The sequence below is a fragment of the Aeromonas sp. FL131 genome (genome assembly GCF_049860615.1).
Lineage (GTDB): Bacteria > Pseudomonadota > Gammaproteobacteria > Enterobacterales > Aeromonadaceae > Aeromonas > Aeromonas hydrophila.
Genome location: NZ_CP187595.1, coordinates 4,092,501 through 4,202,447, shown reverse-complemented (window position 1 = coordinate 4,202,447; position 109,947 = coordinate 4,092,501). Strand labels below are relative to the sequence as shown.

At 60.5% G+C, this 109,947-nt stretch carries 117 protein-coding genes and 1 pseudogene (1 of these 118 cut by a window edge); 74 read left to right on the top strand and 44 right to left on the bottom strand.

The annotated features are described in order from the left end of the window. From ACPW75_RS19545 to ACPW75_RS19535, 3 genes are all read right to left on the bottom strand, one after another. On the bottom strand, window positions 1–954 hold the 5' portion of the coding sequence (locus ACPW75_RS19545) for an ABC transporter permease (RefSeq protein ID WP_005307647.1). The gene continues 162 nt to the left of window position 1, outside the view; 954 of the gene's 1,116 nt are visible here — the first part of the coding sequence; the start codon lies at window positions 952–954; the stop codon falls past the left edge of the window. An 82-nt stretch (window positions 955–1,036) separates the two neighbouring features. After that, window positions 1,037–2,617, bottom strand: coding sequence for an ABC transporter ATP-binding protein (locus ACPW75_RS19540; RefSeq protein ID WP_029302435.1), 1,581 nt, complete (start codon window positions 2,615–2,617; stop codon window positions 1,037–1,039). An 83-nt stretch (window positions 2,618–2,700) separates the two neighbouring features. Further along, a complete protein-coding gene (locus ACPW75_RS19535; protein WP_024944638.1) occupies window positions 2,701–3,699 on the bottom strand; it encodes a BMP family lipoprotein in 999 nt (332 codons plus the stop codon). Between the two features lie 432 nt (window positions 3,700–4,131). Between ACPW75_RS19535 and uvrD the strand changes: the two genes are divergently transcribed. Further along, the gene (uvrD, locus tag ACPW75_RS19530; protein WP_077095866.1) at window positions 4,132–6,303 is read left to right on the top strand and encodes a DNA helicase II; all 2,172 of its coding nucleotides are present in this window, start codon (window positions 4,132–4,134) and stop codon (window positions 6,301–6,303) included. Between the two features lie 129 nt (window positions 6,304–6,432). On the opposite strand, the gene ACPW75_RS19525 is transcribed toward uvrD, so the two are convergent. After that, the gene (locus tag ACPW75_RS19525) at window positions 6,433–7,140 is read right to left on the bottom strand and encodes a hypothetical protein (protein WP_197984391.1); all 708 of its coding nucleotides are present in this window, start codon (window positions 7,138–7,140) and stop codon (window positions 6,433–6,435) included. A 42-nt stretch (window positions 7,141–7,182) separates the two neighbouring features. Continuing rightward, complete coding sequence (locus tag ACPW75_RS19520; RefSeq protein ID WP_425904341.1) at window positions 7,183–7,770, bottom strand: hypothetical protein; 588 nt, start codon at window positions 7,768–7,770, stop codon at window positions 7,183–7,185. A gap of 54 nt (window positions 7,771–7,824) precedes the next feature. On the opposite strand from ACPW75_RS19520, the gene ACPW75_RS19515 reads away from it, so the two are divergent. Both ACPW75_RS19515 and ACPW75_RS19510 read left to right on the top strand, forming a co-directional pair. Then, window positions 7,825–8,139, top strand: coding sequence for a transposase (locus ACPW75_RS19515; RefSeq protein WP_039026396.1), 315 nt, complete (start codon window positions 7,825–7,827; stop codon window positions 8,137–8,139). Next, window positions 8,136–8,957: an IS3 family transposase gene (locus ACPW75_RS19510; protein WP_039026397.1), complete on the top strand. Its 822-nt coding sequence runs from the start codon at window positions 8,136–8,138 to the stop codon at window positions 8,955–8,957. The genes ACPW75_RS19515 and ACPW75_RS19510 overlap by 4 nt, the downstream gene beginning before the upstream one ends. Before the next feature lie 397 nt (window positions 8,958–9,354). On the opposite strand, the gene ACPW75_RS19505 is transcribed toward ACPW75_RS19510, so the two are convergent. The 3 genes from ACPW75_RS19505 to ydfZ all read right to left on the bottom strand — a co-directional run bounded on the left by ACPW75_RS19505 (window position 9,355) and on the right by ydfZ (window position 11,936). Further along, complete coding sequence (locus ACPW75_RS19505; protein ID WP_077095863.1) at window positions 9,355–9,792, bottom strand: DUF2846 domain-containing protein; 438 nt, start codon at window positions 9,790–9,792, stop codon at window positions 9,355–9,357. A 293-nt stretch (window positions 9,793–10,085) separates the two neighbouring features. Next, the gene (locus tag ACPW75_RS19500) at window positions 10,086–11,246 is read right to left on the bottom strand and encodes a CgeB family protein (protein ID WP_077095862.1); all 1,161 of its coding nucleotides are present in this window, start codon (window positions 11,244–11,246) and stop codon (window positions 10,086–10,088) included. 492 nt (window positions 11,247–11,738) lie between these two features. After that, window positions 11,739–11,936: a putative selenium delivery protein YdfZ gene (ydfZ, locus tag ACPW75_RS19495; protein ID WP_041217242.1), complete on the bottom strand. Its 198-nt coding sequence runs from the start codon at window positions 11,934–11,936 to the stop codon at window positions 11,739–11,741. 278 nt (window positions 11,937–12,214) lie between these two features. Here ydfZ and ACPW75_RS19490 point away from each other — a divergent pair, with 278 nt between their 5' ends. Then, window positions 12,215–12,715, top strand: coding sequence for a DUF1993 domain-containing protein (locus tag ACPW75_RS19490; protein WP_077095861.1), 501 nt, complete (start codon window positions 12,215–12,217; stop codon window positions 12,713–12,715). 88 nt (window positions 12,716–12,803) lie between these two features. Here ACPW75_RS19490 and ACPW75_RS19485 read toward each other — a convergent pair whose 3' ends face one another. From ACPW75_RS19485 to ACPW75_RS19475, 3 genes are all read right to left on the bottom strand, one after another. Beyond that, window positions 12,804–13,253: an SRPBCC family protein gene (locus ACPW75_RS19485; RefSeq protein ID WP_011704236.1), complete on the bottom strand. Its 450-nt coding sequence runs from the start codon at window positions 13,251–13,253 to the stop codon at window positions 12,804–12,806. An 80-nt stretch (window positions 13,254–13,333) separates the two neighbouring features. Next, window positions 13,334–13,846, bottom strand: coding sequence for a cupin domain-containing protein (locus ACPW75_RS19480; protein ID WP_190283814.1), 513 nt, complete (start codon window positions 13,844–13,846; stop codon window positions 13,334–13,336). Between the two features lie 99 nt (window positions 13,847–13,945). Beyond that, a complete protein-coding gene (locus ACPW75_RS19475) occupies window positions 13,946–14,602 on the bottom strand; it encodes a DUF3313 domain-containing protein (protein WP_024944646.1) in 657 nt (218 codons plus the stop codon). A 271-nt stretch (window positions 14,603–14,873) separates the two neighbouring features. Here ACPW75_RS19475 and ACPW75_RS19470 point away from each other — a divergent pair, with 271 nt between their 5' ends. Next, entirely contained in the window at window positions 14,874–15,548 is a 675-nt protein-coding gene (locus tag ACPW75_RS19470) for a chromophore lyase CpcT/CpeT (protein ID WP_041213570.1), read from the top strand. 9 nt (window positions 15,549–15,557) lie between these two features. Here ACPW75_RS19470 and ACPW75_RS19465 read toward each other — a convergent pair whose 3' ends face one another. Next, window positions 15,558–16,442, bottom strand: coding sequence for a LysR family transcriptional regulator (locus ACPW75_RS19465; protein ID WP_077095859.1), 885 nt, complete (start codon window positions 16,440–16,442; stop codon window positions 15,558–15,560). A gap of 101 nt (window positions 16,443–16,543) precedes the next feature. Between ACPW75_RS19465 and ACPW75_RS19460 the strand changes: the two genes are divergently transcribed. Together ACPW75_RS19460 and ACPW75_RS19455 are read left to right on the top strand one after the other, a co-directional pair. Continuing rightward, window positions 16,544–17,164 (top strand): LysE family translocator, encoded by a 621-nt coding sequence (locus ACPW75_RS19460; protein ID WP_077095858.1) that lies wholly within the window; start codon window positions 16,544–16,546, stop codon window positions 17,162–17,164. 126 nt (window positions 17,165–17,290) lie between these two features. After that, complete coding sequence (locus ACPW75_RS19455) at window positions 17,291–18,484, top strand: DUF2920 family protein (protein ID WP_179101375.1); 1,194 nt, start codon at window positions 17,291–17,293, stop codon at window positions 18,482–18,484. Between the two features lie 86 nt (window positions 18,485–18,570). On the opposite strand, the gene ACPW75_RS19450 is transcribed toward ACPW75_RS19455, so the two are convergent. After that, complete coding sequence (locus ACPW75_RS19450) at window positions 18,571–19,680, bottom strand: YeeE/YedE thiosulfate transporter family protein (protein WP_179101374.1); 1,110 nt, start codon at window positions 19,678–19,680, stop codon at window positions 18,571–18,573. A gap of 1,226 nt (window positions 19,681–20,906) precedes the next feature. On the opposite strand from ACPW75_RS19450, the gene mgtA reads away from it, so the two are divergent. Further along, window positions 20,907–23,669 carry a magnesium-translocating P-type ATPase gene (mgtA, locus tag ACPW75_RS19445; protein WP_077095855.1) on the top strand — a complete coding sequence of 921 codons (2,763 nt, stop codon included), beginning with the start codon at window positions 20,907–20,909 and terminating at the stop codon, window positions 23,667–23,669. 99 nt (window positions 23,670–23,768) lie between these two features. On the opposite strand, the gene ACPW75_RS19440 is transcribed toward mgtA, so the two are convergent. The 6 genes from ACPW75_RS19440 to ACPW75_RS19415 form a co-directional block, all read right to left on the bottom strand. Continuing rightward, complete coding sequence (locus ACPW75_RS19440) at window positions 23,769–24,416, bottom strand: LysE family translocator (protein WP_179101373.1); 648 nt, start codon at window positions 24,414–24,416, stop codon at window positions 23,769–23,771. Window positions 24,417–24,495: 79 nt separating this feature from the next. Next, a complete protein-coding gene (locus ACPW75_RS19435) occupies window positions 24,496–25,314 on the bottom strand; it encodes an AraC family transcriptional regulator (protein ID WP_077095853.1) in 819 nt (272 codons plus the stop codon). 67 nt (window positions 25,315–25,381) lie between these two features. Next, a complete protein-coding gene (gene rarD, locus ACPW75_RS19430) occupies window positions 25,382–26,284 on the bottom strand; it encodes an EamA family transporter RarD (protein ID WP_077095852.1) in 903 nt (300 codons plus the stop codon). Between the two features lie 125 nt (window positions 26,285–26,409). Continuing rightward, window positions 26,410–26,583, bottom strand: a complete 174-nt coding sequence (locus tag ACPW75_RS19425; protein ID WP_016349064.1) for a hypothetical protein — start codon at window positions 26,581–26,583, stop codon at window positions 26,410–26,412. Between the two features lie 125 nt (window positions 26,584–26,708). After that, window positions 26,709–28,205 (bottom strand): aldehyde dehydrogenase, encoded by a 1,497-nt coding sequence (locus ACPW75_RS19420; protein ID WP_077095851.1) that lies wholly within the window; start codon window positions 28,203–28,205, stop codon window positions 26,709–26,711. A gap of 261 nt (window positions 28,206–28,466) precedes the next feature. After that, window positions 28,467–29,009, bottom strand: coding sequence for a cupin domain-containing protein (locus tag ACPW75_RS19415; protein WP_011704252.1), 543 nt, complete (start codon window positions 29,007–29,009; stop codon window positions 28,467–28,469). A 185-nt stretch (window positions 29,010–29,194) separates the two neighbouring features. Between ACPW75_RS19415 and ACPW75_RS19410 the strand changes: the two genes are divergently transcribed. The 6 genes from ACPW75_RS19410 (at window position 29,195) to ACPW75_RS19385 (ending at window position 35,784) form a co-directional block, all read left to right on the top strand. After that, window positions 29,195–30,526, top strand: coding sequence for an aspartate aminotransferase family protein (locus tag ACPW75_RS19410; RefSeq protein ID WP_077095850.1), 1,332 nt, complete (start codon window positions 29,195–29,197; stop codon window positions 30,524–30,526). 98 nt (window positions 30,527–30,624) lie between these two features. Then, the gene (locus ACPW75_RS19405) at window positions 30,625–32,121 is read left to right on the top strand and encodes a CoA-acylating methylmalonate-semialdehyde dehydrogenase (RefSeq protein ID WP_077095849.1); all 1,497 of its coding nucleotides are present in this window, start codon (window positions 30,625–30,627) and stop codon (window positions 32,119–32,121) included. An 84-nt stretch (window positions 32,122–32,205) separates the two neighbouring features. Beyond that, window positions 32,206–32,961, top strand: a complete 756-nt coding sequence (locus ACPW75_RS19400) for a glutamine amidotransferase-related protein (RefSeq protein ID WP_011704255.1) — start codon at window positions 32,206–32,208, stop codon at window positions 32,959–32,961. Continuing rightward, window positions 32,958–34,073, top strand: a complete 1,116-nt coding sequence (ald, locus tag ACPW75_RS19395; RefSeq protein ID WP_017410574.1) for an alanine dehydrogenase — start codon at window positions 32,958–32,960, stop codon at window positions 34,071–34,073. The genes ACPW75_RS19400 and ald overlap by 4 nt, the downstream gene beginning before the upstream one ends. A gap of 119 nt (window positions 34,074–34,192) precedes the next feature. Beyond that, window positions 34,193–35,032, top strand: a complete 840-nt coding sequence (locus ACPW75_RS19390) for a PfkB family carbohydrate kinase (RefSeq protein ID WP_011704257.1) — start codon at window positions 34,193–34,195, stop codon at window positions 35,030–35,032. Window positions 35,033–35,331: 299 nt separating this feature from the next. Beyond that, window positions 35,332–35,784 (top strand): Rrf2 family transcriptional regulator, encoded by a 453-nt coding sequence (locus tag ACPW75_RS19385; protein WP_011704258.1) that lies wholly within the window; start codon window positions 35,332–35,334, stop codon window positions 35,782–35,784. A gap of 58 nt (window positions 35,785–35,842) precedes the next feature. Here the strand turns inward: ACPW75_RS19385 and ACPW75_RS19380 are convergent, their stop codons facing one another. Further along, complete coding sequence (locus ACPW75_RS19380) at window positions 35,843–36,355, bottom strand: ferredoxin-type protein NapF (RefSeq protein ID WP_011704259.1); 513 nt, start codon at window positions 36,353–36,355, stop codon at window positions 35,843–35,845. A 138-nt stretch (window positions 36,356–36,493) separates the two neighbouring features. On the opposite strand from ACPW75_RS19380, the gene ACPW75_RS19375 reads away from it, so the two are divergent. Together ACPW75_RS19375 and rmuC are read left to right on the top strand one after the other, a co-directional pair. After that, entirely contained in the window at window positions 36,494–36,709 is a 216-nt protein-coding gene (locus ACPW75_RS19375; protein ID WP_016349071.1) for a hypothetical protein, read from the top strand. Beyond that, entirely contained in the window at window positions 36,706–38,046 is a 1,341-nt protein-coding gene (gene rmuC / locus ACPW75_RS19370) for a DNA recombination protein RmuC (RefSeq protein ID WP_077095848.1), read from the top strand. Before ACPW75_RS19375 ends, rmuC begins: the two co-directional genes overlap by 4 nt. Before the next feature lie 97 nt (window positions 38,047–38,143). On the opposite strand, the gene ACPW75_RS19365 is transcribed toward rmuC, so the two are convergent. The 5 genes from ACPW75_RS19365 to def all read right to left on the bottom strand — a co-directional run bounded on the left by ACPW75_RS19365 (window position 38,144) and on the right by def (window position 44,025). Next, window positions 38,144–39,586, bottom strand: a complete 1,443-nt coding sequence (locus ACPW75_RS19365) for a TrkH family potassium uptake protein (protein ID WP_011704262.1) — start codon at window positions 39,584–39,586, stop codon at window positions 38,144–38,146. Between the two features lie 96 nt (window positions 39,587–39,682). Continuing rightward, on the bottom strand, window positions 39,683–41,059 hold the full coding sequence (gene trkA, locus ACPW75_RS19360) for a Trk system potassium transporter TrkA (protein WP_011704263.1): 1,377 nt from the start codon (window positions 41,057–41,059) through the stop codon (window positions 39,683–39,685). Between the two features lie 147 nt (window positions 41,060–41,206). Further along, entirely contained in the window at window positions 41,207–42,499 is a 1,293-nt protein-coding gene (gene rsmB, locus ACPW75_RS19355; RefSeq protein ID WP_017410576.1) for a 16S rRNA (cytosine(967)-C(5))-methyltransferase RsmB, read from the bottom strand. A gap of 56 nt (window positions 42,500–42,555) precedes the next feature. Continuing rightward, window positions 42,556–43,500 carry a methionyl-tRNA formyltransferase gene (gene fmt, locus ACPW75_RS19350; RefSeq protein WP_077095847.1) on the bottom strand — a complete coding sequence of 315 codons (945 nt, stop codon included), beginning with the start codon at window positions 43,498–43,500 and terminating at the stop codon, window positions 42,556–42,558. 12 nt (window positions 43,501–43,512) lie between these two features. Beyond that, window positions 43,513–44,025 carry a peptide deformylase gene (def, locus tag ACPW75_RS19345; RefSeq protein ID WP_011704266.1) on the bottom strand — a complete coding sequence of 171 codons (513 nt, stop codon included), beginning with the start codon at window positions 44,023–44,025 and terminating at the stop codon, window positions 43,513–43,515. A 108-nt stretch (window positions 44,026–44,133) separates the two neighbouring features. On the opposite strand from def, the gene ACPW75_RS19340 reads away from it, so the two are divergent. The 9 genes from ACPW75_RS19340 (at window position 44,134) to ACPW75_RS19300 (ending at window position 50,876) form a co-directional block, all read left to right on the top strand. Further along, window positions 44,134–45,222 (top strand): LysM peptidoglycan-binding domain-containing protein, encoded by a 1,089-nt coding sequence (locus ACPW75_RS19340; protein WP_190283813.1) that lies wholly within the window; start codon window positions 44,134–44,136, stop codon window positions 45,220–45,222. A gap of 1 nt (window position 45,223) precedes the next feature. Next, window positions 45,224–46,339 carry a DNA-processing protein DprA gene (gene dprA / locus ACPW75_RS19335; protein ID WP_077095845.1) on the top strand — a complete coding sequence of 372 codons (1,116 nt, stop codon included), beginning with the start codon at window positions 45,224–45,226 and terminating at the stop codon, window positions 46,337–46,339. Beyond that, window positions 46,332–46,805: a DUF494 family protein gene (locus tag ACPW75_RS19330; RefSeq protein WP_011704269.1), complete on the top strand. Its 474-nt coding sequence runs from the start codon at window positions 46,332–46,334 to the stop codon at window positions 46,803–46,805. Before dprA ends, ACPW75_RS19330 begins: the two co-directional genes overlap by 8 nt. A 55-nt stretch (window positions 46,806–46,860) precedes the next feature. After that, window positions 46,861–47,418 carry a DNA topoisomerase family protein gene (locus tag ACPW75_RS19325; RefSeq protein ID WP_017410581.1) on the top strand — a complete coding sequence of 186 codons (558 nt, stop codon included), beginning with the start codon at window positions 46,861–46,863 and terminating at the stop codon, window positions 47,416–47,418. A 74-nt stretch (window positions 47,419–47,492) separates the two neighbouring features. Then, on the top strand, window positions 47,493–47,996 hold the full coding sequence (gene purE, locus ACPW75_RS19320) for a 5-(carboxyamino)imidazole ribonucleotide mutase (RefSeq protein WP_011704271.1): 504 nt from the start codon (window positions 47,493–47,495) through the stop codon (window positions 47,994–47,996). A 134-nt stretch (window positions 47,997–48,130) separates the two neighbouring features. Continuing rightward, the gene (locus ACPW75_RS19315; protein ID WP_077095844.1) at window positions 48,131–48,691 is read left to right on the top strand and encodes a Sua5/YciO/YrdC/YwlC family protein; all 561 of its coding nucleotides are present in this window, start codon (window positions 48,131–48,133) and stop codon (window positions 48,689–48,691) included. Between the two features lie 94 nt (window positions 48,692–48,785). Continuing rightward, on the top strand, window positions 48,786–49,694 hold the full coding sequence (gene hemF / locus ACPW75_RS19310) for an oxygen-dependent coproporphyrinogen oxidase (protein ID WP_077095843.1): 909 nt from the start codon (window positions 48,786–48,788) through the stop codon (window positions 49,692–49,694). A gap of 103 nt (window positions 49,695–49,797) precedes the next feature. Continuing rightward, window positions 49,798–50,619: a shikimate dehydrogenase gene (gene aroE, locus ACPW75_RS19305; protein WP_077095842.1), complete on the top strand. Its 822-nt coding sequence runs from the start codon at window positions 49,798–49,800 to the stop codon at window positions 50,617–50,619. Then, the gene (locus ACPW75_RS19300) at window positions 50,616–50,876 is read left to right on the top strand and encodes a DUF1488 domain-containing protein (RefSeq protein ID WP_016349082.1); all 261 of its coding nucleotides are present in this window, start codon (window positions 50,616–50,618) and stop codon (window positions 50,874–50,876) included. Before aroE ends, ACPW75_RS19300 begins: the two co-directional genes overlap by 4 nt. Window positions 50,877–51,667: 791 nt before the next feature. Here the strand turns inward: ACPW75_RS19300 and yihA are convergent. Next, window positions 51,668–52,318: a ribosome biogenesis GTP-binding protein YihA/YsxC gene (yihA, locus tag ACPW75_RS19295; RefSeq protein ID WP_077095841.1), complete on the bottom strand. Its 651-nt coding sequence runs from the start codon at window positions 52,316–52,318 to the stop codon at window positions 51,668–51,670. Window positions 52,319–52,460: 142 nt separating this feature from the next. On the opposite strand from yihA, the gene ACPW75_RS19290 reads away from it, so the two are divergent. From ACPW75_RS19290 to hemN, 4 genes are all read left to right on the top strand, one after another. Next, window positions 52,461–53,078 carry a c-type cytochrome gene (locus tag ACPW75_RS19290; protein WP_179101372.1) on the top strand — a complete coding sequence of 206 codons (618 nt, stop codon included), beginning with the start codon at window positions 52,461–52,463 and terminating at the stop codon, window positions 53,076–53,078. An 828-nt stretch (window positions 53,079–53,906) separates the two neighbouring features. Next, window positions 53,907–54,485: a Der GTPase-activating protein YihI gene (gene yihI, locus ACPW75_RS19285; protein ID WP_179101371.1), complete on the top strand. Its 579-nt coding sequence runs from the start codon at window positions 53,907–53,909 to the stop codon at window positions 54,483–54,485. Between the two features lie 11 nt (window positions 54,486–54,496). Further along, on the top strand, window positions 54,497–54,937 hold the full coding sequence (locus tag ACPW75_RS19280; protein ID WP_016349087.1) for a DUF2489 domain-containing protein: 441 nt from the start codon (window positions 54,497–54,499) through the stop codon (window positions 54,935–54,937). Window positions 54,938–54,964: 27 nt separating this feature from the next. After that, window positions 54,965–56,338, top strand: coding sequence for an oxygen-independent coproporphyrinogen III oxidase (gene hemN / locus ACPW75_RS19275; protein ID WP_077095838.1), 1,374 nt, complete (start codon window positions 54,965–54,967; stop codon window positions 56,336–56,338). Between the two features lie 68 nt (window positions 56,339–56,406). On the opposite strand, the gene add is transcribed toward hemN, so the two are convergent. The 5 genes from add to glnA all read right to left on the bottom strand — a co-directional run bounded on the left by add (window position 56,407) and on the right by glnA (window position 62,196). Next, window positions 56,407–57,408, bottom strand: a complete 1,002-nt coding sequence (gene add, locus ACPW75_RS19270) for an adenosine deaminase (protein WP_077095873.1) — start codon at window positions 57,406–57,408, stop codon at window positions 56,407–56,409. 141 nt (window positions 57,409–57,549) lie between these two features. Further along, on the bottom strand, window positions 57,550–58,968 hold the full coding sequence (gene glnG, locus ACPW75_RS19265; protein ID WP_010635441.1) for a nitrogen regulation protein NR(I): 1,419 nt from the start codon (window positions 58,966–58,968) through the stop codon (window positions 57,550–57,552). Between the two features lie 9 nt (window positions 58,969–58,977). Beyond that, the gene (gene glnL, locus ACPW75_RS19260) at window positions 58,978–60,033 is read right to left on the bottom strand and encodes a nitrogen regulation protein NR(II) (protein WP_077095837.1); all 1,056 of its coding nucleotides are present in this window, start codon (window positions 60,031–60,033) and stop codon (window positions 58,978–58,980) included. 80 nt (window positions 60,034–60,113) lie between these two features. Next, the gene (locus tag ACPW75_RS19255; protein WP_011704283.1) at window positions 60,114–60,695 is read right to left on the bottom strand and encodes a DUF4124 domain-containing protein; all 582 of its coding nucleotides are present in this window, start codon (window positions 60,693–60,695) and stop codon (window positions 60,114–60,116) included. A 91-nt stretch (window positions 60,696–60,786) separates the two neighbouring features. Further along, window positions 60,787–62,196, bottom strand: a complete 1,410-nt coding sequence (glnA, locus tag ACPW75_RS19250) for a glutamate--ammonia ligase (RefSeq protein ID WP_011704284.1) — start codon at window positions 62,194–62,196, stop codon at window positions 60,787–60,789. Between the two features lie 351 nt (window positions 62,197–62,547). Here glnA and typA point away from each other — a divergent pair, with 351 nt between their 5' ends. The 3 genes from typA to dtd all read left to right on the top strand — a co-directional run bounded on the left by typA (window position 62,548) and on the right by dtd (window position 65,922). Further along, window positions 62,548–64,359: a translational GTPase TypA gene (typA, locus tag ACPW75_RS19245; RefSeq protein WP_011704285.1), complete on the top strand. Its 1,812-nt coding sequence runs from the start codon at window positions 62,548–62,550 to the stop codon at window positions 64,357–64,359. 172 nt (window positions 64,360–64,531) lie between these two features. Further along, a complete protein-coding gene (locus tag ACPW75_RS19240; protein WP_011704286.1) occupies window positions 64,532–65,404 on the top strand; it encodes a virulence factor BrkB family protein in 873 nt (290 codons plus the stop codon). An 80-nt stretch (window positions 65,405–65,484) separates the two neighbouring features. Beyond that, the gene (gene dtd, locus ACPW75_RS19235; RefSeq protein WP_049046762.1) at window positions 65,485–65,922 is read left to right on the top strand and encodes a D-aminoacyl-tRNA deacylase; all 438 of its coding nucleotides are present in this window, start codon (window positions 65,485–65,487) and stop codon (window positions 65,920–65,922) included. Here dtd and ACPW75_RS19230 read toward each other — a convergent pair. Then, window positions 65,911–66,588 (bottom strand): spermidine synthase, encoded by a 678-nt coding sequence (locus ACPW75_RS19230; protein WP_026080434.1) that lies wholly within the window; start codon window positions 66,586–66,588, stop codon window positions 65,911–65,913. The two genes, dtd and ACPW75_RS19230, sit on opposite strands and share 12 nt — an antisense overlap. Before the next feature lie 173 nt (window positions 66,589–66,761). Here ACPW75_RS19230 and ACPW75_RS19225 point away from each other — a divergent pair, with 173 nt between their 5' ends. After that, the gene (locus ACPW75_RS19225; protein WP_011704289.1) at window positions 66,762–67,670 is read left to right on the top strand and encodes a bifunctional GNAT family N-acetyltransferase/hotdog fold thioesterase; all 909 of its coding nucleotides are present in this window, start codon (window positions 66,762–66,764) and stop codon (window positions 67,668–67,670) included. A 62-nt stretch (window positions 67,671–67,732) separates the two neighbouring features. Here the strand turns inward: ACPW75_RS19225 and ACPW75_RS19220 are convergent, their stop codons facing one another. From ACPW75_RS19220 to gntU, 4 genes are all read right to left on the bottom strand, one after another. After that, the gene (locus tag ACPW75_RS19220; RefSeq protein ID WP_077095835.1) at window positions 67,733–69,799 is read right to left on the bottom strand and encodes an AsmA-like C-terminal region-containing protein; all 2,067 of its coding nucleotides are present in this window, start codon (window positions 69,797–69,799) and stop codon (window positions 67,733–67,735) included. Between the two features lie 142 nt (window positions 69,800–69,941). Then, window positions 69,942–72,011: an ATP-dependent DNA helicase RecG gene (gene recG / locus ACPW75_RS19215; protein ID WP_179101370.1), complete on the bottom strand. Its 2,070-nt coding sequence runs from the start codon at window positions 72,009–72,011 to the stop codon at window positions 69,942–69,944. A 178-nt stretch (window positions 72,012–72,189) separates the two neighbouring features. Further along, on the bottom strand, window positions 72,190–73,539 hold the full coding sequence (gene pssA / locus ACPW75_RS19210; protein WP_016349097.1) for a CDP-diacylglycerol--serine O-phosphatidyltransferase: 1,350 nt from the start codon (window positions 73,537–73,539) through the stop codon (window positions 72,190–72,192). A 146-nt stretch (window positions 73,540–73,685) separates the two neighbouring features. Continuing rightward, complete coding sequence (gntU, locus tag ACPW75_RS19205) at window positions 73,686–75,026, bottom strand: gluconate transporter (protein WP_077095833.1); 1,341 nt, start codon at window positions 75,024–75,026, stop codon at window positions 73,686–73,688. Between the two features lie 245 nt (window positions 75,027–75,271). Here gntU and ACPW75_RS19200 point away from each other — a divergent pair, with 245 nt between their 5' ends. Genes ACPW75_RS19200 through ACPW75_RS19190 form a run of 3 tightly spaced genes read left to right on the top strand, consistent with a single transcriptional unit; the run spans window position 75,272 to window position 78,225 of the window. Continuing rightward, on the top strand, window positions 75,272–75,781 hold the full coding sequence (locus ACPW75_RS19200) for a gluconokinase (RefSeq protein ID WP_005307862.1): 510 nt from the start codon (window positions 75,272–75,274) through the stop codon (window positions 75,779–75,781). Further along, window positions 75,778–77,574, top strand: coding sequence for a phosphogluconate dehydratase (edd, locus tag ACPW75_RS19195; RefSeq protein ID WP_077095832.1), 1,797 nt, complete (start codon window positions 75,778–75,780; stop codon window positions 77,572–77,574). The genes ACPW75_RS19200 and edd overlap by 4 nt, the downstream gene beginning before the upstream one ends. Before the next feature lie 9 nt (window positions 77,575–77,583). Further along, on the top strand, window positions 77,584–78,225 hold the full coding sequence (locus ACPW75_RS19190) for a bifunctional 4-hydroxy-2-oxoglutarate aldolase/2-dehydro-3-deoxy-phosphogluconate aldolase (protein ID WP_043162453.1): 642 nt from the start codon (window positions 77,584–77,586) through the stop codon (window positions 78,223–78,225). Window positions 78,226–78,322: 97 nt separating this feature from the next. Here ACPW75_RS19190 and ACPW75_RS19185 read toward each other — a convergent pair whose 3' ends face one another. Further along, window positions 78,323–79,330 carry a substrate-binding domain-containing protein gene (locus ACPW75_RS19185; protein ID WP_077095831.1) on the bottom strand — a complete coding sequence of 336 codons (1,008 nt, stop codon included), beginning with the start codon at window positions 79,328–79,330 and terminating at the stop codon, window positions 78,323–78,325. Between the two features lie 90 nt (window positions 79,331–79,420). On the opposite strand from ACPW75_RS19185, the gene ACPW75_RS19180 reads away from it, so the two are divergent. Next, a complete protein-coding gene (locus tag ACPW75_RS19180; protein WP_077095830.1) occupies window positions 79,421–80,071 on the top strand; it encodes a Qnr family pentapeptide repeat protein in 651 nt (216 codons plus the stop codon). 121 nt (window positions 80,072–80,192) lie between these two features. On the opposite strand, the gene ACPW75_RS19175 is transcribed toward ACPW75_RS19180, so the two are convergent. Continuing rightward, a complete protein-coding gene (locus ACPW75_RS19175) occupies window positions 80,193–81,542 on the bottom strand; it encodes a peptidoglycan DD-metalloendopeptidase family protein (protein ID WP_077095829.1) in 1,350 nt (449 codons plus the stop codon). A gap of 9 nt (window positions 81,543–81,551) precedes the next feature. Next, a complete protein-coding gene (gene gpmM, locus ACPW75_RS19170; protein WP_143238965.1) occupies window positions 81,552–83,081 on the bottom strand; it encodes a 2,3-bisphosphoglycerate-independent phosphoglycerate mutase in 1,530 nt (509 codons plus the stop codon). A 325-nt stretch (window positions 83,082–83,406) separates the two neighbouring features. Between gpmM and ACPW75_RS19165 the strand changes: the two genes are divergently transcribed. Genes ACPW75_RS19165 through gpsA form a run of 3 tightly spaced genes read left to right on the top strand, consistent with a single transcriptional unit; the run spans window position 83,407 to window position 85,363 of the window. Beyond that, the gene (locus ACPW75_RS19165) at window positions 83,407–83,838 is read left to right on the top strand and encodes a rhodanese-like domain-containing protein (RefSeq protein ID WP_005307875.1); all 432 of its coding nucleotides are present in this window, start codon (window positions 83,407–83,409) and stop codon (window positions 83,836–83,838) included. 47 nt (window positions 83,839–83,885) lie between these two features. After that, window positions 83,886–84,356 carry a protein-export chaperone SecB gene (gene secB, locus ACPW75_RS19160; protein WP_077095827.1) on the top strand — a complete coding sequence of 157 codons (471 nt, stop codon included), beginning with the start codon at window positions 83,886–83,888 and terminating at the stop codon, window positions 84,354–84,356. 2 nt (window positions 84,357–84,358) lie between these two features. Further along, window positions 84,359–85,363: an NAD(P)H-dependent glycerol-3-phosphate dehydrogenase gene (gpsA, locus tag ACPW75_RS19155; protein WP_077095826.1), complete on the top strand. Its 1,005-nt coding sequence runs from the start codon at window positions 84,359–84,361 to the stop codon at window positions 85,361–85,363. Between the two features lie 83 nt (window positions 85,364–85,446). Here gpsA and nfuA read toward each other — a convergent pair whose 3' ends face one another. Both nfuA and ACPW75_RS19145 read right to left on the bottom strand, forming a co-directional pair. After that, window positions 85,447–86,025: a Fe-S biogenesis protein NfuA gene (gene nfuA, locus ACPW75_RS19150; RefSeq protein ID WP_005307891.1), complete on the bottom strand. Its 579-nt coding sequence runs from the start codon at window positions 86,023–86,025 to the stop codon at window positions 85,447–85,449. A gap of 80 nt (window positions 86,026–86,105) precedes the next feature. After that, window positions 86,106–86,834, bottom strand: a pseudogene (locus tag ACPW75_RS19145) (ComF family protein). Window positions 86,835–86,870: 36 nt separating this feature from the next. Here ACPW75_RS19145 and bioH point away from each other — a divergent pair. From bioH to ACPW75_RS19125, 4 genes are all read left to right on the top strand, one after another. Next, window positions 86,871–87,635, top strand: a complete 765-nt coding sequence (bioH, locus tag ACPW75_RS19140; RefSeq protein WP_077095825.1) for a pimeloyl-ACP methyl ester esterase BioH — start codon at window positions 86,871–86,873, stop codon at window positions 87,633–87,635. Window positions 87,636–87,706: 71 nt separating this feature from the next. Then, on the top strand, window positions 87,707–87,940 hold the full coding sequence (locus ACPW75_RS19135) for a flagellar basal body rod C-terminal domain-containing protein (protein WP_011704305.1): 234 nt from the start codon (window positions 87,707–87,709) through the stop codon (window positions 87,938–87,940). A 1-nt stretch (window position 87,941) separates the two neighbouring features. Further along, on the top strand, window positions 87,942–88,739 hold the full coding sequence (locus ACPW75_RS19130) for a putative metalloprotease CJM1_0395 family protein (RefSeq protein ID WP_077095824.1): 798 nt from the start codon (window positions 87,942–87,944) through the stop codon (window positions 88,737–88,739). Between the two features lie 95 nt (window positions 88,740–88,834). Further along, entirely contained in the window at window positions 88,835–89,113 is a 279-nt protein-coding gene (locus ACPW75_RS19125; RefSeq protein ID WP_077095823.1) for a hypothetical protein, read from the top strand. Between the two features lie 55 nt (window positions 89,114–89,168). Here the strand turns inward: ACPW75_RS19125 and ACPW75_RS19120 are convergent, their stop codons facing one another. Next, window positions 89,169–91,475: a Tex family protein gene (locus tag ACPW75_RS19120; RefSeq protein WP_077095822.1), complete on the bottom strand. Its 2,307-nt coding sequence runs from the start codon at window positions 91,473–91,475 to the stop codon at window positions 89,169–89,171. A 268-nt stretch (window positions 91,476–91,743) separates the two neighbouring features. Beyond that, window positions 91,744–92,217 carry a transcription elongation factor GreB gene (greB, locus tag ACPW75_RS19115; RefSeq protein ID WP_011704309.1) on the bottom strand — a complete coding sequence of 158 codons (474 nt, stop codon included), beginning with the start codon at window positions 92,215–92,217 and terminating at the stop codon, window positions 91,744–91,746. Window positions 92,218–92,453: 236 nt separating this feature from the next. On the opposite strand from greB, the gene ompR reads away from it, so the two are divergent. Further along, window positions 92,454–93,170, top strand: coding sequence for a two-component system response regulator OmpR (ompR, locus tag ACPW75_RS19110; RefSeq protein WP_425904340.1), 717 nt, complete (start codon window positions 92,454–92,456; stop codon window positions 93,168–93,170). Further along, window positions 93,167–94,477, top strand: a complete 1,311-nt coding sequence (envZ, locus tag ACPW75_RS19105) for a two-component system sensor histidine kinase EnvZ (protein WP_425904339.1) — start codon at window positions 93,167–93,169, stop codon at window positions 94,475–94,477. Before ompR ends, envZ begins: the two co-directional genes overlap by 4 nt. A 35-nt stretch (window positions 94,478–94,512) precedes the next feature. Here envZ and ACPW75_RS19100 read toward each other — a convergent pair whose 3' ends face one another. After that, a complete protein-coding gene (locus ACPW75_RS19100; protein ID WP_077095821.1) occupies window positions 94,513–95,427 on the bottom strand; it encodes a DMT family transporter in 915 nt (304 codons plus the stop codon). A gap of 356 nt (window positions 95,428–95,783) precedes the next feature. On the opposite strand from ACPW75_RS19100, the gene rpsJ reads away from it, so the two are divergent. The 28 genes from rpsJ to rplQ all read left to right on the top strand — a co-directional run bounded on the left by rpsJ (window position 95,784) and on the right by rplQ (window position 109,407). Beyond that, window positions 95,784–96,095, top strand: coding sequence for a 30S ribosomal protein S10 (gene rpsJ, locus ACPW75_RS19095; protein ID WP_005307944.1), 312 nt, complete (start codon window positions 95,784–95,786; stop codon window positions 96,093–96,095). A gap of 22 nt (window positions 96,096–96,117) precedes the next feature. After that, window positions 96,118–96,750, top strand: a complete 633-nt coding sequence (gene rplC / locus ACPW75_RS19090; protein WP_010672559.1) for a 50S ribosomal protein L3 — start codon at window positions 96,118–96,120, stop codon at window positions 96,748–96,750. A 17-nt stretch (window positions 96,751–96,767) separates the two neighbouring features. Then, window positions 96,768–97,373 carry a 50S ribosomal protein L4 gene (gene rplD / locus ACPW75_RS19085; protein WP_005340616.1) on the top strand — a complete coding sequence of 202 codons (606 nt, stop codon included), beginning with the start codon at window positions 96,768–96,770 and terminating at the stop codon, window positions 97,371–97,373. Further along, the gene (gene rplW / locus ACPW75_RS19080) at window positions 97,370–97,672 is read left to right on the top strand and encodes a 50S ribosomal protein L23 (RefSeq protein WP_005307955.1); all 303 of its coding nucleotides are present in this window, start codon (window positions 97,370–97,372) and stop codon (window positions 97,670–97,672) included. The genes rplD and rplW overlap by 4 nt, the downstream gene beginning before the upstream one ends. A gap of 15 nt (window positions 97,673–97,687) precedes the next feature. Continuing rightward, a complete protein-coding gene (rplB, locus tag ACPW75_RS19075) occupies window positions 97,688–98,509 on the top strand; it encodes a 50S ribosomal protein L2 (RefSeq protein WP_005307957.1) in 822 nt (273 codons plus the stop codon). Between the two features lie 22 nt (window positions 98,510–98,531). Beyond that, the gene (rpsS, locus tag ACPW75_RS19070) at window positions 98,532–98,810 is read left to right on the top strand and encodes a 30S ribosomal protein S19 (RefSeq protein WP_005307960.1); all 279 of its coding nucleotides are present in this window, start codon (window positions 98,532–98,534) and stop codon (window positions 98,808–98,810) included. A 10-nt stretch (window positions 98,811–98,820) separates the two neighbouring features. After that, window positions 98,821–99,165, top strand: a complete 345-nt coding sequence (rplV, locus tag ACPW75_RS19065; protein ID WP_011704314.1) for a 50S ribosomal protein L22 — start codon at window positions 98,821–98,823, stop codon at window positions 99,163–99,165. 3 nt (window positions 99,166–99,168) lie between these two features. Further along, window positions 99,169–99,882 (top strand): 30S ribosomal protein S3, encoded by a 714-nt coding sequence (rpsC, locus tag ACPW75_RS19060; protein ID WP_005331168.1) that lies wholly within the window; start codon window positions 99,169–99,171, stop codon window positions 99,880–99,882. Window positions 99,883–99,895: 13 nt separating this feature from the next. Next, window positions 99,896–100,309: a 50S ribosomal protein L16 gene (gene rplP / locus ACPW75_RS19055; protein WP_005307963.1), complete on the top strand. Its 414-nt coding sequence runs from the start codon at window positions 99,896–99,898 to the stop codon at window positions 100,307–100,309. Then, window positions 100,309–100,500 (top strand): 50S ribosomal protein L29, encoded by a 192-nt coding sequence (gene rpmC / locus ACPW75_RS19050; protein WP_005307965.1) that lies wholly within the window; start codon window positions 100,309–100,311, stop codon window positions 100,498–100,500. The genes rplP and rpmC overlap by 1 nt, the downstream gene beginning before the upstream one ends. Further along, window positions 100,500–100,748 carry a 30S ribosomal protein S17 gene (gene rpsQ / locus ACPW75_RS19045; RefSeq protein ID WP_005307966.1) on the top strand — a complete coding sequence of 83 codons (249 nt, stop codon included), beginning with the start codon at window positions 100,500–100,502 and terminating at the stop codon, window positions 100,746–100,748. Before rpmC ends, rpsQ begins: the two co-directional genes overlap by 1 nt. 147 nt (window positions 100,749–100,895) lie before the next feature. Beyond that, entirely contained in the window at window positions 100,896–101,264 is a 369-nt protein-coding gene (gene rplN, locus ACPW75_RS19040; protein ID WP_005307975.1) for a 50S ribosomal protein L14, read from the top strand. An 11-nt stretch (window positions 101,265–101,275) separates the two neighbouring features. After that, window positions 101,276–101,593, top strand: a complete 318-nt coding sequence (gene rplX / locus ACPW75_RS19035; protein WP_005307977.1) for a 50S ribosomal protein L24 — start codon at window positions 101,276–101,278, stop codon at window positions 101,591–101,593. Between the two features lie 13 nt (window positions 101,594–101,606). Next, entirely contained in the window at window positions 101,607–102,146 is a 540-nt protein-coding gene (gene rplE / locus ACPW75_RS19030; RefSeq protein ID WP_005331162.1) for a 50S ribosomal protein L5, read from the top strand. A 10-nt stretch (window positions 102,147–102,156) separates the two neighbouring features. Beyond that, window positions 102,157–102,462, top strand: a complete 306-nt coding sequence (gene rpsN, locus ACPW75_RS19025) for a 30S ribosomal protein S14 (protein ID WP_011704315.1) — start codon at window positions 102,157–102,159, stop codon at window positions 102,460–102,462. 21 nt (window positions 102,463–102,483) lie between these two features. Continuing rightward, entirely contained in the window at window positions 102,484–102,876 is a 393-nt protein-coding gene (gene rpsH, locus ACPW75_RS19020) for a 30S ribosomal protein S8 (RefSeq protein ID WP_011704316.1), read from the top strand. Window positions 102,877–102,889: 13 nt separating this feature from the next. Continuing rightward, a complete protein-coding gene (gene rplF / locus ACPW75_RS19015) occupies window positions 102,890–103,423 on the top strand; it encodes a 50S ribosomal protein L6 (RefSeq protein ID WP_005307981.1) in 534 nt (177 codons plus the stop codon). Between the two features lie 9 nt (window positions 103,424–103,432). Beyond that, window positions 103,433–103,786: a 50S ribosomal protein L18 gene (gene rplR / locus ACPW75_RS19010; RefSeq protein WP_011704317.1), complete on the top strand. Its 354-nt coding sequence runs from the start codon at window positions 103,433–103,435 to the stop codon at window positions 103,784–103,786. Between the two features lie 14 nt (window positions 103,787–103,800). After that, window positions 103,801–104,301, top strand: a complete 501-nt coding sequence (gene rpsE / locus ACPW75_RS19005; protein ID WP_011704318.1) for a 30S ribosomal protein S5 — start codon at window positions 103,801–103,803, stop codon at window positions 104,299–104,301. Between the two features lie 6 nt (window positions 104,302–104,307). After that, window positions 104,308–104,487, top strand: a complete 180-nt coding sequence (gene rpmD / locus ACPW75_RS19000) for a 50S ribosomal protein L30 (RefSeq protein WP_005307985.1) — start codon at window positions 104,308–104,310, stop codon at window positions 104,485–104,487. A gap of 2 nt (window positions 104,488–104,489) precedes the next feature. Then, window positions 104,490–104,927, top strand: coding sequence for a 50S ribosomal protein L15 (rplO, locus tag ACPW75_RS18995; RefSeq protein ID WP_005307987.1), 438 nt, complete (start codon window positions 104,490–104,492; stop codon window positions 104,925–104,927). Between the two features lie 8 nt (window positions 104,928–104,935). After that, window positions 104,936–106,264: a preprotein translocase subunit SecY gene (secY, locus tag ACPW75_RS18990; protein WP_010672567.1), complete on the top strand. Its 1,329-nt coding sequence runs from the start codon at window positions 104,936–104,938 to the stop codon at window positions 106,262–106,264. 27 nt (window positions 106,265–106,291) lie between these two features. Further along, complete coding sequence (gene rpmJ, locus ACPW75_RS18985; protein WP_005319705.1) at window positions 106,292–106,405, top strand: 50S ribosomal protein L36; 114 nt, start codon at window positions 106,292–106,294, stop codon at window positions 106,403–106,405. Between the two features lie 139 nt (window positions 106,406–106,544). After that, complete coding sequence (gene rpsM, locus ACPW75_RS18980) at window positions 106,545–106,901, top strand: 30S ribosomal protein S13 (RefSeq protein WP_005307991.1); 357 nt, start codon at window positions 106,545–106,547, stop codon at window positions 106,899–106,901. Between the two features lie 14 nt (window positions 106,902–106,915). Beyond that, the gene (rpsK, locus tag ACPW75_RS18975) at window positions 106,916–107,305 is read left to right on the top strand and encodes a 30S ribosomal protein S11 (protein ID WP_005319702.1); all 390 of its coding nucleotides are present in this window, start codon (window positions 106,916–106,918) and stop codon (window positions 107,303–107,305) included. A 39-nt stretch (window positions 107,306–107,344) separates the two neighbouring features. Continuing rightward, entirely contained in the window at window positions 107,345–107,965 is a 621-nt protein-coding gene (gene rpsD, locus ACPW75_RS18970) for a 30S ribosomal protein S4 (protein WP_011704319.1), read from the top strand. A 25-nt stretch (window positions 107,966–107,990) separates the two neighbouring features. Beyond that, window positions 107,991–108,980: a DNA-directed RNA polymerase subunit alpha gene (locus tag ACPW75_RS18965; protein ID WP_005307997.1), complete on the top strand. Its 990-nt coding sequence runs from the start codon at window positions 107,991–107,993 to the stop codon at window positions 108,978–108,980. Between the two features lie 43 nt (window positions 108,981–109,023). Beyond that, complete coding sequence (gene rplQ / locus ACPW75_RS18960; protein WP_005307999.1) at window positions 109,024–109,407, top strand: 50S ribosomal protein L17; 384 nt, start codon at window positions 109,024–109,026, stop codon at window positions 109,405–109,407. The last annotated feature ends 540 nt before the right edge of the window (window positions 109,408–109,947 follow it).

Genomic DNA, 109,947 nt, shown 5'->3' with positions numbered 1-109,947 from the left:
GCCGCCCTGATAGAGGAAGCCGAACAGCAGGCTGGCGATGATGACGCCGACCGGGTGGTTGCGCCCCATCAGCGCCACCGCAATGCCGGTGAAGCCGAAGCCTTCCACGAAGTTGAGCTTGATCTGGTGCAGTTCACCCTGCAGCACGTTGAGGGCGAAGAAGCCCGACAGCATGCCGGAGATCACCATGGCCAGGATCACCACCTTGGGATAGGAGATACCGGCATAGGCGGACGCACTCTGGCTGGCGCCGACCGAGCGGATCTCGTAGCCCCAGCGGGTATGCCAGATGAAGACCCACACCAGGGCCGCGCAGAGCAGTGCCCAGAAGAAGCTGATGTTGAGCGGGCTGTTCGACATTTCCATGCCGAATGCTCCCGCCAGTTCGCTCATCTTCGGCAGCCAGCTCGCCTCGGCAAACACCTTGCTCTCGGTGGCCATGGAGCCCGCCGGCTTGAACACCTCGACCAGCAGGTAGGCCATCAGGGAGGCGGCGATGAAGTTGAACATGATGGTGGTGATGACGATGTGGCTGCCGCGCTTGGCTTGCAGCCAGGCCGGGATGAAGGCCCAGGCCGCACCGAACAGGCCGCCGGCGATGATGGCCAGCGGTAGCAGCAGGGCGAACGGCAGGGAATCACCCAGCAGCAGACAGACCAGACCGACGCCGAGGCCGCCGATATAGGCCTGCCCCTCGCCACCGATGTTGAACAGACCGGCGTGGAAGGCCACCGCCACCGACAGACCGGTAAAGATGAAGCCGGTCGCGTAGTAGAGGGTGAAACCGACCCCTTCACCGGTGCCGAAGGCGCCGTACCACATGATCTCGGCGGCATCGACCGGGTTGATGTCGAGGTAGTAGAACAGGATGGCCGACACCAGGAAGGCCAGCAGGATGTTGACCGCGGGCAGTACGCCCACGGAAATCCAGGCAGGAATACGTGCTTGGCTCATGGGCGAGCCTCCTTGGCAATCTGGTCGGAGACGGGGGGGTTGACCATCAGCAGGCCGAATCCGTTACAAGTGGCTGTGACCTTCATGATGTGGCTCCTTGTGATTGGCTTGCCGCCACCTCGTCAGGAACTATGTTTGCCATCATCAGACCGATGGTGCGTTCATCCGCCTTGGCGGCATCCAGCTCACCGACGATGCGACCGTCGGCGATGACCAGGATGCGATCAGAGAGGCTCATGATCTCGTCCAGCTCCACCGAGACCAGCAACACGGCTTTGCCCTTGTCGCGCATGGCGATGATCTGCTGGTGGATGTACTCGATGGCGCCGATGTCGACCCCGCGGGTCGGCTGGCCGATCAGCAGCACATCCGGGTCCTGCTCCACTTCCCGGGCGATCACCAGCTTCTGCTGGTTGCCGCCGGAGAAGTTGGCGGTCTTGTGCTCGGGATGGGGCGGGCGCACGTCCCACTTGTCCATCTTGGCCTGGCAATCCTGCAGGATCGCCTCCTTGTTCTGCAGCCAGCCCTTGTTGTACTGGGGGCGGCGGTGATAGCCAAGGATAAAGGCCTCTTTCGCCTCGAAGCGGTTGATCAGCCCCATCTTGTGTCTGTCTTCCGGCACGTGGCCGAGACCGAAGTTGCGCACCCGCTCCGGGTCGGCCGGGTGGCTCACGCTCACTTCGTGGGCCTGACCGCCGCCGGTGATGGTGAAGCTGCCCTTGCTGGGTTTGAGGATGCCGCCGAGCAGGCTGAGCAGCTCGGACTGGCCGTTGCCGGAGACGCCGGCGATGCCGACCACTTCACCGGCCCGCACCTCGAAGCTGACGGATTTGACCCGCTCCACCCTGGCGTCGTCCACATAGCTGAGGCCATCGACCTTGAGCTTGGCGTCGCCCGGCTGGGTCGGCCCCTTGTCGACCTTGAGGCGCACCTTGCGGCCCACCATCAGTTCGGCCAACTGCTCCTTGTCGGTATCCTTGGTGGCGACGTGGGCCACCATTTCACCCCGGCGCATGATGGAGACCTGATCCGTGATGGCCAGGATCTCGCGCAGCTTGTGGGTGATGAGGATGATGGTGGCGCCCTGATCGCGCAGCTTCTTGAGCACCTCGAACAGATGATCCGCCTCTTGCGGGGTCAGAACCCCGGTCGGCTCGTCCAGGATCAGGATGCGGGCGCCGCGATAGAGCGCCTTGAGGATCTCGACCCGCTGTTGCAGGCCCACCGGCAGATCCTCGACCTTCTCGTGCAGCGGCACTTCGAGACCATAGTCCCGTGCCAGTTCGCCCAGCAGCTTTTCGGCCGCCGCCAGGCTCTTGCCCAGGTGCCAGCCGTTTTCCGCGCCGAGGATGACGTTTTCCAAAACCGTGAAGTTGTTCACCAGCATGAAGTGCTGGTGCACCATGCCCACGCCTGCGGCAATCGCATCTTGTGAGCCATGGGGTTTGAACGGGTTGCCGTCGATGAACATCTCGCCTTTGTCGGCGTGGTAGAAACCGTAGATGATGCTCATCAGGGTCGACTTGCCGGCGCCATTTTCGCCGACGATACCGTGAATGCTGCCTTTACGAACCTTAAGGTCGATCTGCTTGTTGGCGTACACTTCGCCAAACCGCTTATCGATACCCCTTAATTCGATGGCATAGCGATCTGTCTGGTCCATGATGCAGTCCTTGCGGGTCATGAAAAGAGACTAAAAACCGGCCCGTGCGGGCCGGTCGTTGGGTTGAGAGTAGTAGCGGTTACTCAGTATTTGCAGGTGCTGTCGCTCATGTAGTCGTGCACCTTGACCTTGCCGGAGATGATTTCAGCCTTGATGGCGTCCACCTTGGCTTTCATCTCGGGGGTGATCAGCTTCTCGTTGTCTTTGTCGAGTGCCCAATCCACACCACCCTCGGCCAGGCCCAGGTTCTTGATGCCCGGTTTCCAGGTGCCCTTGGCGGCGTCATCCCAGGTCTGGTAGGCGGCCAGGCCAACCGACTTGACCATGGAGGTCAGCATGGTGCCCGGTTGCAGGTGGTTCTGGTTGGAATCCACGCCGATGGCCAGCTTGCCTTCGTCCTTGGCGGCCTGGTAAACACCGATGCCGGTACCGCCGGCGGCGGCATAGACTACGTCGGCGCCCTTGGCGAACTGGGACTTGGCCAGTTCGGCACCCTTGGCCGGGTCAGCAAACGCCGCCGGGGTGGAGCCGGTCATGTTTTGGAACACTTCGATCTTCGGATTGACGTACTTGGCACCCTGCTCGTAGCCGCACTCGAACTTGCGGATCAGCGGGATGTCCATGCCGCCCACGAAGCCGACCTTGCCGGTCTTGGAGGCGATGGCAGCCAGGGCGCCCACCAGGAAGGAACCTTCATGCTCCTTGAAGATGACGGACTGGACGTTCGGCTTGTCGACCACCATGTCGATGATGGTGAACTGGGTTTTCGGGAACTCGGTCGCTACTTTCTCTACCGCGGAACCCATGTTGAAGCCGACGGCAACGATCGGGCCGTTGCCACGGCTGGCCAGACGACGCAGACCCTGCTCACGCTGGGCTTCGTTCTGGGGTTCGAACTCCTTGACCTTGACGCCTTTGTCTTTGTTGTAGACTTCGACGCCATTGCGGAACACGGCTTCGTTGAACGACTTGTCGAATTTGCCTGCGGTGTCGTAGATGACTGCGGGCTGGGAGGCTGCCTGGGCAGACAGGGCAGCGAGAGTGAGGGCGGCAACGGTGGCCAGCTTGAGCACTTTAGTCACGATCGTATCCTTGATTGTTATGTGAGGGTCCACAACCTGCCGGGGCAGGCCATAAAGCACGCTGGCTAACTGTAAGTGAGCCATGGTGTGGGTCAAGGAGATCATAAAGGAAAAACGTTTGCGTTAACGGTTTGAAATATAAGCACATCGCTTTATAAGTGGTTGTTTTGATGCCTGTTTTCAGATTTAAATTCTGTGAATAATTGGCTCCAAATGACATTTCTGTTTGTATTCATAAGGTTATAAGCAAGCGTTTTCTTAAAATTGTACAAAAAGTGGCTTCCAATGGTGCCGGCTGATGGATTTTTCTCGGTTGGAACGCCTCATCCTCGGTGGCACGAAACCGGCTTGCAGCGATCACCGACAAGCCGATTTGGTCTGTGGCGCCGCAGGTCGTATAATCCCCGCCTGTATAAATAAACAGGAGTGGTGATGGACGTTTCAACCCTGCTCGACGGGCTCAATGACAAGCAAAGAGACGCGGTGGCGGCCCCCCGTTGCAACCTGCTGGTGCTGGCCGGTGCCGGTTCGGGCAAGACCCGGGTGCTGGTGCACCGTATCGCCTGGCTGATGCAGGTGGAACGCTGTTCACCCTTCTCCATCATCGCGGTGACCTTTACCAACAAGGCGGCGGCCGAGATGCGCGGCCGGGTCGAAAAAGTGATCGGTGACGGCGTGCGCGGCATGTGGATCGGCACCTTCCACGGCATCGCCCACCGCTTGCTGCGGGCCCACCATCTGGATGCGGGGCTGCCGCAGGATTTCCAGATCCTCGACTCCGACGACCAGTACCGCCTCATTCGCCGGGTGCTCAAGGCGCTCAACCTCGACGAGAAGCACTGGGCCCCCCGCGCCGTGATGGGCTACATCAACGGCAAGAAAGACGAGGGGCTGCGCCCCGGCGACATCGACCTTTACGGCGACCCCGTCACCCGCACCTATCAGCAGATCTACAAGACCTATCAAGAGACCTGCGATCGCTCCGGGCTGGTGGACTTCGCAGAACTCCTGCTGCGCGCCCACGAGCTGTGGCTCAACAAGCCGCACATCCTCGAGCACTACCGCGACCGCTTCCAGAACATCCTGGTGGACGAGTTCCAGGATACCAACGGCATCCAGTACGCCTGGCTGCGGATGCTGGCCGGCGACAGCGGCAAGGTGATGATCGTCGGCGACGATGACCAGTCCATCTACGGCTGGCGCGGCGCCAAGATCGAGAACATCCAGCGCTTTCTGACCGACTACCAGGGCGCCGAGACAATTCGCCTCGAGCAGAACTACCGCTCCACCGCCAACATCCTGAAAGCCGCCAACTGCGTCATCGCCAACAACGCCGAGCGCCTTGGCAAGGAGCTGTGGACCGAAGGGGCCGAGGGCGAGCCGATTTCGCTGTACGCCGCCTTCAACGAGGTGGACGAAGCCCGCTTCGTGGTTGGCCGCCTCAAGGACTGGAAGGAAAAGGGCGGCCTCTTGGCCGACTGCGCCATCCTCTATCGCTCCAACGCCCAGTCCCGGGTGCTGGAAGAGGCGCTGATGCAGGACGCCATGCCCTACCGCATCTACGGCGGCTTGCGCTTCTTCGAGCGGCAGGAGATCAAGGATGCCATGGCCTACCTGCGGCTTATCAACAACCGTGGCGACGACGCCAGCTTCGAGCGGGTAGTCAACACTCCGACCCGCGGCATCGGCGATCGCACCCTCGAAATCCTGCGCAATAACGCTCGCGATCAGGGCCAGAACCTGTGGCAGTCCGCCAAGACGCTACTGAACGACAAGGTGCTGACCGGCCGCGCCGGCAACGCGGTGCGTGGCTTCGTGGATCTGATCGATGCGCTGGAGGAGCAGGTCTCCCTGCTGCCGCTGCACCAGCAGGCGGACATCGCCATCCAGCACTCCGGCCTCAAGGCCATGTATCTGGCGGAAAAAGGCGAGAAATCCCAGGCGCGGGTAGAGAACCTGGACGAACTGGTCACCGCCTGCCGCCAGTACCAGCGCCCGGACGAGCTGGAAGACATGAGCGATCTCTCCGCCTTCCTCGCCCACGCGGCGCTGGAATCCGGCGAGAATCAGGCGGACGAATATGCCGACGCGGTGCAGCTGATGACCTTGCACAGCGCCAAGGGGCTGGAATTCCCGCTGGTGCTGCTGGTCGGCGTCGAAGAAGGGATGTTCCCCAGCCAGCAATCCACCGAGGAGTCGGGCCGGCTGGAGGAGGAGCGGCGCCTCTGTTATGTCGGCATGACCCGCGCCATGGAGAAGCTCTACATCTGTTATGCCGAGAGCCGCCGCATCTACGGCCGCGAGATGTTCCACAAGCCGAGCCGCTTTATCCGCGAGATGCCCGCCGAGTGTCTGGAAGAGATCCGGCTGCGCACTCAGGTCAGCAGGCCCACCCAGTACGGCCGTTTCAGCCAGAACGAGGTGCAGCAGAGTTTCGACGCCAGCGGCATCAAGCTCGGCCAGCGGGTGCTCCATCCGAAATTTGGCGAAGGCATAGTGCTGAACTTCGAAGGGGTCGGCCAGCAGAGCCGGGTGCAGATCCAGTTCGACGACGTCGGCGCCAAGTGGTTGGTAACAGCGTATGCCAGATTGGAAGCGCTTTGATTTTTCCCGCTCTTGATGCAACCAACCCGGCTTAGGCCGGGTTGGTCATATCAGTCATCGCGGACATCTTATCAAATATGCAGCGTTACTCAGACCAATGACTACTCCAGAGAGTAGCGCTCTATTAAATTACCTCGATTCGGAAGTGATAATATCCTTTACAACATATTCATAAAACCTTACGCCTTTATCGTTGAGATAAGCCCCACCAAAATTACCAAACGTCGAAGCACCTGAAGGCAGAATCAACAGTCCAGACATAATTAGAGGTTGATAATCTATGTCCGCTCCACGCTGCCAAATATTTTGTTTTTCTGCCTCATTAGTTGTAGATTCCATTTCTGACCAGTAATTATAAAAATCTTTCAGCCTAGGGAATCCCTCTACCGGATGAATATTTTCAATGCTAAACATTAAAGAGTTATATTCGTGTGTTGTAAAATGATTATGCACGAACGTCTCTATAAAAAGCTTTCCCAACAGCTTGGCTTTTAATTCGTCATGATAACGTTCGATATAGACGATTGTGTTTTCAATGATATTATCTGTTATCTCATGAGAAAATTTTAAAACATCTATCGATGCTATACCATCCACTTCATCTTCATATACCTGTCCAATAAATGCAGCGTACTTCCTTATAAATAGCATGTTACCAATAGATTGTTTTAAATCCTTTGATGCAATAATCCATTTTATTATTGGGATTTCTTTTAACAATGCCTCATTATCACTCAAAAATGATAGAGATTCGTCTAAACCCAATTCCGTTATATCAACAAGAGCATCCTTAGTTTTCTCCGTTAAAAGCGGAGCTAAATTTTTATTAGCTTTCAATTTCACCACCATATAGATAAAGGTGCAACCTGATGGAATGACTTAACTAGATGGTATTCTAGAGTGATCGTATTCATCGTTGCGATTTATTATCTGTGCTAAGCCATCCATCGCTGGCATTATTTCCTGTATAATCTCATCGAATCCAGATGCTATAAATGAATTTCCCAAAGACAGACATCTTAAATATGTAGCAGATGCAAGATTATAAATGGCAAGTCGTTTGTTCTCTTGCATCATGAAATTAATAGCGCTATTTCTGGTAGAGCTTTCCCTATCAGATAAGGCTATAAGATTGACCATATCATCGGAAAAAGAGTGCACAGAGTCACACAATGGTACGTAGTAAGAGTGGTAAGGATTTTCCCATTCAATAGCTTGAAAAAGACGCTTAACTCCAGGATAAGGCGGAGCATCAGGCCATTTGTCATTGAAATGTTCAACCAACTGTTTCCCTAGCCTAATTCTTTCTTGTGCAGCAGGGTTTTCAAAACCTTTTGATTGGAGATACGAAAGCCAATTCTCGCCATTTTTTATAAGCATCTTTTTGGAGTCCCTGAGCAAGGACTGAGCATTTTTGCCATTATCAATAGCAATATAATTCTGGTTTGCGGACTGCTCTATAATCACTTGTAATGACCCACTGAAATCCTGCTCAGGTCATAATGAGTGGAGATCACAGACATGAGCATCACGATGGACGAAGAAATCAAACGTTGGACGGCCAAGCGCAAGTCCGCCTTGGTCATGGAAATCATTCAGGGCAAGACCACCGTCGCCGAAGCGGCTCGAGCCTTTGATTTGCCGCCCTCCGAGATTGAAGAATGGGTAGATGACGCCAAACGGGGCATGGAAAACGCCTTACGGGCCAAGCCACTGGATATTCGCGAGCAGTACGAGAAGCAGCTCAAGGAACTCCAGGAAGCTTATGGCGAGGCCATGCTGGAGTTACGCGCCAGAAAAAAGCTGGCCTCCCTGCTGGGCGAGGACGACAGATAGTCGCCGATGTTCAGCAGGGATTACGCGCAGAAGGTATTGATGTCTCCGTCAGCAAGCTCTGCCGCTGGTTTGGCCTGCCGCGTCGTAGTTGGTACTACCGCAGCGTCAAGGCCGCGCCCAAGCTTCAGGAGCATCTGGTCACCCCGATCAAAAACATGATTGAGGAGAACCCATCGTTCGGTTACCGGACGGTTGCAGCCCTGTTGGGGTTCAACAAGAACACGGTACAGCGCATCTTCCAGCTCAAGGGCTGGCAAGTTCGCAAGCGTCCGGTTGGGTTTCGCCCCCGGATCCAGGCCCTGCCTTCGGTGGCCTCAGCGCCCAACCAACGCTGGGCGACGGACCTATGCCGGATCTGGGCTGGTCGCGATGGCTGGTGTTCCTTGGCGCTGGTGATTGATTGCCATACCCGTGAACTACTGGGATGGCATCTCTCGCGCAGTGGTAAATCGAAAACGGCCGAGGCAGCGCTGGAGCAAGCCTTAATTGCTCGCTTCGGCAGCTTGGGACGAGTTGCATCGCCGTTTTTGTTACGTAGCGACAATGGGTTGGTGTTTACCAGCCGCAACTACACAGCACTGGTGAAGAGCTATGGGTTGCAGCAGGAGTTCATCACGCCGTACACGCCGGAACAAAACGGCATGGTCGAGCGGGTGATCAGAACGCTCAAGGAGCAGTGTGCCCATCGGCAGAGGTTCGAGACCTTGCAGCATGCCAGTCGGGTGATTGGCGACTGGATCCAGTTTTACAACCAGAAGCGTCCTCACCAGGCGCTAAAGATGAAAACACCGGCGCAGGCCTATGCCGAAGCCGCTTAGTTGTGCAGGAACGGCTGGGTCATTACACACTCTTGTTAGAACCTCAACAACAGATAGCCGATTTGATTTCAAACTATCACATGCTTGGGAACTTAGTTCATTCAATACTGTAAAGTATTGATTAATCACCAACCTCTGCTCTTTACTTTTTATATTATCAATTTTCGCCTTATGCCTTAAATATATATTATGACAAAGAAAATTAATATCAGTAATAGCTCCAATATCTTCATTCATATTGAACTTATATTCTTTAAACATTTAATAACCCGCTGTGAATTTTATGAAAATACAGCATCTAAATAGCTGTTCAGAAGAGTGGGAATATGGGTTCCCACCTTTTGGCTGCGGCGTAGCTGTTAAGGCTACGCCGTATTTGTTAGGTGAAGACATCTGGTCACTTAACCAGCTTGCTCTCCATCACCCCTTGCTTGCCCTCCTCTTCGCTGACCTGACTCAGCTTGGAGCGGGCCATCAGCAGGCCCATCTTGACCTCCTGCCATACGTAGTAGTTTTTGCCCGCCTCGGTGCTGAGGGTCAGAGTGGCATCGTTCTCCGACTTGGAGGTGATGGTGTGGCTGCCCGGCGTCACCTGCTTGAGGATATAGCTGTGGGCTACGGTATCACCGACCGCCACGCCATCCACCAGCACTGGCATTTTGACAGCCGTGCCGAAGGTCTCGTTGCGATAGATATAGAGGTTGGCCGCATCTTTGGGCGCCACAAACTGCTTGGCCTGCGCATCTGCGGTGGCATCGGCCATGGGTACGGAAGCACAACCGGAAAGCAGGGCTGTCGACAGCAGGGCAGCACTCATCAATATTTGCCTGAACATAGTGGTTTGGTTTGAGTGAGTTAACGGGGTTTAAAGGTTCGCATGAGGCTTTGTTACCGGGCAACTACTCAAACCACCGCCGGTGTGACGGGATTCAATATTCCGGCAATAAACCGGCATGGTGCGGCACTTGGACGGTGCAGCGAACCGCGGCATGCCGCTTGTCATTGATGCCTAAATGGATGCTGACGCTACGCAGGGCAGGGACTTAGGTTCGATTATACCTAGCTGATCGAACCTGCACGGGCTGACAGGGAGAATGGCCACTCACCGTCTGATATCAGACATGGCCGTCAGTTATTCGAATGCGCTTTTACGTCAGGGTGTTGCAGGCTTGCCAGCTCACTCTGGACGGTCTGGAACAAGCTGATCAGGCGCGCTCGATAGGTGTGGTGGGTCAGCACCGTCTGTTGCCCATGGGCGGCGATGGCGGCGCGCTCTTCCTCGTGGTTCAGGTAATAGCGACAGATCTCCAGCAGATTCTGTGTATCGCGGAAGATCACCAGATCCTTGCCTGGGGTGAAGAGATGATGCAGATCCTCCTTGTCGTTGGTCACCATGAATCCACCGGCGCCAAGAATATCAAACACCCGCATGGGGAGCCCCGACTCGACGAAACTGCGCACCAGATTCAGGTTGATCCTGCTGCGTTGAAACAGGCGTGGCATCGCTTGGTAATGTTCTGCGTATCCGCAATAGCTCTGCGTGTGTGTCGCCCACTCCGGGTTTCCATACACGGCGACCCGTTCAAACCGGGCCGCCAGAGCCTGGATACAGGACACCCTTTCCCGATAGGAGTGTTCGCGGCCCAGCAGATAGGCCAGTTTTTCATATTCGCTCAGGTAGGGTAGCCCGCTCAGCGGATACACCTCTTTGACAAGCCGTAGATGAGATTCCGTGAGTTGTGCGGTCAAGGGCCGCCCCTCCAGGTGCGCATCGAGGTGCCCAATCAACTGTTCCAGCGTTTGCAGCGGTCCGGGGGCCAGCCGTGGCTTGATGTGGGTCTGGTATTCCGGTGGGGTCAGGTTGGCGATGAAGGAGATATCGTGATCATAACCCGGCTCGGCTGGCAGTTGGCGCTGCTCGTTGATGGCGACCGGCAGGTAGTAGACGTTGCCCTTGCTCCGCTCCTTGAGCCTGCTTGCGACGGCAAGGTCGTAGACAAACGTGAAGGAGAGGGGGTTGGAGATGGCGTCATGATGCATGCCATAGCAAGGCGTATCGACCACCCACGCAATGTAGGGCTTGCGCAATGCTTCGGCCGCTTGAGAGAGGAGGGGGTTGAAGTTGATGCTGAAGAGGTAATCAAAATTGAGAAACGGCAGCTTGGTAAACACCTCGGCAGAATAGGCGATGCGAATCACGTTAAATCCCAGCGCCTGGAGAGTGTCCATGCAGTCTCTCGCGATGGTTACATGCTCAAAGCAGAGAACGGTTGCAGCCTGATCCTTCATGTTTTCTCCCCATTATCCCGCGTGTGTCTCGTCAAGGAGAGGGCGCCGCAAGCGCTTGAAGAGTCCTGCCCGATGACAGCCTTGAGGTCCAGTACCTTCGTGATGCCCTGATGAGTGTTTTGCGACCCATATCATGGGCGGCGCCTGTTTTTGGCCCTCGCCTCTTGGCTTGTCAGCACAGAGGGGTGGCCAAGGCGACGTTGTTTTGGTTGGTCTCAATTGTGCCTTTATAACGCAATGTTGAGTCTCGTGTGAAGCTATTTAGCCAACGGTCACCCAAGTAGGTGCCAACGAATGGCAGATCTTCAGATGTGGGCACCCACCTTGCTTCCCATAAGCTCGAGCCTGCTAACGCTCGATGACGCTGGGCTAATCGAATCAGTGCAATGGGAAGGTGGGTAAAACAGAGAGGAGAAATCAGAAACCCGGCCACTGACGGGGCGCGGTGGCCGGGTGAATTGTAAAGAGTAGGGTGACAGAGAACGCGGGGTATCAGCCTAGTCTAATCAACTCGATGGGGGCGTACTGCTCCCGGGAGTTGGCCAGCAGCACGCACTTCTCATGCTCGGCCTGATAGGGGGTCAGGTTGTCGGTGTGGGCCTCTTTTAGAAAGTCGACGGCGCCGGTGGCGGCGATCATCACGCGCTGACCCGCTGTGAGCGCATTGCGGTTTCGGTCATAGATTTTCATGGCACTCTCCTTTTGTGGGGCCCGGCGGTATGCCCGGGCTGCGCGGATCAGCCTACGCCCCTGCCAAAGAGTGATGCATGTCACAGATCAAAAAAGAGCCAAAGAGGGACTCAGTGCGTCGGCAAGGGTGAGCGGGCCTGCCGTGCGGGGTCGTCCAATCCTGTCGCTGGGAAGGCAGGTGGATTCTGCTTTTTGCGGGGGCGGGCTCGAACAAACGGGGGGATGCGCTATAGTGGATGCCGCTCGTTTAACTGCCTTCAACCAACCGAGAGCGCATTATGAATCGTGATATCGTCGCCCAGTTTATCAAGATGTTGACCAACCTCGACCAGTGCCTGGCCAAGGCCGAGGCCCACGCCGCCGCCAAGAAATTCAATGTGGAGAACTTCTACGGCGATCGGCTGATCGTTGACATGCTGCCATTCAGCAAGCAGGTGCTGATCTGCTGCGACAGCGCCCGCGCCGTGGTGGCCACCGCCAGCCTGAGCGAGCCGCCGGTACTGGGGGATGACCCCAAGACCATGGCGGATCTGCGTGCCCACGTGGCCAAGACCCTCACCTATCTGCAGAGCAAGCTGGATGCCGATTTCAGCCAGTATGCGAGCGGCCACTACTACCCCTACTGGGCCGGTGGCAAGGGGATGGACGGCTACACCTGCGTGCATGAGTACGGCATCCCCAACTTCTACTTCCACCTCACCATGACCTATGCCCTGCTGCGCAAGGCCGGGGTCGAGCTTGGCAAGGGGGATTACCTGGGCGCCATCAACCTGCAATAAGCTCATCCCGTCGTCCGGGCTTTGCCCAGGATAAAAAGAGCCTGCCACTGTGGCAGGCTCTGTCGTTTTCGGGGTCACCGCGGGCGGGTTACTGCGCCGGGATCTCCGGCTCCACCAGAGCGGCCAGCTGGGCCAGCGACTCCTGCCAGCCGAGGTAGCACATCTCCACCGGGATGACCTCGGGGATCCCCTCCTGCACGATGGCGAGCTCGGTGCCGCACACCACCCCGGTCAGGATCACGGTCACGTGCATCACTCCCGGCAGGTTGGGATCGTCGAACCGGTCGGTGTAGCGGATGCGCTTGCCCGGTTCGAGCTCCAGGTATTCGCCGCCAAAGGCGTGGCTGTTGCCGTTGCCAAAATGGGTGAACGCCATCCGGAAGTGGCCGCCGACCTGCGCCTCCAGTTGCTCCACCCGGCAGGTGAAGCCATAGGGCGGCAGCCACTTGGCCAGCGCATCGGCCTCGATAAAGGCCCGGTAGATCCGCATCGGCGGTGCCTTGAGCACCCGGTGCAGCCGCACTGTTCCTGTCCTCATCTCTCTGTTCCTCGTTGCCTTGGGTCCATCAAGGATAGCCGGTTGCGTCCGTTTGCCGACGACTGGCCGGCATTGGCGCCCTAGAAGGGGCCGTTGCGATCGCGCAGCTGGTCGGGCAGGCCGTCGTGATCCCCCAGCTCGCGCTCGGGTACCGCATCCCAGTGCCGCGCACCGATGAAGCGGTTGCGCTCGGGGTGCACGGCGTAGTGGATGTGGTTGTCCGCCCGATCGGTGTCGCCCACGCAGAGCAGTCGCACCGGCTGATTTGTGTTGTTGATGAAGGTGTGGGCCAGCCCGTCGCCTGCCTTGAAGCCGACCGAGTCGCCGGGCTGCAGCCGATGCAGCACGCCATCGAGCCAGACGTCCGGGGTGCCTTCCAGCACGTGGACGAACTCGTCCTCGGTCTCCTCGGCGTGGGGCCAGCTGGTGCGCCGGCCGGGCGGCAGCAACTCGTGGTGAATGCCGAGGCGGGCAAAGCCGTAGTGCCTGCCGAGGGCGCTGCCCAGAGAGAGCGGCTCCTCGCTGCCGGAGTAGCGGCCGGGCTCGGGCTCCTGCAGCTCGCGCCAGTGCTTGATGCTGGGGTGACGGTTCATGACGGCTCCTTGTCGAAGTGATGGGGGAAACAAGCGGCCCCGTGCTGGGCGCACGGGGCCGGAAGTGGGCGTCTTGCGCCCGAGTGGCGATGAGCCGGACTAGCGGCCCAGGTTGTCGGCCAGCTGCTTGGCGCGGCCGGCAGCCCACTGGTCGATCATCTTCTCCATCTCGCTGGCGGTGATGGGGCTGTCCTTGTGGGTGGTGTCCGGGCTCTCGCGCGCATCCATCACCCGCACCAGCAGCTTGCCGTTCTGGGAGTCGAGCAGCTGGGCCATGCTGCCCACCTTGAGCAGATAGGGCTCCTTGCCGATCACCTCGCGGGTGACATTGATGGCGATCTTGGCGGGCAGCAGATCCCGCAGCTTGGGGTCGGGCCGGGTCAGGTCGAAGTTGGTGATGGCGGCCTGCACCCGCATCACGCCGGGGCCGGGGGCGCTGGCAATCTTGACGCCGTGGCTCATCAGCTCGCGCTGGAAGGTGGCGTGGTAGTAGCGGCCAATTTCGTTCTGTTCGTTGGCGGTGAGCAGATACCACTGGCCGTTCTCCTGGCGGATGAACTGCAAGGGATCGAGCAGCACCTGATGGTACTGGCGCAGATCCACGCCGGGCTCCTTGTAGATACGCTGGTTGGGGTTGCTTTCGCTCTGCTGGAAGGCGGTCAGCGGAATCGCCTGCAGGCTGTGGGAGACCTGGTTCTTCACCGCGCAGCCACCCAGCAGAATGGCCACCATGCCCGCGATTACGGCTCTTTTCATCTTTTGCTCCTGATTGCGGCGCTTGCCCGACCCTGGCATCCGGTGCGCAGGGCATTGCAAGAGAAATAACCGATTCAAAGAGCGCCCACAAGCGAAGAGTACAGCGGCGTTCAGGCGGGATCCAGCCCGCAGGCGGCCGCCACCCGTTGGCCGGGACATGACGCTAATACGATGATTTTGCTTCGGATCGGCAATCATTTGATCAAGGTTGCGGATATTGGCGCCGTTCGCTCATATAATCGCCGCCATGAAACTGATTCGGAAGGATTCGATGACCAGCCTGATGGCGGCCCTGTGCGGGCTGCTGCTCTCCTGCCTGGCCTGGGCGGCACCCACCCCCTTCGTCACCACGCCCCCTGACAGCACCACCACGGCACCCTCCGCCAGCATGGAGCCGCTGCTCTCCTGGTTTACCGGCGAGTTTTCCAGCCGCGAGCAGGCCAGCTACGACAACCGCTTCACCAGCGCCGAGTTGCGGCTGGTGGAGATCTGGCCCGGCTACAAGGGTTTTCGCTGGGTCTATGCCGAGCAGTTCCTGACCGAGCGGGCGGTGCGCCCGTTCCGCCAGCGCATCTACCGCTTCTCGCTGGTACCCGACGGCCGCATCCTGATGGCCGAGCTGACCATGCCACGGGCCATCGACTTCGCCGGTGCCTGGCGCCAGCCCGAGCTGCTCGACTCTCTCACACCGCAGCAGCTCTCTTTGCGTCAGGGCTGCGAGATCTGGCTGACCCGCCAGCCATCGGGGGAGTACGCCGGCCACAGCAAGGTGGGCAGCTGCTCCACCAATTTTGGCGGCGCCAGCACCCTGGTGCAGTACCTCTGGATCGGCCCCCACAGCGTGAGATTGCTGGATCGGGCCTACGACACCGAGGCCCATCAGCGCTGGGGCAGCCCGGGGGAGGGCTATGTCTATCTGCGCCGGGTGAAACAGCGCGGCGAGTAGGGCTGCGCCCTACAGCTGGTGGCGCTGCTCGCTCAGGTAGTCGATGAGCAGCCGCAGGCGCAGTGGCAGGGGCTCCCTGGCCGGGTAGAGCAGGTTGACCGGGCGCGGGGCGGGCAGGGCATCCGCGAGGATCTCCTGCAGGGTGCCGCGTTCTAGCTCCTCGCTCAGCAGGGCGCGCGGCTGCAGCAGGATGCCGGCATGGTTGAGGGCGGCCACCTTGAGGGCGCTGCCGTGATTGCTGATGAAGGGGCTGTCCCACAAGTGCAGCTGTTCGAGCGGAAAGGCCTCGGCCAGGCTCGACTGGCCGAGCCAGGGGCTGAATCCCAGGCAGTGGTGGCGGGCCAGATCCGCCAGCGTGAGGGGAGTACCGTGGCGTTGCAGGTAGTGCGGGGACGCGCAGAACACCGAATCGGAGCTGGCCAGTGGCCGGGCGATGTAGCCGGCATCCTTGGGCTGACCGACCCGGAAGATGAGATCGAAGCCGTCACCGATGACATCCACCAGCCGATCCGACAGATCCAGCTCGATGCGGATCTGCGGGTAGCGCTCCATGAAGCGGCACAGCAGCGGCGTCAGCCGGTAGCTGCCGAAGGTGACGGGAGCATTGATGCGGATCCTACCCGCCGCCTGGCCGGTATTGGCCAGGGTGTTCTGCTCCAGCTCCCGGTAGTGTTGCAACAGGCTCTGGCAGCCGGCGAGGTACGCCTGACCCGCCTCGGTCAGGCTCTGGCAACGGGTGTTGCGATTGAGCAGGCGGGAGCCGACTCTGGCCTCCAGCCACTTGATGTACTTGCCGATCATGGCCGGCGTCATCGCGAAACGTTCCGCCACGGCGGCGAAACTGCCCGCGCGGGCAACCTCGACGAAGATCTCGATGGCCGTCAAGCGATCCACTCTAAACTCCTGGTTTATAAAGCCGAGCGCCACTATGTCTGGCTGGCGTCGCGGCTGTCAATATACTGGGCGGCAGCCAATCCACGCTGGAATCTTTCCCGATGACACTCGACTATTACGCCCTCTATCTGCTGCTCGCCATCGGTACCGTGCTGAGCCCGGGGCCCGCCGTGATCTACACCATAGGCAACACCCTGACCCGGGGCACCCGCCACGCCATCGCCGGCTTTTGCGGGGTGGCGGTAGGCATCCTGCTGGTGGCGAGCCTGGCCTCGCTGGCGGTGCTCTGGTTCACCCGATGGCTGGCCGCGGGCCAGCAGATCCTCACCCTGGGCGGCGCATTCTACCTGCTCTATCTGGGGCTCAACGCCTGGCGCCAGCGGGTGGTGAGCCCGGTGCCGGGGGCCGGGCCGGATCGGGATTGTCGTCGCAGCTTCATCAAGGGGGCGCTCATCAGCCTGCTCAATCCCAAGGCGATCATCTTCTTCACCAGCCTGTTTCCCCAGTTCATCGACTTTCGTCATGGGGCGCTGGGTCAGTGCATGCTGCTGGCGGTCACCTTCAGCGCCGTGGTGCTGGTGGTGCATGGTGGCTACTGCCTGGTGTTCCACTGGGTGGGGGCGCAAGGCTATGGCGAACGCTTCGCCAGGGGGATCAACCGGCTGTCGGCGGTGATGTTCACCGGCTTCGCCCTGTTGCTGCTGTTCAAGGGGTTGAGGTAGGGGAAGAACCGGCAGCGAGCATCCCGAATGGGGTGAGCAGGAAAAATAAGATTCCATTGGTGCTCTTTGTGCCGCATGCTCCCCGGTTCAGTGAGTGGGGCACGGATAATCAGGACCCCAACTGACATGGTCGAGGCGATGCCCATGGCATGGCCTTTCAACAAGGTTGGCAACATGTCCTATTACGAACACGAGGTGGTCGGTCATCCCGACGTGGAATTGGGGTTGTGTGGCGAGCGTCAGGTACGCTACCGGATCCATGGTGCCGAACAGGCCGGCAGCGGCCTGGTGGTCTATATCCCGGGATTTGGCGGTGATCTGGGTGCCTACAGCCAGGTCTTTTGCGAGAAGGTGGCCGCGCAGCACGGTATGGCTGCACTTTGTGTCGACTATTTCTGCATGCGTTCGCGCCCGGCGGTGGGGGCCGCCATCTCCTTGCTGCCAGAGGAGCGTGAGCGTGCACTCGCCCTGCTGGGTTTGCCGGCCAAAACACCCGATACCGCGCTGCTGCGTGCGCTGGATGGTGTGCAGCCAGCTGCACCGTTGCGCTTTCAGGGGGTGTTGGTGCCCCCCGATGGGGCCTACCAGAACTTCGGGGTGATGGCTGCCCTCGATATCCTCAATGCCATCGAAGATGCGATGTTCCGTTACGGCGGCAATCGCGACAATCTGATACTGGTTGGCTCCTCCTACGGCGGCTACCTGGCGCAGTTGGTCAACAAGTTTCGCCCCGGCTATGTCCGCGCCCTGTTTGACAACTCCTCCTGGGCCGAGCCCAATCTGGCCTATGTGGTGGGACGAGACATCGGCGCGGTGGAGTACCAGTGCAGCCTGCAAGGCGGAGTGGAGCTGGCGCTGTGCGTGGACTCCCCCTGGCGGATGGTGGCCGGGCACCCGCACGAGTTCGATGTGGATGCCTTCATCATCCGGGCGTTCAGTGCCTCCCAGCTCGATCAGATGGCCGCGCAGGGGGGGACGCAGACCTTCTGTTTGATGGTGCACGCCATCCATGACGCCATCGCCCCTGCCGATGCCAAACTGACCATGGCACGCGCCATGCTGGCACGGGGCTTCAATGCCGAGCTGATCTTGTTCGACGAGTCGAGTGTCGATGGTGAGTTCATTCGCAACATGGAGCACGGCATGGGGCTTTCCATGCTGCAGTTCTTCGCGCAGGGGCTGGCGCTGCTGGCCGAACGCTCGCCTGCCTTTACGGCCACTCGCGCCGCCGAGGTGACTCTGCATGCCGGTCACTCGGTCTATCAGCTGAACTTTGCCAACCCAGAGGTGCGGCTGCAACGCCAGCGGATCGAGGCCTGACGGCCTCAGCCGAGAGCCTGGAGCAGGGTGTTTGCCAATAAACAACGGGGGCTTGGCCCCCGTTGTTGTTATCGATGGCTCGCGGCTCAGAGCTTGAACAGCGGGCGCAGGCGGATGCCGATCAGGCTGCCGGCGAGGGCCATCAACATCCAGACCCAGCCGTGCAGGCTGCCGGAGGCGGTGCCGTCGAAGAAGCCGCCGAGGTTGCAGGCGCTGTACATGGCGCCCATCCCCATCAGCAGGCCGCCGAGGATGGAGGCCAGGCTGTTGCCGAGCCGCATCGGGGCGAAGGTGCCGCCACCGCTGATGCAGCGCGCCAGCATGGCCCCCAGAATGCCGAGCCAGAACATGCCGACCATGGGGTTGATGAACAGTGGCTGGGCCAGCTTGGGGTGTCCCTCGAACAGGCCGAACAGGGAGGCACCGCGCAGCGCCATGTCATAGACGGCGCCGGTGATGGTCCAGGCCGAGCCGTGCAGGGCGACGACGCTGGAGTTGAGCAAAGCTATGATGATGCCGCCGGTCAGCACGGTGAAGCGGCCATCGCGCCAGAACAGGTTGCCGCCGCTGAAGAGGGGCTTGAGCTCGCCGGTGCGTTTGAGCTCGCTCTTGCGAAACAGCAGGAACAGCGCGGCGACCAGTGCCAGGTTGAGCAGCATGCCGCTCCAGATATTGCCGGTCAGGTCTTTTGCCAGTACCACTTGGCTGGAGAAGGTAGCTTCCAGTTCGGGGCGGAACTGGTTGCTGATCAGGGTGCCGATGCCGTAGCAGAGCAGCACCAGCCAGAAGCGGGGTTGCCCCTCGCCGCAGCAGTAAAGAGTGCCGGTGGCACAGACGCCTGCCAGCTGCATGCCGATGCCGAACAGGAAGGCGCCGACGATGAAGGGAATGCCGATGGCCATCACGTTGCCCACCATGGCATCGCCGAACAGGGCATGGCTAAAGGAGAGGAAGCAGGTGAACAGCAGAATTTCGATGGCGATGGTGAGCAGGTGAACCCGCACGTAGTAGCTGTTGCGCTTGGTCAGCATCTCGCGCCAACCGAACACGATGCCGAAGCGGCTGAAGGAGAGGGTAAAGCCGAAGCCGAATCCGATCAGGGCCATCAGAGCCCATTTCATACCAAAGGTGTTGCCGAGCCAGAGTAACGCTCCCCCCGCGATTGCCACGATGGGGAGCGACCATTTTCGATTCATGCTGTTGTTTCCTGTGCGTCATGGATGGAAGCCGTGCATCCTATTCCCACATTGAGTCCGATTCCAGCCCGGATCGGGTGGATGGCCGGAAAATCCGGGCAAAACCCCATCCAGATCAATTCATGATGGCAGGGGAAGCGAAATGAGGATGAATCCGTTTTCGTGCGGGAAATAATGTAGTGGCAGCTCCTTGCTGGAATTAAATGGCAAAAGATGAATTTATATTTTGCGCCGCCAAATATTTCTGGGTAGAATCTTGGCGTGTTATCAACAGATGGAAGGATATTATGGAAAGCGACAGTTGTAGCCGATTGCACAGCGCGATGTGGGCTAATCAGAACTGAGGTTGATATCCCTTCTTCTCCCTCACTCTGATCGCTCAGAGTGTGGCATCTAGCGAGTCATCCCGACTCTTGCAACCCAGTCCCGCCGGGAACTGCGTTGCTCCCCGGATTGTTCCACTCCCTCTGCGAGCCATGCCGCCTCGCGCCCCAGCAATTGCACGCCTTGCCACGTACGCCCTTTGTCATGGGCCCGGGGCTGCCCGTTGCGCCCGCTCACCGGATCTTTGGCGAGCAGGGACAAACAGGCCAGCGTGAAATAACAGGATGGACAGCTCGTATTGAAAACAATGTGGTTTTCGATAGGCTGCGTTGCGAATTTAAATAATGAAGGTCTCTTCTTTATATATTTGGAAATATGCGCTGGCTATTTCTCAATATATTCATGGGGTGCGGTTGATTGCTCATGTGACCGGACCATGAACCCTCCTCATTATTATTCGGCCATCATGCCGTTATTGTTGCCTGTGGTTATCCTGATCTCCTTTATCGGTCCTGGTCGCCCCGTTGCGGCCCTTGCCTCCTGTCGATAACGCCGCCGCGCGGATCTGTCCGCCGGCGATGACCTGCCGTGCCCTCGATATGCCGGGGCCGGCTTGCTGCCGCTCAACTCGGAGGAACCGTCATGACCGAAGAGCCCAAACCTAGACCCTCGGGGTCCACGCCTACCCACTCCTGATCCCCTGCGGGGAGCGGGATGCGGTGTCCTGACCCCTGATCCGACCCGAGCATGCCGGTGTGGTCGCGCAGACAGCTGTCTGCGTGCCGCCCAGTGTGCGGCGGCTATTTGCCCGCTGCCGGGTCCATTGCATTTCACATCAGTACTGACGCCAGGCCCGGCCCGCGACAGGGCCTGCTTGCGCGTAGAAATCAGGATAACGAGTCATGAAACAACAACATACCGCCAGCCGGCACAAGCAGCAGGGGTTCGTTGCCCCGGCCAGTGCCAGGGAGAAACTCTCCTCCCGGGTGCTCGATGAGGCCGACAAGTCCCTCGAGTACACCCTCACCGCCGTGCGCGGCAACATCGATGGCCTCACCGCGACCGAGGCCGCCAACCGCCTGATCCAGTTTGGTCCCAACGAGGTGACCCACGACAAGCCGCCCCATGCGCTGATCCAGCTGCTGCAGGCGTTCAAGAACCCCTTCGTGATGGTGCTGATCGTGCTCGGGCTGGTCAGCTATGTGATGGACGTGCTGATGGCCGAGCCGGGCGACGAGGACTGGGTCAAGGTGATCATCCTCGGCGTCATGGTGGGCCTGAGCGGTCTGCTCCGCTTCTGGCAGGAGTACCGCTCCGCCAAGGCGGCCGAAGCGCTCAAGTCGCTGGTACGCAACACCGCCACCGTGCAGCGCCGCCCTTCGCCCGGGGTCGCCCCCCAGCGCAAGGAGGTGGCGATGACCGAGCTGGTGGCCGGTGACATAGTGCACCTGCAGGCGGGGGACATGATCCCGGCTGACATCAAGCTGATCGAATCCCGCGATCTCTTCATCAGCCAGGCGGTGCTGACCGGCGAAGCGCTGCCGGTAGAGAAGTACGACACCCTGGGTGCCGTGGCCGGCAAGTCGGCGGACGGCACAGGTGCAGGAGAGGCGGGACTGCTCGATCTGCCCAACATCTGCTTCATGGGCACCAATGTGGTGAGCGGTACCGCCCGCGCCGTGGTGGTGGCCACCGGCAGCGATACCTATTTCGGTTCGCTGGCCCGCAACGTGGTGAGCCACAAGCGCATCGAGACCAGCTTCGATCGCGGCGTGAACAGCGTCACCAAGCTGCTTATCCGCTTCATGCTGGTGATGGTGCCCATCGTCTTCATGCTGAGCGGCGTCAGCAGTGGTGACTGGATGTCGGCGCTCACCTTCGCGCTGGCGGTGGCGGTGGGGCTCACCCCCGAGATGCTGCCGATGATCGTCTCCGCCAACCTGGCGCGCGGTGCCGTGGCGATGGCCAAACGCAAGGTGGTGGTGAAGCGGCTCAACTCGGTGCAGAACTTCGGCGCCATGGACGTGCTCTGCACCGACAAGACCGGCACCCTGACCCAGGACAAGATCATCCTCGAGCACCACTACGACGTGCGTGGCAAGCGGGACGACCGGATCCTGCAGCTGGCCTGGCTCAACAGCTTTCACCAGAGCGGCATGAAGAACCTGATGGACATCGCGGTGGTCGAGCACGCTGATGCCCTGGGGGAGAGCTGCAAGCCAGCCAACTACCGCAAGGTGGACGAACTGCCGTTCGACTTCGTGCGCCGGCGCCTGTCGGTGATCGTGCAGGATGATCTGGGCCAGCAGCTGATGGTTTCCAAGGGGGCGGTGGAAGAGATGCTGGCCGTCTCCAGCCAGATCGCCGATGGCCAGGAGGTTAGGGAGCTGACCGACGCCGATCGCCGCGCCCTGCTGCGCCAGAGCGAGGAGTTCAACGCCGAGGGCTATCGGGTGCTGATCGTGGCGACCCGCGAGATCCCGGCTACCGAGTGCAAGCAGAGCTATCGCACCAGCGACGAGGTCAAGCTGGTGGTGCGCGGCTTCCTCACCTTCTTCGATCCGCCCAAGGACTCGGCCGCACCGGCCATTCGCGCCCTTAACGACTACGGGGTGGCGGTCAAGGTGCTGACCGGCGACAACCCCATCATCACCAGCAAGGTGTGTCGCGATGTGGGGCTGGAGCCCGGCGTGCCGCTGCTCGGCAAGGATATCGAGGTGATGGACGACGTGGCGCTGTGCACCGTGGTCAAGCACACCACCATCTTCGCCAAGCTTACCCCGCTGCAGAAGTCGCGGGTGGTGAAGGCGCTGCAGGTCAACGGCAACACCGTCGGTTTCCTCGGCGACGGCATCAACGATGCGCCGGCTCTGCGGGATGCGGACGTGGGGATCTCGGTGGACAGCGGTGCCGACATCGCCAAGGAGACCGCCGACATCATCCTGCTGGAGAAGAGCCTGATGGTGCTGGAGGAGGGGGTGATCAAGGGGCGCGAGACCTTTGGCAACATCTTGAAGTACCTCAACATGACCGCCAGCTCCAACTTCGGCAACGTCTTCTCGGTGCTGGTCGCCTCTGCCTGGCTGCCCTGGGCGCCCATGCTGGCGATGCAGATGCTGATCCAGAACCTGGTGTACGACGTCTCCCAGATGCTGCTGCCGTGGGACAAGATGGACCCCGAGTTCCTCAAGCGGCCGCGCAAGTGGGAGGCGAGCAACATCAAGCGCTTCATGCTGTGGCTCGGCCCGACCTCGTCGGTGTTCGACATCAGCACCTACTGCCTGATGTGGTTCGTGTTCGGCGCCGGCGCTCTCTATGCCACCGCCAACGGCAGCATGGATCCGCTGGTCAACGGTCAGGCCATCATGAACTCCGGCTGGTTCATCGAGGGGCTGGTGTCGCAGACCCTGGTGGTGCACATGTTGCGTACCCGCAAGATCCCGTTCCTGCAGAGTACCGCCACCCTGCCGGTGCTGCTCTCCACCTCGATCGCCATCGCCATCGGCTGTTACCTGCCGTTCTCACCGCTGGCTGAGCACTTCGGCTTCATCACCCTGGATGGGCCCAAGTACTTCATGTGGCTGGTGATCACCATGCTGGCCTACATGGGGCTGACTCAGACCGTCAAGAGCATCTACATCAAGCGCCACGGTCAGTGGTTCTGATGAAGGGCCAGTGAGAGGGCCGGTTACCCGGCCAGGAATAGTGAACGCAAAGAGGGATGGCCTGGGCCATCCCTCTTTTTCATAGGGGCAAGACAGGGATCAGTGCAGGACCAGGGCGTAGGCCTCGCCGGCCATGCCGGTCAGGATGGAGAGGCTGACCGCGCCAAACAGCAGGCCGGTGACCAGATTGAGCGGACGCTGCACGCGGCCGAGCAGGCGCTGGGCCCGCACGGTGGAGAGGCTCCAGGCCAGCACCCCGAACCAGACCAGGGAGAGCAGGAACAGCTCCAGCACCAGCAGGCCGCGGGTCAGGCCGTCTACCTGGGGTGTCACCATGGCGGCCAGCAGCCCCATGAAGAACAGCAGTGCCTTGGGGTTGAGCAGGTTGGTGGCAATGCCGCGCTGCACCCCCTTGCGCCAACCCTGCGCCTCGCCGCCTGCGTGCAGGGCGAGCTCGGCCGAGCTGCGCCAGGCCGCCTTGAGAGCCCCCCAGCCGAGCCAGCCCAGATAGAGAGCGCCGATCACCTTCACCGTCATGAACAGCCATGGGTGTTCGGCAATCAGCAGGCTGATGCCGGTGAGGCTGAGGGTGGCGTGCACCACAATCGCCAGGGCGATGCCGAGTGCCGCCCCGAGAGCGGTGGGCCTGTGCAGGCTGGTGCGCAGGATCAGCGCGAAGTCCGGGCCCGGGCTCGCCAGAGCGATGAGATGGATGAGACCTATGGTCAGAAACAGGCTGGTGAACATGGAAACCTCTGCGACAGTATCGAGCTCACAGCATGGCGGATCGCAGGGGGGCGGGATTGTAAAAGATTGCAGCGCGGAGTTAGTCAGTGCGCCCAATGGCGGCCAGCATCTGCTGGCGAAAATCGGCGGGGGTGAGGCCGAACGCCTGGCGAAAACCGTGGTGGAAGTGGCTCTGATCGAAGAAACCGACCGCCAGCGCCACCTCGCTCACCGGCAGGCCGCTGCCGAGCAGGCGCTTGCTCTGCTCGAGCCGCAACCGCTTGAGCCAGGCGTAGGGGGTCATGCCGGTCTTCTTCTTGAACTGGCGCAGAAAGGCGAAGCGATCCAGCCCGAACAGGGCGGCCAGATCCTCCAGACTGTGGCGCTCATCCAGCCGGGCCATCAGGTAGTCGCGCAGGAACCTGAGCTGAGGGTCGGCCAGGGCGTGGCGCTCGGGTGCCAGGTGCAGCAGCTCGCCGAGCAGGGCCAGCAGTTGGCTCTCCGCCAGCAGACCGTCGGGGCTGGGATTGTCCAGGTACATGTGCAGCCGGGCAAAACCCTGATAGAGGTCGGGGCGGCTCTGCAATCCCTTGTCGAAGAAGGGTTCCGGGCTGTCTGGCAGCCAGCGGGCCAGCTGCTCGGGGGCGATGGCGAACACCCGCACCTCGTACCCTTCCGGCCGCAGGCTGAGGCCGTCGTGCATCTCGTCCGGGTTGACGGTGGAGAGCTCGCCGCGCACCAGGTGGTGGCTGTTGCCCTTGTGGATGAATTTCTGGCCGCCCTGCTGCACCAGACCTATGTGGTAGTCCAGGTGAACATGGCGGCCATAGCTGAACTCCCTGTGGTGGGAGTGGGAGAGTTCAACCCCCGGCAGCAGCCGGGATTGCCAGTAGTGGATGCGGGATTGGGGTGCGCTCATCGACTATTGATAACCTGAAACCCGAATACGGGCTTGTAGATTATTGCAGCGTGGCTCCCCCTTGCCGTCAAGCCTGCTCCGCTGCCTGCCGGCGCTTGCCGCTGCGCAGCCCGTCCAGACTGAACAGCACCAATGCGCTCCAGATGAAGGCGAAGGTGATCATCTTGTCCAGCGCCAGCGCCTCGCCATAGAGGGTGACCGCCAGGATGAACATCAGGCTCGGCCCTATGTACTGGAAGAAGCCCAGGGTGGAGAGCTTGAGCCGGGTGGCGGCGGCGGTGAAGCAGAGCAGGGGAGCCGTGGTGACCGCACCGGCGGCGATCAGCAGCAGGTTGAGGTGCCAGTCATTCTGGGTGAGATGGCTGGTAGGGCTGTCGGCAAAGCCCCACAGATAGATGGCGGCCGGCGGCAGCATGATCAGGGTCTCGATCAAGAGGCCGGTCAGCGCATCGAGGGCCAGCTTTTTGCGGATCAGGCCATAGATGGCGAAGCTCGAGGCCAGCACCAGCGCTATCCAGGGCAGGGAGCCGAAGGCGATGATCTGGATCGCGACACCGATCGCCGCCAGCCCGACCGCCCACCACTGCAACCGGCGCAGCTTCTCGCTCAGGAACAGCATGCCGAGCAGCACGTTGAACAGCGGGTTGATGTAGTAGCCGAGGCTGGCATCCAGCATGTGGCCGTTGTTGATGGCCCAGATGAACAGCAGCCAGTTGCCGCCGACCGTGATGGAGGTAAAGGCCAGGGTGAGCAGCACTTTCGGCTGGCGCAGCACCGCCTGTACCTTGTGCCACTGGCGGCCGATCAGGGTCAGCACCATCAGCAGGGCGCACGACCAGATCATCCGGTGGGTCAGGATTTCGGCGGCCGGCACGGCGGCAATGGTCTTGAAGTAGATGGGGGCCAACCCCCAAAGGGTATAGGCGCACAAGGCGTAGATGACGCCCTGACGCTGAACGTGTTGCTGCATGCGGATAACCTTCACTGGAGAGTTGGATGCGGGAAAACATCGCAAAAAATCAGTGTAGCGATCCTTTTGCGGGGAAAGAAGTTAATAAATGATGATCAGCGGATTTTAACGGCGTACTGCCCGGCTCAGCGGCCACCGCCCCGGCGGATCTTGTCCACATCCAGCAGCAGCCACAGCATGAGAGCGATGGCGGAGATCCACGGACCCCAGGTCACGTAGGCCTCGCCGTGTCCCAGCATGTAGAACAGCAGCGGCAGTCCTATTACCAGAAACAGTACACTTCCCAGAAAAAATAACATTTTTATCTTTATATTTAAGGGCTTGTCTATTTGATGATTATATCGATTGAGGCTGGCGATGAAAGGGCAAAAATGAAAAAGGGGGATTTCTCCCCCCAATTCGCAGATAAGCGTCATTTCTGATGCTATTCGAGCTGGATCCAGGTGCTTTTCAGCTCGGTGTACTTCTCCAGCGCATGCAGTGACTTGTCGCGACCGTTGCCGGACTGCTTGAAGCCGCCGAACGGCATGGTCATGTCGCCGCCATCCCAGTTGTTGACGAACACGGTGCCGGCGCGCAGGGCGCGGGAGCCTTTCACCGCCTTGTTGAGATCCGCCGTCCAGATCGCGGCGGCCAGACCGTAGTCGGTGTCGTTGCCGAGCGCAATGGCCTCTTCCAGCGTGTCGAAGCCGGTCACCGCCAGCACAGGGCCGAAGATCTCCTCGCGGAAAATGCGCATCTCTGGGGTCACCTCGTCGAAGATGGTGGGCTCGATGTAGAAGCCGCCGCTCTCGGTATTGGTGCGCTTGCCTCCCAGCAGCAGCTTGGCGCCCTCCTGCTGGCCGATGGCGATGTAGTTGAGCACTTGCTCCATCTGGATGTGGTCCACCATGGCGCCGATGCGGGTGGCAGGGTCGAGCGGGTTGGCCGAGATCCATTCGCGGGCATGGGCCAGCAGCCGGTCCATGAACTGCGGCTTGATGCTGTTTTGCACCAGCAGGCGGGAGGCGGCGGTACACACCTCGCCCTGGTTGTAAAAGATGGCGCCAGCGGCGCTTTTGGCGGCGGCGTCCAGGTCAGGCGCGTCCGCCAGTATGATATTGGGGCTCTTGCCGCCGCACTCCATAAAGGCGCGCTTGAGGTTCGACTTGCCGGAGCACTGCACCAGATGCTTGCCGATCTTGGTGGAGCCGGTGAAGGTGATGCAGTCCACATCCATGTGCATGGCCAGTGCCTCGCCCACGGTATTGCCGAAGCCGGGCAGCACGTTGAACACGCCGTCGGGGATGCCTGCCTCCTTGGCCAGACCCGCGATGCGCAGAGCGGTGAGCGGGGATTTCTCGGAGGGTTTCAGGATCACCGAGTTGCCGGTGGCCAGTGCCGGCCCCAGCTTCCAGCAGGCCATCACCAGCGGGAAGTTCCACGGCACGATGGCGGCGACCACCCCGAGCGGTTCGCGGGTCACCAGCGCCAGGGCGGACTCCTCGACCGGCGCGACCTGATCGTAAATCTTGTCGATGGCTTCGGCGTTCCAGGCGATGCAGTTGGCGGCGGCGGGGGCGTCATAGCCCATGGCGTCGCCGATGGGCTTGCCCATGTCCAGGGACTCCAGCAGCGCCAGCTCCACCTTGTTGAGCCGCATCAGTTCGGCGAAGCGCTGCAGGATCTGCTTGCGCTGCTTGGGCGGCAGACCGCTCCAGCGTTTGTCGTCGAAGGCGGCGCGGGCAGCCTGCACCGCCAGTTCGGCATCGGCGGCGTCACAGGCGGCGACCTTGGTCAGCAGCTTGCCGTTGGCCGGGTTGATGCAGTCGAAGGTGGCGCCGTTGATGGCGTCCCGATAGCTGCCGTCGATGAAGGCTTGCGAGGGCAGGGTCAGGTGGGAGGCCTTGTGTTGCCACTGGGCCAGGGTCAGGTCACTCATGTTCACTCCTTGAACCGGCAAAAAGTCAGTTTCCGCGTATCAATATGCTAAACATCCTGCCGCTTGTAAATCCATCTTGTAACAATTCGTTAAACACTTCGCCGGTTTGGCCTCATCCGGAATCCATGCCGGTGAGGGCGCTCGGCGGGGCAAACCGCACCGCAAGCGCGGGCCGTCGGCGCCTGCCGAAGTGGAGGCCGGCGCGAAGGGGCTGCTCGCTGTGCCGGGTCCGCCAAGGGGCGGGATCTCCCCTCTCATGGCTTAGAAGCTGGCGGGGGTGTTGGCCGAGATCAGCACGCATTCGTGCTCATCCACATTGCGGAAACGGTGCGGGGTGCGGCTGTCGAAGTAGTAGCCGTCCCCCGGCGTCAGCAGGTAGACCTGCTCGCCGACGGTGACCTCCACCTGACCCTGGATGACGATGCCGCACTCTTCGCCTTCGTGGCTCAGCATGTCGTCGCCGGTGTCGGCGCCTGGTGGCAGTATCTCCTGCATCATGCCGATGGCACGGTTGGCGCGGCTGTGGCCCACCAGGCGGTAGCTGATGGGGTGGGTGCCAAGATCCGGCATGTCGGCGGCGCGGAAGATCACCTCGGAGTCCATCTCCGTCTCATCGGTGAAGAAGGTGGCCAGCGACATGGGAATGCCTTCCAGCACCTTGCGCAGGGAGGCGACCGAGGGGCTCACCTGATTTTTCTCGATCTGGGAGATAAAGCCGTTGGTCACACCGGAGCGTTTCGCCAGCTCGCGCTGGGAGAGGGCCGCCTTGGTGCGAACCGCCTTGAGGCGGTGACCGATATCCATCGATAGACACTCCTTGACTGTTTACTATTATTAAATTTGTGTTAAATATCTTATACCACCCCGCTCAGAGCAGCTAGCCGGGTGATACCATATGGGGCAAGTTTGAGCCCTTTTTTAAGATTTCAGGTGTTTAATTTAATAGGCATTGGCCGATAGTTACTAAACACCTTAAGGATGAGGTGACCATGAAACCGATCAGCGACATCAATACTCCCTCCGACATGTCCGCTTTCTGGATGCCGTTCACCGCCAACCAGCAGTTCAAGGCGGCGCCGCGCATCCTGAAGTCGGCAGAGGGGATGTATTATCACTCAGAGGATGGCCGCAAGATACTGGATGGCACTGCCGGGCTCTGGTGTTGCAACGCGGGTCATGGTCGGCGCGAGATTGCCGAGGCAGTTTCCCTGCAGATTTCCCACCTCGATTTTGCCCCTACGTTCCAGATGGGACACCCCCTGCCGTTCGAGCTGGCCAACCGGCTGGTGGAGATCGCCCCCAAGGGGCTCGGCCACGTCTTCTATACCAACTCCGGTTCGGAATCGGTGGATACCGCGCTCAAGATCGCGCTGGCCTGGCAGCGGGCGCGCGGCCAGGGCACCCGTACCCGGCTGATCGGCCGTGAGCGCGGTTACCACGGGGTCGGCTTCGGCGGCATCTCGGTGGGGGGCATTCCCGGCAACCGCAAGTGGTTCGGCTCCCTGCTGAGCGGGGTGGATCACCTGCCCCACACCCTCAACATCGCCAAGAATGCCTTCACCAAGGGGCTGCCCGAGGAGGATGTGGCGCTGGCCGACGAGCTGGAGAAGATTGTCTTCCTGCACGATGCCAGCAACATAGCGGCGGTGATCGTCGAGCCCATCGCCGGCAGTACCGGCGTGCTGATGCCCCCCAAAGGCTACCTCAAGCGGCTGCGGGAGATCTGCACTAAACACGGCATCCTGCTGATCTTCGATGAGGTGATCACCGGTTTCGGCCGCCTCGGTGCCCCCTTCGCCGCCCAGGAGTTCGACGTCATCCCCGACATGATCACCTGTGCCAAGGGGCTGACCAACGGCGCCATCCCCATGGGGGCCGTGCTGGTGAGCAACGCCATCTATGACGACATGATGGCGGCCGGCAAGGGGGCCATCGAGCTGTTCCACGGCTACACCTACTCCGGTCATCCGGTGGCCGCCGCTGCGGGCCTGGCGACCCTCGAAATCTATCGCAACGAGAACCTGCTGAGCCGCGCCGCCGATCTGGCGGGCTACTGGGAGGAGGCGGCCCATTCGCTCAAGGGCTGCAAGCACGTGAAGGATGTGCGCAACTACGGGCTGGTGGCGGGCATCGAGCTCGAATCCATGCCGGATGCGCCGGGCAAGCGCGCCTATGAGGTGTTCGTGCGCTGCTTCGAGAAGGGGGCGCTGATCCGGGTCACCGGCGACATCATCGCCCTGTCGCCGCCCCTCATCATCGAGCGCAGCCAGATCGACGATCTCTTCACCCTGCTGCAGGATGCCCTGCAGGCCCAGGACTGACTTTTAACCGGTTGATGGCGCCCGTCGCGGCGCCACTTGCCCGTGCCTGCTCCCCGGGGCGGCGCGGGCAGGCACGCATAACCCATCACGGAGGATTTATGACATACAGGGTCAGCAACTTCATCGACGGCGAGACGACCGAGAGCCGCAGCGAGCGCTTCGGAACCATCTTCAACCCGGCCACCGGCCAGCAGCAGGGCCAGGTGGTGCTCAGCACCGCCGCCGAGTGCCAGGATGCCATCGCCAGCGCCGAGCGCGCCCTGGCTGACTGGGCGCAGACTCCGCCGCTGGTGCGAGCCCGGGTGCTGTTTCGCTTCAAGGAGTTGATGGAGCAGCACAGGGACGATCTGGCGCGGCTGATCAGTCGCGAGCACGGCAAGGTGTTCTCCGACGCCCAGGGCGAGCTGACCCGTGGCCTCGAGGTGGTGGAGTTTGCCTGCGGCATTCCCCACCTGCTCAAGGGGGAGCACTCCCTCAACGTGGGCCGCGGGGTCGACAGCCACTCCATGATGCAGCCGGTGGGTGTCTGCGCCGGCATCACCCCGTTCAACTTCCCGGCCATGGTGCCGCTGTGGATGTTCCCGGTGGCCATCGCCTGCGGCAACACCTTCATTCTCAAGCCCTCCGAGAAGGATCCCTCCCTCTCCCTGCGCATGGCCGAGCTGCTCAAGCAGGCCGGCCTGCCGGACGGGGTGCTCAACGTGGTGAACGGTGACAAGGAGGTGGTAGACGTGCTGCTGACCGACCCGCGGGTCGGTGCCGTGTCGTTCGTCGGCTCCACTCCCATCGCCCAGTACATCTATGCCACCGCCTCGGCCCACGGCAAGCGGGTACAGGCGCTGGGCGGCGCCAAGAACCACATGCTGGTGATGCCGGATGCGGATCTCGAGCTGGCGGTCTCCGCCCTGATGGGAGCGGCCTACGGTGCGGCCGGCGAGCGCTGCATGGCCATTTCGGTGGCCGTGGTGGTGGGGGATGAGACGGCCGATGCGCTGGTGGCCAGGCTGTCGCCGCTGGTGGCGGCGCTGCGGGTGGGCCCGGGGCTGGGCCAGAGCCCGGAGAACGAGATGGGGCCGCTCATCAGCCGCGAGCACCTGGCCAAGGTGCGCGGCTATGTGGATCAGGGGGTGGCCGAGGGGGCCGAGCTGGTGGTGGACGGCCGGGGCCTGAGCCACGGTGAGGGTTACTTCATCGGCGGCAGCCTGTTCGACCGGGTCGGCCCCGAGATGCGCATCTACCGGGAGGAGATCTTCGGCCCGGTGCTGGCCATCGTGCGGGCGCCGGACTACGAGACGGCGCTCAGGCTCATCAACGAACACGAGTACGGCAACGGCACCGCCATTTTCACCTGTGACGGCGACACCGCGCGGGACTTCACCGCCCGCGTGCAGGTCGGTATGGTAGGGGTGAACGTTCCCATCCCGGTGCCCATGGCGTTTCACAGCTTTGGTGGCTGGAAGCGGTCCATCTTCGGGCCGCTCAACATGCACGGGCCGGATGGGGTGCGCTTCTATACCCGGATGAAGACGGTGACTGCCCGCTGGCCCCAGAGCCTGCGGGCGGGCGCGGAGTTCTCCATGCCGACAATGAAGTAATCAACCATGCAGCAGCTAGCCCGGACATGGCCCGGTGGCAGGAATCCACCTTCGTTCGCCGCTATCACTGTGAAGGAGTAACAGATGCGACTGGGAATTCTCGATTGTGACCGGCTGGACCCCGACTTGGTGGGGGATTTCGGCCCCGTTTACTCCGAGATGTTTATCAAGGGCTTCCGGGCGCTGGCCCCCGGGCTGGAGTTTCGGGTCTGGTCGGCGCTCGATGGCGAGCTGCCGGCCGATCTGCACGAGTGCGATGCCTGGCTCATCACCGGCTCGCGCCACGATGCCTACAGCGACATCCCCTGGATCCGGGCGCTGCGCGACTGGATCCGGCGTGCCCACGATGCCGACGTCAAGCTGGCCGGGGTCTGCTTCGGCCACCAGGTGATCGCCCAGGCGCTGGGGGGCGAGGTGATGAAGTCCACCAAAGGCTGGGGGCTGGGGGTATCGGTCCATCCCATGCTGGCGCGGCAACCCTGGATGGAGCCTGGGCTCGAGACCATCCGGATCCTGGCCAGCCACCAGGATCAGGTGGAGCAGCTGCCACCGGGGGCCACCCGGCTGGCGGGCAATGATTTTTGTCCCAATTTCATGTTTTTGCAGGGTGACCACATAGTGGCCATCCAGGGACATCCGGAATTCTCGGTGGAGTACAACCGGGCGCTGATCGAGCGGCGGCGGGATCTGCTGCCGGACGATCGTTACCAGCGCAGCCTCTCCTCGCTGGAGGGAGAGGTGGATTCGGCCACCATGATGCAGTGGTTGTTGCAATTTTTGGGCATCCTGCCCGGCGCCGACACGGCCGCCGGCGGGATCACAGCAGGAGAGCGAGCATGATTATTGGCGTACCCAAGGAAATCAAAAACCATGAATACCGGGTCGGCATGACTCCCGCCGGAGTGCAGGAGCTGACGGCCCGGGGACACAAGGTGCTGGTGCAGCAGCAGGGAGGCGAGGCGATCGGGCTGTCCGACGCCGAGTACCAGGCAGCCGGTGCCGAACTGGTGGCCAGCGCGGCGGAGATCTTCGCCCGGGCCGAGATGATAGTGAAGGTGAAGGAGCCCCAGCCGGAGGAGTGTGAACTGCTCAGGCCGGGTCAGCTGCTGTTCACCTATCTGCACCTGGCGCCGGATCCGGTGCAGACCCAGCTGCTGGTGCACTCGGGGGCGGTGGCCATCGCCTACGAGACGGTGACCGACGAGCGCGGCGGCCTGCCGCTGCTGGCGCCCATGTCCGAGGTGGCGGGGCGGATGGCGATCCAGGCCGGCGCCCACAGTCTGGAGAAGGCGCAGGGGGGTAACGGCACCCTGCTGGGCGGGGTGCCCGCGGTGGCGCCTGCCAAGGTGGTGGTGCTGGGCGGCGGGGTGGTCGGCGTCAACTCGGCGCGCATGGCGCTGGGATTGGGGGCCGACGTCACCATCCTGGATCGCTCCCTGCCGCGACTGCGGGAGCTGGACAGCCTCTACGGCCCGGCCCTCAAGACCCTCTACTCCACCCGTACCAACATAGAGGCGTGCATTGCCCAGGCCGATCTGGTGATCGGTGCCGTGCTGATCCCGGGGGCGGCGGCGCCCAAGCTGCTGACCCGCGACATGCTCAAGCTGATGCGCAAGGGCTCGGTGCTGGTGGATGTGGCCATCGATCAGGGCGGCTGTTTCGAGACCTCCCACCCGACCACCCACGAGGAGCCTACCTACGTGGTGGACGGCATCATCCACTACTGCGTGGCCAACATGCCGGGCGGGGTGGCGCGCACCTCCACCTTCGCGCTGACCAACGCCACCCTGCCGTTCGTGCTGGCGCTGGCCGACAAGGGCTACGCCCGGGCGCTGCAGGACGATCGTCACCTGCGGGCCGGTCTGAACGTGTTCAAGGGCAAGATCACCCAGGCGGCTGTGGCGCAGGCGCTCGGCTATGAGTACGTCAGCGCCGAGTCGGTACTGGGCTGACGCAGCCGTCGCTCGCCCGCTCGGCAAACGTCGAGCGGGCTCACAAACCCCGCGATTTCAGGGAGGGCCGCCACGGCCCTTTCTCATATACTGGGCTCCCCTGTCAGTGAGGTCTCTTCATGTCCCGCATTCTGCTGCTCGCCAATCTCAACTGTGATCACGTGCTCTCTCTCTCCGAACCCCTGGTGGCCGGTGCCCGCCTGCAATACCTGGATCAGGGCCGCCGGCTCGGCGGTGGCGCTGCCAACACCGGCATCGGGCTGGTGTGGGCCGGCCATGAGGTGACCATCGCCTCGCGCATCGGGCTGGACGAAACCGGCGACTGGCTGCTGGAGCAGGCGGCGGGCTACGGTCTGGATTGCAGCCATGTGGAGCGTTTCGGCGGCGAGACCGGCGAGCTGCTGATCCTGGTGGACTCCACCGGCGAGCGCACCATCCTTCGGCGGCCACGGCGCCCGGACCTGCCGGGTGATCTGCCGAGCGAGGGGGTGGACTGCCTCTATGTGAACTACCCGGGCACCGCCATCATCGGCTACATGCGCCAGATGCTCGGCAAGAGCTTCGTGGTGGCCCAGTACCCCAAGGGCGGCCAGGCGCGTCGCCCCTGTCACGTGCTGGTGGCCTCCCGCTCCGACCTCGGCGAGGTGGACGACCCCTGGCAGCATGCCCGCCAGATCGCCGGCGAGCAGCTGGCCTGGCTGGTGCTGACCGAAGGCAAGGCGGGGGCGGTGGCCATTCACGGTGAGGAGCAGATCCGGGTGGCGGCGCGGCCGGTGTCGGTGGTGGACACCACGGGGGCGGGGGATGCCTTCGCCGGCGGTCTGATCCACGGGCTGGCGCGAGGCATGGCGATCCGGGATGCACTGCAGTGCGCGGTGGACTGGGGCGCCTTCGCGGTCGCCTCCGAGAGTTCCATCCCCTCCAGCGCCCTGAAAAACTGGCTCAGGCAGCCGCACTGAGCCGCCATGAACCGTTGCCGATGAGGTCGCCTTGTACGGGCCGAGGCGGAGGGGAAAACCGGCGAATTTAACCGCCATAACCCCCCAAAACCTTGGACTAACCCTGCAAGTTTGCGATCAATCAAAGAAAGTGTCGATTTATGTGCATCTTCATCGACACCCGCCTGAGCTGCTCTTAACCTTGTCATTCCACGACTCAGATTAAGATGCGGACCTTGCGCGGGCGCAAGCGCTTCCCCGCCTCTTAGCTTTAGGTTGTCGTCCTGATTTCTGACTTGTAGTAAGAGGCAAGTGCGACCATGCAACTGACACGATTTACCGACTATGCCCTGCGTACCCTGACTTTTCTGGCGGTCCAGCCGGGAGATCGCCTGTCGACCATCACCGAGGTGGCCGATACCTTTGCCATCTCCCGCAACCACGTGGTCAAGATAGTGCATCAGCTCGGTATCAAGGGGTACATAGAGACGGTGCGTGGCAAGCATGGCGGCATCCGCCTCGGCCGCTCCGCCGTCTCCATCAATTTGCGTGACGTGGTGATGGACATGGAGCACGTGCTCTGCCCGGTGGACTGCAAGCGCGAGAACTGCCGCCTCTCCGGTGGCTGCCGCATCCAGGGTATTCTGCGCCGCGCCATGAACGCCTTCCTCGAGGTGTTGGGGGAGTACACCCTGGCCGATGCGGTGCGCGATCCGACCCGGCTCTGCCACCTGCTCGGCATCGAACAGGATTCGATTCTGGCCATGGCATAAGCCAGGCAAGCATGACAAAGGGGCCCACGGGCCCCTTTGTCATGTCCGGGGTTTGAGTTCAGAGCTGGGGGATCAGGGTGATGGCGCCGTGCAGGCAGGCGAGACCGCAGGCGCCGCAGCCGTCGCAGGCCGCCATGTTGATGCTGACGCCGTCGGCGGTAGCCTTGATCGCCTGCTGGGGGCAGGCATCTTCACACAGCAGGCAGTAGAAGCCCTGCCGGGCCTGGCAGCTGGCCTCGATCCGCACCCGGGTCTGCACCTGACGACCCAGCTGCAGGTCGAGGGCGCCGGTCGGACAGGCTCTGGCGCAGCTGCCGCAATAGCTGCACTGGCCGCAGGCGAGATCCAGCACGGGGGTGCCGGCGATGGGGGTGTCGTCGTATTCGGGCTGGTTGGCCGGTTTGAGCAGGCCGTTGGGACAGGCCTTGAAGCATTCACCGCAGCGGGAGCAGAGAGAGAGGAACTGGGACTCTTCGATGGCCCAGGGGGGACGCGCTTCGTGACAAACCACCTCCGGTTTGCGAGAGCCCCCCAATGCTTGCGTCAGCCAGCGACAGAAAAAATGAGTCATGCTCACCCCTGATACCTATTAGGGGTTAATTTTATCCAAGTTTCCCTTCGCAAGCCAGAGAATAGCGCCGGCCAGGATCGCAAGCCGGGTTGCCCTTGTGTAAGCTAGGCGGGTCTTTTTGCAGGATTGAATGAACTCATGTGGTTATTTCTGTGGCGTGCTTCTCTGCTCTATGTCTTCCCCTTGCTGATGTGGGGCTACTGCCGCATCAAGGGGATCGAATTCGTCGAGCTCGACACCGGAGTTAACAGTCACAAGTGGGTGGTGCTGGCCGCCTATCTGCTCTACGTGCTGCTCTGGCTGCTGCTCAACCGCTATCTCGAACTCTTTCTGCGTCAGCGGAGCCGCAAATGATCGAGCCCGGGCTCTGGAGCCTGCTGCTGGCTGGCGCCGTGCTGGCGGTCGGTCTCGGCTGGCTGGTGGGCCGGCGTGGTGCGGCACAGCTGGCCCAGCAGGTGCTGCTGAGCGAGGAACGCCAGCAGGCGCTGCAGGATCGCTGTGACGAGCTGCAGGATGAAAAGCTGCAGAGCCAGCAGAAGCTGGAGCAACAGCAGACCCTGCTGATCAAGCTCACCGCCCGTCTCAAGGATGCCGAGGCCACCCTGCGCAGCGAGCGGCTGGCCGCCGCCGAGAAGCTGCAACTGCAACAGGAGGCGGAACAGCGCCTCAGCCAGCAGTTCGAGAACCTCGCCAACCGGATCTTCGAGCAAAACTCGGGCAACTTCCGCGAACTGAACCAGAACAGCCTGGATCTGCTGCTGACGCCGCTGAAAGAGCAGCTCGAGGGCTTTCGCCGCCAGGTGGGGGAGACCCACGCCCAGGAGACGGCCCAGCGCCACAGCCTCAAGTTCGAGCTGGAGCGCCTGGCCGAGCTCAACGCCCGCATGACCGAAGAGGCGGCGGCGCTGACCCGCGCCCTCAAGGGCGACAGCAAGCAGCAGGGCAACTGGGGCGAGGTGGTGCTGGCGCGGATCCTCAGCGAATGCGGCCTGCGCGAAGGCCACGAGTACCATACCCAGGTCAACATCGAGGTGGACAAGGGCAAGCGCTACCAGCCCGACGTCATCGTCCACCTGCCGCAGGACAAGGACATCATCATCGATGCCAAGGTGTCGCTGACCGCCTACGAGCGCTGGTACAACAGCGATGACGAGCTGGAGAAGGCGGTGGCGCTGAAAGAGCACGTCGCCTCGGTGCGCAACCATATCCGCGAGCTGGGCCGCAAGGATTACCAGCAGCTGCCCGGGGTGCGCACCCTCGATTACGTGCTGATGTTCGTGGCGGTGGAGCCCGCCTTCCTCACCGCGGTGGAGGCCGACCCCTCGCTGGTGCGATTCGGGCTCGACAACAACATCCTGCTGGTGAGCCCCACCAACCTGATGGTGGCGCTGCGCACCATCGAGAACCTGTGGCGCTACGAGCGGCAGAACCAGAATGCCCGCCAGATCGCCGAGCGGGCCGGCCGCCTCTACGAGAAGCTGCGGCTGTTCGTGGAGGAGATGCAGCAGCTGGGTGGCAGCCTGCACCGGGCGCAGGAGAGCTACGACAAGGCGATGGGGCGGCTGGTCAACGGGCGCGGCAACCTGATCGCCCAGGTGGAGCGCTTTCGCGAGCTGGGGGTGGAGGTGACCAAGACTCTGCCCGAGCCGCTGGTCAACCGGGCGCTGGAGCGGGAAGACCCGGCCGAGTGAGACGGAGCTTCATGCAATAAGAAGGGCAGCCAGTGGCTGCCCTTCTGCATTTCTTCGTCTTGATACCCTTCGCCATTCGATCTCGCGAGCTCGCTGGTTACTGCTTCCAGAAGGAGGGGAAGAAGAGCACCGCCACGGTCAGGATCTCGAGCCGTCCCAGCAGCATGCCGAACGACAGGATCCACTTGGCCGAGTCCGGCAGGGTGGCGAAGTTGGTGCTGGGGCCGATGATCGGCCCCATGCCCGGACCCACGTTGGCCACGGCGGTGATGGAGCCCGAGATGGCGGTCAGGGGATCCAGCCCGATGGCTGCGAGCAGAGCGGCGATCAGCAGGATGACAGCGAAGTAGGCCAGCACGAACGAGATCATCGAGCGGATGATGGCGTCGTTGACCGGGCGGCCGTTGTACTTCTGCGGGAAGACGCCGGAGGGGTGCATCAGCTGGCGCATCTGCTTCTTGAACAGGGCGAACGCCACCTGTACCCGGAAGATCTTGAGGCCGCCGGCGGTGGAGCCGGAGCAGGCGCCGAGGGCCAGCAGGATGATGAAGATGATGCTGGTGAGCGGGCCCCAGGTGCCGAAGTCACCGAGCCCGAAGCCGGTGGTGGTGAGCACAGAGACGATGTTGAAGCAGCTGATGCGCAGGGCATCCATGAAGCCGTAGATGTCCCTTAGCCACAGGTAGAAGGTGACCACCACGGTGACCCAGACCACCAGCCAGAAGAAACCCTGGACCTGGGCGTCCTTGAGCAGGCTGTTGTCGCGCCGGCTCAGGCTCTGCACATAGAGCAGGAAGGGCAGGCCGCCGAGGAACATGAAGACGGTACCGATCCAGTGCGCCGAGTTGGAGAAGTGGGACATGGATTGATCGGAGGTGGAGTAGCCGCCGGTGCTGAGGGTGGTCATCGAGTGGTTGACCGCTTCGAACAGGGTCATGCCGCTCACCCAGTAGGCCAGGAAGCAGAGCATGGAGAGCACCAGGTAGACCAGCACTATGTTGTTGGCCACTGTCTTGGCACGCGGCGCACTCTTGTCGGACCAATCCGAGCTCTCGGTCTGGAACAGCTTCATGCCGCCCACGTTGAGGTAGGGCAGCACCGCCACCGCCATCACGATGAAGCCCACCCCGCCCAGCCACTGCAGGATGGAGCGCCACAGCAATATGCTGTGGGCCATGCCGTCGAGCCCCGACAGCACGGTGGAGCCGGTGGTGGTGACCCCTGACATGGTCTCGAAGTAGGCGTCGGTGAAGTCGATGTGATTGATGAAGAAGAAGGGCAGGGCACCGAAGATGCAGGCTACCACCCAGACCGAAGTGGTGAGCAGGAACATCTCCCGCACGCCGAGGTGGAACACCGCCTTGCGGCCGTAATGCAGGCAAAGCAGAGCCGCGCCGTGAGTGATCAGCACCGACTTGAGAAACTCGACGAACCCCTCGGAGCCGGTCAGCAGGGCCAGCAGGGTGGGCAGCCACATGAACAGGGCCAGCTTGGAGAGCACCAGCCCGAGGGTGAAGATGATGGGACGCAGCTTGATCATGCAAGATAACCTGGTCGTTGATTGACAAAAGACCCGGACAATCCCTGGTAGAGGCTGTGCCGGGTCTGGGTTGTGCTGCCTGGGTGCATGGGTAGATTACAGGAAGAAGGGACTTGGCTGGAACAGACGTTCCACTTCCGGAATGTACTTCTTGTCCACCAGGAACATCACCACGTGGTCATCCTGCTGGATCTGGGTCCGGTCGTGGGCGATCAGCACCTCGTCACCGCGCACGATGGCGCCTATGGTGGTGCCGGGCGGCAGCTTGAGCTCGCCCACCGTCTTGCCGACCACCTTGGAGGTGTTCTCGTCCCCGTGGGCGATCGCCTCGATGGCCTCGGCCGCGCCGCGGCGCAGGCTGTAGACGTTGGCGATGTCGGCCCGGCGCACGTGGGTCAGCAGGGCCGAGATGGTGGCCTGCTGCGGCGAGATGGCGATGTCGATGGAACCGCCCTGCACCAGATCCACGTAGGCGCTGCGCTGGATCAGCACCATGGTCTTCTTGGCGCCCATCTTCTTGGCGAGCAGGGCCGACATGATGTTGGCCTCGTCCTCGTTGGTCACCGCGATGAAGACGTCGATCTGGTCTATGTGCTCCTCCGCCAGCAACTCCTGATCCGCCGCATCGCCGCAGAAGACGATGGTGTTTTCCAGCACCTCGGAGAGCTGCTCCGCCCGCTTCTGGTTGCGCTCGATCAGCTTCACGCTGTAGCGCTTCTCCAGCTGGCGGGCGAGGCCGGCGCCGATGTTGCCGCCGCCGACGATCATGATGCGCCGGTAGGGGCTCTCGAGCCGCTGCAGCTCCGACATCACGGCGCGGATATGACCCGCCGCCGCCACGAAGAACACCTCGTCATCGGCCTCGATGATGGTGGTGCCCTGTGGGCGGATGGAGCGGCCCTGACGGAAGATCGCCGCCACCCGGGTCTCGATGTTGGGCATGTGATCGCGCAGGGTGGAGAGGGCGTTACCCACCAGCGGGCCGCCGTAGTAGGCCTTGACGGCCACCAGACCCACCTTGCCGCCGGCGAAGTCCACCACCTGCAGGGCGCCCGGGTACTCGATCAGCCGGCGCACGTAGTCGGTCACCAGCTGCTCGGGGGCGATCAGGTGATCCACCGGCACGGATTCGGGCAGGAACAGTCGATCCCGTTCCACCAGATAGGCCGGCGAGCGGATCCGCGCCACCTTGTTGGGGGTGTTGAACAGGGAGTAGGCCACCTGGCAGGCGACCATGTTGGTCTCGTCGCTGTTGGTGACCGCGACCAGCATGTCGGCATCCTGGGCACCCGCTTCACGCAGCACCTTGGGATGGGCGCCGTGGCCGTTGACCACCCGCAGGTCGAACTTGTCCTGCAGCTCGCGCAGCCGGTCGCTGTCGGTGTCGACGATGGTGATGTCGTTGTTCTCGCCGGCCAGGTTCTCGGCCAGGGTGCCGCCGACCTGACCGGCGCCCAGAATGATGATCTTCATAGGACGGCCTCATGAGCGTCGCCGTTGCAACGGCGGCCAGGGTGCGTGGGGACGGTCATCAACAGGATGAATCTCATAGGGAAAGCGCGCTCGATGTTGGGCAGTAATGGGTGCCGCAAGCGGCACCCGTCGTAATGATGGCCCTGCTTACCGCTTGATCAGCTTGGCATAGTAGAAGCCGTCCATCTCGGCCTCGCCCGGCAGGAACTGGCGACCCGGGCACTCCGGGGTGTCCTGCGCATGCAGCGGCACCAGAGTGGCGTCCGGGGTGGCCGCAAGGAAGGCGCGGATCTGGTCGCGGTTCTCTTCCGGCAGTACGGAGCAGGTGGCATACAGCAGAGTACCGCCGCTTTTCAGTTTCGACCAGAGGGCGCCAAGGATGCGGTGTTGCAGCTCGGCCAGCTCGCGGATGTCCTGATCCCTGCGCAGCCACTTGATGTCGGGGTGACGGCGGATGACGCCGGTGGCGGAGCAGGGGGCATCCAGCAGGATGCGGTCGAACTGGCCTTCCGGCCACCACAGATCCGGTGTGCTGGCATCGCCGTGGATCACCTTGGCGGTGAGGCCGATGCGATCCAGGTTCTCCTGCACCCGCTTGAGGCGGTTGTCGTCGGCATCGACCGCCACCACGCCAGCCAGCGCGGGCTGGCGCTCCAGCAGGTGGGCAGTTTTGCCACCGGGGGCGGCGCAGGCATCCAGCACCCACTCGCCCGGCTGCGGATCGAGCAGCGCGGCGGCCTGTTGTGCTGCGCCATCCTGTACCGAACAGTCGCCGACCTCGAAGCCGGGCAGCTTGGTCACGTCGCAGGGACGTTCCAGCAGGATGCAATCCTCGCCCTCTTCACCGGCCATCGCATTGATGCCGGCCTCGGCCATGCGGGCCAGCATCTGCTCGCGGCTCTGGCGTTGGCTGTTGTTGCGGATCCACATGGGCGGGCGCTGGTTGTTGGCCTCCATGATGAATTCCCACTCATCCGGATAGGCCTGGCGCAGCCGCTTGGTGAGCCACTCCGGGTGGCCGAGACGAATGCTGGGGACTCGGTCGATGCGCAGCAGAATGACTTCGGCGCTGCGCTGGAAGTTGCGCAGCACACCGTTGATGAGGCCGCGCAAGGAAGTGCCCTTGAGCAGTTTGACGGCGTTGACGGTCTCGGCCACCGCGGCGTGAGCCGGAATGCGGGTGTAGATGAGCTGATAGAGACCGACCAGGATCAGATAGTGGAAGATGCGGCTCTTGTTCTTGAGCGGCTTGTCCATCATCTCGCCGACCGCCGCATCGAGACGGGGCAGCCAGCGCAGGGTGCCATAGCAGAGTTCTTGCAGGAGGGCGCGATCGCGGGGCGCAACCTTCTCCTGGGCAGCAGGCAGAACGGCGGAGAGGGACTGGCCCTGATCCAGCACCTGTTGGATGACGAGAGCAGCCTGTGCGCGTGTTTTCATAGTGTTACCTTAGATGCGCAAGTCGGGGCCTGGGCCCCGCCTTGTGTCAATTCAGTTCAATTCAATTGCGTGCCGGGTTCAAACCAGTCGCGGCGAGAGTTGAGCAGGTCAGTCACGGACATGGCCTTCTTGCCGGGTGGCTGCAGGGTCAGCAGGCGCAGCACGCCCTTGCCGGTGGCGATGTCAATCCCCTGTTTGTCAGCCTTGAGCAGGGTACCGGCCGCCTGGCCGTGATCCTGTGCGACGACCTCGGCCTGCCATACCTTGACGGTCTGGCCGGCGACTTCAAACCAGCTGATGGGCCAGGGGTTGAAGGCGCGGATGCAGCGTTCGATGGCGACAGCCTCCATCGACCAGTCGATGCGGGCCTCTTCCTTGGAGAGCTTCTCGGCGTAGTTGGCCAGTGCATCGTCCTGCGCTTCGGCGGCGGTGTTGCCGGCAGCCATGGCATTGACGGTGTCGACCAGCGCCTGCGGGCCCAGTCCGGCCAGCTTGTCATAGAGGCTGGCAGAGGTTTCGTCGGCGGCGATGGGGCAGCTCACCTTGCGGATCATGGCGCCGGTATCCAGCCCCACATCCATCTGCATGATGGTGACGCCGGTTTCGGCATCACCCGCCCAGATGGAGCGCTGGATCGGGGCGGCACCGCGCCAGCGCGGCAGCAGGGAGCCGTGCACGTTGATGCAGCCCAGCCGCGGAGTGTCGAGCACGGCCTTGGGCAGGATCAGGCCGTAGGCGACTACCACCATCAGGTCGGCGCCAAGGGCGGCCAGCTCGGCCTGGGCCTCTTCCTTGCGCAGGGAGGCGGGTTGATAGACCGGCAGCTCGTGGGCCAGCGCCAGCTCCTTGACCGGGCTGGCGGTGAGCTTCTGGCCGCGGCCGGCAGGCTTGTCGGGCTGGGTGTAAACGGCGACGACCTCGTGGTCGGAAGACAACAACGCCGCCAGGTGACGGGCGGCGAAGTCGGGAGTACCGGCAAAAATCAGTTTCAGCTTATTCAATGGGGCAGATCCTCAGAGGACTTTGCGATCTTCACGGGCCATCTTTTCCAGCTTCTGGCGAATGCGCTGGCGCTTGAGCGGGGACAGGTAATCCACAAACAGCTTGCCGACCAGATGGTCCATCTCATGCTGGATGCAGATGGCGAGCAGATCGTCTGCTTCCAGCTCGAATGCCTTGCCGTGGCGATCCAGGGCGCGTACTTTGACCCACTCGGCGCGGGGCACCAGGGCACGACTGCCGGGCACGGAGAGGCACCCTTCCTCGATGCCGGTGCTGCCGGCCTGTTCGATGATCTCGGGGTTGATCAATACCAGAGGATCTTCACGGTTTTCAGAGACATCGATCACTATGATGCGCTGATGAATGTCGACCTGAGTGGCGGCAAGGCCGATGCCTTCCTCCGCGTACATGGTTTCGAACATATCATCTACAATGTGTTGTAACTCGGGTGTAAAGGTCTCGACAGGGGCTGCGACGGTACGCAGACGCTCATCGGGGAAACGCAATACATCTAGAATGGCCATAGTTTTTTCTTTAGTTTCGTATAAATGCAGTCAATATTGGCGTAATTCTAGTCATTTACGCCGACAAAAAACAGCAACACTTTGCGCGCAGAAGTAACAGGGAGTGTTATGTATCTGAAGCAAACCATCCTCGCCTGTCTGTTGGCCACCCTGAGCCAGGGCGTGCTGGCCGACCAGCTGAAACTGAAAGCGGGTTATCCCGAGACCTATGTGGTGCAAAAAGGCGATACCCTCTGGGATATTTCCGGCCAGTATCTGGCAGAGCCCTGGCTATGGCCAAGGCTCTGGAACATCAACCCGCAGATCGCCAATCCCCACTGGATCTACCCGGGCGACGTGTTGCACCTGAGCTGGGTCAACGGCGAACCGCGCCTTGGCAAGGCGATGCAGGGCGGCAAGCAGGTTGTTCGTCTCTCTCCCAGGAGTCGTTACGAGAACAAGGCCAACCCCATTCCGACCCTGCCGCTCAGCGAGATCGGCCCCTTCCTGCAAACCGACCATATTCTGGCTGACAGCCAGCAGGCAAAGCAGCTGCCTTATGTGCTGGGCAATGATGAGGCACACATTGGCATGCTGGAGGGGGATACCCTCTACGTACAGGGCGCACTGATCCCGGGTCAGGACTATGGCATCTATCATCCGGGGACCATCTACAAAGACAAGAAGAGTGGCGAACAGCTGGGGCAAGAGGCGGTCTTCGTCGGCACGGCCAGGGCGGAAGCCCTGCTGCCGGACGGCCGCACCCGGGTTACCCTCAGCCACAACCAGCGTGAGGTGTATCAGGGCGACAAGCTGATGCCGTTCCCGCCGCAGGAGAGCCTCTCCGCCGTGTTCACTCCCAAGGCTGCCCCCGTCATTTCGCCCGGCTATATTGTCGACTTGCCGAGCAAGGCCCGCGGCGGTGGCAAGTTCGACGTCGTGCTCATCAACAAGGGCATACGTGATCAGGTGGCACCCGGTGATGTGCTGGAGATCCTGCGGCCCGGCGCCCGGCTGGTGAGCAAGAATGGCAAGGTCGCCTATCGGGAGTACTCCTCGGTCTATGACAAGGCGTTCTATTCGACCGGCAAGCCACCCCTGCCGTCAGAGGCCGTGGCCCGGGTCATGTTGTTCAAGGTGTACGACAAGCTGAGTTATGGCCTGATCCTGCAGAGTCAGGACATGGTCAGCACCGGTTATCAGGTCAGCAACTTCTGACGTGCCTCTTCCATCCGGGCGACTCGCGCTGTGGTTGACGCTGGATGCCGTCACCGGTATCGGTCCGGTCACCGCCGCTCGCCTGCTGGCCCATTTTGGCGGTGACATTGTCACCCTGTTCGACGCCGACGACGGCGCCCTGCGAGCTCTTGGTCTGCAGAGCGCTCAAATCCAGCAGATGAGATGGCCCCAGCCGGTTGTCGAACAGGCGCTGAGCTGGGCCGCCGAGCCCGGCAATCATATCCTGTGTCCGGATGACCCCGCCTATCCCGCTTTGCTCAAAGAGATCCCTGCCGCCCCGCTGTTGCTCTACTGCCGTGGCAACCTGGCTGCCCTGTCTGTTCCTCAGCTGGCGATGGTCGGCACGCGCCATCCGACCTATGCCGGCAAGGACAATGCTGCCCGCCTCTGCAGGGAGCTGGTTGCCTGCGGGCTGGCCATCACCTCCGGACTGGCGCTTGGCATCGACGGGGTGTGTCATCAGCAAGCGTTGGCGGCAGGGGGGACTACCCTGGCCGTGCTGGGCTCAGGGCTCGACTGCCTCTATCCGAAGCGCCATCAGGGGTTGTCCATGGAGATCCTGGCGCGAGGCGGTTTGCTTATCTCCGAGCTGGCACCCGACAAGGGACCGCTGGCCGAGCACTTTCCACGGCGCAATCGCATCATCAGTGGCTTGTCGCTGGGTACCCTGGTGGTAGAGGCGGCCGAGCAGAGTGGTTCGCTCATCACGGCCCGTTATGCATTGGAACAGGGGCGAGAGGTCTTTGCCGTACCTGGTGCCCCGCAAAACGTGCAGGCACTGGGTTGCAACAAATTAATCCAGCAGGGGGCCAAACTTGTATTGAGCGCGGCCGATATAGTGGAAGAGCTGCCCGGATTTGTCGGTCTGCTGCAGCAAGTGGCTGACTTGTCTGAGCATTCGAATAATAGCGAATTGCCTTATGCCGATTTGTTGGATAACGTAGATTATGAGACCACGAGCGTGGATACCGTTGCCGAACGGTCCCAGCTTCCTGTCGAAGTGGTATTGGGCAGGTTGGTAGAGCTGGAGCTGGCCGGTGCAGTGATGGCGGTAGCCGGTGGATACGTCAGAGCGAGGAGGGCGAATCATGTTTGATGTATTGATGTACCTTTTCGAGACCTACATCCACAGCGATGCAGATGTGATGGTCGAGCAGAATGAACTCACCGACGAACTGAGCCGGGCAGGTTTCGACAAAGACGAGATCGAGAAGGCGCTCAACTGGCTGGAGCGACTGGCCAACCTGCATGACAGCGAGCGGGAGGTCTACGTGGCCGCCAGCGCGCAAGGCTCCATGCGTATCTATGCCCCACAAGAACTGGCACGCCTCAGTACCGAGTGCCGTGGTTTCCTGCTGTTTCTGGAACAAGCCCAGGTACTCAATGCCGAAACCCGCGAAATCTGCATCGAGCGCCTGCTTGAGCTTGATAAACCGGATATCGAGCTGGACGATCTGAAGTGGGTCGTCATGATGGTGCTGTTCAACGTACCGGGCAGTGAAAATGCCTACCAGCAGATGGAAGAGCTGGTGTTTGACGAGTCAGATGGTGTCATCCACTGACAGCCCGGTGCCGCGCTGGTAGAATTCAGGTCATCTGGATTTCAAGGCGCGGCCCATGTCAAAAATCGATCATCACCTCTTTTCAGCCCACGAACATGCCTTCGAGCGCGAACCGTGCCCGCAGTGTGGGGCCGAGCTGGTGATCCGCCAGGGCAAGCATGGTCCCTTCCTCGGTTGCTCCGCCTATCCTGCCTGCGATTACATCCGCTCCCTGACTCCATCCGGTCGTGACATCGAGAAGGTGCTCGAAGGCTCGGCCTGCCCGGACTGCGGCCAGCCGCTGGCCATCAAGAAGGGGCGTTATGGCCTGTTTGTCGGCTGCACCCAGTACCCGGCCTGCCAGCACATCGAATCCCTGCAGGAGAGCGACGATACCCAGATCCTCTGCCCGGAGTGTGGCAAGGGGCACCTCATCAGCCGAACCTCCCGCTATGGCAAGCAGTTCTACTCTTGCGACGGTTACCCCCATTGCAAATATGTGGTGAATGACAAGCCGGTCCCCATGCCTTGCCCACAATGTGGCTGGGGTATCATGGTCGAGAAAAAGGTGAGGGGAGCACTGCGCTGGATCTGCCCGCAAAAGAAATGCGGCCACCAGAGCGAGCAGGTATAATCCGGCCGCCACAAGCGAATTGAAACGTTTTCGGCTAACTTCAACCCCCCACTTGGAGTAAGGAAATTCCCACCATGAATAAACCCTTTGTTGCCGTATTGATGGGCTCTGATTCTGATTTTCCGGTGATGCAGACCACCCTCGAGGTGCTCAAGTCATTCGATATCGCGGTAGAAGTGAAAGTGACCTCCGCACACCGTACACCGGCTGCGACTCATCAGTACGTGACCGACGCCGAAGCCCGTGGCTGCAAGGTCTTTATCTGTGCCGCCGGCCTCGCCGCTCACCTGGCGGGCGCAGTGGCAGGCATCACGACTCGTCCCGTGATCGGTGTGCCCATCGATGGCGGCCCGCTCAAGGGGCTGGATGCGCTGCTTTCCACCGTGCAGATGCCGGGCGGGGTGCCGGTGGCGACCGTGGCGATCGGCAAGGCCGGCGCCAAGAATGCAGGCTATCTGGCAGCGCAGATGCTGGCAGTGGCGGATGATGAACTGGCGGCCAAGGTGCAGGCCGAACGCCAGAAAAATGCCGACGAGGTACTGGCCAAGGATGCCGCCTTGCAGGCCCTGCTCAAGTAAGCTCCGAGACGGCAACCACCACCCCGTTCGCCATCAGCCTCTCGCTGGTCGATGAGGGAGGGGCGCCAGGGTCGCCGTTCCGTAGGCTCAATGTTAATCAATGATGAGGCGACAGCCCGGCTGTCGCATTTTTTATGCCCAATGAATTTGAACTTGCAGTTGCTGCCCTCCAGCGCGATGGGGTGATTGCCTATGCGACCGAGGCGGTATTTGGCCTGGGTTGTGATCCTGACTCCGAGTCGGCGGTACACCGTCTGCTGGCGATCAAGCAACGCCCGGTGGAGAAGGGACTGATCCTGATCGCTGCCGATCTGGCTCAGTTGCAGGATTACATCGATCTGGACCAGCTCACTGACGAGCAGCTGGCCCGGGTGGAAGCGAGCTGGCCTGGTCCCTTCACCTGGATCATGCCGGCGCGCAGCAATACCCCCGCCTGGCTGACCGGTCAGTTCACTACCCTGGCGGTGCGTGTGACGGCCCATCCGCAGGTACAAGGGCTGTGTCGTGCCTTTGGCAAGCCGCTGGTCTCTACCAGTGCCAACCTGACGGGTGAAGAGCCGGCCCGCCGGGTGGCGGATATCGGCGAATTGTTGGCGAGTCAGCTGGCCTATATCCTGCCCGGCGAAGTGGGGGGGCAGGCCAATCCGTCCGAGATCAAGGATGCCAGAACCGGCGCCATCATCCGCCCCTCTTGAACCGCTCGGAGAGCGGCAATGCGGATCGGCTTAGCCCATCCGGCGACATCACAATAATGGGGTCAGGCGACGATCCTGGCTGACTGGAGACAAGATGAGCAAACCGGATGTGGCCCAGGTCAAGGCCTTCCTGCTGCAGTTGCAGGACGAGATCTGCCGTGGTCTGGAACTGACCGACGGCGTCGGACACTTTGTGGAAGATGCCTGGCGCCGTGAAGGAGGTGGCGGTGGCCGCACTCGCGTGCTGCGTCACGGTGCGGTGATCGAGCAGGGAGGGGTCAACTTCTCCCACGTTCATGGCGATGCCATGCCTGCCTCGGCAACGGCCCATCGGCCGGAACTGGCGGGCCGCCGGTTTGAGGCCATGGGGGTGTCGCTGGTGATCCACCCACACAATCCGTATGTGCCGACCAGCCACGCCAATGTGCGCTTCTTCATCGCCGAGAAAGAGGGGGAGGAGCCGATCTGGTGGTTTGGTGGCGGCTTCGATCTCACCCCGTTTTATCCGTTCGAAGAGGACGTACGGCATTGGCATCAGGTCTCCTTCGATCTTTGTCAGCCGTTCGGCACCGATATTTATCCCGAGTTCAAATCCTGGTGTGATCGCTACTTCTTCCTCAAGCACCGGGACGAGACACGCGGCGTCGGCGGCCTCTTCTTCGATGATCTGAATCGCTGGTCGTTTGCCGACTGTTTCGCCTTTATGCAGGCGGTTGGCAAGGGCTATCTCGATGCCTACCTACCGATTGTCGAACGCCGCAAGGGGCTGGCTTATGGCGAACGGGAGCGGGAATTCCAGCTCTATCGTCGTGGCCGCTATGTGGAGTTCAATCTGGTGTATGACCGTGGCACCCTGTTCGGTTTGCAGACAGGCGGGCGTACCGAATCGATCCTGATGTCGATGCCGCCGCTGGCGCGCTGGGAATATGACTGGCAGCCGTCCGCGGGCAGCCCGGAAGCATTGCTCTACACTGACTACCTCAAACCGCGCGAGTGGTTGTGACCAGAGGGGCCATGATGGCCCCTTCTTATTGGCCGATATTCGGCTTGTTCCTGAGTGCGAAAACCCGTTAAATCGGGAGATTGCCCTCTGAAGGAACTCTTTGATGGATCGTTATCTGGTTTTTGGCCACCCGGTGCGCCACAGCAAATCTCCCTTTATTCATACCCTGTTTGCCAGACAAACCCAGCAGGAGCTGGAATATGGTCTGGCCGAGCCTGCCGTCGAAGAGTTCGCCACTAGTCTGAGAGACTTCTTTGCCCAAGGTGGCAAGGGATGCAATGTCACCGTCCCCTTCAAGGAGCAGGCATTCGCCCTGGTCGATCGACTGAGTCCTCGGGCCCGGCGGGCGGGGGCAGTCAACACCATCAAGCTGACCGATGATGGCGTACTGCTGGGTGACAACACAGATGGTGCCGGGTTGGTGGCCGATCTCAAGGCGCATGGTGTGGCACTTGCCGGCAGCAGGATCCTGCTGCTGGGGGCGGGAGGCGCTGCGCGCGGTGCGCTGGCTCCGCTGCTGGCCGAGCAACCCGAGGCCTTGGTTATCGCCAACCGTACTCACGCTAGGGCGGAGCAGCTGGCTGCTGAGTTTCGCGATCTGGGGGCGGTCAGTGCCCAGACCTATGAGCAGCTGGGCGACCATTTCGATCTGATCATCAACTCCACCTCCGCCAGTCTGCAGGGGGAGTTGCCGCCGCTCCCTCCGGCGCTGATCCATGCCGATATCGCCATCTACGACATGATGTATGGCGCGACCGATACCCCCTTTATCGCCTGGGCCAAGGGGCAGGGGGCTCGTCAGACCGTAGACGGCCTCGGCATGCTGGTGGAACAGGCAGCAGAAGCCTTTACCGTGTGGCGAGGAATCCGGCCAGGGACTAAACAGGTATTGAGAGAACTGAAACGAAATCTGGGGACCCTATGAACCAAGGCATCTTGTTTCCCGAGCTGGCCGACTGGCAAGCGCACGAACAGCGGATCCACTTCCCTGCCCAGCAGATGGGGGCGCTGGTGGATTGCTACATCAGTCGCCGGCGTCTGGAGAAAATGACCGGGCTCTCCCTCGCCAGAGAGGAAGACATCCTGCGAGCCTTCGAAAGCGTGCGCTTTGACATCGAGGAGATTGCTGAAAAACTCATTGAGGAACAAGAGTTTGCAGAAGATGGAGCCATCTACCTCTGATTTTTTCAAGTTTTTTCTCAAAGCAGCGGAACTTGCGCCAAGTTGTGCTGACTAACTAGATAGTTGAGGAAGTGCTAGCTAGTCACCTTTATAACTCCCCGGTATTCGTACTGGGGATTTTTTTATCTATATGAAAAATAACATAATTTATGTAATTCATTTTTCGTGAAACTTAATTACATAAATTACTTTCACTTTCTGCTGCTTTGCTATACAGTTAGCAACGTAGGGTACAGAGGTAAGATGTTCTATCTTTCAGACCTTTTATTTCACGTAATTGAATGTGGCTGAATAGCGACCCCGGTGAGTCATCATCGGGGTGTTTTTTTATGGGTTGCGTTTAGAGCAAATGCTTTAATGTTGGCGAATGTTTGTTAGAATGAAGGGGCTTCTTGAGGAAAACCAGTCGTCTTTGTTCTCAAGATTTAGCTTCTTCCCAATTTTTGAACTGATTGTTTAAGGCCGGTACTGCATTTGCAGAACCGGCCTCATTTTTATCCTTTCCATTGACTGCTTTGTAATAAAATTTCACTTTGGTACTTATTTGGTGAGGAAACGCCCCCGCCGGCATCTATTTTTGAAAACGTTGCCAATGGGATTAAAAGTTAATTGTTATATAGAATTAACTATTTATCCCATTGATAAAAATGGTGTTTCAATAACTCATCGTAGGGAGTGGGCGATGTCACTGGCGAGAGGGGGTTATGGCAAGCAGACTGAAAGCCTTTCAATCAGCGGAGGAGCTGCTCCGCTAATTGCAGGGTTTGGTTGTGGTGTATACAGGACGTAGCTTACTCCTCGAGCGGTGCTGGCTCATCGTCAGCCATTTCATCGGCGCCTGCGAGATACCAGCCAGTCAGCGTCTGTGCCAGTTTTTCGACCCCGATCTGGGTCAGGGAAGAGAAGGCTTCCACCTGGATCTGCGGACCCAGCTCGGCTACGGCCTGACGTACCTTGATGACCTGATTGTTGCGCGGACCTGGGCTCAGCTTGTCGGCCTTGGTCAGCAGCAGCATGACCGGCAGTTTGCGGTGAGAGCTCCACTCCAGCATATTCATATCGGTATCTTTGAGCGGATGGCGGATGTCCATCAGGATCACCAGACCTTTCAATGACTCACGACGCTGCAGATATTCCGCCAGCGACTTTTGCCACTTGAGCTTCATTTCCAGCGGAACCTGCGCATAACCGTAGCCAGGCAGGTCGACCAGACGCTTGCCCGGTTCCAGCTCAAACAGGTTGATCAGCTGGGTGCGTCCCGGCGTCTTACTGGTGCGAGCCAGGTTCTTGTGCTTGGTCAAGGTATTCAATGCAGATGACTTACCGGCGTTGGAACGGCCGGCAAACGCAATCTCGACACCCCCATCATTTGGCAGGTGACGGATGTCGGGTGCGCTGGTCACAAAATGCACCTTATTGAAATTCAGAGTTTGTGTATCCAACGTAAATTCCCCATAGAGATAGAGGGTTATAGAGTTACTTTTTTGTGAAATCGTGTAAAATGGCGTCGCTTAAACGCGTTTATTTTAACATGCCTTCAGCGGCATGGGATCTGGAAGCCTAATAACGAGAAGTTGGAACGCCATGAAGAACCTAGTCATTACTCTTGCTCTGATGGTTGGCGTAACGGGGATGGCACAAGCCAAGGGCGATGCCGCTGCGGGACAAACCAAGGCTGCCGTTTGCGCGGCTTGTCATGGACCGGACGGCAACAGCCTAGTCGATATGTACCCCAAGATTGCTGGTCAGCACGCATCATATATCAAAAAGCAGTTAGTTGAACTGAAGGCTGCAGCTTCTGGTCAAACTGGCCGGGTTGCTCCCATCATGGGGCCGATGGCGCTTCCCCTGTCTGAACAGGACATGGAAGACCTGGCAGCCTACTTCTCCAGTCAGAAGGTGACGCCGCTCGCGGTACCCGATGACGCCGTCGCTGCAGGCAAGGCGCTGTACATGGGAGGGGACATGAGCCGTGGTCTGGCTGCCTGTACTGCCTGCCATGGTCCGCGTGGATCGGGCGTCGAGCAGGCCAAGTATCCGAGCCTGTCCGGCCAGCATCCTGCCTACATCAAGGCCCAGCTCACGGCCTTTAGGACCGCTGCCCGTGACAACGACCCGAACAGCATGATGCGGGACGTTGCCAAGAAGCTGACCGATCAGGATATCGAAGTACTGTCCAAATATGTGGCAGGTCTGCACTGATCAAGCCGGATGATATTATCTCATTGATATTGACGAGGAGCCGCCGGCTCCTCGTTTCTTTTTGGTCTTTAACACCATTTGGCCAATTTTTTCTCGCATTGTTGTAAGAGATCTCCCATTCATCAGCCTGGCCAGGGCTTAAACATTTTTAGAAAAATGCTTAGTAATTCATTAATTTCAATATGTTAAATGACAATAAGTCGTTTATCTCCGTTTGAAAACGTTCCTGATGGATTGAGTCACTTTATTAAATTGATACAGTGGATGCATGGAATGGCCCACGCGGCGGTTCACGACCGGGATGTCGTGAAGACAGGATGTCGATGAGGCAGGATGCCAAGGGCCACGCGAGTGGCAGGCAATGGATTGAAAGACCAGGATGGTGACCGTTCAGGAAGAGCGGGGCTGCGGGAAGCAATCACCCCAGAAGATGACCGGACGTCGTCTGCATGGGTCAGGCAAGCACACGCACATTCAGGATCGACCAATTAAGGTCAGGATGACCATACACAAAGATATGATGCGCAGATGTATCACCATGGACAGGGTGATTTGCAGCCAGGGATGGGACTCGCATAAACATATCAAGGCAGCTTCGGCTGCCTTTTTTCTTTTGGGTCATTAACCCGCTTGGTCATTCTGTGTCAAAATACCAGCAACATGCCCAGAGGATGCCGATCCTGCGGTATTCGAAGGCCATTTATGGCCGGATTGGTGCGGGATCCCGCTTTGTTTCTAATCCATCGTTCCCCGTGTCAGCATCCTCTTCCGGACCTTTTCGAACCGGAAACGGGTTTCAATCCAGTTATTTGTCGGAGTCATTCATTCATGTCGGCTAAACAACCCAATCGCAAACCTGCCGGTAAGCGCAAAGAATCAGATGCCAGTGCCCAGGAAGGCCGTGAGCGCAAACGCGCCGCCAAGCGCAAGGGCTTGAAGGCAGGATCCCGCCAGCAGGTCGAGCAGGCCGGCAAGAAGAGTGGCACCAAACAGGCCAAGGATCCGCGCATCGGTTCCCGCAAGCCGGTTGCCCTGATCGTGGAAGAGAAGAGCAGCAAGCCGGTCGCGCCCAAGCAGGTCAAAGAGAAGAAGCTGGTGATGACGCCGGAGCAGGAGCTGGCCTCCATCGAGAATGATGATCGCCTGAATGACCTGCTGGATCGGCTCGATGCCGGTGAGACCCTGGAAGCAACCGAGCAGGCCTGGGTTGATCAGCGGGTTGACCGCTATCAGGAGCTGATGGACGAGCTTGGCATCATCGACACTGATGATGACGAAGACGAGGCTGATTTTGATGAGGCCAACTTTGACGAGCCGGGCCAGCCAGCCTCCGAAGAGGAGCTGTGGGATCGTTTCACCCAGGTCGACTATCAGCCAGAGCCCAAGCCTGAGCCGAAGAAAAAGTGATGAGTGGATGGATGCTGGCCGCCTTGTTGGGCGGCCTGATTTTGTTGGGGCTGGCGTGGTATGCCGGTACCTTGCTGGCACGTCTCAAGCGCCAGCACGACAGTCAGCAGCAGGCTATCGCGGCCCGCAATGAACGGATCCTCGAGAGTGTCAGGGTCATTGCCCATGCGGTACGGGATGGTCAGTGCGACTACTCCGAGGGCGCCATCCGGCTGACCAATCTGCTGGATGCGTTGCAGATCAAGGGCGGTCGCGCCTTTGCCGGCGAATTTCCGGGTTTGTACGGTCTCTACGAGAAGGTGAAGGAGATGCCGACTCATGAGGCGAGACGGGCCCTCAAACGCAATGAAGTAATGAAGATGGATCTCGAACGCAGTGGCTATGAGGCCGAGCTGGAGGCGCAGATCCTCGAGGATGTGGCCAGACTGAAGGATTTTCAGTTAAGCCGGTGAGCCGATAACAAAAAAGAGGAAGCAAGCGTGCAAGCAGAACAGATTGTGTGGGATCAGGCCCTGATCGAGAAATATAACTACAGCGGTCCGCGTTACACCTCCTATCCCACTGCGCTGGAGTTCAACGAGGGTTTCGGTTATCCGGACTTCGTCCAGGCCGCGAGCCAGTATCCGGCGCGCAACCTGTCGCTCTACGTGCATATCCCCTTCTGTCACAAGCTCTGCTACTACTGCGGCTGCAACAAGGTGATCACTCGTCACCGCCACAAGGCCGATCAATACCTCGATTTCCTCGAGCAGGAGATCAAGGCGCAGGCCCCGCTGTTCAAGCAGCGGCTGGTGACCCAGTTGCACTGGGGCGGCGGCACTCCCACCTATCTGGATGAACCCCAGACTCGCCGACTGATGGCCATGTTGCGGGAGCATTTCCACTTCGCCGAAGAGGGCGAAATCAGCATCGAGGTGGATCCGCGGGAGATTGAGCTCTCCATGCTGGACGTGCTGCGGGAAATCGGCTTCAACCGCATCAGCCTCGGCGTGCAGGATTTCAACAAGGAGGTCCAGGTCGCGGTCAACCGCGAGCAGGACAACGACTTCATCCGCGCCATGCTGGAACGGGCTCGCGAACTGGGCTTTCGTTCCACCAACCTGGATCTCATCTACGGCTTGCCGCACCAGAACCGGGAGAGCTTCCATCACACCCTGGAAGAGGTGCTCAAGACCGAGCCGGCCCGTCTCTCCATCTTCAACTATGCCCACCTGCCCAGCCGTTTTGCCGCTCAGCATAAGCTGAAAGAGGCGGACATGCCGGCGCCGCAGGAAAAACTGGCCATGCTGCAGGACACCATCGCCTTCCTGACCGGCCGTGGTTATCAGTTCATCGGCATGGATCACTTCGCCAAGCCGGACGACGAGCTGGCGGTGGCCCAGCGTGAGGGCAAGCTGCACCGCAACTTCCAGGGCTATACCACCCAGGGGGATTGTGATCTGCTGGGGCTGGGGGTCTCCTCCATCAGCATGATCGGCGATGCCTATTCCCAGAACCAGAAAGAGCTCAAGGCCTACTATGGCCAGGTGGAAACGCTGGGGCATGCCCAGTGGAAGGGGTGCTCTCTCAATCAGGACGACCTAATCCGCCGCGAGGTGATCAAGCGCCTCATCTGCGATTTTCGCCTGAACTTTGCCGCCGTCGAGCAGGCCCATGGCCTGGCGTTCAGGGAGTACTTCGCGGAGGATCTCAAGCTGCTGCAGACCTTCATCGATGATGGCCTGGTGCGCATGACCGAAGAGGGGCTGGAGGTGGTCTCCACCGGTCAGCTGTTGATCCGCAACATCTGCATGTGCTTCGATGTCTACCTGCGGAGCAAGGCGCGCCAGCAGCAGTTCTCCCGGGTGATCTAAGCCGGTCGATGTCGTTGGGAAATAAAAAAACCGCCTCTCAGCGGTTTTTTTATTGGGCTTGCCCCTGCTCAGCGCTGGGCGGCGCGGGCGCTCAACTCGGCCTTCTCGGTATCGCTCAGGAAGGCCAGGGTCAGGCCGTTCTGCTGGGCGGTGCGGATCTCGCTCACCGTCATGCCGGCAGCCGGGGCCGCCACCTCGTATTCGTGGGGCAGGTCGATGCCTTCCACCGCCGGGTCGTCGGTGTTGAGGCAAGCCAGCACGCCGGCGGCCAGGAACTGGCGGATCGGGTGCTCGGTCAGGCTCGCCACCGTGGTGGTCTGAACGTTGGAGGTGAGGCAGGACTCGATGCCGATGCGGTGCTCGGCCAGATAGGCCATCAGGGCCGGATCCTGAACGGCTTTGACGCCGTGGCCGATACGTTCGGCACCCAGCTCGCGAATGGCCTGCCACATGCTCTCGGGGCCGGCGGCTTCACCGGCGTGCACGGTGACGCGCATGCCAGCATCACGCACCCGGCGGAAGTGGTCGGTGAACAGCTCGCCCGGGAAGCCCAGCTCGTCGCCGGCCAGATCGATGGCGACCAGCCGATCACGATGGGCCAGGCAGGCATCCAGTTCTTGCTTGCACTGCTCGGTGCCGAAGGTGCGGCTCATGATGCCGATCAGGTTGGTCTTGATGCCGAAGTCGCGGCTGCCAGCCGCCACGCCGTCGATGATGGCTTCGACCACGCCCTGCGGGTGCAGCTTGTGGGCCATTGCCATGTAGGCCGGGCTGAAACGCAGTTCGGCATAGTCGATGCCGGCGCGCAGCAGGTCTTCCACATTCTCGTAGGCGACCCGGCGGCAGGCGTCGTAATCGGCCAGCACGGCCACGCCCCAGTCCAGCTTTTTGAGGAAGGCGACCAGGCTCGGTTCATTCTCGACGATCTGCACATGGGGGCGCAGCGCCTCCAGCTCGAAGGCGGGCAGTTGGATGTTGTGCTGACGGCCCAGCTCGAGGATGGTCTGCGGGCGGATGTTGCCGTCCAGATGGCGGTGCAGGTCGGTCAGGGGAAGAGATCTGTCAATCATGATGGCGCCTTCTTCGAGTCGGGTGTGAAAGCCTGCCATTCTAGGCAGGGATCTCAAAAAAGATACCCCGTTTGAAATCAAACGGGGTCTTATTGGCCGGCGATTTGCCAAGGCGTGATGGGAATCGTTTTTCCCAAGGACTCAGGAGAGGTCGAGTTCCTTCAGCTTGCGGGTGAGGGTGTTGCGCCCCCAACCGAGCAGGCGGGCCGCTTCCTGTTTGTGACCATGGGTATGGTCCAGCGCGGTTTCCAGCATGATCCGCTCGAACTGGGGCAGGGCATCGGCCAGGATGTCGGTCTCCCCCAGCGCCAGCTTGGCGGCGACCCAATCCTGCAACTGCTGCTGCCAGCCGCCGGACAGGGCCGGCTGACCCGGTTCGGCGGTGCTGGTGATGGGGGTCAGCAGCTCGGTGGGTAGATCGCTCACCAGCACCTCCTGGCCCGAGGCCATCACGGTGAGCCAGCGGCAGACGTTCTCCAGCTGGCGCACGTTGCCCGGCCAGGGCAGGCGGCTGATGTAGGCCTGGGTATCCGGATGCAGACTTTTGGCCTCCACGTTCAGCTCCTTGGCTGCCCGCAGCAGGAAGTGCTGGGCCAGCTGGGGAATGTCCTCGCGGCGCTCCTTGAGGGCGGGAATGTGGATCCGGATGACATTGAGGCGGTGGAACAGGTCTTCCCGAAATTCACCGTCGGCCACCCGCTTCTCCAGATTCTGGTGGGTGGCGGCGATGATCCGCACATCCACCTGCACCGGCTGATGGCCGCCAACCCGGTAGAACTGGCCGTCGGCCAGTACCCGCAGCAGCCGGGTCTGCACATCCAGCGGCATGTCGCCTATCTCGTCGAGAAACAGGGTGCCGCCGTCGGCCTGTTCGAAGCGGCCGTGGCGAATGTTGTTGGCGCCGGTGAAGGCTCCCTTCTCATGGCCGAACAGTTCCGATTCGATGAGATCTTTCGGGATGGCGGCCATGTTGAGGGCGATGAAGTTCTTGTGGGCGCGCGGGCTGTGCTTGTGCAGGGCGTGGGCGACCAGCTCCTTGCCGGTGCCGCTCTGGCCGTTGATCAGCACCGAGATGCTGGAGCGCGACAGCCGGCCGATGGCGCGGAACACCTCCTGCATGGCCGGCGCCTCGCCGATGATCTCCGGGCTGCTGGCCGGATCCTGCTGGCGTGCCTTGCGTTTGGTGCGCTGCTCCTTGAGGTGATTCTCGGCGCGGCGCACCAGGGTTACCGCCTCGTCGATGTCGAACGGTTTGGGCAGGTATTCGAAGGCACCGCGCTGGTAGGCGTTGACCGCGCTGTCGAGATCCGAGTGGGCGGTCATGATGATGATGGGCAGATCGGCCTGGCGGCGATGGATCTGCTCAAGCAGGCTGAGGCCGTCGATGCCGGGCATGCGGATATCGGAGAGGATCACATCTGGTGAGCGCATTTCCAGCGAGCTCAGCAGCGCCTCGCCATCGGCGAAGCTCTCGCACTCGAAGCCTTCACTGCCGAGGGTGCGCTCCAGCACCCAGCGGATAGAACTGTCGTCATCGACGATCCACACTTTTGCTGTCATGACGTTCCCTTATTTGCGAAGCGGTAGAAAGATGGTGAATTCGGTGTGGCCTGGCCAGCTGATGCAGTCGATCCGCCCCTTGTGCTGGTCGATCAGGTTCTGGGCGATGGAGAGGCCGAGCCCGGTGCCCCCTTCCTTGCCGGTGATCATCGGATAGAAGAGGGTGTCGCGGATGGCATCCGGGATGCCGGGGCCGTTGTCGATGATCTTGATCTCGGCCGCTAGGCGGTAGCGCTGGCCGTGGATGGTGATCTGGAACGCGGTGCGGGTCTTGATGCGGATGAGGCCGGTCTGCTCGCCGATGGCCTCGGCGGCGTTGCGCACCATGTTGAGAAAGGCCTGCTGCAGCTGGTCCGACTCCATCTCGAATTCCGGGATGCTGGGATCGTAATCCCGCTCAATGCGCACCGTTGGCGGCAGCTCCAGCTCTACCAGCCGACGCACCTGCTCCAGCACCGAGTGCACGTTGTGCATCTGGTGACGACCCGGGCGCTGGGGGCCGAGCAGCCGATCGACCAGCACCCGCAGCCGGTCGGCCTGTTCGATGATGATGCCGGTGTATTCGCGCAGGGCGGGGTCGGGCAGCTCCTTTTGCAGCAGTTGGGCCGCGCCGCGCAGACCGCCGAGGGGATTCTTGATCTCGTGGGCCAGGCCGCGCACCAGCTCCTTGGCCGCCTGTTGCTGGGCATGCTGCTGCAGCTCCTGGCTGATCTTCTTCTGCTGGTCGATCTTGCGCAGCTCCACCACCATCAGCCGCTGCTCATGATCGGCCAGTGGGCTGACGCTCATCTCCACCAGTCTGGGCTCCCCTTCCACCACCAGGGTGACTTCACTGTCGGTGAAGCCCTGCCCCGAGCTGAGGCACTGCTTGAGCCGCTGCAGATCGAGGGAGATATGTTCCAGCAGGTGGGGCAGTTCGATACCGATCAGCCGGCGCTGACTGAGGGAGAGCAACTGCTCGGCGGCCGGGTTGACGAACTGGATGCAGAGCCGTTCATCCATCAGGATGACGGCGGTCAGCAAGTTATCGAGCAGTATCTTGGCTTGATCCGGGCGGGTTGGCACAGGTTTCTCCCTAAAACGGTGCTATACACCAGCAATGCACCAATGTGGTGCATTTAGTCTACCCGTATCGAGGCACAGGATCACCCCTTGTTGTTGAGGGGGGTCACTTTGGGTGCAGGATTGATGCTGGCCCGGTGCAGGTAGAAGGTGACTGGCTTGGATTTAGCAAGGATCGTACCGTCTTTGGCGAGCAGCTCGAGTTGGGCCTCGTGGGCACCGCGATCGAGGTTTTCGACCCGAATGGCGAGCGAGTTTTTAACGATGGGGGCAGCCTTGCCGTCCAGGGTCAGGCGCACATCGTACTGGGTCGGCGGTTGCGGGCTGATCTGACCCTGAAACACCACGTTGCCGGTGTTGTCGCGTAGGGTGCTGCCCTGTTCCGGGGAGAGCAGTTCGATCACCAGCTTGGCCGCTTCCTTCTCTTTCTTGGCATCGACGCCGGTGAGGCTGTTGAAGTTGTCAACTTGCACCGAGCGGGGTGAACTGCCGATGAAGGGGGCGACGCGCAGATCGACCTCCTTGGCTTTCTGGCCGGGGGGAGGGGCATCCGTATAGTGAACGACCCCCTGGCTGTCGGTCCAGGAGTATACCTTGGCAGCCTGGGCGCCGGTGGCGACCAGCAGCAACAGGCTCAGCATCCATACTGGGTTGGCGTTTTTCATCCATCTCTCCTTGACGGGATTTTGCTTAATCCTATCAGAGAAAAAACCCGCCTGTCGGCGGGTTTGGTCAAGTTCTGAGCTGGCTTCCGGATTAAACGGAGTAGTACAGTTCGAACTCCAGCGGATGCGGGGTCATGCGCACGCGGTCAACGTCCTGCTGCTTCAGCTCCAGGTAGGAGTTGATGAAGTCGTCGCTGAATACGCCGCCGCGGGTCAGGAACTCGCGATCCGCATCCAGCGCAGCCAGGGCTTCGTCCAGAGAGCCGGCCACGGTCGGCACTTCGGCTGCTTCTTCCGGCGGCAGGTCATACAAGTTCTTGTCCATGGCATCGCCCGGATGGATCTTGTTGATGATGCCGTCCAGACCGGCCATCAGCTGAGCTGCGAAGGCCAGGTACGGGTTGGCAGCCGGATCCGGGAAGCGGACTTCGATGCGGCGAGCTTTCGGGCTCGGCACTACCGGGATACGGATGGAGGCAGAGCGGTTGCGGGCAGAGTAGGCCAGCATGACCGGTGCTTCATAACCCGGTACCAGACGCTTGTAGGAGTTGGTGGTCGGGTTGGCGAAGGCGTTGATGGCCTTGGCATGCTTGATGATGCCGCCGATGTAGTGCAGCGCCATCTCGGACAGACCGCCGTACAGGTCGCCGGCGAACAGGTTGACGCCGTTCTTGGCCAGGGACTGGTGGCAGTGCATGCCGGAGCCGTTGTCACCGAACATGGGTTTCGGCATGAAGGTGACGGTCTTGTTGTAGGCGTGGGCCACGTTGTGGATCACGTACTTCAGCACCTGCACTTCATCCGCTTTCAGGGTGAGGGTGTTGAAACGGGTCGCGATCTCGTTCTGACCGGCAGTCGCCACTTCGTGGTGGTGAGCTTCAACGACCTGGCCCATCTCTTCCAGCACCAGACACATGGCGGCACGGATATCCTGAGAGGAGTCAACCGGTGCAACCGGGAAGTAGCCACCCTTGACGAAAGGACGGTGACCCTTGTTGCCGTGCTCGTAATCGGTACCGGAGTTCCAGGCGGCTTCTTCGGATTCGATCTTCACGAAGCTGTGGCCCATGGTGTTCGAGAAGGTGATGTTGTCGAACATGAAGAATTCCGGCTCCGGCCCGAACAGCACGGTGTCAGCGATGCCGCTGGACTTCAGGAAGTCTTCGGCACGCTTGGCGATGGAGCGCGGATCGCGGTCGTAGCCCTGCATGGTAGCCGGTTCCAGCACGTCACAGACGATGTTCAGGGTGGTCTCTTCGGTGAACGGATCCAGTTTGGCGGAGGCCGCATCCGGCATCAGCACCATGTCTGATTCGTTGATGCCCTTCCAGCCGCCGATGGAGGAACCATCGAACATCTTGCCGTCTTCGAAGAAATCTTCGTCAACCTGATGGGAAGGGATGGATACGTGCTGCTCTTTACCCTTGGTGTCGGTAAAGCGCAGGTCGACAAACTTGACTTCGTGTTCCTGGATCAGGGCCAAAACGTTCTGGGCTGACATGCTAAGTAACCTCCGGTGTTAAAACTCTTAGGGTGAATGCGTCATCACATTCACATAAGCCAGTATCGTGCCAAGTTTGTGACAGCTTGATTTCAGGGCATTTGGGGCTATCAGCCAGCCCTGAGACCCGCCATCTCAGCGCGTTACGCCTCAAAGTAGTGCATCCATGGATCGTTTTGGTGCACTAAAATGGTGCGCGTTATACGGTCAGCCCCCATCTAAGCAGGCTTTGATCGGAAGGTCTATGATCCTGATCCCCTGTTGTGCGCGAATGTACTGCAATTCTGCTAGGCAGATCACAAAGGCGAGAGTACAATTAGCGCCCAATTTTACCCGGTGATTGAGGCGAGAATGTTAGAGAATTTACGCAATATTGCGATTATTGCGCACGTTGACCACGGCAAAACGACTCTGGTTGATAAGCTGCTGCAGCAGTCCGGCACCCTGGACCGCTCCACGGAAGGCCAGGAACGGATCATGGACTCCAATGATCTGGAACGGGAACGTGGCATCACCATTCTCGCCAAGAACACTGCGATCCGCTGGAACGACTACCGCATCAACATCGTTGATACCCCGGGTCACGCCGACTTCGGTGGTGAGGTAGAGCGCGTACTGTCCATGGTTGACTCCGTGCTGCTGCTGGTTGACGCCGTTGATGGCCCGATGCCGCAAACCCGTTTCGTGACTCAGAAGGCATTCGCCCAGGGTCTGAAGCCGATCGTGGTCATCAACAAGATCGACCGTCCGGGTGCTCGTCCTGACTGGGTAATGGATCAGGTATTCGATCTGTTCGACAACCTGGGTGCCACCGACGAACAGCTGGACTTCAAAGTTGTTTACGCCTCTGCACTGAACGGTTGGGCCACCATGGATCAGGACGTTGAGTCCGATAACATGGAACCCCTGTTCCAGGCCATCGTTGACAACGTGGAAGCGCCCAAGGCTGATGCCGACGGTGGTTTCCAGATGCAGATCTCCCAGCTGGACTACAACTCCTATGTTGGCGTCATCGGTATCGGCCGCATCACCCGTGGTCGCGTCAAGACCAACCAGCAGGTCACCATCGTCGGTGCCGACGGCAAGTCCCGTACCGGCAAGGTCGGTCAGGTGCTGGGTTATCTGGGTCTGTCCCGTACCGAAGTGGCCGATGCGCAAGCTGGCGACATCATCGCCATCACCGGTCTGGGCGAGCTGAAGATCTCCGACACCATCTGTGACAACGGCGCCGTTGAAGCGCTGCCGCCGCTCTCCGTTGACGAGCCGACCGTGAACATGACCTTCCAGGTCAACACCTCACCGTTCGCCGGCAAAGAGGGCAAGTTCGTGACCTCCCGCAACATCCTGGAGCGTCTGAACCAGGAGCTGGTCCACAACGTGGCCCTGCGCGTGGAAGAGACCGATGATCCGGACAAGTTCCGTGTCTCCGGCCGTGGTGAACTGCACCTGTCCATCCTGATCGAAAACATGCGTCGCGAAGGTTACGAGCTGGCGGTATCCCGTCCGGAAGTTATCCTGCGCACCGTAGACGGCGTTCTGCAAGAACCGTTCGAAACCGTTACCGTGGACGTGGAAGAAGCGCACCAGGGTTCCGTGATGGAGCAACTCGGCCTGCGTAAGGGCGAGATGACCAACATGACCCCGGATGGCAAAGGCCGTGTTCGCCTTGACTTCATGATCCCGAGCCGTGGCCTGATCGGCTTCCAGACCGAGTTCATGACCCTGACTTCCGGTACCGGTCTGCTGTACCACACCTTCGACCACTACGGTCCGCATAAGGGTGGCAGCATCGGCGAGCGTCAGAACGGCGTGCTGATCTCCAACGCTACCGGCAAGGCGCTGACCTATGCCCTGTTCGGTCTGCAAGACCGCGGTCGTCTGTTCATCGGTCACGCGACCGAAGTGTACGAAGGCCAGGTGATCGGTATTCACTCCCGTTCCAACGACCTGACCGTGAACTGCCTGAAGGGCAAGCAGCTGACCAACATGCGTGCCTCCGGTACCGACGAAGCCCAGGTGCTGACTCCGCCGATCCGCATGTCGCTGGAACAGGCTCTGGAGTTCATCGACAACGACGAACTGGTTGAAGTCACTCCGAAGAGCATCCGTATCCGCAAGAAACTGCTGACCGAGATGGATCGCAAGCGCGCCGGTCGTGCTTGATATCTGTTCATCGACAGACAGAGAGAGGCCTTCGGGCCTCTTTTTTATGCCTGCTCGCCGCGGGCAGGCGGCTGCAGGTGCCGGTGCGAGTCGTACCCGGCCGGCCCATGGGTGGTCAAATGACCATGCTATCTGACACAATGTCTGCACTATGAAGACGTTGGGAGCGACAATGCAGCAGAAATTCGGCGGCCGTCTTGGCCATGCCCTCTCTTTTTTACGCCACGATGGTGGCCATTTTGCCCAGTTCGTCTGGGGCCGTTTCCAGCAGGACAGGCTGACGGTCACCGCCGGCTATCTGGCCTATGTGACCCTGCTCTCCCTGGTGCCCATGATCGCCGTGGTATTCGGCATGATGTCGGCCTTTCCGGTGTTTCAGAGCCTGAAGCAGGCGATGGAGCAGTTCGTCTATCACAACTTCGTGCCTACCGCTGGCGAGATGCTCAAGGAGTACATCGATGGCTTCGTGGCCAACGCTACCAACACCACGGCAGTCGGTATCGGCGCCTTGATCGTGGTGGCGCTGATGCTGATATCGGCCATCGACAAGAACCTCAACTACATCTGGCGCTCCACCCAGAGCCGGCCACTGGCCCAGGCATTTGCCATGTACTGGATGATCCTGACGCTGGGGCCCGTGCTCATCGGGGCCAGCATCGCCATCTCCTCCTACATTTTCTCGCTGCGGCTGTTCGGGGCCGAGAGCCTGTTCGGCATCGGCTATCTGTTGCTGCGCGGCCTGCCGTTCCTGTTCTCGGTACTCACCTTCCTGCTGGTCTATACCGTGGTGCCCAACTGCAAGGTGCGGCTGATGCACGCCTTCATCGGGGCCCTAGTGGCGGCCACCCTGTTCGAGCTGGCCAAGCGCGGTTTTGCCATCTACATCACCAACTTCCCCTCCTATCAGGCCATCTATGGCGCGCTGGCGACCATCCCCATCCTGTTTGTCTGGGTTTACCTGAGCTGGCTGGTGGTCTTGCTTGGCGCGGAAACCACCGCCTGTCTTGGTGAATATGAGCGACCGGGTGCCGATGAGTTGGCCTGATCCGGTCCCTTGCTGTTAGCATCGACGACCGCCCCCGTCAGCAGATGGGGGCGGTCGTTTTGTTTTGAGAGGAGAGGGATGTGATTGCACTGATTCAGCGGGTCAGCGAGGCCAGCGTAACGGTAGAGGGCGAGGTGACCGGGGCCATCGGCCAGGGTCTACTGGTGCTGCTCGGGGTGGAGCAGGGGGATGACGAGGCCAAGGCCGACAAGCTGCTGCACAAGGTGAGCGGTTACCGCATCTTCTCCGATGAGAATGGCAAGATGAACCTCAACGTAAGCCAGGCCGGCGGCAGCCTGTTGGTGGTCTCCCAGTTCACCCTGGCGGCGGATACCAACAAGGGGATGAGACCCAGCTTCTCCGGCGGCGCCAATCCGGTCGAGGCCGAGCGGCTGTACGACTACTTCGTGGCGCAGGCCGCTGCCAGCGGCATCCCGACCGCCACCGGCCGCTTCGCTGCCGACATGAAGGTGGCGCTGGTCAACGACGGCCCGGTTACCTTCTGGCTACAGGTCTGACGCCAGCTCGTAGCGGGGGGCTGTGTGCAGCAGGACGTTGCGCAGCCCCGGCACCGGGTAGGGGGTGGTGGGGCCGACCCACTGCTCCAGCAGCATCAGCACCCGGGTCAGCTCGAGACGGGTGCGCGGCAGCAGGTTGATGATGAGCTCGCCGTTCAGGCGGGGGGCCAGCGCCTGATAAATGCGCTCCTGGAACAGCAGGGGCGGGTTGCCGTCCTGGCTGAACAGGTCGAGCAGAATGAGGTCGTACTGCGCCTCGCTCTGTTCCAGAAAGGCGAGGGCATCGGCCTGGTGCAGGGTTGGCGTGCGCTGTGGGTGTTGGTCGGGCTGAAAGAACAGCTGATAGAGGGTGATAACCTCTTCATCGAGGTCGACGCACTCGTGACGGGCATCGGGCCAGCGCTGGTGCAGATGGCGGGTGAGATCGCCGCCCCCCAGCCCCAGCTCGAGGATGCTGCCGGCCTGTTCGGGTAGTAGACAGGCGATCACCTGCTGGTGCGGCAGGCAGAGGGTGGCGGGCTCGGCCAGGGACATGGCCGACTGCACCACGCCGTCGATCTCCAACCAGCGATGATGGGCATTTTCCTGTACGGTGAGCCGACGCTGGGGCTTGGCGCTGAGGTGCAATAAGTGGTCGGCTTGGTACGCTTGCAGATTGAAGTCCATGAATTTGCACGGCAAGATGGTTTTCGACCAGTGTAACTCAAGGATGGAACTATGTACCGGGTGGTCACCCCCCAGACGGCAGCCGAACCGGATGCCCATTATCAGTTGAGCTGGGAGGCATGGGTGCGCAAGCCCTTCCGTCTGTCCGTCGGCGCTAACTCAAGGATCGCTTTATGTACCGGGTAGTCACTCCTCAAACGGCCGCCGAGCTGGACGCTTACTACCAGTTGCGCTGGGAACTACTGCGTAAACCCTTCAATCTGCCCGTCGGTTCCGAGCGGGATGAATACGATACCGTCGCCATTCACCGGCTGATGCTGGCCCCCGACGGCACGCCCATCGCGGTGGGGCGGCTGTTTGTCGGCGGTGACGAGGCCCAGATCCGCTTCATGGCGCTGCGCCCCGAATTTCGTGGTCAGGGGCTGGGTGCCCGCATGGTGGAAGATCTCGAACAACTGGCCCGCAGCGAGAAGGTGAAGCGGCTGGTGATGAATGCCCGCCAGGAGGCGGTGGAGTTCTACCGCAAGTGCGGCTTTCTCGAGGTGGGGGAAGGCCCCGTCTCCTTCGGTCGCATCCCGCACCGCCAGATGATCAAGTCCCTGAGCCCGCTGCAGACCATCCAGTACCGGCCGGAGTGGTGCCAGGATCTCACTACCCGTTGGTCGCGCGGCATTCCCATCAGCGAGAAGATGGGGGTGCACATCACCCACTACGACGGCCAGACCTTCCACCTCAAGGCCAATCTGGCGGCCAATCTCAACGTGCACGACACCATGTTCGCCGGCAGCATCTACAGCCAGTGCGTGCTGGCGGGATGGGGCCTGATCTGGCTGCAGCTCAAGGAGGCGGGGCTGGTGGGGGATACAGTGCTGGCGGAGGGCAACATCAAGTACTATCGGCCGGTCAAGGAGGAGCCGGAGGCGCGGGTGGCGCGCGAAGGCATGCCCGCCGTGCTCGAGCCGCTCAAGGCTGGCGAATCTGCCAAGTTCAGCCTCAAGATCAAGCTTTTCAGCGGCGACAAGCTGGCGGCCGAGTTCCTCGGTCACTACGTGGTGCAGCCGGTGAAGCGGCCGGGCCAGTAGCCCCGCGCTGGTTCCCATCAAGCAACAAGGCCTCATCACGAGGCCTTGTTGCTTTCTGTCGGCTAGCCGTTGGCCGCCTGTGCGGCCTGGGCTTTCGGCGCCGGTCGCCAGAGCGGGCTGCTGTTGCCCTGGGGTGGGTAGCGTACGCCGGTCTCCCAGCCACAGCCGTCCGGTTTTTGCTGGAAGCCCCAGCTGAGGGTCGGCTCGGCGAGCGGCCCGCGCCACTGGCCGAGCAGCTCGGCGCAGTGCTGGCCGTTGAGGACGCCCAGATCCAGCTGCCACTGCTCATTGACCAGATCGACGCTGCCCTGCACCCCCAGCAGGTGGGTGATGGTGGAAGCGCCGGCCTGCTCGATCTTCAGCTGGCCTTGCGCCACCTTGCCCTGCAGCTTGATGCGATAGAAGGGGGTGTCGCCCTCCTGCATCGCCTGCCAGAGCTCGCCCGGGCTGAGGGTTGGCGCCGCCACCTGCTTGAACCACTGATCCAGCAGCGGATCTATCTTCACCTTGTCCCAGAACGGCTCGGTGGCATCGAGCGCAATGTTTCCCTGCAGGGAGCTGCGCCAGGCGCCCGGAGTGCCGCCGTGCAGCGCCTGCAGATCGGCGCTCAGATCCATCTTGCCGGCGAAGGAGACGGGGGAGTGGAGGATCTTGCCCCACTGCACCAGATCCAGTTTCTCGCCCTTGAGCTGCAACCGGCTGGTCTGGCCCGGCTCGCGCCCCCACTGGCCGCTCAGGCTGAGGCTGCCTTCATCCGGCAGCGAGCTGGTGAGCTTGTTGAGCTGCCAGGAGCCGGCCGTCAGCTCGCCATCCAGCTCGCCGTTGCGGGCACTGAGGCCGTCCCACACCAGTTCGAACCAGGCGCTCTCGAGCCGGGCCCGGCCCAGCAGCGGCCCCGGCTGGTTGCCGCGCAGGCTGAGATCGGTCAGGTAGAACTGCCAGCCGGTCAGCGACAGGGGCAGGGTATCGTCGAAGGAGAGCACCTTGAGCTTGTCGAAGGCCAGCTTGCGGATGTCGATCTGCTGCGGGCGCCAGCGCTGCCAATCCTGCCACCACCCTTCCGGCAGGCTGATGTCCATGCCGCTCAGCGCCATGTCCTTGAGGGTCAGCTTCTGCTGCAGGGGATCGAGGGAGAGCTCCAGGTTGAACTCCCCTTCATAGGCCTTGCCCTGCAGCTCGGCATCCAGCTGCTGGGGCGAGAAGGCGACCTTGCCCTGAATGGCCTCCAGCTGGAACAGGCCACGGCCGAGATCGCCGAGGGTCCCCGAGAAGTAGCCGCTGGGCGTGCTGCCGGCTTGCCAGTTGAAGGCGGTCAGCTGGCCGTTGAGGTTGTTGAGGGCCAGCTCCTGCTCGATGTCGTTGAAGCTGAGATCCCGGATCTGGCCGAGATCCAGGCTGACCTGGCGCAGGGGGGATTCGGCTTTGGCAAGAGTGCCCCACTCGATGCGCATGCCCTGGGTCTTGAGGTTGTTCAGCCGCAGGCTGCGGGCGGGCCAGTCCAGCACCATGCCGGTTTCGAGCAGACCGTCGAACAGGTTGGCGGTCAGCTTGTCGGTACTCAGTACCTGCCCCTCCAGCCGGCCGGCCAGATTGAGACGGGAGAGGGCCCAGGCCGGGGTCGCCAGCTCATTGATGTTGAGAGTCAGGTTGGCCTGGGGCGGGCGCACCGGATTGAGCAGCTGCCAGTCGCTCAGGGTGGCGTTGAGGCCGCGCAGGGTCAGCCCGTCGCTCTCCAGGCTGAGCCGGTCGATGGTGCTGTCGGCGATGGTGAGAGAGTGCACCGGCAGGCTCGGCAGCTGGTTGGGCAACGGCAGCTTGATGGCCGGGCGAATGAGATCGAGATGGGCGATGCGCACGTCCCGGCTCAGCCAGTCGATGCTCTCTATCTCGAGATAGATCTTGTCGAGGGTCACGGCATTGCCGTAACTCACCTGCTCTGCCAGCAGGGTGTAGGGATGAAGCGGGTTGAACACCAGCCGGCCTATGGTGACCGGCACGCCGGTCTGCTGGCTGAGCCAGCCGGCGATGGGCCCCTTGGCCCGCTCGGCGTCGAACAGACCGAGCCCGACCCAGACAAAGAGCAACAGGAAGGCAAGGGTGTAGAGCAGGCCGCGCAGCCAGGAATTCATCAGTACTTTCCTCCTGTTTCTGTTGCTTGGTCAGGCATTGGAGTAGTGATCCCGCAGGCCGAGCCAGCGGCGAATCAGCGGCTCGACATGGCTCGGGTGGCGGTCCATCAGGCAATGTGACCATCTTCTGCATCTGCCTTGGTCAAGCATTGGAATAGTGATCCCGCAGGCCGAGCCAGCGTCGTATCAAGGGTTCGACATGGCTCGGGTGGCGGTCCATCAGGAAGCGCGCCATCTTCTGCACCTGCGGGATGAGCGGCTGATCCCGTACCAGATCGGCGATCTTGAGGTCAGCCAGACCGGTCTGGCGGGTGCCGAGCAGTTCCCCCGGGCCGCGCAGCTCCAGATCCCGCTGGGCGATGAGGAAGCCGTCGTTGGTCTCCCGCAGCACCCCGAGCCGGCTCTGGGCCGTCTTGGACAAGGGGGCATGATAGAGCAGCACGCAGTGGGAGGCCACCGAGCCACGCCCGACCCGGCCGCGCAGCTGGTGCAGCTGCGCCAGCCCCAGTCGCTCCGGGTTTTCGATGATCATCAGGCTGGCGTTGGGCACGTCCACCCCCACCTCGATGACGGTGGTGGCGACCAGCAGCTGCAGTATGCCCGCCTTGAACTCCTCCATCACCCGCTGTTTCTCGACCGGCCGCATCCGGCCGTGCACCAGCCCGATGTGCAGGCCGGGAAGCAGGTTCTGCAGCTCGGCGGCGGTGTCCTCGGCGGCCTGGCACTCCAGCACCTCCGACTCCTCGATCAGGGTGCAGACCCAGTAGGCCTGCTTGCCCTCTTCGCAGGCCAGTCTGACCCGTTCGATCACGTCCTGGCGGCGGCTGTCGGGCAGCGCCACCGTGGTGATGGGGGTACGGCCCGGCGGCAGCTCGTCGATGATGGAGGTATCGAGGTCGGCATAGGCGGTCATCGCCAGGGTGCGGGGGATGGGGGTGGCGGTCATGATCAGCTGATGGGGATGTACCCCCTCCCGCTCCCCTTTTTCCCGCAGGGCGAGCCGCTGATGCACGCCGAATCTGTGCTGTTCATCGATGATGACCAGGGCGAGGCGCTGGAATACCACCTGCTCCTGGAAGATGGCGTGGGTGCCCACCACCATCTTGACGCTGCCATCGGCGATGGCGGCCAGCGCTTCTTCTCGTGCCTTGCCTTTCTGCTTGCCCGCCAGCCAGCCGACCCCGATGCCGAGCGGTTCCAGCCACTTGGCGAAGTTGATGGCGTGCTGCTCGGCCAGCAGCTCGGTCGGCGCCATCAGCCCCACCTGACAGCCGTTGCCGATGGCCTGCAGGGCGGCCAGCGCCGCGACCAGCGTTTTACCTGAGCCCACGTCCCCCTGCACCAGCCGCATCATGGGATGGCTCTGTTGCAGATCTCGGCCGATCTCCGCCACCACCCGGTTCTGGGCGCCGGTGGGGGTGAACGGCAGGGCGTCGAGCAGCTGTTCTACCAGCGCCGGCGCCGGTTTGAGGGCGCGAGCCAGCTGGGTTTGTGCTTGGGCCCGCACCTTCAAGACCGAGAGGTTGTGGGCCAGCAGCTCTTCCAGCACCAGCCTCTGCTGGGCCGGGTGCTGGCCGCTCTCGAGCAGGGCCAGCGCCACCGAGGGGGGTGGACGGTGCAGCAGCTTCAGGGCCGCGGCCAGATCGATCTGCTGGGGATAGAGGCCGGCAGGCAGCAGCTCCTCTACCCCGTAGAGGTCGAGCTGGGCCAGCGCCTGATCGGTGAGGCTGCGCAGGGTGAGCTGGCGCAGCCCTTCGGTGGTCGGGTAGACGGGGGTGAGCGCCTCTTCGGTCTGGCCGGCCTGCTCCTCGCCGAGCAGCTTGTACTCGGGGTGGGCCATCTCCAGCCCGTATTTGCCGGGGCGCACCTCGCCGAAGCAGCGCATCAGCCGGCCCGGGCTCAGGCTGTTCTTCTGGGCAGCGGTGAAGTTGAAGAAGCGCAGGGTGAGGGTGCCGGTGCCGTCGCTGATGCGGCAGACCAGCATGCGGCGACGCCCCATCACCAGCTGAGTGTCCTGGATCTCCCCCTCGACGGCGCCGTGCAGGCCGGGCGGCAGATCACCGATGGGCCACACCTGGGTGCGGTCCTCGTAGCGCAGGGGGAGGTGGAACAGCAGATCCTGCACCGTGGCCAGCCCCAGCCGCTCGAGCTTTTCCTGCATCTTGCTGCCGACGCCCTTGAGGCTGTCGAGGGAGATTTTATCCAATTTCATCAATTAGATGCCCGAAAACACTGTAAATATGTCCAGATGATAGGGTTTATTGCTGTCTCGACGCAAGCCGCGTCGTGCGGTTGGGGCTCGGCTGGTGGGGGTTGGGCCCCCAATGACAAGGGCCTGCCGATGTGCGGCAGGCCCTTGTGAGGATACCCGAGTGCGCGAGGCGCGCCGGTCAGATGATGCGCTTGAGCAGGATGTGGGCCTTGACCCTGTGGATCCGGGCCAGCAGCTTGCGCACCTGATCCGGGTAGTCCTGGATCTGCTCGATCTGATCGAAGTGACTGATGCGCTTGGTGTTGGCCAGGATGTTCTCGCGCTCGGCATTGAACTGGGGCCGCAGCAGGTGACGGCGATCGTAGACCAGCAGGCCGTTCTCCAGATCCAGCGCCCAGGCGCGGGGATTGAGGTTGTTGCCGGTGAGCAGGGCCCACTCGTCATCCACGAAAATCCCCTTGAGGTGGTAGGAGTTGCGCTCGCAGCACCAGAGCATCAGGTTGAGACGGCCGGCATCGATGTGATGCTGGTTGCGCTCGGCGAACTTGCGCAGGTTGGTCTCGTACAGATAGGGCAGACCGCCGATGGTGGAGAATTTCTCCTCCGGCGGAATGAAGAAGTCGTTGGCGGTCTTGTCGCCCACCACGATCGTCACCTTGCAGCCGCGCTTGAGCAGGGCCTCGATATCCTTGTTCAACTCCTTGGGCGGGTTGAAGTAAGGGGTGCAGATGAAGATCTCCCGCTCGGTGGCCCGCACCAGGGTACGGATCATCTTGTTGAGCTGGTTGCCGCGCTTGCCCAGGCCACTCATCGGGGTGATGGCCACCTCCTGGCTGTTGACCGGCATGGTGTCGAAGCGGTACTGGCCGAGGCGCAGGTTGTGCTTGAAGCGGCGGATCGGCCCCTTCAGCTGCTTGGCGCTGGGGATGTCGGTGCGATCCAGTCGCTGCACCGCCTCGCTGCGCAGGAACAGGTCATCCACGTAGTTGACCATGCTGCGGGTCAGCTCCGGGCTTGTGATCTGGTGATAGCGGTCGAAACGGTAGCGATCCTGCTGGTGCAGGTAGATGTCGTTGAGGCTGGCACCGGAGTAGAGCAGGGTGTCATCGAAGATGAAGCCCTTGAGGTGCAGCACCCCGAGCAGCTCACGCCCCTTCACCGGCACGCCGTAGATGGCGATCTGGTGCTCATGGCGAGCGGCCATCTCCTGATACATCAGGTGGTTGCCGCCTTGCTTGCCCTTGCCGATCAGGCCGCGCTGGGCACGGTGGAAGTCGACGAACACCTTGACGTCGAGGGCCGGGTTGCGCTGCTTGGCGGCGTAGAGGGCGGAGAGGATCTCCCGTCCCGCCTCGTCATCCTGCAGATAGAGCGCCACCAGATAGATGCGCTGACGCGCACTGGCGATGAGCGAAAGGATCCGGCTCTTGAAGTCCTTGGCGCTGTTGAGCACTTCAAACTGGTCTGCGGCGACGGCGATCTGGGGCAGGCGCGCCAGCAGCTGTCGATAATGTGCCGATGAATGCATAGAGAAACCTGAAATCACTGCGTTAAGCGTTCCACTCGGAGCGATGGATAGGCGATTCTAGCAATCTCGCCCTGTTAGCCAAAGAAAGAATCGTCATAAAGATGAAAAAGGCCTCACATTGGAGGCCTTTTTCCGCACGGTTGCGATCAGAGGAAGCTGTAGATGATCATCGCCATCACGCCGCCGGTGGTGCCGATGATGGTCTCCATCACTGTCCAGGTCTGCAGGGTCTGCTTCTCGGTGAGACCGAGGTAGCGGTTGGCCAGCCAGAAGCCGGAGTCATTGACGTGGGAGAGCACGATGGCCCCGCCGCCGATGGCGATGGTGACCGCCGCCAGCTGGGCGCCGTTCAGGCCGAGCGGCTCCAGCATCGGCAGCACCAGGCCGCAGGCGGTCAGCATGGCGACGGTGGCGGAACCCTGAATGACCCGCACCGCGGCCGCCAGAATGAAGGCCAGCGCGACGATGGGCAGGCCGGAGTCCGCCAGCATGTTGCCAAGGGCGGCACCCACGCCGGAATCCACCAGGATCTGCTTGAACACGCCACCGGCACCGGTCACCAGGATGATGACGCCGGCCGGCTGGATGGCGCTGTTGCAGACGTTCATCACTTCGTCACGGGACATGCCGCGACGGATCCCCAGCAGGTAGAAGGCGGCCAGGCAGGCGACCATGATGGCGGTGAAGGGGTGGCCGATGAACTCCAGCCAGCCGTGCAGGGGCGTGCCGGCCTCGACGAAGCGGCCGACGATGGTCTTGAGACCGATCAGCAGCAGCGGCAGACCGATGAGGCCCATGGCCAGCCCGAAAGAGGGCAGGTTCTGGCCGTCGTCGTGGGCGCTGCTCTGGGCGTCGGCCGGCAGTGGCACGTCCACCACCTTGCTGATCAGCTCGCCAAACAGCGGGCCGGCCAGGATCAGGGCCGGAACGGCGGCGATCAGGCCGAACAGGATCATGTAGCCGAAGTCGGCGCCCAGTTGGGACGCCACCAGGATGGGGCCCGGCGCCGGGATCAGGAAGGCCTGGCAGGTGGCGATGCCCGCCAGCAGGGCGATGCCGATCTTCACCACGCTGCCGCCACCGCGGCGGACGATGGCGAAGGCAACGCCGATCAGCAGTACCACGGCCACGTCGAAGAACAGCGGCAGTGCGCAGACGAAGCCGGTCAGCGCAATGGCCCAGTTGGCGCGCTTGACGCCGAACTTGCCGAGCAGGGTGTGGGCCACCCGGTCGAGGGCGCCGGTGACTTCCATCACCTTGCCGAACATGGCGCCCAGTGCCACCACCACGGCGACGAAGCCGAGGGTGCCGCCCATCCCTTTCTGGATGGTGGCGGCGATGTCGGCCGGGTTCATGCCGGCGGCAAGACCGGCCACCATGGAGACCAGGATGAGGGAGACGACCGCGTGCAGGCGGGCCTTCATCACCAGAAAGAGCAGCAGCACGATGGAGCCGGCGGCCGTCATGATCAGGGAGAGGTCAGACATTGTTGTGCATTCCTTGTTCCAAGTTCAGTGTCGACACCCTGCCGATCCGTCGGCAGACCATATCTTTATGATTTATTTAGATTTATGGCCAGGGCTCAAACTCGATTGCCCAGGTGACTATGAGTGCGCTCAGTCTGTGGCAGACTTCACAATTCTTGTTGTTACCGGTAACATGTTACCGGTAACGTGCTAAGTTAGAACCCATCGGCAGCACGTTTTTTGAAAAATGAGATAGAGGTCAAACAATGGCGGGTAAGAGCATTATCGTGATGGGTGTATGTGGTAGCGGCAAGTCCAGCGTGGGCCTCAAGGTGGCCAGCGTGCTGGGCGCCAAGTTCATCGACGGTGATGATCTGCACCCCAGGGCCAATATCCAGAAGATGGCCGGCGGCAACCCGCTCAACGACGAGGATCGTGCCCCCTGGCTGGAGCGGATCCGCGACGCGGCCTACAGCCTGGAGCAGAAGAACGAGGTGGGCGTCATCGTCTGCTCGGCCCTCAAGAAGCAGTATCGCGACCAGATCCGTGAAGGCAACGAGTCGGTTAGCTTCCTCTTCCTTGACGGCAGCCAGCCGCTGATCCTCGAGCGGATGCGGGCCCGCAAGGGCCACTTCATGCGCGAAAGCATGGTACAAAGTCAGTTCGATACCCTGGAGCGCCCGGACGGCGAAGCCGGTGTATTCCACATCGATATCGACGGCACCTTCGAACAGGTGGTTGATCGCGCCGTCACAGCATTGGAGCAAGCCCAATGATCCATCAGGTCATTTCCAGCGTCACCGCCCGCATTCGCGAGCGCAGTGCCGCCCGTCGCCAGGCCTTCCTGGCCCGCATCCAGCGTCAGGCCGATCAGGGCAAGACCCGCGCCGCGCTGGCCTGTGGCAACCTGGCCCACGCCGTGGCCGCCTCCAGCTGTAACGAGAAGGGGCGCATCCTCGACATGACCCGCGCCAACGTCGGCATCGTCACCGCCTACAACGACATGCTGAGCGCCCATCAGCCCTATCAGGGCTATCCGGACATCATCAAGGCCGCGCTGGCCGAGCTGGGCCACAGCGCCCAGGTGGCCGGCGGCGTGCCCGCCATGTGCGATGGCGTGACCCAGGGGCAGCCGGGGATGGATATGTCCCTGTTCTCCCGCGATCTGATCGCCCAGGCGACTGCGCTGTCGCTCTCCCACAACACCTTTGACGCCACCCTGCTGCTCGGCATTTGCGACAAGATAGCGCCGGGCCAGATCATGGGGGCGCTCTCCCACGCCCACCTGCCCACTGCCTTCGTGCCGGCCGGTCCGATGGCGAGCGGCATCAGCAACGACGAGAAGGTGAAGGTGCGCCAGCAGTACGCCGCCGGCGAAGTGGGCCGTGACGCCCTGCTGCAGATGGAGTGTGGCGCCTACCACGCGGCGGGCACCTGCACCTTCTACGGCACCGCCAACACCAATCAGCTGGTGTTCGAGGCCATGGGCCTGATGCTGCCGGGCTCCGCCTTCGTTCACCCGCACAGCGAGCTGCGCCGCGCCCTCACCGAGGAGGCGGCCCGCCGCATCAGCGCCATGATCCCGGGCTCCCCGGCCTATCGCCCCCTGAGTGCGGTGATCGACGAGCGCTCGCTGGTCAACGGGCTGGTGGCCCTGCTCGCCTCCGGCGGCAGCACCAACCACAGCATCCACATGGTGGCGCTGGCCCGCGCCGCCGGTCTGCACCTGACCTGGGACGACATCAGCGATCTCTCCGACGTGGTGCCGCTGTTGGTGCGCATGTACCCGAACGGCCCGGCCGACGTCAACGCCTTCGAACAGGCGGGCGGCGTGCCCGGCCTGATGCGCCGGCTGGCGCAAGAAGGGCTGATCCACCTGGACGCCACCCCGGTGTTTGGCGAGATGCAGGATTACCTCAGCCGTCCAGCACTGGTGGATGGCCGGCTGGTGTGGCAGCCGGTGGGCGAGAGCGGCGATGCGAGCGTGCTGTCGCCTTCCGGCAGCGTATTTCAGGCTACCGGCGGCACCAAGCTGCTGGCGGGCAATCTGGGCCGCGCCGTGGTCAAGGTCTCCGCCGTGGCCCCCGAGTATCGCGTCATCGAGGCGCCGGCGCGGGTCTTCTCCTCCCAGCATGCGGTGGAGGCGGCCTACAAGGCGGGCGATCTCAATCAGGATGCTGTCATCGTGGTGCGCCACAATGGCCCGGCCGCCAACGGCATGCCGGAGCTGCACAAGCTGATGCCGGTGCTCGGCAACCTGCAAAAAGCCGGTTACAAGGTGGCGCTGGTCACCGACGGCCGTCTCTCCGGCGCCTCCGGCAAGATCCCGGCCGCCATCCACGTCACCCCGGAAGCGCTGCACGGCGGGGCCATCGGCCTGCTTGCCGATGGCGACCTGCTGCGGGTGGATGCGGTAACCGGCAGTCTCGACTGCCTGACCGATTTGAGTGGCCGTACCCAGGCCGAGATCGACCTCACTCTGGAACAAGAGGGGTGGGGCCGTGAACTGTTCAGCGTGATGCGTCGCGCGGTATCGAGCGCCGAGTGTGGCGCCACCATCTTTGACTAAGGAAGAGCTATGCAGAACTGGAAAGTGACCCCGGCCGAGGTGTTTGCCGCCTCCCCGCTGGTACCCGTGATGGTCATCAATGAGCTGGAGCAGGCCCTGCCGATGGCCAAGGCGCTGCTGGACGGCGGCATCTCGGTGTTCGAGATCACCCTGCGCACTCCGGTCGCGCTGGAGGCCATCGCCCTCATCGCCAAGGCGATGCCGGACGCCATGGTCGGTGCCGGTACCGTGCTCAACTGCGCGCAGTTTGACGCTGCCGTGGCCGCCGGTGCCCGCTTCGTCATCTCCCCGGGGATGACCCCGGCCCTGCTGGCCCACGCGGCCAACAGCACGGCGCCGCTGATCCCGGGCGTGGCCACCCCGTCCGAGGTGATGCAGGCGCTGGAAGCCGGTTACGACCACCTCAAATTCTTCCCGGCCGAAGCGAACGGCGGCACCAAGGCGCTCTCCGCCATCGCCGCGCCGCTGCCCCAGGTGAAGTTCTGTCCCACCGGCGGTATCGGCCCGAAAAACGTGGCCGACTATCTGGCGCTCAAGTGTGTGGCCACCGTCGGCGGCTCCTGGATGCTGCCGGCCGAGGCCGTCAAGAACGGTAACTGGGAAGAGGTGACCCGCCTCTCCCGCGAAGCCGTCGCCCTGGTCGCATCCTGATTTGACGCCGGCGTGAGCCGGACCTTCCGTTTGCCAAGCAAGCAGGCCACCCTCGGGTGGCCTGCTCTGTTCTGGTTGAATGGCGAGGATCTGGGCCTCAGCCCAGACTGTCCCCCTCGTACAGGGAGAAGCCCATGTCGAGCCGGGTGTCGGCCAGCTGCTGGCCGTTGAGGCGGGCCAGCAGCATGGTGGCGGCCGCACGGCCGATCTCCTTGCGGGGCGTGACGATACTGGCCAGCTTGGGGGTCATGGCGTGGCCGATGTCGAGGGCGTTGCTGCCGGCGATGGCGATCTGCTGGGGCACGGGTATCCACTTGGCCTGACACTGCAGCAGGGCGCCCACCGCCAGGTCATCGTTGGTGCAGAACAGGCCGTCCAGATCGGGATAGCGCACCAGTGCCTGCTCCAGCAGCTGGCCGCCGAGGGTGAAGCTGGAGGATTGCTCGGTCAGCAGGTGCTGGCCGCTCAGGCCGAAATCCTGCATCGCCTGGTAGTAGCCTTCCATCCGCAGCTGGGTGCGCACGTCGAGCCGCGCGCCGAGATAGACCAGCTTGCGTCGGCCCCGGCGCAGCATCTCTGTTACCATGGCCCGGGCGGCCGCCCGGTGATCCATGCCGACCACCATGTCGATGGGATTCTGCGGCAGATCCATGGTCTCCACCACCGGGATGCCGGCGGTGGCGATCATCTTGCGGGTGCGCTCGGTGTGCTGGCTGTCGGAGAGGATCAGCCCATCCACGTGATAGGAGAGCAGGGAGGCGACCTGCTCCTCTTCCCGCTCCGGGCTGTAGCCGTAGTGGGCCAGCAGGGTCTGGTAGCCGGCGGGCCGGGTCACCGACTCGATGCCGTGCACCACGGCGGAGAAGACCTGGTTGGAGAGGGAGGGGATCAGGATGCCGATCGCCTTGCTGGTGGCGTTGGAGAGAATGTCCGGCGCCCGGTTGGGAATGTAGCCGAGCTCCTCCACCGCGGCGGCGATCCGCTCGCGGGTGCCCTCGGCCACGGCCTGTGGGTCGCGCAGGTAGCGGCTGACGGTCATCTTGGTGACCCCGGTCAGGTCGGCTATGTCCTGCAGGGTGGGGCGGCGCTTGCGGGTGTCGTTCATCTCGGGATCCGGCAGAAATGTTACACGTAACATTACCGTTTTTGTTTAACAAAGTCAGCATATGACGCCATCAACAGGGGGAGTCGCGGGATGATCAAGGACAAGTGCTTCGAGGGTGTGCGCTTCGAGCAGCAAGACCTGGAGGGGGAGCAGTTCCAGGGTTGCCGTTTCATCGGCTGCAACTTCTCCTGGCTCGATCTGGCCGAATGCCGCTTCGTCGACTGCAGCTTCTATGACCGGGAGAGCGAGCAGAGCTGCTTGCTGCAGGGCTGCGATCTGCGCGAGGCGAGCTTCCTGCGCTGCGATCTCACCATGGCCGACTGCAGCCAAAGCCAATGTCTGGGGCTGGAGCTGCGCGACTGTCAGGCGCTGGGGATCAACTTCTCCCGCGCCAGCTTTGCCAACCAGATCACCGTCAAGAGCTACTTCTGCGAGGCCCATCTGACCGGCAACAACTTCAGTTACGCCAATTTCGAAGGGTGCCTGCTGGAGCAATGTGAATTGAGCGGCAATCGCTGGCAGGGGGCCAACCTGTTCGGTGCCTCGCTGGCGGGTTCCGATCTCAGTGGTTCCGAGTTTGGCCAAATAGACTGGGCCAGCGTCAACCTGCAGGGTTGTGACCTGCGCCAGTGCGATCTGCCCGGGCTGGATCTGCGGCGGGTCAATCTGGACGGGGTGCAGATCAACGAAGATCAGCAGCAGGCCTTGCTGGAGCAGATCGGGCTGATCGTCTTCCCCTGAGCCGGCAGGAAAAGAGGTAAGTTTTCGTCATCCGCCGTCATGCCCGCTGCAGGCGGCGATCAAAAAAGCCTGCATGATGCAGGCTTTTCTGGATGGCAGGTTGGCGGCCGGGTGGCGGTGATCAGCGCTTGGCCAGCCACTTGGTGGGGTTGATCGCCTCGCCCTGATAGCGGATCTCGAAGTAGAGGCCGGGTCTGTCCTGGCCACCGCTGTCGCCGACCAGCGCCACCGGTTCACCCTGTTCCACGTTCTGGCCCACCTGGCGCAGCAGCGACTGGTTGTGACCGTAGAGGCTCATGTAGCCGCGGCCGTGATCGATCACCAGCAGCATGCCGAAGCCGTCGAGCCAGTCGGCATAGACCACCTGGCCTGGTGCCACCGCCTTGACCTGGGTGCCTTCACTGGCGCCGATCAGGGTGCCTTTCCACTTCAGTTCGGCGGTGCGCGGCGAGCCGTAGGCGATGAGGATGGGGCCCTGCACTGGCCAGCGCAGGCTGCCGTTGGTCTTGAGCCCGCTGTAATAGCCGGCGCTGCTGATCCCAGAGCCTCGCTCGGGTTTGCTGCTGGCCACTTCCTCGGCCGGCTGCTGTTGCTGGGCTGCCTTGTTCTGTTGGGCAGCGAGCCGCTGTTGTTCGGCACGGCGCTGCTCTGCCAGCTTGCGCTGCCGCTCCTGCTCCGCCTTCAGCTTGGCGAGGCGTTCCCGCTCGGCCCGTTCGCGGCGCTCCTGCTCTTCCCGCTGGCGGCGCAGCTCTTCCAAGCGGGCCTTCAGGGTTTTTTCCGCCTTGACCAGCTTGCTCAGTTTCTGTTCGTCATCCTGTACCGATTGCTGCAGCTGGTTGCGCACCTTGGCGCGGCTCTGCTGGCTGGCCAGCAGGCTCTGGTGATGTTGCTGCTGTTCGCTCAGCAGGCTTTGCAGCCGGCTTTCGGTCTCTTTAGTGGCCTGCTGGTTTTTGGCCAGCTTGGTGCGGGTGGCACGCAGCGCCTCGATGGCTTCGATGCGGGCCTTGTTGAGGTAGTCGTAGTAATCGAGGGAGCGGCTCAGTTTGGCCGGATCCTGCTGATTGAGCAGCAGTTTGAGGTAATCGTGGTTGCCGGCGGTGAAGGCGCTCTCAGCCTGCTTGGCCAGCAACTGCTTCTGATGGCTGGCCTGCTGTTCCAGATCCAGCTTGTCCTGCTGCAGCCCTACCAGTTTCTGCTGGTTCTCTCTGAGCTGCTGCTTGGTCTGTTCGAGCTTGGCGGCGGCGGCCGAGATGGCCTGCTCATCAGCCTTGAGCTGGGTGTTGAGCTTGGCAAGCTCCTGCTTGCTGAGCTTGATGGTCTGCTGCTGTTCCTTGATCTGGGACTGCATGGCACCGAGCTGCTGGTTGGCAGCCCAAGCCGTGGCCGGCCCGAACGACAGACAAAAAAACAGCGCGCCGGCCAACAGGCCGACGCGACTGGTTTTGGTTGAAATCACTTCGCATCCCCGCATGGGGAAGGATTATTTCAGAATCATCAGGGGCTTGCCAGTCATTTCCGGCGGTACCGGCAGACCCATCAGGGTCAGCATGGTGGGGGCCAGATCGGACAATTTGCCGCCTTCAGCCACCTCGGCCTTGCGACCGAAATAGATGAGCGGAACCGGCAGGTTGGTGTGGGCGGTGTGCGCCTGACCAGTCTCTTCGTCCATCATCTTCTCGGCGTTGCCGTGGTCAGCGGTGATCAGGCACTCGCCACCCACTTCGGCCAGGGCGTCGGTGACGCGACCGATGCAGTGGTCAACCGCTTCACAGGCCTTGACCGCGGCGTCGAACACGCCGGTGTGGCCGACCATGTCGCCGTTCGGGTAGTTGCAGATGATGACGTCGTACTTGCCGCTCTTGATGGCGCCGACCAGCTTGTCGGTCAGCTCTTCGGAGCTCATCTCCGGCTGCAGGTCATAGGTGGCCACTTTCGGGCTGGCGACGATTTCGCGATCTTCGCCAGTGAAGCAGGCCTCTTCGCCGCCGTTGAAGAAGAAGGTGACGTGGGCGTACTTCTCGGTTTCGGAGATGCGCAGCTGGGTCTTGCCCTGCTTGGCCAGCCATTCACCCAGGGTGTTGACCAGCGCGGTCGGCGGGTAGGCACAGGCGGTTTTGATGTCGGCCGCGTACTCGGTCAGCATCACGAAGTTCAGCGCCGGGGTGGCGGTGCGGGCGAAGCCGGTGAAGTCGCTGTCGACGAAGGCGCGGGTGATCTCGCGGGCACGGTCGGCACGGAAGTTCATGAAGATCAGCGCATCGCCATCCTGCATGGGAGCGGCAGCACCGATGCGGGTGGCTTTGACGAATTCGTCGTTCTCGTCGCGAGCGTAGGCGGCGGCCAGGGCTTCGCTGGCGCTGTCGGCGGTGAACTCGCCCTTGCCCTGGGTCATCAGGTCATAGGCTTGCTGCACGCGATCCCAGCGGTTGTCGCGGTCCATGGCGTAGTAACGGCCGATCATGGAGGCGAAGCGACCCTTGCCCAGACGGGCAAACAGGGCATCGAACTGCTCGATGGAGGACTGGGCGGAGCGCGGCGGCACGTCACGGCCATCCAGGAAGGCGTGGAAGTAGATCTGCTCGGCGCCACGCTTGGCGGCCATTTCGATCATGCCCATGATGTGCTCTTCGTGGCTGTGCACGCCACCCGGGGACATCAGGCCCATGATGTGTACGGCCTTGCCCTTGGTCACGGCAGCATCGACCGCCTTGGCCAGCTCGACGTTCTGGAAGAAGTCGCCGTCCTGGATGTCTTTGGAGATGCGGGTCAGTTCCTGGTAGACGATGCGACCGGCGCCGATGTTGACGTGGCCCACTTCGGAGTTCCCCATCTGACCATCCGGCAGACCCACGTCCAGGCCGGAGCCGGAGATCAGGGTGCTGGTGTAGTCACGGGTGAGACGGTCGAGGTTGGGAGTCTTGGCGGCAGCGACGGCGTTGTGCTCTTGCTTGGTGCTGTAGCCCCAACCGTCCATGATGACCAGAACCAAAGGTTTCTTAGCTGTTGACATAAGGCTATGTCCTCTCGGATAGGAATGAATTGCGGGAAGTGAAACTAGCGTAATATTACTACATCTGCCGAAATAGTCACCTGATAGCCAAGCCCCGTCCGGCGGGGGCCGCACGCTGTTGCCGAGCTGTTTCTTCTTTGTCGCCGGCTTGTCGCACCACTCGACGAATCCTCCCCCTAGCGGGCCGAATGCCACTTTTTATGCCGTCACTTTCCCCCGTCCCCGTCTGGTGGGAGCCCGCTCCCGCTTTGCCGCCAAGATGGCTGATCTTGGCTGGGTCCCCATGTATACTCGGGCACTTGTCTTGGTCCCTGGATAGTAGAAGATGCAAGAGTATTTGGATTTTGCGGCCCGCAACCCGCTGCTGACCGCAGCCTGGTTCGGCCTGGCAGGCACCCTGGTTTACACCACGGTGCGTGCTCGTTTTTCTCCGGTGAAGTCGGTGAACAACCACACCGCAACCCTGCTGATCAACCGTGAAAACGCCACCGTGGTGGATATTCGCAGTCAGGAAGAGTTTGCCAAGGGCCATCTGGCCGGTGCCCAGCACCTGCCGCTCAGCCAGATCCAGAGCAATAATCTGGGCCCGGTTGAAAAGCATAAAGATGCCCCCATCATAGTGGTGTGCGAGTCGGGGATGACTGCTGGTGGCGCGGGTCGCCAATTGAGCAAAGCCGGCTTCAAGCAGGTGTATGTGCTCAGCGGTGGCATGGCCCAGTGGCGTGCAGAGAATCTGCCGGTGACCAAAAAACGCTGATTTAAGGGCCTGCGCCCACCTATTTTCATAAAAAGGAATCAAACAAAATGGCTGAAGAGATCAACAACCAGGAAGTACAACCGGAATTCCACATCCAGCGCGTCTACACCAAGGATGTCTCCTTCGAAGCGCCGAATACCCCGCACATCTTCCAGAAAGAGTGGCAGCCGGACGTCAAGCTGGACATGGACACCAAGACCAACATCCTGGCCGACAGCGTCTATGAAGTGGTGCTGACCCTGACCGTGACCTGCAAGCTGGAAACCGAAACTGCCTTCCTGTGTGAAGTTCAGCAAGCCGGTATCTTCACCATCGGCAACCTGCCGGAGCCGCAACTGGCTCACTGCCTGGCTGCCTTCTGCCCGAACATCCTGTTCCCGTATGCCCGCGAAGCGGTGTCCAGCCTGGTGAGCAAGGGTTCCTTCCCGCAGCTGAACCTGGCACCGGTCAACTTCGATGCCCTGTTTGCCCAGCACATGGCGCAGGCACAGGCCCAGCAGGCGACTGCGGAAGCCTGATAATGGCCGACCAGATCGCTATCTCGGTCTTGGGGGCGGGGTCTTATGGCTCCGCCCTTGCCATTTCTCTGGCGCGCAACGGTCATCCGACCCTGCTGTGGGGTCACGACCCTGCCCATGTCGCCGAGCTGGAACAAGACCGCTGCAACAAGGCTTTTCTGCCGGATGTCCCTTTTCCTGCCGATCTGCAGCTGACCGCCGATCTGCAACAGGCGGTACAAGCCGCCCCCGTGCTGCTGGTGGTGGTGCCGAGCCATGTGTTCGGCCAGGTGCTGGCCCAGGTCAAACCCTTCCTGCGCCCGGATACCCGTATCGCCTGGGCCACCAAGGGGCTGGAGCCGGACAGCGGCCGTCTGCTGCAAGACGTGGCGCGCGAGGTGCTGGGTGACGAGATGCCGCTGGCGGTGATCTCCGGCCCTACCTTCGCCAAGGAGCTGGCCGCCGGTCTGCCGACCGCCATCTCGGTGGCGTCGACCCACGACGACTTCGCCGACGATCTCTCCCTGCTGCTGCACTGTGGCCGTTCGTTCCGGGTCTATACCAATCCGGACTTCATCGGTCTGCAACTGGGCGGGGCGGTCAAGAACGTCATCGCCATCGGTGCCGGTCTCTCCGACGGGCTGGGTTTTGGCGCCAACGCCAGGACCGCGCTCATCACCCGGGGTCTGGTGGAGATGCAGCGCCTGGGCGCCGCGCTCGGGGCCGACGCCAAGACCTTCATGGGGATGGCGGGGCTCGGGGATCTGGTGCTGACCTGTACCGACAACCAGTCGCGCAACCGTCGCTTCGGGCTGGCCCTCGGGGCCGGCAAGGATGTGAGCACCGCCATGACCGAGATCGGCCAGGTGGTGGAAGGCTATCGCAACACCAAGGAGGTGCATCTGTTGGCGGCCCGCTGTGGCGTCGAGATGCCCATCTGCGAGCAGATCTTCAAGGTGCTGTACGAAGGCAAGAATCCGAAAGAGGCGGCCATCGCTTTGCTGTCGCGAGACAAGAAGGACGAGTGATCCGCCCGCTGCAGAATGCAAAAGGCCCCGCCAGCTGGCGGGGCCTTTTCTTTGCCGCATGTCTTTGCGACAAGGGCAGCAAATCAGTAGTAGGAGTGATCGCCGCGCTGGTGTTCGGTGGCATCCTTGACGCCGTTGAGCTCGCCCGGGAATTTCTCCAGCAGCTGCTTCTCGATCCCCTCTTTCAGGGTGTAGTCGACCATGGAGCAACCGTTGCAACCGCCGCCGAACTGCAGGATGGCCAGCTTGTCCTCGGTCAGCTCGACCAGGGTGACCTTGCCGCCGTGACCGGCCAGCATGGGGTTCACCTCGGACATCAACACGTACTCGATACGGTCGATCAGCGGAGCATCGTCGGCCACCTTGCGCATCTTGGCGTTCGGGGCTTTCAGGGTGAGCTGGGAGCCCATCTGATCGGTGACGAAATCGATGGTGGCATCCACCAGGAAGGGAGCGCTCAGGGGATCGACCATGCAGTCGAAGCCGCTGAAGGGCAGGTGTTGATCTTCCGGATCGACCGCGTCGGGTGGGCAATATGATACGCCGCACTCGGCATTCTGGGTTCCCGGATTGACCACAAACACCCGGATATTGGTGCCATCAGGCTGTTTTTCCAGCAGTTTACGGAAATGGGCCTGGGCGGTGTCGGAAATGCTGATCATCACTATCCTCATAAACCTGAGTGTACGACTAGGGTATTCATGATAACTCTCTTGGCAAGGCTTGGGTAGCATGCCGATGGTTACTTGAGATGCTTGAGGGTGCGACAGACGGCCCACACTTCCACCTTTGTGACTCCGCTCTCATGGAGCAAGCGGGTGAGATGGCCGGCGGTCGCGCCCGTGGTGACCACATCATCGAGCAGCGCCACGTGCTGGTAGGCGTGGGGCCTGATCTGGAAGGCGCCGCGCAGATTGCGTCGCCGCTGGCCGGCACTGAGCCTGGTTTGCTGCGGGGTTGCCCTGACCCGGCGCAGCAGGGTGTTGTTGCAAGGAATGCCGGTCAGCTCGCTGAGAGCGAGGGCTATCTCTTCCGCCTGATTGAAGCCGCGCCACCATTGGCGCCACCAGTGCAGCGGCACTGGAATGATGGCCTCTGGCGGCTCGCTGAGATCCAGATGATCGGCCAGCAGCCGGGCGAGCAGCGGGGCCAGCAGGATCTGGCCGGAATACTTCAGCCGGGGGATCAACATGGGGTAGGGGGGGCGATAGTCACCGATGACCTGCAGCCGCTCCCATGGCGGCGGCCTGCGCTAGCAACGACCGCAGATCGGCAGGCGCTCTTCATGCAATGCCGGCAAAGGAGCTGCACACAAGCGGCAGGTGTGGTCAGCCTGCTGTAGTGCCTGCCGGCACCAGCTGCACAGCAAGGGGGCAACATCGCAAGGCTGCTGGCAGAGCAGGCAGTTGCCCTGCCAATCGGCGTGGCGGCCGAGGATCGGACTTGCTTTGGCGAGCAACCGCTTTAACATGCTGACCCCAACAGAGTGAACAGGATCTGAGTCTAGATGAGCGTGTCGGTTGAGCGGTTTGGTCAGGGGCCCGATCTGGTGCTGTTGCACGGATGGGGAATGAATGGCGCGGTCTGGCATGGCATTGTGCCGGCCCTGGCGTCTCGCTATCGCGTCCATCTGGTGGATCTGCCCGGCTTTGGCAACAGTCCGCTGGCAGGTGAGGTGGAGTACAGTCTGCCCTGGCTGGCTGAAGAGGTGGCAGCCATCCTGCCGGAGCAGTGCCATTTGCTGGGGTGGTCCCTCGGTGGCCTGGTGGCATGCCAGTTGGCCTTGAGCCATCCCGAGCGACTGCACTCCCTTATCACGGTGGCCAGCTCCCCCTGTTTCATGGCCCGTGACGAATGGCCAGGGATCGCCCCCAAGGTACTTGCCGGTTTCAACCAGATGCTGGCAGGGGACTTCAAGCAGACCATAGAACGCTTCCTGGCGATCCAGGCCATGGGCAGCGAACACGCCAGGGACGACATCCGCCAGTTGCGCCACTGGCTGGCGGAGCGGCCCGTTCCACAGCTGGCCGCGCTGGAGGCCGGACTCGGTTTGCTGGCCGAGGTCGATCTGCGCGATGAGCTGACACCATTGAGCCTGCCTTGGCTGCGAGTCTACGGTCGGCTGGATTCGCTGGTGCCCAAGGCGTCCATCCCTCTGCTGGACGAGCGTTACCCAAGCAGCCGCAGTGTGGTGCTGGAAAAGGCCTCACATGCACCCTTTATTTCCCATCCACAACAGTTCATTGAAATCATTGAACATTTTGTAGGTTGAAAAATAGCCAATTTGCTTCATTAATCCTCTGGCGTGGCGGATAATTAATCCAGTGTCAGAGGAGAGTTGTCATGCGTATAGATTCAGCATTGAACAGCGGTGTGCAAGGCTTTCAGCGTGCGGAGCAGATCGCCGACAAGGCGTCCAGCCAGATCGCCAGGCTCAACACCCCGAGCGGTGACAAGGTGCAGTTGCCCGAAGAACTGGTGAACCTCAAGAGTGCCGAGGTACAGGCCGGCGCCTCTGCCAAGGTGATCCAGACCGCCAGCGACATGATGGGAACCCTGATAGACATCCGGGTGTGATATGAACATCAATGTCAGTCTGCCGACCATCATTCCCAACCAGCTGCAACCGCAGACGGAATCGGCACGCACTGACAATCGTCGCGCGGCACTCATCCCCCAGAGCCGTCAGAGCGAGGCTTTCAACGCCGAGTCCGAAGTCGGCTCCCAGAAAGAGAAGTCCAGAGCCAGCCAGGCCAATCCCAATCAGACTTCCCAGCAGGCGCGAGACGGTTCTCAGACCGGCAACCCGCAGGCGGCGATCGACAACCGCTTCGTCGAGGCCACCGGTGAGGACGGCCAGCGCAACAAACAGCAGGATCCCAAGCAGCAGGAGCAACAGCAGAAGCAGGAGCTGCAGGTCAAGGAGCTGGCCGACAGGGATCAGGAAGTGCGTACTCACGAGCAGGCGCACCAGAGCACTGGTGGTCAGTATGCCGGCAGCCCTACCTATGAATTTGCCATGGGGCCGGATGGCAAGCGTTACGCGACCGGCGGTGGCGTCTCCATCGACATCGGGACTATCCCCGGCGATCCCAGAGCCACCATCGCCAAGATGCAACAGGTGAGGGCCGCCGCACTGGCGCCTGCCGAACCCTCCTCTCAGGATCTGAGCGTAGCCAGAAGTGCTGCGGCCAAGGAGGCGCAGGCCCGCAAGGCGCTGCTTTCATCCGACCCTGATACCGCCTTGGCTGCCGATGGCAGCGCCAAGACGGGCGTGCTGAACGGCTACATGGAGCAGCGCAACCAGGTCATCGCCCAGCGTTATCAGCAGGCAGTCAAGCCTGCGGCCCAGCAGAACCTGAGCCTGAGTGTCTGAGTTTTCCACCGTATTACCGCCCGGTTTTTTCCCTCGCGAGCAGCCATTTACAACTAATCTGAGGGGTAATCCCATCCACGATCACAGGAGTCGTCATGCACTTTGATGAAGTCAAACCGGAAGATTTTGCCACCTTCTCCCGTGTTCCACCGCCGCACCTCCAGATGGAGCAGTTCTTGATGCAGCTCGGCGGGGGCGGCACCGAAGGCACCCATTTCAAGAAGAAGGTGATGCTGGCGGCAGGCTGGAGCCATACCGGCGTGGTCTCCTATGGCAAGTATCCGCAAGAGGCCTGCAAGGCATTCAACCGGTTGCGGGAAGTACTGGCAGCCCATCAAGAGGCTGACACCATTCTGGCTGCGCTGGCCCAATGAGGCCGAGCAACAGCGACAAAAAAGCCCCTCGCGGGGCTTTTTGCATTCTGGGGACTTATTTCTTCAGCTTCGACAGGGCGGCCGCGAAGGCGTTGCCCATGGCGCCATCGGCCGGGGGGCTCTGACGCGGTGCCTGCTTCGGCTTGGCGTTGCCGGTGTGGCGCGGCTCGGCCGGTTTGCGGGCAGGCTGGCCGGCTTTTTCATCCAGACGCATGGTCAGACTGATGCGTTTGCGCGGTACGTCGACTTCCAGCACCTTGACCCGGACGATGTCGCCGGCCTTGACCACCTCGCGGGGATCCTTGACGAAGCGATCGGTGAGAGAGGAGATGTGCACCAGCCCGTCCTGATGGACGCCGATGTCGACGAAGGCGCCGAAGTTGGTGACGTTGGTGACCACCCCCTCCAGCACCATCTCGGGTACCAGATCGCTGATTTTCTCCACCCCTTCCTTGAAGGTGGCAGTCTTGAACTCGGGACGGGGGTCGCGGCCAGGCTTGTCCAGCTCACCGATGATGTCGGTGACGGTAGGCACCCCGAACTGCTCGTCGGTGTAGTCGGCGGGCTTGAGAGTGCGCAGCAGGCTGCTGTTGCCGAGCAGGCTGTCCACGGTCTGCTCCAGCTTGGCGAGGATCCGCTCCACCACAGGGTAGGATTCCGGGTGCACCGCCGAGCCGTCCAGCGGGTTGCTGCCGCCCCGAATGCGCAGGAAGCCGGCGCACTGTTCGAATGCCTTGGGCCCGAGTCGGCTCACTTTCAGCAATTGCTGACGATGCTGGAAAGCGCCGTTCTCGTCGCGGTAGGCGACGATGTTCTGGGCCAGGGTCTGGGAGAGGCCGGAAACCCGGTTGAGCAGCGCGACCGAGGCGGTATTCACATCCACCCCGACCGCGTTCACGCAATCCTCGACCACCGCATCGAGCCGGCGGGCCAGCTGGCTCTGGCCGACGTCGTGCTGGTACTGGCCGACACCTATGCTCTTGGGCTCGATCTTGACCAGCTCGGCCAGCGGATCCTGCAGCCGGCGGGCGATGGAGACGGCGCCACGAATGGAGACGTCGAGATCAGGGAACTCCTGGGAGGCGAGCTCGGAGGCGGAGTAGACCGAGGCCCCCGCCTCGCTCACCACAATCTTCTGCGCCTTGGCGGCCGGGTAGCGCTCGAACAGATCGCTCACCAGGCGGTCGGTTTCCCGCGAGGCGGTGCCGTTGCCGATGCTGATGAGTTCGACCTTGTGCTTCTGGCACAGCTCGCTCAGGGTCTTGAGACTCTGGTCAACCTGGCGCTTGGGTTCGAACGGATAGATGGTCGCGTGATCGACCAGCTTGCCGGTGGCATCGACCACCGCCACCTTGACCCCGGTGCGGATGCCCGGATCCAGCCCCATGGTGCAGCGCATGCCGGCCGGCGCTGCCATCAGCAGATCCTTGAGGTTCATGGCGAATACCTTGATCGCCTCGTCTTCTGCTGACTCGCGGATGCGGCCGATCAGCTCGGTCTCCATCTGCAAGGAGAGTTTGATCTTCCAGGTCCAGCTCACTACCCCCTGCAGCCACTTGTCGGCCGGGCGGTGTTGCAGGTTGAGCCTGAGGTGATGGGCAATGATCCCTTCGCAGGGGCTGGCACCCTCATCGTCGCCGGCAACCAGCGCCAGGTTGAGGATCCCCTCGTTGCGGCCGCGCAACATGGCCAGCACCCGGTGGGAGGGGGCCTTGTGCAGCGGTTCGTCGTGCTCGAAGTAATCCTTGAACTTGGCCCCTTCCTGCTCCTTGCCGGCCACCACGCGCGCGCGCAGGGTGGCGTTGTGCCACAGGTAGTCGCGCAGCTTCTCCAGCAGGTCAGCCTGCTCGGCGAAGCGCTCCATCAGGATGTAGCGGGCACCGTCGAGGGCGGCCTTGCCGTCGGTGATCCCCTGCTCGGCATTGAGGAAGCGAACCGCCTCTTGCTCGGGATCCTTCATCGGGTCGCTCAGCAGCAGGTCGGCCAGTGGCTCCAGCCCCGCCTCGATGGCCATCTGCCCCTTGGTGCGGCGCTTGGGTTTGTAGGGGAGGTAGAGGTCTTCCAGCCGGGTCTTGCTGTCGGCGTCGTTCAGCTCGCGGGCCAGCTCGGGGGTCAGTTTGCCCTGCTCTTCGATGGAGCGCAGGATCACCTGGCGGCGATCCGCCAGTTCACGCAGGTAGCCGAGGCGGCTCTCCAGGGTACGCAGCTGGCTGTCATCCAGACCGCCGGTCACCTCTTTGCGGTAACGGGCGATGAAGGGGACGGTGGCGCCTTCGTCCAGCAGGCGAACGGCGGCCTGCACCTGCTCCGGGCGGGCATTCAGCTCACCGGCAATCTGATGTTCTATTACGTGGCTTTGCATCGAGGGTCTCTTGGTCGGGTCCTGGTCAACGGGCAGGCGCGAGGCGATGTCGCCGGGCAGGGGTCTGTCCTGGCGGTACTCAAGGTACCAGCCGGACCACTGCCGCGCGGGCCGGTTGGCGCCGCAAGGCGCCGGGTGTGAGCACTATATGGGGTCGGGCAGCGGGATGCCACCCCGGCAAAAACGACGCTTGTCATACCCGGTGGGCGGGCATGCTCGGTCTCTCCTAGCCTCGTCAGCCGATTTGGCCGTCAGGGCCGGCGCTGGCTTATTTGGGATAGCTGATCTCATTGATGTACCAGCAGGCGTCACCGACTGGCGTGCGCACTATGGCCTCGTCCCCCACCTCTTTCTTGAGCAGGGCGCGGGCCATGGGGGAGTCGATGGAGATGTAATCCTTGCGCTCGAAGATCTCGTCATAGCCGACGATGCGAAAGCGCTTGGTCTCTCCCTCCTCGTTTTCCACCTCGACCCAGGCACCGAAAAAGACCTTGCCCTCCTGGGCGGGGGAGTAGTCGACGATCCCCAGCTCCTCGAGGCACTTGCGCAGGTAACGGACCCGCCGGTCGATCTCTCGCAGCCGTTTCTTGTTGTATTGGTAGTCGGCATTCTCGCTGCGATCACCGAGGCTGGCCGCCCAGGCCACTTTGCGGGTGGTCTCGGGGCGCTCCTCGCGCCAGAGGAAATCGAGCTCCTGTTTGAGCTTGTTGTAGCCTTCACGGGTGATCAGCTTGGTCTTCATCGGTCGTTACCTGTGTCAGTGGGGCTGATGAGCCTCTTATGGCTCGGCAGATCTTATCCGCTGTCGCTCTGCTGTCGAGCAAAAACTGGGGCGTCTGAGGGGGCGCCTGAGTGATGAGGTACGGGATGCAGGGGCGCAAAATCGGCTGAATGGGCAATAACCGGTAACATATTTAGGCTTGGCCGTTACGAGCCCGAGCTCTAGTATTGGCAGCATATCGAGAGGAGAGGCAAGCAATGAGTCAGCAATACAAGGTTCTGGTCGTCGACGATGATTTGAAATTACGTTCCCTGCTGGAGCGCTACCTGACCGAACAGGGGTTCGTGGTTCGGGGCGTCGCCAATGGCGAACAGGCCGACCGCCTGCTGACCCGTGAGAACTTCAGCCTGATGGTGCTGGATTTGATGCTGCCGGGGGAAGACGGCCTCTCCATCTGCCGCCTGCGCGAGGCTGGCAACCAGATCCCGGTGCTGATGCTGACCGCCAAGGGGGATGAGGTGGATCGCATCGTCGGGCTCGAGATGGGTGCCGATGATTACCTGCCCAAGCCGTTCAACCCTCGTGAGCTGCTGGCCCGGATCCGCGCCGTGCTGCGCAGGCACACCGTCGAGTTGCCGGGCGCCCCCTCTACCGCCGAGAAGGTGGTGAGCTTTGGCAGCTATCAGCTCAACCTGGCAACCCGCGAGCTGAGCCGCGATGGTGATCCGGTTGCACTGACCAGCGGTGAATTCGCCGTGCTCAAGGTGCTGGTGAGCCATCCGCGCGAGCCTCTCTCCCGCGACAAGCTGATGAACCTGGCCCGTGGTCGTGAATATACCGCCACCGAGCGCAGCATCGACGTACAGGTCTCCCGCCTGCGCCGCCTGCTGGAGCAGGATCCGGCGCAGCCCCGTTATCTGCAGACCGTCTGGGGTCTGGGCTATGTGTTCGTGCCGGACGGTGACGGCGAATGAAGAAAGTGAGCAGCATGTTCTCCCGCATGCTCTGGTTTTTGGCCGCCGTGCTGGTGGTCTATCAGTTTGTCTCCTATGCCACTTTCTACAACTATCTGCTGGCGCCGACCGTCAAGCAGATCAGCCACCTGCTGGCCAACCAGGTCAAACTCATCTTCCCGGTTGAGAGCAACCAGCTGGCGCTGAGTGAAGACGCCGAGGCGCTGGTCTATGTGGCGACCGGCAGCGACATCTATACCCAGACCGAGGCGGAGCAGCACGGGCTCAACGAGTCCAAGCCTTACACCTATCTGGAAGAGAGCATCAGCCGCGAGCTGGGGGGCAAGACCAAGGTCAGGGTCGAGATCCAGGATCACTACATCATCTGGATCCAGCCGCCCCAGGCCAACAAGGTGTGGGTGCGCATCCCGCTGACCGAGATCGAGGATGACGACATCGAGCCGCTGATCCTCTACATGAGCGTGCTGCTGGTGGTGACCCTGTTCGCGGCCTGGCGCTTTGCCCGCCAGCTGGTGCGGCCGCTGGAGGATCTGGAAGCGGGTGCCGTGGCGGTGGCGCGCGGCAATTTTCCCGATGCATTGGGGGAGCAGGGCTCGCTGGAGGTGCGTCGGCTGACTCGCACCTTCAATCACATGTCGAGCTCCATCAAGGGCCTGATCGAGGAGCGCAATCTGATGATGGCGGGCGTCTCCCACGATCTGCGTACCCCGCTGACCCGTATCCGGCTGGCGACCGAGATGATGTCCTCCGGCGATGAGTATCTCAAGGAGAGCATCAACGCTGACATTGACGAGTCCAATGGCATCATCGATCAGTTCATCGACTACATTCGACCGGACGAGGGGCTGGATACCCAGCAGATCGACCTGACCCAGCTGATCCACGACAGCTTGCTGGTGCAGACCGATCAGGGACTGGAGGTGGAGCTCGAGTTGCCGGCCGAGGCGGTACGGGTGGCCTGCAACCCCATCAGCATCCGCCGCATCCTCAACAACCTGTCGGGTAATTCGCTGCGCTACGGTGCGAGCCGGCTGCAGGCCGAGCTCAAGGATGATGGTCACTGGGTGCGGTTGCGGCTGTCGGATGATGGCCCCGGCATTCCGGAGCAGGATTACTACCGGGTGCTCAAGCCCTTCACTCAGGGCAACGAGGCCCGTACCGGCAGCGGCAGCGGCCTGGGGTTGGCCATCGTCGCCAAGATCGTGTCCCAGCATCATGGCACCATCAGGCTGGGGCGCTCCGAGCTAGGGGGCTTGCTGGTGGAGATCCGGCTGCCCAAGAACCAGCCGCTGGAGTGGATTGATTGAACGAAGGGCGTATCCGCGGATACGCCCTTTGCATGTCAGGCTTGCGGCTCGCTGGTCTTGCGGTAGCGCTTGCCGTATTTCAGCTGCTGTATCAGCAGGGCGGCGACGATGAGCGCCAGCCCGATGGGGGTGGCCGGGTGGATGGTTTCGCCGATCAACAGGTTGAGCAGCACCAGCGAAGCAAACGGCGAGATGAAGATGAGGTTGCTGATGGGGGCCGTGTTGGTGGCGTGGCGCAGCGCCATCAGCCAGAGCACGAAGCCAAAACCCATCTCGAACAACCCCACGTAGATGGCGCCTGCCCACCCCTGCCAGGCAGTCATGGCAAAGTCCGAGAGCAGCCAGGTCGCCGCGACGATGAAGGGCAGGCTGATGAGGAAGCTGAGCAGCAGGCTGACGATGGGGTCACCCTGGTTGCGGGTGTTGAGGATCCAGTAGCCGGCCCAGATCAGGGTCGACACTAGCGCCAGCGTGACGCCGAGGGGGCTGTCGAACTGCAGACCGAATACATTCCCTTTGGTGGCGATCACCAGAGCGCCGAAGTAGCCGAGCACGATGGCGACTCCGTCACGGCGGCGCAGCTTCTGACCGAGGAAGGGCACCGCCAGCAGACTGAGGGTGATGGCCCAGGTGTAGTTGAGGGTCTGAGCCTGCTGGGCGGGCAGCAGGTCATACGCCTTGAACAGCAGCAGGTAATAGAGGAAGGGGTTGAGTACTCCCAGTGCCAGATAGTAGAGGGGACGACTCTTGATGTAGCCGAGCAACAGCGGCAGTTTTCCCTGACAGGCCACGATCACCCCCAGCGTCAGGGTCGAGGTGCAGGCCGCGACCAGCAGTAGTTGCACGGGTTCAAAGTAGGTGAGGGAGATCTTGAAGGCGCTAGCGACCGTCGACCAGAGGGCGACGGCGCAGAGTCCATATTGATAGGCTTTTTTCTGATCTTTGAGCATGGGGTGTCGTTCCGATGACGAAGGCCGGCGCACAGTCTACCAGCCTGTTTGCAACATTGTCGTTACCCCTGCCAGGCAAGGGCTTGCCCAGCCGTTGGCGAGATCCATCTGTCACATAAAATTGCGCACAATCTGTTCGCCTTCTCTTGCGCAAATTGAAAAAATCCGTATAATCCCCTCCGCTTACCCATGAGGTAAGCCAGACGATATGTCTGCTTGCTGAGTTTCCCGCTTGCGGGGGCCAGCCATACAGTCCTCCCGATATGGGAGGAAACGTGAAAAATCACACCTCTGGCGGGAGTAATCTCGGTCGGGCGGTGTTGATTTATGTTCTTTTATCTATTGGAGCTCTGTCAATGCAGAACCAAAGAATCCGTATCCGCCTGAAGGCTTTTGATCATCGCCTGATCGATCAATCCACTGCGGAAATCGTTGAAACTGCAAAGCGCACCGGCGCGCAGGTTCGCGGTCCTATTCCGCTGCCGACTCGCAAAGAGCGCTTCACCGTCCTGATCTCCCCGCACGTCAACAAAGATGCGCGTGATCAGTACGAGATCCGCACTCACAAGCGTCTGGTAGACATCGTTGAGCCGACTGACAAGACCGTTGACGCCCTGATGCGTCTGGATCTGGCAGCTGGTGTAGACGTCCAGATCAGCCTGGGTTAATTACGGAAAGAGGTTGATAACAATGACAATCGGTCTTGTAGGTCGCAAAGTGGGTATGACTCGCATCTTCACTGAAGATGGCGTTTCTATCCCGGTGACTGTTATCGAAGTTGAAGCTAACCGTGTAACTCAGGTCAAATCTGTAGAAACCGACGGCTACAACGCTATTCAGGTTACCACTGGCGCCAAGAAAGCCAGCCGTGTAACCAAGCCGGAAGCTGGCCACTTCGCCAAAGCTGGTGTAGAAGCCGGTCGCGGTCTGTGGGAATTCCGCCTGAACAACGGTGAAACTTTCACTGTTGGTAGCGAGCTGAAAGTAGATCTTCTCGCTGACGTTAAGCTGGTAGACGTTACCGGCACATCCAAGGGTAAAGGTTTTGCCGGTACTGTTAAGCGCTGGAACTTCCGCACCCAGGATATGACCCACGGTAACTCTCTGTCCCACCGTGTACCTGGCTCCATCGGTCAAAACCAGACCCCGGGCCGTGTATTCAAGGGCAAAAAGATGGCTGGTCACATGGGTGCTGAGCGTGTAACGACTCAGAACCTGGAACTGGTTCGTGTTGACGCTGAACGCAACCTGCTGCTCATCAAAGGCGCAGTACCGGGTGCAACCAACGGCAACGTGATCGTTAAACCTGCCGTCAAAGCGTAACGTCTGAGGAGATAGTAATGGAATTGGTAATGAAAGACGCCAAGAGCGCTCTTGAAGTTTCCGAGACTACCTTCGGGCGCGAATTCAACGAAGCTCTGGTTCACCAGGTTGTCGTTGCTTATGCCGCTGGTGCCCGTCAGGGTACTCGTGCGCAGCTGACTCGCTCTGAAGTGTCTGGTGGCGGCAAAAAGCCGTGGCGTCAGAAGGGTACTGGTCGTGCCCGTGCTGGCTCCATCCGTTCGCCCATTTGGCGTTCCGGTGGTGTGACTTTTGCAGCTAAGCCGCAAGATCACAGCCAGAAAGTAAACAAGAAGATGTACCGCGGCGCTATCCGTAGCATCCTGTCCGAGCTGGTACGTCAAGAGCGCCTGATCGTTGTTGAGAAGTTCGGCATCGAAGCTCCGAAGACCAAAGAACTGATCGCCAAGCTGAAAGAAATGGAACTGACTGACGTTCTGATCGTGACTGCTGAAGTCGATGAGAACCTGTTCCTGGCTGCTCGTAACCTGTACAAAGTTGACGTGCGTGACGTTGCCGGTATCGACCCGGTCAGCCTGATCGCTTTCGACAAGGTTCTGATGACTGCTGACGCAGTTAAGCAAATCGAGGAGATGCTGGCATGATCCGTGAAGAGCGTCTGCTGAAAGTTCTGAAGGCTCCGCACATCTCTGAAAAGAGCACCATGGTCGCAGAAAAGCAGAACACTATCGTGTTCAAAGTTGCTGTTGATGCCACCAAGGCGGAAGTCAAAGCTGCAGTTGCGAAACTGTTCGAGGTCGAAGTTGAGACCGTCCGTACCCTGAACATGAAGGGTAAGACCAAGCGCGCAGGTGCACGCGTAGGCCGTCGTTCCGATTGGAAAAAGGCTTATGTGACCCTGAAAGCTGGTCAGGACATCGACTTCATGGGCGCAGCCGAGTAAGAGGAGTTCTGAAAAATGGCAATCGTTAAGTGCAAGCCTACTTCTCCGGGCCGCCGCCACGTCGTCAAGATCGTCAACCAAGACCTGTACAAGGGCAAGCCCTTTGCAGCTCTGCTGGACAAGAAAGACAAGTCCGGTGGTCGTAACAACAACGGCCGCATCACCACCCGTCACATCGGCGGTGGTCACAAGCAACACTACCGTATCGTCGACTTCAAGCGCGACAAAGACGGTATCCCGGCCAAAGTAGAGCGCCTGGAATACGATCCTAACCGTACCGCAAACATCGCCCTGGTGCTGTATGCAGACGGTGAGCGTCGTTACATCCTGGCTCCGAAAGGCCTGAAAGCTGGTGATGCAATCGCTTCTGGTGCTGATGCCGCAATCAAGGTAGGTAACACCCTGCCGATGCGCAACATCCCGGTCGGTTCTACCGTTCACGCTGTTGAGATGAAGCCTGGTAAAGGTGCCCAGCTGGCTCGTTCCGCTGGTACTTTCATCCAGATCCTGGCTCGTGAAGGTAACTATGTAACTCTGCGTCTGCGTTCCGGCGAAGTACGTAAAGTTCTGGCCGAGTGCCGCGCCACCATCGGTGAAGTTGGTAACTCCGAGCACATGCTGCGTCAACTGGGTAAAGCCGGTGCAAACCGCTGGCGTGGTATTCGTCCGACCGTTCGCGGTATGGCGATGAACCCGGTCGACCACCCGCACGGTGGTGGTGAGGGTCGCAACAAGGGCATGCAGCCTGTGTCCCCATGGGGCCAGAAGGCTAAAGGCTTCAAGACCCGTAAGAACAAGCGTACCGACAAGTACATCGTACGTCGTCGTAACAAGTAATTGTTAACATAGAGGAATCACCATGCCACGTTCTCTCAAGAAGGGTCCATTTATTGACCTGCACTTGCTGAAGAAGGTAGAGAAAGCGGTGGAAAGCGGGGATAAAAAGCCGGTTAAGACCTGGTCCCGTCGTTCAATGATCATCCCGAACATGATCGGTTTGACCATCGCTGTCCATAATGGTCGTCAGCACGTTCCGGTTTTCGTTACCGAAGAAATGATCGGTCACAAACTGGGTGAATTCGCACCGACTCGTACTTATCGCGGCCATGCTGCTGATAAGAAGGCTAAGAAGCGCTAAGGGATAAATGATGGAAGCTATCGCTAAACACCGTTATGCCCGTACTTCTGCCCAGAAAGCTCGTCTGGTAGCCGATCAAGTACGTGGTCTGTCCGTAGACAAGGCTCTGAACATCCTGACCTTCAGCCCGAAAAAGGCTGCAGCTCTGGTGAAGAAAGTGCTGGAATCTGCCATTGCAAACGCTGAGCACAACGAAGGCGCCGATATCGACGCGCTGCGTGTTGCTACTATCATGGTCGACGAAGGTCCCTCCATGAAGCGCATCCGTCCGCGTGCCAAAGGTCGTGCGGATCGTATCCTCAAGCGTACCGCTCACATCACCGTAGTGGTATCCGACGCTAAGGCTGGGAGATAAGCAATGGGTCAGAAAGTACATCCTAATGGCATTCGCCTGGGTATTACCAAGCCTTGGAATTCTACCTGGTTCGCGAACACCAAAGACTTCGCTGACAACCTGTACAGCGATTTTCAAGTACGCCAGTTCCTGACCAAGGAACTGAAAAACGCGTCCTTGTCCAAGATCACCATCGAGCGTCCGGCCAAGAGCATCCGTGTGACCATTCACACCGCTCGTCCGGGTGTTGTGATCGGTAAGAAAGGCGAAGACGTTGAGAAACTGCGCAAAGCTGTAGCCGCAATTGCTGGCGTGCCTGCTCAGATCAACATTTCCGAAGTCCGCAAGCCGGAGCTGGATGGCAAACTGGTTGCCGACAGCATCACTTCCCAGCTGGAGCGTCGTGTAATGTTCCGTCGTGCTATGAAGCGCGCCGTACAGAACGCAATGCGCCTGGGTGCCAAGGGCATCAAAGTGGAAGTTTCCGGTCGTCTGGGCGGCGCTGAAATCGCGCGTACCGAATGGTACCGTGAAGGTCGTGTGCCGTTGCACACCCTGCGTGCCGACATCGACTACGCAACTTCTGAAGCCCACACCACTTACGGTGTGATCGGCGTTAAAGTTTGGATCTTCAAGGGCGAAGTTCTGGGCGGTCTGGCTGCTGTTAATGCCGCTGCTGCTCAAGAGCAAGCTCCTGCAAAGCCCAAGCGTGACAACAAGCGCCGCGCTGCTAAGTAAGGAGATTCGGTAAATGTTGCAACCAAAGCGTACTAAATTCCGCAAGACCCACAAGGGTCGTAACCGCGGTCTGGCCAACTCTGGTAACGAAGTATCCTTCGGTACCTTTGGCCTGAAGGCGACATCCCGTGGTCAACTGACTGCTCGTCAAATCGAAGCAGCCCGTCGTGCCATGACCCGTCACGTTAAGCGTCAAGGCAAGATCTGGATCCGTGTGTTCCCGGACAAGCCCATCACCGAAAAGCCCCTCGAAGTTCGTATGGGTAAAGGTAAGGGTAACGTGGAATACTGGGTTTGCCCGATCCAGCCTGGCAAGGTTCTGTACGAGATGGATGGTGTACCTGAGGCTCTGGCGCGTGAAGCGTTTGCCCTGGCCGCAGCTAAGCTGTCCGTTCAGACCACTTTCGTAATTAAGACGGTGATGTGATGAAAGCCCAAGATCTGCGTCAAAAGAGCGTCGAAGAACTGAACCAGGAGCTGCTGGGTCTGCTGCGTGAGCAATTCAACATGCGCATGCAAGCTTCCACCGGCCAGCTGGCTCAGACTCACACTCTGAAACAAGTGCGTCGTGACGTCGCACGTATCAAGACTGTACTGACTGAGAAGGCAGGTGCGTAATGACTGACAAGATCCGTACTCTGCAAGGTCGTGTAATCAGCGACAAGATGGACAAGTCCATCACTGTTGCTATCGAGCGCAAGGTAAAGCACCCGATCTACGGTAAGATCATCAAGCGCACTACCAAGCTGCACGTACATGATGAAAACAACGAATGCAAAGCTGGCGACCTCGTGGAAATCCGCGAATGCCGCCCGCTGTCCAAGACCAAGTCCTGGACCCTGGTTGCCGTTGTAGAAAAGGCCTAATCGGTACTTTGTAGTCCAAACGGCCCCTTAGCGGGGCCGTTTGTTTTTTAGGCTACCTTTTCTAAAAATCCTGTGTTATAGTTTCGCGCCTTTTGAAGGCAGCCAGATCCCGAGAGGGATAAGAAGTAAACAAAGCGGAGCACTAAGATGATCCAGATGCAAAGTATGCTGGGTGTTGCCGACAACTCCGGCGCTCGCAGTGTAATGTGTATTAAGGTTCTGGGTGGTTCGCACCGCCGTTACGCCGGCATCGGCGACATCATCAAGGTTTCCATCAAGGAAGCCATTCCTCGCGGTAAAGTGAAGAAAGGTGATGTGTATAACGCGGTGGTCGTACGCACCCGTAAAGGCGTTCGTCGTCCGGACGGCTCTGTCATCCGTTTCGACAACAATGCGGCTGTGTTGCTTAACAACAACCAACAGCCAATCGGTACTCGTATTTTTGGCCCGGTGACTCGTGAACTGCGTAATGAGAAGTTCATGAAGATTGTGTCCCTGGCACCCGAAGTACTGTAAGGAGTCGAACGATGGCAGCTAAAATCCGTCGCGAAGACGAAGTGATTGTTCTTACCGGCAAAGACAAGGGCAAGCGTGGCAAAGTCACTCAAGTCCTGATTGCAAAAGGTAAGGTAATCGTGGAAGGCATCAACCAGGTGAAGAAACACCAGAAGCCGGTACCCGCACTGGGTCAGGCTGGCGGTATCGTCACCAAAGAAGCCCCCATCGATGTATCTAACGTAGCGCTGTTCAACTCTGCCACTGGCAAGGCTGACCGCGTTGGTTTCCGGATTGAAGACGGCAAAAAAGTCCGTTTCTTCAAATCCACCGGCGAACTTGTGAAGTAATTGGAGTTTAACGATGGCGAAACTGCATGATTACTACAAATCCGATGTAGTAAATGAACTGTCCAAACAGTTCGGTTACAAGACTATCATGCAAGTCCCTCGGATCGAGAAAATCACCCTGAACATGGGTGTTGGTGAAGCGATCTCTGACAAGAAATTGCTGGAAAATGCTGCTGCCGATATGGCTGCCATTTCCGGTCAGAAGCCGCTGATCACCAAAGCTCGCAAATCTGTTGCGGGCTTCAAGATTCGTGAAGGCTACCCGATAGGTTGTAAAGTAACCCTGCGTGGCGAGCGTATGTGGGAGTTCCTGGAACGGCTGATTTGCATCTCCGTACCGCGTATCCGTGACTTCCGTGGCCTGAACGCTAAAGCGTTCGACGGTCGTGGTAACTACTCCATGGGCGTGCGTGAGCAAATCATCTTCCCGGAAATCGACTATGACAAGGTCGATCGCGTCCGTGGTCTGGATATCACCATCACCACTTCCGCGAATACCGATGAAGAAGGCCGTGCTCTGCTGGCTGCCTTTAACTTCCCATTCCGCAAGTAAGGTTAGGGTTATGGCTAAAACTTCCATGAAAGCACGTGAAGCAAAGCGTGCGAAGCTGGTAGCCAAGTTCGCCTCCAAGCGAACCGAGCTGAAAGCTATCATTGTTGATATGAACGCTTCTGAAGAAGCGCGTTGGGATGCTGTCCTGCAACTGCAACAGCTGCCCCGTGATTCCAGTCCGTCCCGCCAGCGTAACCGTTGCAATATTACTGGTCGTCCGCACGGTTTCCTGCGCAAGTTTGGCCTGTCTCGCATCAAGGTGCGTGAGCATGCCATGAAGGGCGAAATTCCGGGCCTGAAGAAGGCTTCTTGGTAACGAATCTCGGGAGTTAGACTTATGAGCATGCAAGATCCGATCGCGGATATGCTGACCCGCATCCGTAACGGTCAGGCGGCGAGCAAAGTTGCGGTTTCCATGCCTTCTTCCAAGCTGAAAGTGGCTATCGCCAAAGTGCTGAAAGAAGAAGGTTACATCACTGGCTACTCCGTAGCTGGTGACGTGAAGCCGGAACTGGAAATTGAACTGAAATATTTCCAGGGCAAGCCAGTTGTAGAACTGATCCAACGCGTGAGCCGTCCCGGCCTGCGTATTTACAAGCGCACTACTGATCTGCCGAAAGTTATGGGCGGTCTCGGTGTTGCTATCGTGTCCACGTCTAAAGGTGTGATGACTGACCGTGCTGCCCGCAAAGCAAGCATGGGCGGTGAGATCATCTGCTACGTCGCTTAATAGGAGGTAGGAAATGTCTCGTGTTGCTAAGGCACCCGTCACTATTCCTGCTGGCGTAGAGGTGACTCTGAACGGCCAGGAACTGTCCATCAAAGGTGGTAAAGGTTCCCTGGTTCGCTCTATTCACGCCGGTGTAGAAGTGACCAAAGAAGACAATGTACTGAAGTTCGCCCCGCGCGACGGCATCGCTGGTGCTGACGCTCAGGCCGGTACTGCCCGTGCATTGGTCAACAACATGGTAATCGGTGTTACCCAAGGCTTCGAGCGCAAGCTGCAGCTGGTTGGTGTAGGTTATAAAGCCTCCATCAAGGGCAATGCTGTTGCGCTGGCTCTGGGCTTCTCTCACCCGGTAGAGCATGCGCTGCCGGCTGGTGTGACCGCTGAGTGCCCGACTGCCACAGAAATCGTTCTGCGTGGTGTCGACAAGCAGCTGGTTGGCCAAGTCGCCGCCGATATCCGTGCTTACCGCGCTCCGGAGCCCTACAAGGGCAAGGGTGTACGCTATGCCAACGAGCAAGTGCGTACTAAAGAAGCTAAGAAGAAGTAAGGTAACACTATGGACAAGAAAGCAGCTCGTCTCCGTCGTGCTACTCGTGCTCGGAAAAAGATGCAGGAACTGGGAGCTACCCGTCTGGTTGTTCACCGTACCCCGCGTCATATCTATGCGCAGGTTATTGCAGCCAACGGTTCCGAAGTTCTGGCCTCTGCTTCCACAGTAGAGAAAGCCATCAGTGAAGCTATTAAATACACCGGTAACGCTGATGCAGCGACCGCGGTAGGTAAAGCAATCGCTGAGCGTGCTATTGCCAAAGGCGTTCAGAACGTATCTTTCGATCGTTCCGGTTTCAAGTATCACGGTCGCATCGCTGCTCTGGCAGCTGCTGCACGTGACGCTGGTCTTCAGTTCTAAGCTAGGAGTCGAAGATGGCTAAAGTCGAATCTCAAGCCGGCGAACTGCAAGAAAAGCTGATTGCAGTAAACCGTGTTTCGAAAACTGTTAAAGGTGGTCGTATCATGTCCTTCACCGCGTTGACCGTGGTGGGTGATGGTAACGGCCGTGTAGGTTACGGTTACGGTAAAGCCCGTGAAGTTCCGGCCGCTATTCAAAAAGCGATGGAACAGGCTAAGCGTAACCTGAACAAGGTTGAGCTGAACAACGGCACTCTGCACCACCCGGTGCGCGGTGTTCACTCCGGTTCCACCGTGTTCATGAAGCCGGCCTCTCAAGGTACTGGTATCATTGCAGGCGGCGCCATGCGTGCTGTTCTGGAAGTTGCTGGTATCCACAACGTGCTGGCCAAGACCTACGGTTCCACCAACCCAATCAACGTTGTTCGCGCAACTGTCGACGCTCTGGTACAGGGTCAATCCCCGGCCCAGATCGCTGCCAAGCGTGGTCTGCGCGTTGAAGAAATTCTGGGGTAATGCGACATGGCTAACACTGTAAAAGTAACTCAAACTCGCAGCTCTATCGGCCGTCTGCCAAAGCACAAGGCGACTCTGCGTGGTCTGGGTCTGCGTCGCATTGGTCACACCGTTGAGCTGGAAGATACTCCCTGCGTACGCGGCATGATCAACCAGGTTTATTACATGGTTAAGGTGGAGGGCTAAGCATGCGTCTGAATACTCTGTCTCCGGCCGCTGGCTCCAAGCGCGTTAAGCACCGTCCGGGCCGTGGTATCGGTTCTGGTCTGGGCAAGACCGGTGGTCGTGGTGTTAAAGGTCAAACCTCTCGTTCCGGTGGCGGCAAAGTCCGCAACGGTTTCGAAGGCGGCCAGATGCCTTTGAAAATCCGTCTGCCGAAGTTCGGTTTCTTCTCCCGCAAATCTTTGGTTTCTGCCGAAGTGCGCCTGAACGAAATCGCCCTGGTAGAAGGTGATGTGGTCGACGTGAGCACTCTGAAGCAAGCCGGTGTTATTACTAAAAACATCGTGTTCGCTAAAGTTGTTCTGTCTGGCAACATTGACCGTGCTGTGACCGTTCGTGGTCTGTCCGTCACCAAAGGTGCACGTGCAGCCATCGAGGCCGCTGGCGGTAAAATCGAGGAATAATCAGTACAATGGCTAAGAAACCAGGATTGGATGTTAAAGCACAGGGTGGTCTGAGTGAACTGAAGAGCCGTCTGCTCTTCGTTCTCGGGGCGATTATCGTTTTCCGTGCAGGCTCTTATGTGCCGATTCCTGGTATTGACGCCGCCGTACTGGCCGAGTTGTTCCAACAACAGAAGGGCACCATCATTGAGATGTTCAACATGTTCAGTGGTGGTGCACTCTCGCGTGCTTCTATTCTTGCGCTGGGGATCATGCCGTACATTTCGGCGTCGATCATCATCCAGCTGCTGACTGTGGTTCACCCCGCTCTTGCTGAACTCAAGAAGGAAGGTGAATCCGGCCGTCGCAAGATTAGCCAATATACCCGTTGGGGCACGCTGGTTTTGGGAACGTTCCAGGCCATTGGTATTGCAACCGGTCTGCCGAATATGATGCAAGGACTCGTGACTCATCCGGGTTTGGGCTTCTATTTCACGGCCGTTGTGAGTCTGGTCACCGGTACCATGTTCTTGATGTGGTTGGGTGAGCAGATTACCGAGCGTGGGATTGGTAATGGTATCTCGTTGATTATCTTCACAGGTATCGTTGCTGGTCTGCCTCATGCCATTGGCGCTACGGCCGAACAGGCACGTCAAGGGGAATTGCACATCCTGCTGTTGTTGTTGCTGGGCTTGATTGTTTTCGCAGTGACTTACTTTGTGGTGTTCGTGGAGCGTGGTCAGCGTCGTATCGTCGTTAACTATGCCAAGCGTCAACAAGGCCGCCAGGTATTTGCCGCGCAAAGCACACACCTGCCGTTGAAAGTGAATATGGCCGGTGTGATTCCTGCGATTTTCGCATCCAGCATCATCCTCTTCCCAGGGACCATTACCTCTTGGTTTGGTCAGGGCGAGGGCAAGATCGCTGACATCCTGCAACAGGTCTCTATGGTCCTGCAGCCGGGTCAGCCCTTGTATGAGATGCTCTATGCAGCAGCCATTATCTTCTTCTGCTTCTTCTATACCGCGCTGGTGTTCAACCCCCGCGAGACAGCAGACAACCTGAAGAAGAGTGGAGCCTTTATCCCGGGGATCCGCCCGGGCGAGCAGACAGCACGTTATATCGATAAGGTTATGACTCGCCTGACATTGGCAGGTGCACTCTATATAACCTTTATCTGTCTGGTACCCCAGTTCTTGATGACTGCCTGGAACGTACAGTTCTACTTCGGTGGCACTTCGCTGCTGATTATCGTGGTAGTTATCATGGACTTCATGGCTCAGGTTCAGACCCATATGATGTCTCATCAATATGGTGATGTCCTGAGGAAGGCCAACCTGAAGGGCTACGGCCGCTAAAGGTCGGCGTAGTTACGGAGTTAAGCAATGAAAGTTCGTGCTTCCGTTAAGGCAATCTGCCGTAACTGCAAAATCATCAAGCGTCACGGTGTGGTGCGTGTGATTTGCAGCGAGCCAAAGCATAAACAGCGCCAAGGCTAATTTTTTACGGTTAGTACTTGCAACAAATAGTTGTGCTGGCTAATATAGCCAGCCAACTTTTGTTGTGTATTGGTTGACCGCCACGTATCCGCTCACGGGCTTTGTGGTGGTCGTAATCTACTATATGTAGGAGTGAATAGTGGCCCGTATCGCTGGCATTAACATTCCTGACCATAAGCATGCAGTCATCGCTTTGACTGCTATTTATGGCGTCGGTCGTACCCGCTCCAAGGCCATCTGTGCCGCAGCCGGTATCGCTGAGAATGTGAAAATTAAAGACCTGGACGAAGCTCAGATCGAGAGTCTGCGTGAACAAGTAGGTAAATTCACCGTTGAAGGTGACCTGCGTCGTCAGATTTCCATGAACATCAAGCGATTGATGGATCTGGGTTGCTACCGTGGTTTGCGTCACCGTCGTAGCCTGCCTGTTCGTGGTCAACGTACCAAGACCAACGCTCGTACCCGTAAGGGTCCGCGCAAGGCTATCAAGAAGTAACGGGAAGGTAGAAAATGGCTAAAACTCCGACTCGTGCTCGCAAGCGCGTTAAAAAGCAAGTGAGCGACGGTATTGCGCACGTTCATGCATCTTTCAACAACACAATCGTGACCATTACTGACCGTCAGGGCAATGCTCTGTCATGGGCTACCTCCGGTGGTTCAGGTTTCCGTGGTTCCCGTAAGTCCACTCCGTTTGCTGCCCAGGTAGCTGCTGAGCGTGCTGGTGAGATCGCCAAAGAATACGGCGTGAAGAACCTGGAAGTCATGGTCAAAGGTCCGGGTCCCGGTCGTGAGTCTTCCATCCGCGCTCTGAACGCGGCTGGTTTCCGCATCACTAACATTACTGATGTGACTCCGATCCCGCACAACGGTTGTCGTCCTCCCAAGAAGCGCCGCGTGTAACGCTGTAGCTACTTGGTCTAGGATTGTTGGAGAAAGAAGATGGCAAGATATATCGGTCCTAAGCTTAAGCTTAGCCGTCGTGAGGGCACCGACCTCTTCCTGAAGTCTGGTGTTCGTGCGATTGATTCTAAGTGCAAGATTGACACCGTTCCTGGTCAACACGGTGCGCGTAAAGCGCGTCTGTCTGACTACGGTGTTCAGCTGCGCGAGAAACAAAAAGTTCGTCGTATCTACGGCGTATTGGAAAAACAGTTCCGCAACTACTACCGCGACGCTGCCCGTCAAAAGGGTAACACCGGTGAAAACCTGTTGCAGCTGCTGGAAGGTCGTTTGGACAACGTTGTTTACCGTATGGGCTTCGGTGCTACCCGTGCTGAATCTCGTCAGCTGGTGAGCCACAAGGCCATCATGGTCAACGGTCGCGTTGTGAACATTCCTTCTTTCCAGGTTTCCCCTGAGGACGTGATCTGCGTTCGTGAGAAGGCTAAGAAGCAAGCGCGTATCAAAGCATCCCTCGAGGTTGCTGGTCAGCGCGAGAAGCCGACTTGGGTAGAGGTTGATGCCGCTAAAATGGAAGGTGCTTTCAAGCGTCTGCCAGAGCGTTCCGACCTGTCTGCCGACATTAACGAACAGCTGATCGTCGAGCTTTACTCCAAGTAAAGCTAGCTTCTAAAGAGAGGACACAATGCTGGGTTCTGTAACAGATTTTCTTAAACCGCGGCTAGTTGACATCGAGCAAGTTAGCCCGACTCATGCGAAAGTGACTCTCGAGCCACTTGAGCGTGGCTTTGGTCACACGCTGGGTAATGCCCTGCGTCGTATTTTGCTGTCTTCTATGCCCGGTTGTGCAGTTACTGAAGTCGAAATTGACGGGGTACTGCATGAGTACAGCAGCAAAGAAGGTGTACAGGAAGACATTCTTGAAATCCTGCTCAACCTGAAAGGTATCGCTGTGAAGCTGGAAGGCAAGGACGAGGTAACTCTGTCCCTGACCAAGTCTGGAACAGGCCCCGTTACCGCTGGTGATATCACTCACGGTGATGAAGTCGAGATCGTAAACCCGGAGCACGTAATCTGCCACCTGACTGGCGCCAATGCTGAAATCAGCATGCGCCTGAAAGTTCAGCGCGGTCGTGGTTATGTGCCTGCTTCTGCTCGTGTTCACAACGATGATGAAGAGCGTCCTATTGGTCGCCTGCTGCTGGACTCCGCGTTCAGCCCCATCGTTCGTATTGCCTACAACGTTGAGGCAGCACGTGTGGAGCAGCGTACCGACTTGGACAAGCTGGTCATCGACATGGAGACCAATGGTACTCTGGATCCTGAAGAAGCCATCCGTCGTTCTGCCACTATTCTGGCTGAGCAACTGGAAGCCTTCGTGGATCTGCGCGATGTCAGCGTGCCCGAGAAGAAAGAAGAGAAACCCGAGTTTGATCCGATTCTGCTGCGTCCTGTCGATGATTTGGAGCTGACAGTTCGTTCTGCGAACTGTCTGAAGGCAGAAGCTATCCACTATATTGGTGATCTGGTACAGCGTACCGAAGTTGAGTTGCTTAAGACTCCTAACCTCGGTAAGAAGTCCCTGACTGAGATCAAGGACGTGTTGGCCTCCCGTGGTCTGTCTCTTGGCATGCGCCTCGAGAATTGGCCGCCCGCCAGCATCGCTGACGAGTAATCCAGATTACGGGTTTCACAGATTTAGTTAGAAGGATAAGGTCATGCGCCATCGTTTGAGTGGTCGTCAACTGAACCGGAACAGCAGCCATCGTCAGGCTATGTTCCGCAACATGGCCAGCTCCCTGGTTCGTCATGAGATCATCAAGACGACTCTGCCTAAGGCAAAAGAGCTGCGTCGTGTAGTTGAACCGCTGATCACCCTTGCCAAGACTGATAGCGTTGCTAATCGTCGCCTGGCATTTGCCCGTACTCGCGATAACGCGATCGTGGCTAAGCTGTTCAATGAACTGGGCCCGCGCTACCTGGAGCGCGCCGGCGGTTATACTCGCATTCTGAAATGCGGTTTCCGTGCAGGCGACAACGCCCCTATGGCTTACATTGAGCTGGTAGACCGCCCGGCCGCTGCTGAAGCAGCTGCTGAGTGATAAAGAAAAAGCCGGGCTTGTCCCGGCTTTTCTTTTAATGGATTCTGATACTGCCTCAACTGCCTCAACTGCCTCAACTGCCTCAACTGCCTCAACTGCCTACTCTTGATCGTGTAGTTTCTTATATAGGTAGGTATCCCTTATTATCGAATGATGATCTTCCATTCACCTGGTACAGACAAAGCCAGCCGGTGGTATGAGCTGCTCGCAGAGGGGGGCTAATTTAGCTCTGGATTTGGTGGTTTCTGTGGATAAGTTTGTATAAAAGCTGTGTTTGGATATGAATAACTAAAGAAGTGCAGTTTTTTGCAATTTTATTGCCGATGAGGGGTTGCCAGAAAGAATCCGTTCCCTATAATGCGCCTCCATCGACACGGCAAGCGGCAACGCAAACAGCCGGGTCGGTAGCCTCGAAAAGCCTTTGAAAATAAGGCTTGACTCGAGAAGGCGGTTGAGTAGAATGCCACTCCCGCAGCAGCCAAAAGCTGCGTCGCTCTTTAACAATTTGAATCAAGCAATCTGTGTGGGCACTCACAGCAT

Excerpts from the sequence above, each read along its gene's own strand:
- mgtA (WP_077095855.1), top strand. The coding sequence starts at position 20,907 with ATGAAACAACAACATACCGCCAGCCGGCACAAGCAGCAGGGGTTCGTT.
- ACPW75_RS19330 (WP_011704269.1), top strand. The coding sequence starts at position 46,332 with ATGTTTGATGTATTGATGTACCTTTTCGAGACCTACATCCACAGCGAT.
- rpmJ (WP_005319705.1), top strand. The coding sequence starts at position 106,292 with ATGAAAGTTCGTGCTTCCGTTAAGGCAATCTGCCGTAACTGCAAAATC.
- ACPW75_RS19440 (WP_179101373.1), bottom strand. The coding sequence starts at position 24,416 with ATGTTCACCAGCCTGTTTCTGACCATAGGTCTCATCCATCTCATCGCT.
- ACPW75_RS19365 (WP_011704262.1), bottom strand. The coding sequence starts at position 39,586 with ATGATCAAGCTGCGTCCCATCATCTTCACCCTCGGGCTGGTGCTCTCC.
- ydfZ (WP_041217242.1), bottom strand. The coding sequence starts at position 11,936 with ATGAAAATCTATGACCGAAACCGCAATGCGCTCACAGCGGGTCAGCGC.
- ACPW75_RS19385 (WP_011704258.1), top strand. The coding sequence starts at position 35,332 with ATGCAACTGACACGATTTACCGACTATGCCCTGCGTACCCTGACTTTT.
- ald (WP_017410574.1), top strand. The coding sequence starts at position 32,958 with ATGATTATTGGCGTACCCAAGGAAATCAAAAACCATGAATACCGGGTC.
- glnG (WP_010635441.1), bottom strand. The coding sequence starts at position 58,968 with ATGACAGCAAAAGTGTGGATCGTCGATGACGACAGTTCTATCCGCTGG.
- ACPW75_RS19120 (WP_077095822.1), bottom strand. The coding sequence starts at position 91,475 with ATGCAAAGCCACGTAATAGAACATCAGATTGCCGGTGAGCTGAATGCC.
- ACPW75_RS19455 (WP_179101375.1), top strand. The coding sequence starts at position 17,291 with ATGGTCGAGGCGATGCCCATGGCATGGCCTTTCAACAAGGTTGGCAAC.
- rplQ (WP_005307999.1), top strand. The coding sequence starts at position 109,024 with ATGCGCCATCGTTTGAGTGGTCGTCAACTGAACCGGAACAGCAGCCAT.
- glnA (WP_011704284.1), bottom strand. The coding sequence starts at position 62,196 with ATGTCAGCCCAGAACGTTTTGGCCCTGATCCAGGAACACGAAGTCAAG.
- secY (WP_010672567.1), top strand. The coding sequence starts at position 104,936 with ATGGCTAAGAAACCAGGATTGGATGTTAAAGCACAGGGTGGTCTGAGT.
- recG (WP_179101370.1), bottom strand. The coding sequence starts at position 72,011 with ATGAAATTGGATAAAATCTCCCTCGACAGCCTCAAGGGCGTCGGCAGC.
- ACPW75_RS19375 (WP_016349071.1), top strand. The coding sequence starts at position 36,494 with ATGTGGTTATTTCTGTGGCGTGCTTCTCTGCTCTATGTCTTCCCCTTG.
- rpsN (WP_011704315.1), top strand. The coding sequence starts at position 102,157 with ATGGCTAAAACTTCCATGAAAGCACGTGAAGCAAAGCGTGCGAAGCTG.
- rplV (WP_011704314.1), top strand. The coding sequence starts at position 98,821 with ATGGAAGCTATCGCTAAACACCGTTATGCCCGTACTTCTGCCCAGAAA.
- rplB (WP_005307957.1), top strand. The coding sequence starts at position 97,688 with ATGGCAATCGTTAAGTGCAAGCCTACTTCTCCGGGCCGCCGCCACGTC.
- ACPW75_RS19380 (WP_011704259.1), bottom strand. The coding sequence starts at position 36,355 with ATGACTCATTTTTTCTGTCGCTGGCTGACGCAAGCATTGGGGGGCTCT.
- rplD (WP_005340616.1), top strand. The coding sequence starts at position 96,768 with ATGGAATTGGTAATGAAAGACGCCAAGAGCGCTCTTGAAGTTTCCGAG.
- ACPW75_RS19415 (WP_011704252.1), bottom strand. The coding sequence starts at position 29,009 with ATGGATATCGGTCACCGCCTCAAGGCGGTTCGCACCAAGGCGGCCCTC.
- gntU (WP_077095833.1), bottom strand. The coding sequence starts at position 75,026 with ATGTCTGACCTCTCCCTGATCATGACGGCCGCCGGCTCCATCGTGCTG.
- rpsS (WP_005307960.1), top strand. The coding sequence starts at position 98,532 with ATGCCACGTTCTCTCAAGAAGGGTCCATTTATTGACCTGCACTTGCTG.
- hemF (WP_077095843.1), top strand. The coding sequence starts at position 48,786 with ATGAGCAAACCGGATGTGGCCCAGGTCAAGGCCTTCCTGCTGCAGTTG.
- ACPW75_RS19425 (WP_016349064.1), bottom strand. The coding sequence starts at position 26,583 with ATGTTATTTTTTCTGGGAAGTGTACTGTTTCTGGTAATAGGACTGCCG.
- rpmD (WP_005307985.1), top strand. The coding sequence starts at position 104,308 with ATGGCTAACACTGTAAAAGTAACTCAAACTCGCAGCTCTATCGGCCGT.
- ACPW75_RS19135 (WP_011704305.1), top strand. The coding sequence starts at position 87,707 with ATGCGTATAGATTCAGCATTGAACAGCGGTGTGCAAGGCTTTCAGCGT.
- rpsK (WP_005319702.1), top strand. The coding sequence starts at position 106,916 with ATGGCTAAAACTCCGACTCGTGCTCGCAAGCGCGTTAAAAAGCAAGTG.
- trkA (WP_011704263.1), bottom strand. The coding sequence starts at position 41,059 with ATGAAGATCATCATTCTGGGCGCCGGTCAGGTCGGCGGCACCCTGGCC.
- bioH (WP_077095825.1), top strand. The coding sequence starts at position 86,871 with ATGAGCGTGTCGGTTGAGCGGTTTGGTCAGGGGCCCGATCTGGTGCTG.
- ACPW75_RS19180 (WP_077095830.1), top strand. The coding sequence starts at position 79,421 with ATGATCAAGGACAAGTGCTTCGAGGGTGTGCGCTTCGAGCAGCAAGAC.
- ACPW75_RS19460 (WP_077095858.1), top strand. The coding sequence starts at position 16,544 with ATGACACTCGACTATTACGCCCTCTATCTGCTGCTCGCCATCGGTACC.
- pssA (WP_016349097.1), bottom strand. The coding sequence starts at position 73,539 with ATGCATTCATCGGCACATTATCGACAGCTGCTGGCGCGCCTGCCCCAG.
- ompR (WP_425904340.1), top strand. The coding sequence starts at position 92,454 with ATGAGTCAGCAATACAAGGTTCTGGTCGTCGACGATGATTTGAAATTA.
- ACPW75_RS19515 (WP_039026396.1), top strand. The coding sequence starts at position 7,825 with ATGAGCATCACGATGGACGAAGAAATCAAACGTTGGACGGCCAAGCGC.
- ACPW75_RS19290 (WP_179101372.1), top strand. The coding sequence starts at position 52,461 with ATGAAGAACCTAGTCATTACTCTTGCTCTGATGGTTGGCGTAACGGGG.
- ACPW75_RS19470 (WP_041213570.1), top strand. The coding sequence starts at position 14,874 with ATGACCAGCCTGATGGCGGCCCTGTGCGGGCTGCTGCTCTCCTGCCTG.
- rplR (WP_011704317.1), top strand. The coding sequence starts at position 103,433 with ATGGACAAGAAAGCAGCTCGTCTCCGTCGTGCTACTCGTGCTCGGAAA.
- rplP (WP_005307963.1), top strand. The coding sequence starts at position 99,896 with ATGTTGCAACCAAAGCGTACTAAATTCCGCAAGACCCACAAGGGTCGT.
- ACPW75_RS19300 (WP_016349082.1), top strand. The coding sequence starts at position 50,616 with ATGAACCAAGGCATCTTGTTTCCCGAGCTGGCCGACTGGCAAGCGCAC.
- ACPW75_RS19240 (WP_011704286.1), top strand. The coding sequence starts at position 64,532 with ATGCAGCAGAAATTCGGCGGCCGTCTTGGCCATGCCCTCTCTTTTTTA.
- rsmB (WP_017410576.1), bottom strand. The coding sequence starts at position 42,499 with ATGAAAACACGCGCACAGGCTGCTCTCGTCATCCAACAGGTGCTGGAT.
- ACPW75_RS19410 (WP_077095850.1), top strand. The coding sequence starts at position 29,195 with ATGAAACCGATCAGCGACATCAATACTCCCTCCGACATGTCCGCTTTC.
- ACPW75_RS19390 (WP_011704257.1), top strand. The coding sequence starts at position 34,193 with ATGTCCCGCATTCTGCTGCTCGCCAATCTCAACTGTGATCACGTGCTC.
- rpsC (WP_005331168.1), top strand. The coding sequence starts at position 99,169 with ATGGGTCAGAAAGTACATCCTAATGGCATTCGCCTGGGTATTACCAAG.
- rpsH (WP_011704316.1), top strand. The coding sequence starts at position 102,484 with ATGAGCATGCAAGATCCGATCGCGGATATGCTGACCCGCATCCGTAAC.
- uvrD (WP_077095866.1), top strand. The coding sequence starts at position 4,132 with ATGGACGTTTCAACCCTGCTCGACGGGCTCAATGACAAGCAAAGAGAC.
- rarD (WP_077095852.1), bottom strand. The coding sequence starts at position 26,284 with ATGCAGCAACACGTTCAGCGTCAGGGCGTCATCTACGCCTTGTGCGCC.
- ACPW75_RS19130 (WP_077095824.1), top strand. The coding sequence starts at position 87,942 with ATGAACATCAATGTCAGTCTGCCGACCATCATTCCCAACCAGCTGCAA.
- ACPW75_RS19190 (WP_043162453.1), top strand. The coding sequence starts at position 77,584 with ATGCAGAACTGGAAAGTGACCCCGGCCGAGGTGTTTGCCGCCTCCCCG.
- ACPW75_RS19315 (WP_077095844.1), top strand. The coding sequence starts at position 48,131 with ATGCCCAATGAATTTGAACTTGCAGTTGCTGCCCTCCAGCGCGATGGG.
- def (WP_011704266.1), bottom strand. The coding sequence starts at position 44,025 with ATGGCCATTCTAGATGTATTGCGTTTCCCCGATGAGCGTCTGCGTACC.
- rplO (WP_005307987.1), top strand. The coding sequence starts at position 104,490 with ATGCGTCTGAATACTCTGTCTCCGGCCGCTGGCTCCAAGCGCGTTAAG.
- ACPW75_RS19340 (WP_190283813.1), top strand. The coding sequence starts at position 44,134 with ATGTATCTGAAGCAAACCATCCTCGCCTGTCTGTTGGCCACCCTGAGC.
- rplX (WP_005307977.1), top strand. The coding sequence starts at position 101,276 with ATGGCAGCTAAAATCCGTCGCGAAGACGAAGTGATTGTTCTTACCGGC.
- ACPW75_RS19475 (WP_024944646.1), bottom strand. The coding sequence starts at position 14,602 with ATGAAAAGAGCCGTAATCGCGGGCATGGTGGCCATTCTGCTGGGTGGC.
- rpmC (WP_005307965.1), top strand. The coding sequence starts at position 100,309 with ATGAAAGCCCAAGATCTGCGTCAAAAGAGCGTCGAAGAACTGAACCAG.
- ACPW75_RS19480 (WP_190283814.1), bottom strand. The coding sequence starts at position 13,846 with ATGAACCGTCACCCCAGCATCAAGCACTGGCGCGAGCTGCAGGAGCCC.
- edd (WP_077095832.1), top strand. The coding sequence starts at position 75,778 with ATGATCCATCAGGTCATTTCCAGCGTCACCGCCCGCATTCGCGAGCGC.
- ACPW75_RS19165 (WP_005307875.1), top strand. The coding sequence starts at position 83,407 with ATGCAAGAGTATTTGGATTTTGCGGCCCGCAACCCGCTGCTGACCGCA.
- ACPW75_RS19255 (WP_011704283.1), bottom strand. The coding sequence starts at position 60,695 with ATGAAAAACGCCAACCCAGTATGGATGCTGAGCCTGTTGCTGCTGGTC.
- envZ (WP_425904339.1), top strand. The coding sequence starts at position 93,167 with ATGAAGAAAGTGAGCAGCATGTTCTCCCGCATGCTCTGGTTTTTGGCC.
- nfuA (WP_005307891.1), bottom strand. The coding sequence starts at position 86,025 with ATGATCAGCATTTCCGACACCGCCCAGGCCCATTTCCGTAAACTGCTG.
- ACPW75_RS19420 (WP_077095851.1), bottom strand. The coding sequence starts at position 28,205 with ATGAGTGACCTGACCCTGGCCCAGTGGCAACACAAGGCCTCCCACCTG.
- ACPW75_RS19325 (WP_017410581.1), top strand. The coding sequence starts at position 46,861 with ATGTCAAAAATCGATCATCACCTCTTTTCAGCCCACGAACATGCCTTC.
- rplE (WP_005331162.1), top strand. The coding sequence starts at position 101,607 with ATGGCGAAACTGCATGATTACTACAAATCCGATGTAGTAAATGAACTG.
- rplW (WP_005307955.1), top strand. The coding sequence starts at position 97,370 with ATGATCCGTGAAGAGCGTCTGCTGAAAGTTCTGAAGGCTCCGCACATC.
- gpmM (WP_143238965.1), bottom strand. The coding sequence starts at position 83,081 with ATGTCAACAGCTAAGAAACCTTTGGTTCTGGTCATCATGGACGGTTGG.
- ACPW75_RS19220 (WP_077095835.1), bottom strand. The coding sequence starts at position 69,799 with ATGAATTCCTGGCTGCGCGGCCTGCTCTACACCCTTGCCTTCCTGTTG.
- rplF (WP_005307981.1), top strand. The coding sequence starts at position 102,890 with ATGTCTCGTGTTGCTAAGGCACCCGTCACTATTCCTGCTGGCGTAGAG.
- ACPW75_RS19540 (WP_029302435.1), bottom strand. The coding sequence starts at position 2,617 with ATGGACCAGACAGATCGCTATGCCATCGAATTAAGGGGTATCGATAAG.
- ACPW75_RS19500 (WP_077095862.1), bottom strand. The coding sequence starts at position 11,246 with ATGAAGGATCAGGCTGCAACCGTTCTCTGCTTTGAGCATGTAACCATC.
- ACPW75_RS19280 (WP_016349087.1), top strand. The coding sequence starts at position 54,497 with ATGCTGGCCGCCTTGTTGGGCGGCCTGATTTTGTTGGGGCTGGCGTGG.
- ACPW75_RS19450 (WP_179101374.1), bottom strand. The coding sequence starts at position 19,680 with ATGAATCGAAAATGGTCGCTCCCCATCGTGGCAATCGCGGGGGGAGCG.
- ACPW75_RS19490 (WP_077095861.1), top strand. The coding sequence starts at position 12,215 with ATGAATCGTGATATCGTCGCCCAGTTTATCAAGATGTTGACCAACCTC.
- ACPW75_RS18965 (WP_005307997.1), top strand. The coding sequence starts at position 107,991 with ATGCTGGGTTCTGTAACAGATTTTCTTAAACCGCGGCTAGTTGACATC.
- ACPW75_RS19400 (WP_011704255.1), top strand. The coding sequence starts at position 32,206 with ATGCGACTGGGAATTCTCGATTGTGACCGGCTGGACCCCGACTTGGTG.
- yihI (WP_179101371.1), top strand. The coding sequence starts at position 53,907 with ATGTCGGCTAAACAACCCAATCGCAAACCTGCCGGTAAGCGCAAAGAA.
- gpsA (WP_077095826.1), top strand. The coding sequence starts at position 84,359 with ATGGCCGACCAGATCGCTATCTCGGTCTTGGGGGCGGGGTCTTATGGC.
- ACPW75_RS19405 (WP_077095849.1), top strand. The coding sequence starts at position 30,625 with ATGACATACAGGGTCAGCAACTTCATCGACGGCGAGACGACCGAGAGC.
- rpsJ (WP_005307944.1), top strand. The coding sequence starts at position 95,784 with ATGCAGAACCAAAGAATCCGTATCCGCCTGAAGGCTTTTGATCATCGC.
- ACPW75_RS19185 (WP_077095831.1), bottom strand. The coding sequence starts at position 79,330 with ATGAACGACACCCGCAAGCGCCGCCCCACCCTGCAGGACATAGCCGAC.
- rpsQ (WP_005307966.1), top strand. The coding sequence starts at position 100,500 with ATGACTGACAAGATCCGTACTCTGCAAGGTCGTGTAATCAGCGACAAG.
- rpsD (WP_011704319.1), top strand. The coding sequence starts at position 107,345 with ATGGCAAGATATATCGGTCCTAAGCTTAAGCTTAGCCGTCGTGAGGGC.
- greB (WP_011704309.1), bottom strand. The coding sequence starts at position 92,217 with ATGAAGACCAAGCTGATCACCCGTGAAGGCTACAACAAGCTCAAACAG.
- ACPW75_RS19100 (WP_077095821.1), bottom strand. The coding sequence starts at position 95,427 with ATGCTCAAAGATCAGAAAAAAGCCTATCAATATGGACTCTGCGCCGTC.
- ACPW75_RS19485 (WP_011704236.1), bottom strand. The coding sequence starts at position 13,253 with ATGAGGACAGGAACAGTGCGGCTGCACCGGGTGCTCAAGGCACCGCCG.
- add (WP_077095873.1), bottom strand. The coding sequence starts at position 57,408 with ATGATTGACAGATCTCTTCCCCTGACCGACCTGCACCGCCATCTGGAC.
- ACPW75_RS19175 (WP_077095829.1), bottom strand. The coding sequence starts at position 81,542 with ATGCGGGGATGCGAAGTGATTTCAACCAAAACCAGTCGCGTCGGCCTG.
- rplC (WP_010672559.1), top strand. The coding sequence starts at position 96,118 with ATGACAATCGGTCTTGTAGGTCGCAAAGTGGGTATGACTCGCATCTTC.
- ACPW75_RS19435 (WP_077095853.1), bottom strand. The coding sequence starts at position 25,314 with ATGAGCGCACCCCAATCCCGCATCCACTACTGGCAATCCCGGCTGCTG.
- typA (WP_011704285.1), top strand. The coding sequence starts at position 62,548 with ATGTTAGAGAATTTACGCAATATTGCGATTATTGCGCACGTTGACCAC.
- rplN (WP_005307975.1), top strand. The coding sequence starts at position 100,896 with ATGATCCAGATGCAAAGTATGCTGGGTGTTGCCGACAACTCCGGCGCT.
- purE (WP_011704271.1), top strand. The coding sequence starts at position 47,493 with ATGAATAAACCCTTTGTTGCCGTATTGATGGGCTCTGATTCTGATTTT.
- secB (WP_077095827.1), top strand. The coding sequence starts at position 83,886 with ATGGCTGAAGAGATCAACAACCAGGAAGTACAACCGGAATTCCACATC.
- aroE (WP_077095842.1), top strand. The coding sequence starts at position 49,798 with ATGGATCGTTATCTGGTTTTTGGCCACCCGGTGCGCCACAGCAAATCT.
- ACPW75_RS19505 (WP_077095863.1), bottom strand. The coding sequence starts at position 9,792 with ATGTTCAGGCAAATATTGATGAGTGCTGCCCTGCTGTCGACAGCCCTG.
- ACPW75_RS19200 (WP_005307862.1), top strand. The coding sequence starts at position 75,272 with ATGGCGGGTAAGAGCATTATCGTGATGGGTGTATGTGGTAGCGGCAAG.
- ACPW75_RS19125 (WP_077095823.1), top strand. The coding sequence starts at position 88,835 with ATGCACTTTGATGAAGTCAAACCGGAAGATTTTGCCACCTTCTCCCGT.
- rmuC (WP_077095848.1), top strand. The coding sequence starts at position 36,706 with ATGATCGAGCCCGGGCTCTGGAGCCTGCTGCTGGCTGGCGCCGTGCTG.
- ACPW75_RS19230 (WP_026080434.1), bottom strand. The coding sequence starts at position 66,588 with ATGGACTTCAATCTGCAAGCGTACCAAGCCGACCACTTATTGCACCTC.
- ACPW75_RS19225 (WP_011704289.1), top strand. The coding sequence starts at position 66,762 with ATGTACCGGGTAGTCACTCCTCAAACGGCCGCCGAGCTGGACGCTTAC.
- rpsE (WP_011704318.1), top strand. The coding sequence starts at position 103,801 with ATGGCTAAAGTCGAATCTCAAGCCGGCGAACTGCAAGAAAAGCTGATT.